Consider the following 110,206-nt stretch of genomic DNA (forward strand, 5'->3'; position numbering starts at 1 on the left):
CCCCCCCCCCCCCCCCCCCCCCCCCCCCCCCCCCCCCCCCCCCCCCCCCCCCCCCCCCCCCCCCCCCCCCCCCCCCCCCCCCCCCCCCCCCCCACTGCCACGCCGGGGGCCTGGGGAGGCGGCCCTGCCGGCTCGGTGTCATGTCCTCATACCGAGAAACTTCCGCAGCGCCCAGAGGTCAGCTGGACCGGGATGCGATCTGGAGACGGGCAGGGCCCCAGACTTCCTCGAACTCCTCGGAAGTGAGGTGTTCGGGGTCATGGCCTTCCCATTCCGAGACGGGCACCTCGGCGGTGATCCCGAACCCGCTGTCGTACTCGTCGAGGCGGCCTGCGTCGTAGGCCCGCTGCCACTCAGCGAGGGAGGCGGCCGCGATGGGTGTCAGCTCAGGCCCTTCGAGTTCGACCTGCCGGCTCACGCAACCTTCGGCATCGACCTCGAAGTAGAACCAGGTGTCTTCCTCGTCCCAGTAGCAGCGCATCCATGTGGTCACTCGGCCATGATGCCGGGCCATGTCCACCGCGCTGCTCACAAAACGGCCGGCCCCCGAGTGCATCCCTGCTGCAGCCAGGCGAGGTGTCAACTCACCACGGACAGACCAGACGAGAAGTCTCGTCGTAGCGCTTTACCGGGGAGCCGGCTTGGGGCTGGTCATGGAGTGAGGTCCAGGATCCGTACCGGCTGGCCTCCCCAGCGCTTCGGCTGGGTGGTGGCCACGATCGCGCCATCGGGACGGTCCGCGGTGGGCTGCGCTGCATGCCGGCTGTGGGCGGCCGCCCAGGTCTCCTGCTGAGCGACGGCGAGTGCGCCGGGCAGGTCCAGATCCAGGACAGTGATGCCGGGCAGGGCGGCCAGGTGCTCAGCAGTGCCAGGGCGGGCCCGGTCGGCCTCGACAAGCGCGCACGTCGGCGCGTACAGGAACCATCCGGTCTCCGCGTGTGCGCGGTGGATCAGCCGGGAGGCCAGCACGTTGCCCTGCCCGGCCGCGGCCATGGCCGTCTCGTCCAGCACGATGTGCATCGCTTCGCTCACGGGCGCTGCACCTGCGCGAGGCGCCGGTCGAGTTCGTCGTCGAGTGCGTGCTGCTCGGCGGAGGTGGGGTCGTACCCGTTCCAGGCCCTCAGCACGGCTTGCGCCTTCTGTGCACGCTCGGCGCGCTCGTCCGGGGTCAGCATCGTCTCGGCCAGGCGGGCCAGGTAGGCGCGCAGGGACAGCCCCTCGGCGGCCGCGATCGCGGCCAGGCGGTCCTTGGCTTCCTCGGGGATTCTCACGTTGGCATCGGGCATCGTGGTGCTCCTTCCCACGACCCTAGGGTACGGGTACGTACCCGTACCCGTCCAGCGCGGCGCAAAGCCCTGCCGTGGTTCGACCGATATCCCAACACGCCATGTCCGGCGGCACGGCTGCCATGACGACCATCCGCTCTCGCCGGGATTTCCCTGCTCGCCAGACGGTGTCCGCCCCCATGCGACAGCATGTCCATACAGCCGGTGGCGTACCGAAGGGTCTGACAGATGGCGGGGCGGGGGCCTTCGAGGCAGGAACTGATTCGGCGACGGCGTGCCGTCGGCTTCATCGGGCGCCAGGGCGAGATCGGCGCGTTCCGCGACGCGCTGAGACAGTCCCCGGAGGAGGCGGCTCAGTTCCTCTTCCATGTGCGGGGCCCGGCCGGGGTCGGGAAATCGACCCTGGTGCGGCAGCTGGAGACCATCGCCCGCGAGGCGGGGGCGGTCACCGCGTACGTGGACGAGTCCGTCGCGGACGTAGTCGAAACGATGGAGGTCATCAGCGCGCAGTTCGCCCAGCAGGGCATGGCGCTGAAGGGCTTCGACAGACTGCTGGCCACCTATCGTCAGCGCCGGCACGAAGCCGATGCGGGATTGGCCGCAGCCATGGCAGTGCCGGACCCTGCGGGGGGCGCTGCTTCGTCCGCATCCCCCTCTTCTTCCAGCGTGATCGCCTCACAGTTGGGTCTGGTCGGGCTCGGCATGATTCCCGGAGTCGGCGCCTTCACCGGGGCGGTGAACCCGAACCACGTCGCGGCCGGCGCGGACCGCGTCAAGGTCCTCCTCAGCACCCGGCTGCGCAGCCACGGTGACATGGAGCTGGTCCTGTCCCCCCTTGACGCGCTGGCCCCGGTGTTCCTCCAGGAGCTCGGCGAGGTGGCGCGCAGGTACCCCTGGATCGTGCTGTTCTTCGACACCTACGAGCGCACCGGACCGATGCTCGACTCGTGGCTGCGCGATGTCCTGGGCACCGAACGGTACGGGGAACTCCCCGCGAACGTACTGGTCATCCTCGCCGGTCAGTCCCGGCTGGCCGCCCGTACCTGGGAGGACTGGCACGACCTGGTCACCGACTGGCCGCTGGAGGTCTTCACGGAGGCCGAGGCGCGCCGGCTCCTCGCCGGCAAGGGGGTCACCGACGAGCGGGTGGTGGAGGTGATCCTGCGTCTCTCGGGCCGGCTGCCGGTGCTCGTCTCCACCCTGGCCGAGGCGCAGCCGGGAACGGTGGAGGAGATCGGGGATCCGAGCGGCACCGCCGTCGAACGGTTCCTGAAGTGGGAGCCCGACCCCGCCCGTCGGGCCGCCGCCCTGGCCTGCGCCTTCCCGCAGGAGCTGGACGAGGACGTGTACCGGGCCGCCGTCGAGGAGGAGGCGTCCGAACTGTTCGGCTGGCTGCGGTCGATGCCCTTCGTCACCGATCGTTCGGGCCACTGCCGCTATCACGAGGTGGTGCGCGGAGCGATGCTGCGCCTGCAGCGCAGGCAGTCGCCGGTCCGCTGGGAGCAGCTCCACACCCGGCTGGCCGATGCCTTCCGCGACCGCCGTGAACACCTTGAGGAAGCCGTCGCCCCGGCCGACGGGTGGTGGTCGGACGACACCTGGCGCGGCCACCGCTTGGAGGAGACCTACCACCGGCTCTGCGCCGATCCCCGCGTCGCCCTCCCGTCCGCGCTGCACGAACTCATCGATGCCTACGACCACGGCATCACCACCCTGCGCCGCTGGGCCGTAGCCCTGGCCCGGGCCGGTTTCGACACGGACTCCGCAGAGCTGACCGGGTGGGCTCGGGAACTGCGCGCGGCTCTTGATGAGACGGCCCCGGGTATCGCCGCCCTGACGCTCCTCCTGGCCCGCCCGGGCCTCGACCCCGCAGGCCGGGCATTGGCCCTGACCCTCCGAGGCCGTGACCATCGCGCCGGCGGGGACTACGACCGGGCCCTGGCCGATTACACCCAGGCCATCGCCCTGCACCCGATGGGCGAGCGCGCCTGGTACGGCCGGGCCCTGACGCGACAACTCACCGGCGACGACGACGCGGCGATCGCCGACTACACCCGGGCCGTAGAACTCGATCCAAGCGACACCATGAGCCTGGTCAACAGAGGCATTCTGTATCGCGTGGCCGGAAGGTACGAGGAGGCCCTGGCGGACGTCGACCGTGTGTTGGAATCCGCTCCGGACCACCAGTCGGCCATCAGCGCACGCGCCGGCATCTGTCATGCGCTCGCCCGTTACGAGGAAGCCTTGGACGACTTCACGCGCCTCCTCACGATCGCACCCGAAGACGAGGCTCAAACGCTGGCGAGTCGGGGCCGCACCTACGAGGCGATGGGACGTCACGAGGAAGCCTTCGAGGACTTCGAGCGTGCCATCGAGCTCGACCCGGGGCTCGTCTGGGCCTTCACAAGCCGCGGACACACGTACCGCAAACTGGGGCGACACGAGGAAGCCTTGGTCGACTTCACGCGGGCAGCTGAGCTGAGTCCCGAGAGTGCCTGGCCCGTCGCGAACAGAGCCGAGACCTACCGCCTGGCCGGGCGGTACGAGGATGCCCTGGCGGACTACACGCGCGCCCTCGAGCTGGACCCCGGATCTGCCTGGGCCTTCACCGGCCGTGGCCTCGCCCTCCAGTCGATGGGGCGGCACGACGAGGCCCACGCCGACTTCGATCACGCCATCGCGCACGACCCGGACTTCCCGGGGAACTACCACCTGCGGGGGATGGCACGGGCCCGTGCCGGCCGGTTCGAGGAGGCCCTTGCCGACTTCGTCCGACTCCACGAGATCAGTCCCGACAACAGCTGGGCCGTCAGGAGGAGGGGCGATTGCCATCGCGTGCTGGGCTCCTACGGGGAGGCTTTGACCGACTACGGTCTCGCCGTCGAACTCCGTCCCGCCAGTGCCTCCACGCTCACTGCCCGAGGTGTCGCGCACCGCCTGCTCGGCCACTACGCCGAAGCGCTCGCCGACCTGACCCGGTCCATCGAGCTCGACGCCGATGACGCGTGGACCCACTACGAAACGGCCGTCGCCATGTCCGCGCTCGGTCACCCGGACGTCGACCACCACCTCACGCGCGTAGTGGAACTTCTAAGCTCTCCCGCCGCCGGGAAGCGCGATGCCTTCGAAGCGGACCACCTCGTCCTCACCTACTGCTTGTGGGGGCGCTGGGAACCGGCAGAGCAGCGCCTCGCGGAATTCCTGGAGGGCGCTGAACCTCCTGGGCAGGTGCGCGTGCTGCTCCATGCCCTCCGCAGCCTCGTCCCGGTGATTCCGACGAGCGAGCCTCGCATCGCGGTGTTCTGCCAGATGCTCGGGGAGGGGCTCACCGTGCCTGGCCAGTAGCCCCCTCACCCCCCACGGTGCGCGTGACGTGGGGAGCTCGGCCAGGTGCTCGGCGACTTGGCAGCGCCTGCTCTGGGCGCAGCGGTACCGTGCGGCCTCAGGACGCCGCGAAGTGCATCCCTTGCCGGGGGCGTCCGCGGTCGGCAGCCCCGCAACTTCCTGGATGGGATCCCGGTGCGTCCGAACCTGGTCGCGGAGATCAACATTCGGCTGCATGGCGTTGTCCACCTCGCAACGTCTGAGGCGAACACGCGTGGCCGCCTCTACAGCTGGAGCGTCTGAGCGTCCCCTCGCGAGGGCCGCTCGTTCTTGACGCCGCTGCACGCCAGAAGCTCGGTCCCGGTGGCGTCGAAGTACAGGGTGAAGAACCAAGACCGGTCTGCTGCGACGATGTTGCCAGTACGCAGTTGTTCGTCCTGGTGCAGAGCTCGGAGGATCTCGACGCTCTCGTCGAGGCCGAGGGTCGTCAGGCCGATCTGCAACGACCGTTTCAGCCTTGTCGCAGCGATGCCGAGGACCATCCACTGTGGCGGCTGTCCGTTGTAGAGCATCACCTCACCGCCGGCGGCGATGGCGTCACGTGCTGCCTCGCAGGCACTGGTCTGGTCTTTGAGCATCGCGGTGATGTCGGGCTGACCTGGGTTCTGCTCCTCGGTGGCCAGGCGGCGACTGTAGGCAGCAAACGCGGGCGTTGCTACGGGATTCGGCGTGGCTGCGCGGGCACGGCGGGTTCCCACCTCTGAGGGTCGGCACCTCGCCACCACGAGTCGGGGTCGGTCAGGTCCCTGGTCTCGGCCGCCTGTCGCTGCGGCGACCCTACCCCCAGCGCCGGATCGCCAGGACGTTTCCTTGTGCACGGCTTCGAGCGAGGGCGAGGGGGGCGCTATGGCGCCGGTGACACGGCGTCGCCGGCGACGACCGGGGCACCGGCCGTGGCCGCCGCCTCGATCAGGCACGGGGACACTGCCCGGACCGTCGTGCGCCCCGGGCGGCGGGCATGCCTGGCCGAAGGACGGGAAGGGGCCCGGGCCCGGAGTGCGTCTTTCAGGCTGCGGCCTTGGGGTTCGCAGCGGCTGCGGTGCGGTACTCGGCGTTGAGGCGCTGTGCCTCCTCGAGTTGGTCTTCGAGGATGACGATGCGGCAGGCGGCCTCGATCGGGGTGCCCTGGTCGACGAGTTCGCGGGCGCGGGCGGCGATGCGCAGTTGGTAGCGGGAGTAGCGGCGGTGGCCGCCGGCGGAGCGGAGCGGGGTGATGAGGTGGGCTTCGCCGATGGCGCGGAGGAAGCCTTGGGTGGTGCCGAGCATCTCGGCCGCCCGGCCCATGGTGTAGGCGGGGTAGTCGTCGTCATCGAGACGGCCGAAGGTGTCGTCTGCTGTCATCGAACCTCTCTGTGGATCGCGTGGAGGGGCCCGGGTGCCTGCCGGCACCCGGGCCCCGAAGGAACTGCTACACCATCTGCCGGCCCTGATGCTGCGCCGGCCTTCTGTTTCCGCTGACCCGACCTGAGCTTCGTCGGGGATGCGGGGATCGCGTATGCGTGACCGGAGACCACCTCGCTATCGATGTCCTGCGGTACCCGGACTCGCGTGGCGTCCGGGCGATCCTGATGGCGCTTTCGTTCCTCCGTTCATCCCTCTGGGATCACTTCACTGACCAGTACCGCTGGAAACTGCACGCACTGCGGTACTGCACCTACCGATACTGCTCGTGGCCTCTCCCAGCGCCACTTCGGCAGCCAGCCCCGTCGCCCATCCTGCGTCTGCTCTGGCTTAGAACCCCACTGCCGAACCTCCCGGTGCGCGCGCCCGCAGCCGACGCCTTCACCGAGGTGCTGCTCCTGTATTTCGCTGCTGGATCCTTCCGTACCGCGGGTACTTCTCTCACTGCTGTACTGCGAACTACGTGAACCGCTGATGTTGCGAACTGCACTTCCGCGTACTACCACCTGCGTTGACCGCGGTACTGCTCACGGCGGCCCCTGACACTGCGGGCCACCCGGTCCGGTCACCAGTCCCGTCGCCGTCCTGCAACAACGCTGGCTTCGACACTCCGTCACCGCACCGTCCTGCGAACAACAACTACCTGTTCTGTTCTGCGGTACTGCTGCCCGGCAGTTCGTCTCTGCCGGGCCCTGCGGTCTTCTGGGCTACGAGAGAAACCATAACCAGGACACCAGCGAATGTCTACTCCGGCGACCATAGATTTTCGCGTGTCCAACAGGCAGGTAATCGGCTGCGGACAACCGAGGGTGAGCGGGGCGGCAGGAGGTGGCAAGCAAGTCCGGTGATCGGCCCGCCGGGAAGCAGCCGGGCTACGGGATCGCACTGAGCATCGTCGGTCCTCTTCGCTTCCCTGCGACATGCGACGGTCCGGCCGGGCGGCGTCAGCGTCGGCTGCAACCACCCGGCCGGACCGGGAACCGCAATCAGTACCGTCACGAGATCAGCCCCACGTCGCGGGAAGCCGCCCTACCGTGACCGGTCGCGCTGTCAGTGGTGCTTGTTGTGCTTGTTGTGGTGGTCGTGCTTGTCGTGGTGCTTGTTGTGCTTGTTGTGCTTGTCGTGGTGCTTGTTGTGCTTGTCGTGGTGCTTGTTGTGCTTGTCGTGGTGCTTGTTGTGCTTCTTGTGGTGGTCGTGCTTGTCGTGGTGGTCGTGCTTGTCGTGACCCTCGACGATGCCGACGGCCGACGCGGCGGGCTTCGCGGACGCCACCGTGGCGGAGGCCGGCAGGATGGCGGCACCGGACAGCAGGGCGCCCGAGGCGAGGATGGTCGCGAGGCGGAAGCCGCGCCGCTTCGGACGGACGTCGTTGGGGGTGTGAACGGTGCGGGTCATGACATGCTCCTTGCGATAAGAGGTTCGTGGAATTACAGGACATACGGTGTCAAGCGGCGGACTCTTTCCGGTCGACGATTCGGTGAGAAGGACTGCCCTCGGCGAGCAATTCCGTCTTGCCGTTCCGCTTCTTCGTCTTTCCGGTGGGGTCCGTGCTTCAAGTAGGCCCGACCTGCCCGGCAGGGTCATGTTCCGAAGACTCGGGACTGGACGCGGCCGGAATCCTCAGGTATAGGCATCGCCCGCACGGGCCTCGGGACGCGTCCGCAGGGGCGCGCCGCGCGCCCCGTCCGGCGGTGTGCTGCCCGAGGTGCGGGGCGCCCACAGGCGGGTCAATATGGCGGAGAAGCCGGACCGGTCCGTGTCACGGGCCTCCGGCGCGACAGGGTGACGCGTGCGGGCGCGGGTCGGGAGGTGGCGCATGCAGCTGGACGAGTCGAGCAGAGCCTGGGTCATGATCATCGGGGTCGTCGCCGTCATCCTCGCCAACCTTCTGGCGATCATTCTGATGAACACCATCGGGCGGTGATTCCCGGGGACGGGGATCGGGGGCGCCCATGGGCAAGAACAGCCCGGTCTCACGGCATCGCCTCAGGTAGGGGCGCAGCCGGTCGAGCGCCGCCTCGAGGCGGTATCCCTCCGCCCGGCCGAAAGCGCCTTCACGGAGGTCGAGACATACCTGGGCCGCGGCGTCACGACGGCGGCTTCCGGTTCGGCGCACACGGCAGACACGCCCGTACCGTCGCGCCGTGCCCGGAGCAGTCCCACCGAATCGCCGGGCACCTGACCGCTGCCGAGCCCGGGCATCCGTGGACCGTATGCGGTTAGCCGCCGCAGGCGGGTCGAACGATGTCCTGGACGCGGTCCTGGTTAGTCCGGAGGGAGTGGCCGAAGTAGCGCTGACCGGTCGGTGGACCCGGGGCGGCGTGATCCGTCACCCGCTCCGGTTCGAGCGGCTGCGGACCGTCACGGCCGAGGACGTTCCTCGGTTCGGCCAGGGGGCCGGGGCTCACCCCCCGCAGGCGGCCGGTGACGTCGTGCGGCCGACCGTGCGCTCTTCCTGACCGGTCCGGCCAGGAAGAGCACTCGGCAACGTGCCCCCACCCCGGCACCGTCCAGCCGACGCGGTTCGGCCCGCGGGGTCAGGCCAGGGCGGCGACGAGCAGGGCGAAGGCGGCGATGATGACGGCGACGCGGACGTCGTGGAAGCGGTCCCAGCGGTGCATCTGCTCCTTCCAGTCCTCGGGCCGGTTCTCGGGGGTCCACGTCTTGTTCCGGTTGTTGATCGGGACGAGCAGAAGGACCGACATGACCACGCTGAGGATCAGCAGCGCGCCGGCGGTGACGACCAGGCCGGCGCCATGGTGGTGCCAGCCGACAATCGCCCAGACCGCGACGAGGACGAGCGAGCCGATGTACCAGACCGGCATCACGGCCCCGAGCATCCTGCCCCCGTGAGCGCGGCCGAGTTGGCCGCTGTCCTCCGGGAGTGCTTTGAGGATCGGGTTCACGACGAAGGCGACGGAGAACTCCACCCCCACCATCACACCGACGACCACGGTGGTGAAGACCTCGAGTGCGTTGAACATGACGACCCCTCCCGATATCTAGCGTCGCTAGTCGATGAAGCAACGCTAGACCTTCTACCGCTCGATTGTCTAGCGGTGCTAGGGTCGAATCATGTCGGTACAGGAACGCAAGGAGCGCGAACGGGCGGGTCGCGAGCGCCTCATCGTGGCGACGGCCCGCGAACTCGCCGAGCAGCGGGGCTGGGACGCCGTCACCACCCGCCGGCTCGCCGAGCGCATCGAGTACAGCCAGCCCGTCCTCTACAGCCATTTCCGCGGCAAACGCGAGATCATCGGCGCCGTCGCCCTGGAGGGCGCCACCGAGATGGCCGCAGCGCTGCGGGCCGCGGCCTCCTCCGCGGACTGCCCGCGCGCCCAGGTCACCGCCATCGCCCGCACCTACCTCGACTTCGCGGAGCGCAACCCGGCGGTCTACGACGCCATGTTCCAGCTCGACGGCGGCCTCGCGTTCGCGACCGAGGACACCCCGGAGCCTCTGAAGGACGCCTTCGCCGCCCTGCTGGAGACTCTCGGCGAGGTCGCCGGGGAAGGCGTCCAACCGGGCTTGTTCACCGAGGTGTTCTGGGCGGCCCTGCACGGAGTGGCTACCCTCACCCGGGCAGGACGGCTGCCGCCGGAGGACGCCGAGCGGAGGGTCGAGCTGCTGGTGGCCCGACTGGCCGTGGTCTGACCGATCGCCCGCCGACCAAAGTGCTCAGCGCCGACACGTCAGGCAACGAGCAACCCGGTGCACCCATGCGGTCACAGCACCAGCCGCGCGCCCGAACGTGACGGAGCCCGGGAGCATGTCCAGCTCCCGGGCTCCAGCTTGCCACCCATTTGCGCACACCGGCGGCGTTTAAGATCCGCGGGTCATGTTGAGATCGACGTGTTCTGCCTTTGAACTACAGCGCCACGAGAGAGGCGCCGAGGGGACTTGAACCCCCATCCGTCGATGTTCGCCCGCGCTCGGTCGATCCGGTGTTCGGCGGCGAATACTGAGACTGGAGCGAGAATCTGAGTTTCACGGGGCCGCCTCTGCCAGGCTTGGGCCACCCCCGCACGTGGTGCGGGGAGAGGGATTCGAACCCCCAACTGACACCCCATATCAGCTTCAACATCAGTTTCAGCTTGCGCTCATCGCGCACCCTCCGCTCGCGACGGAGGGCGTGTGTGGGGGCTACCGGAAGAGGTAGCCGAATACCGCGTCGCCGACCCGCTGGTCCGTGACTTCGGTGTTGTTCGCCTCCTCGCGGGCGAACTTGACGGACTGCTGGAGCTTCTCGACGCGGTCGAGGAGTTCGTTGACCCGTCGGGCGGGCAGCGCGCCGGAGAACTTCACCGTGGTCCAGTAACCGACCGGGACGTCCTCGTAGTACACCTCGACCTGCGCCGGGTGCTTCTCCGTGGCCTCGGCCTTCACGTGGTTGCGCGGAACCTTCTTCGTGCGGATGGTCCGCACCGGATCCGTCTTCCACGCGTCCGTCGAGGGGTCCAGGTTCCACGACTCCGAGGCGTCCAGCACCGGCAGCTTGCGCACGAAGGTGTGCAGGTCGGTGAGCTGCTTCTCCAGGAACAACAGGTAGGGGACGGGCACCTGGGGCAACAGCACCGTACCGTCGACCACCACGTCCGCGGCCGCGGACCGGTTCGCCCAGTCCTTCGTCGCGGTCACGTCGAAGAGCCGCGTCAGCGTCCCGGCCGTCGCCCGCAGAGCGTCCTCGGCCTTGATCTGCACCCGCGTGGATTCGGGCGGCAGCTGCTCGCCCTCCTCGTCCTTGGGCTGGTAGGTCCGGGAGATGCCTGCCAACAGGGCGGGCTTCTGCACGTCCTGGTGAGCCTGGGTGAGCTCCTGGAGAGCCTTGGACTTGACGCCCTTTTCGACTGCGATGATCTGATTCAGCTTCGGCACACGGTGAACCTAACAACCCCCGTGCGGCACGCACATCCGATTTAACGCCTGCTCCGCCCCATCCAGCCGAAGGGTGTCCAGTCGACTCCGTGCGGGTCGCCGGTGCAGCCGTACACACACAGCCCTTGCCTTGCGCGTGGCCGGCTATCCGTACGGTGCCGAGGGCGGGCGCCGCGTCGGTGGCGACGGCATCGCCGCTGCCAACGCCCAACGGGACGCAGAAGCACCGGGAGCCAGGTGAACCGAACGACCGTGCTCGCCCCCGCAGAACCCTACGATCGGGCCATGACCACCGCCTTGATCCTCATCGACCTCATGCCGCGCATCATCGGCCTCCCGCTCGCACCGCACACCGGCCAGGAAGTGCTCGCCCGCTGCCGCGTGTTGGCCGAGTCATTCCGGGCGAAAGGCAAGCCGGTGGTGCTCGTCCGGGTGGACCGCCCGAACGTCTCCCAGCAACCGCCCGGCAGCGACTTCGCCGACCGTCTGGTCCAAAGCGGCGACATCGTGCTGGTCAAGCGCACCGTCGGAGCCTTCTACGGCACCGAGCTGGACGAGCGGCTGCGCGAACACGGCGTGGGTACCGTGGTGCTCGCCGGCCTGGTCACCACGATGGGAGTCGAATCGACGGCACGGGCCGCAGCCGACCACGGCTACCGGCTGGAGTTCGTCGCCGACGCGATGTCCGGCCTCGCCGCGGACGAGCACGAGTTCACCGTTGAGCGCACCTTCCCCCGCTTCGGCGAGGTACGCAACACCGCCGACTACACCTGACAGGTTTCAGCCGGCCGTGGGTCGCTGCGCCTAGCGTGTGCGCCCACATCCCCGGTGTTGCCGTTCGCCGTCGGGCCCCGGCGTTGGCTCCAGGAGGCGGCGCGCAGGGGTGTAGGGCGGCACGGTGGCCGAAAGACGGGTGGTCCTCCGGCGGTTAGCCGGTGACGGCAACCGGCCGGTTCGGCAGGGCGGTCACGTCACCAGGCGCAGTGCCGGTGGGCCATGCCCAGCCGTATGCCCCGGCGACCGGTCGGCTGCAGGACGTCGCTCTCCTTCCGTGGCCACGACCACGATCCGGTCCGACCTTGCGTCAGTTGCAGCCCTCGCAGCTGCCACCGCGACGCGCGCCGGACAAGCGCGCAAGACCTGCAGGTCGTGAAGCTCGACGCTCAGTGCGGCCGCGGCCCGAGCGCTCTGCGTCGGCGGGCCGCGGCCGCTCTTCCCTTCCGTCATGCCTCGACGCGAGAGAAGGAGAACACTCAGCCAGCATCGATCCCATGGCCGTCAGCGCCCACTCCCCCGACACCACGCCGGCACATCGCGCTCGGTGTCACACCAGGACGTTCTTGTAGAAGAGATTGGAGCGACGGTCACCCGCGTCACCGGAGGCGAAGCCGAGGAAGAGGCGGTCCTCGCCGGCCGCTGTCCGATAGACCGCCAGGCCTTCCGGCTCGCGGAACGTCAGGGTTGAGCCGGCCCTGGTCAGGACGGGTCCCTGGCTGATTGCACCAGTGTTCACGTCGACGCAGGTGATCTCGGAGTCCACCACGTTGCCGTTCGCCTCATAAGAGGTGCCGGTCAACAGGTACAGGTAGCTCCCATACACCGCGTAGCCTTGGATCATGGCCGAGATCGAGCCCAGTGCAGGCTGGGCGAAGTCGGCGAGCGGGCTGCTGAAGTCGCCGCCCGAGGCGGCCGCGAGGCCGTAGATCGCGATGCGCTTCGCTCCGCTCAGGTGGTAGCGGACGGCGAGACGGTCGTGCACGGCATCTATCGCACAGGTGTGTTCGGTGGCGGCTGCCACCGGCTTGAACTTCGTGAGCGCTGACGAACTGTTCGACAGGGTCGTGCCGCTGGTGAACTTGAAGCGCGCCAGGCGGGCACCATAACCGTTCCCGTTGGCGTCGACTTCCGTCCACAGATACGTCGATGTGCCCAGCCCTTGAGCTCCGAAGGCGACGCCGTGACCGAAGCCGGTCAGATACATGTGGCCGAGCTGGTTGCCGGCGAAGTCGAGCTGCGTGACGCACAGGTCACCGGCGGTTTGGGCTGTGCCGTTGCGGCGCTGCGCGACGAAGAGTCGGCGGTTGACGTGGTCGAAGGCGAAACTCTGCTGCACGGTGTCGTCGTGCAGCGTCTTGCCCCTGAACAAGTCGTACGACGGCTCGGTCAGGGCGAAGCGCTTCGACACGGGCACCGCGGCCGAGGCGGACGCGGCCCCGAGCCCCAGTCCCAGCGCGGTCAGCCCTATTCCAGTGCCCGCGCGCAGCAGAGCACGACGACTCAACGATCCGTGGGGCATGCCCGTCCTCCCGTACGTGTGGTTCAAGTGTGGTCCTGCCTGACATGTGGGGGTCGTCGAAGGGGCCGAGGGGGCAGGCCGCACCAGTGGCCCGGCCTGCCCCGTCAGTCCTTCAGGGACGTGTCTCAGGCGACGCCGCGATAGACCGTGAAGGGCTCCTCGACGGTGTCACCCTTGCGGCGCAGGACGTACACGTCGACCGGTGTGCCTTCGGCGATGTTGCCGCTGGCCCAGGACGAGCAGTACGGGGAGTCGTGCCCACGGGTGCTGGCGATGCGGTCGATGGTGCCGTTCCGGTTGATGTCCAGCCAGACTTCGATGCCCCAGCCGTCGGCCGCGTTGTCGCAGGCCCTGATTGCGTCGCCGGGTATGGAACCGGACGGGTCAGGGTTCCACTGACCGTAGCCACCCGGATGGGAGATGGTGACGGTCGATGCCGCCATCGCCTGCCCCTGCATGCCGGTTACGAGGGTGACTCCGCCGAGCACGACCGCTGCCGCTCGGGCGGCCGTAGACCTGAACTTCATGTGCGCCTCCTGTCTGACGGGGCCCGAACAGCGGCCCCGGCTCTCTTGGTTGCGGCACGAACCTATACGGACGAGCGCGCCGACCGCACCCGTGAATTCGCGAACAGCAATGCAAATAGGACATGCGCGTCTTGACGGGAGCGGGGCAGTTCCTCGAGTTCGAAGCGGGCGGAAGTGGTGCAACCGGCAACATCGGACTGGCGCCTAAGTGGCTTGAAGTATTCGGGAAACTCACCCACTCCCCCCTGAGACCGCCCACCGATGCGACATCGATACTGGGCTCTCCGAGCCGAACGGCCCTGCAACCGCTGCCTCCGAAGGAGATGCGGCACTACAGCCAGGCGGCACAGCAGGCCCTCAACCGCTAGCCGAAAACGGCAGGGTTCCGTGCCGGAATCGGATAGCACGGCCACGGCACCCACAGGATCCTGGAATGCGCGCCCGTCGCCAGTGGAGCGGGGAGGGCGACTCGCGCACAGGCAGGTCGTCTGCGCATGCAAAGGGGACGGTCGGGCAGGTGCGCCGCACGGGGTCGGTACGGCACGTGGCGGGAACCGGCTCGGTGAGACTGGCGCGAGGCGCCCGATGCGCAACTGACGGATCGCCAGTTCTCGAGTATGGCCGACACATGGACCGCGGGACGCTTTGACGGGCTGCGGTCCGACACGGCTGGATTTCACGCGCCGCGACCTGCTCGCCCAGCGCGGACGGCCGCGAGCACGGGACCGTCACCATGCCTGCGCTGAGGCTTCACCTCCTTGGGCAGGTGCCCCCGCTATTCACCACGAGTTCTTTGGCGGAACCCCCTCACGGACAGCACGCAAAAACCCTGCGGAGGTATGTCCGAGCACCTCCCAGACCGACGACCTGGCCCCTCCATAACCCCCCGCTGCACCGGCGCCATCTGCCGACTCCGGATACCCGGCGAACACACCCCGCAGGCGGTAGCCGAAGGTACGGGCCGCAGCCGGGCGCGGCGCGCGCCGGTTACGCAGCTGGGTGAGCTGTGGGCTGAGCCCCTGCTGCCCGCAGGACGTCGGCCGTGTCCGGGTGAGGGCCGTTGTCCGCCCAGTCCAGCGGGGATTTGCCTGTGCCCTGGTCTTCGCGGAGGTTGGGGTCGGCACGATGCGCCAACAACTGCCGGACCGTCTCGGTGTGCCCCCAACAGGCGGCTGCGCACAGCGGTGTGCCCTCCGAACCGGGGCCGCTGCTCTCGGTGTCGGGACGAGCCCCGGCTTCCATGAGCAAGCGCGCTATCTCCGCCTCGCCCTGCACTGCGGCCAGGTACAGCGGGGTGGTTCCGTGACTGTCCTGTCTCTCTGGGCTCGCTCCCCTGCGCAACAGGGCCCTCGTGTGCCTGGCGTCACCTGCTAGGACTGCCTCGAAGAGACGGCGGGAGAGCTTCTTCTGTTGGCGTTGCTTCATAACCGGTGAGACTAGCGATCGCCCAAGGGCGCCAAAGCCCTTCGCATCCATTCGTTTCGTTGATCACCGCGACCGGCATGGGGGCTTCGTAGCGGACGGCGAGTCGTCTCTCGTGGCCACGGCTCGGTGCCGCTTCAGGCTGTCGATCCCGCGGTCGACCGGCTGGCGCTGGCGGTAGTCGGCCCCTTGATGAACATGCTCGTCGGCTTCGCCCGGACCGGCCGCACCGGACCGCTTCACTGCAGCATGCCGCTGGCCGACGCCGAGGACCTCCTGGGTCCAGGACGCCCACCCCCCGCCATCCGGATGAGACCGACGTCGACGGCTACCCGCTCACCTGGAGCGGCCTGGAGCTCGTCATCTGGCCCAGCGCGCGAACGTCTGCGCGGCGGTCTCCACACGTGGTCCTGACGACCACGTGCCGCATCGTGAACGTCTCCACCGTGGTGCGGGTAACAGCGCCCCGGCAGGTTGGTACCCGGGAAGCGGCCGTGCCGGAGCCGTTCCGTTCCCGACGTGGCGGCGCCGCCCCGGCATCGTGCCGGCGGGGTTCCAGCGCGCGTCATTCCTTCGTGCTGTCACCGCCGGACCGCTGGCCCGATTGCCCTTCGGCTCCAGTGGCCACCTCAGCACCGGCAGCGGCAGCGGCGCCGTTTTCAACGTGGGCATCGGCGGCGGCTGCGGCCGTGGGCGTCGTCGCCGGTGGCCCCGCCACCACGCGCGCACGGAGGTACCCGACCACGGTGTTGCCCACCGCGACGAGCGGTACAGCCACGACCGCTCCGCCGATCCCCGCCACGATGCCGCCGGTGGCCACGGCCAGGACCACGGCCAGTGGATGGACCCGCACGGCCCGGCCGAGGATGAACGGCTGCAGTACGTGCCCCTCGATCTGCTGGACCACCAGGACGATCACCAGGGCCATCAGCGCGGTGAAAACGCCCTGGGTGACGAGGGCGACGACCACTGCCAGCGCGCCCGAGGCGACGGCGCCGACCAACGGCACGAAGGAAGCCAGGAAGATCACAACGGCGATGGGGACCGCCAGGGGGACATCGAGGAAATAGATGCCCGCGCCGATGAACACGGCGTCGATCAAGGCGACGATCACCGTGCCGCGGACGTACGCGGTGAGGGTGCGCCAGGCGCGCGGGCCGGCGCCCGCCAGGCTCGGCCGAGCCGCGGCAGGGACCAGTTTGAGCGTCCATTCCCAGATGCGCTTGCCGTCGTACAGCAGGAAGAGGGTGGAGAACATCGCAAGGAGCAACCCGGTGATGATCTCCACCAGGACGGTCACGCCTTGCAGGCCGGTTGAGGTGATCTGGCTCGTGCTCGTCCCGATACTGCTGCTCAGCCGGTCGGCGATGTCGTTGATCTGCGCTTCGGTCACGTGCAATGGGCTGTCGACGAGCCATTGCTTCAACTCGCCGATGCCCTCCTGGACGCGTCCGGAGAGGTTGGCCAGGTTGTCGAGCACCTGCCAGACGACAAACCATCCGGCGAGCCCCAGCACCGCGAAACCGCACATCGCGGTCAGCGCGGTAGCCAGCCCCCGCGGCAGGCCGTGCCGTTGCAGCCGTGCCACGGTCGGTTGCAGGAGGGCAGTGATGAGCAGAGCGACGGCGAAGGACAGGACGACCAGGCGCACAGCGCCGATGACGCGCATCAGCACCCACACCGTGGCGGCGAGCACCAGAAGACGCCAGCCCACCTCGGCGGCCACCCGCACGCCCCAGGGCACCGCCATGGCCGCGTCCCGGACCGCGGGCCGGTCGGAGCGCTGCTCGTCGATCTCGATGGCCTCGTCCCACGCCTCGACGTACGCCGCTTCCTGTCGGGCATGGAGTTGCGCCCGGCGCTCACTCAGGCGGGCGACGCCCTCCTTGGCCCGACCGAACCATCCGCGCGGTTCAAGCGTGGGAGGTGGGTTCACTGCGGCTTCCTTCTTCTCACGTCATCGCTGCATGCCGACCATCGGGTCTCGCAAACTTGGGGTTCCCGCCACCGCAGCCGTCCACGGCACTCGTACGCGGCTTCCTCTTCAGCCCTCTGGCACCACGCAGACCGGATGCCCCGGATCGGCCGCCGTACGCCCGCCTCAACGGTGATCACGCCTGCCGGTCCGCCCTCGACCAGCCGACGGCCATGCCGTCCGGTCCGGGCAGCCCATCGGTAGCGTTGGCCGGCACGGCGTCGAGAGCGGCACGACGCAGGCCCCGGGACTTGCCCTTGGAGATGGAGACGCCGGCCCCCACGCTCACCCCGAGCTTGGAGCTGATCTCCCCGCCGCCACATCGATCTTGCCGCCGAACTCGCCGCTGACGCTGCCTGGAGGCGAGGTGTCAGCAGGTGGGTGGGACGAATTCGGGCTGATCGAGCAGGCGCAGCCAGCTTCCATCAGGCTGGCGCCGGACGACCTGTGCCCGCGCGCCGGCCCCGTCCTTCGGAGGAGTCGAGGTGAGGGCGATGTCGCCACTGATCAACGTCGGCAGCGGTTGTTCCTGCTCGAAACGGGGCCGGTTGGCCAGCACCTGCTCCCACAGCGCACGGATCGCCTCCCGGCCCACCGTCCGCTCGCCGGGTGGGTAGGCCATCACTGCGCCTTCTTCGTAGAGTGCGGCGACCCCGGCCGCGTCACCGGCGTTGGATCGTTCGACGAACAAGCGGGTGATGTCCTCGGGCCGCATGGCCTTCTCGTACTCCGGCATGAGATTCCTCCTGACGTCGGGCTTCGACGCTTCCCAGCGTGGCCGCCGACGGGCCAGAACTCCAACAGATGAATCTTCTGCCAACTAGGATTCGCGGTTATGGAGTTGAGGCAGCTGGAATACTTCGTCGCGGTCGCCGAGGAGCAGAGCTTCACCCGGGCAGCCGAGCGGGTGCACATCAGCCAGTCCGGCGTCAGCGCCCAGATCCGCCAGCTGGAACGGGAACTCGGAGCCGAGCTGTTCGACCGGTCGGCCCGCACCGTCGCCCTCACCGTCGCGGGAAAGGCCGCACTCGAACACGCCCGCGCCGCACTCGCCGCCGCGGGGGCGGTCGGCCAGGCGGTGGGCGAGGTGACCGGCCTGATCCGGGGACGACTCGCCGTCGGAATGGTCATCGGCTGCACTCTCACCCCGCTGTTCGACGCCCTCGCCGCGTTCCATCGGGCGCACCCCGGTGTGGAGATCTCGCTGGTGGAGAACAGCTCCGACCGGCTCGTCGAGGGGGTGCGCACGGGCACCATCGACCTGGCACTCGTGGGGGCGGCAAACGCGACCCCCGAGGGGCTGGACGCGCTGACCATCATCAGCGAGCGGCTCGTCGCGGCCGTCCCGGCCCGGCACCCCTTGGCACAGCAGCAGCGAGTCACCCTGCGCGACCTGATCGCCTACCCGATCGTGTGCATGCCCCCCGGCACCGGCCTGCGCACGGCATTCGACCGGGCCTGCGCCACACAGGGCCTCCATCCCACGATCACTCTGCAGGCCAGCGCCGCGGACGCCATTGCCGAACTCGCTTCCCGCGGGCTCGCCGTCGCCGTCCTCAGCGACTCCATGGCCGCGAGCTACCCCGACCGGCTCACCGCCCGCACCATCGATGATGTCGATACACCCGCATTGCTCGCCCTGGTCTGGAAGAACATGCGCAGCCCGGGGATGCGCGAGCTGCTCGTACACAGCCGGCAGGCATTCACCGAAGGGTCCCGGCCCCGATGAACGGGCGGGCGGCCGGATGAGTGGGGGCGGCTCGAGGGGCCGGATAAGGGCCCTCGAGCCGTCCCGGTACTCCTGACGGGCGGGGGTCGGCCGGCAGGAGTACGTCTGTCAGGCGGCGTGGGTCACCTCCGGGTGGGGGTGGCGGGCGAGTTCGAAGGCTGTCGCCCGGCCGAAACCGCGGCGGTCGTGGAGCCGGGCGGTCATGTCGCCCGCCCGGGTGGGGAGAAAGCGTCGGGTCGTGCGCCGGAGAGGAGTTCGTGGCCGCATGCGACGATGCGGGTGAAGGCGGCCGGGTCGCTGATCGACATGTCGTGCGTTCCGCGGACGTGGACCAGCCTCGCGTATCCACCACCGGTGCGGACGGCGCGGACGAACTCCTTCTCCTGGGCCCGGAAGAGTCGGTCGCCGCGGCTGTTGACGAACAGGACGGGCAGTCGGGTGCGGCCTGCCACGTCGCGGAAGTCGCGCCGAGTGAGGTCTTCCACGACCTCGACGAAGGCGTGCATGCTGAGGCCGCCGTCCATGATGGCCCGGTAGCTGTCGGGGGGCAGCCGGCGCCTCAGTGCCCGGTCGTCGAGGCGGGCGGCCCGGGCGGGGCCCAGTCCCCAGATCGCGTGTGCCACGGTGCGGTAGACCCATCCGGTGAGGCGGTCGGGCAGGGCGGTCGCCCCCTGTACGAGGACGGCGGCGGCGAGGTCGGGGTGAGCCGCGCCGTAGGCGAGGGGCGACGTATCCGCCCAGGGACGCGCCGACGACGAGGGGCGGGCGGCCGGTGGCCACGGCGGCCTCCTCGACGGCGAGACCGACGCGCGCGACCGCCTCTTCCAGGCGGAACGGGCGCTCCCGCTGGGTTCCATGTCCGGGTAAGTCAGGAGCCGTGATCCGGAAGCGGGGGGTCAGGCGGCGGGCGTGCGGGTCCCACATCCGGGCGGAGACCCGGATGCCGTGTACGAGGACCAGCGGAATGCCTTTGTCCGGTCCGGCCACCCAGATTCCCGGCCGGCCGACGGCTGGTGTCAGCCCGGTCCCCGGTGCCACCGGTCCCTGAGCGCACATGTATTCCCCCTGCGAGTGTGATGGGCGGCGCCCATGAAAGGGGAGCCCTGGCAACGCAACGTTGCGTTGCAGACTAAGCGAGCTCGCGATCAAACACAACGCCACGTTGCGTTGGAGTAGGCTGACGTCTCATCGATTGGAGGGTGGTTTCCGTGGCGCGGAGGCACGACGGGGAAGGCGGCGGCCCCCGGCGCAAGGCTGAGATCTTCACGGCCACGCTGGACATGCTGGGCAGCCTGGGCTACGACGCCCTGACCATCGAGGGGGTGGCCCAGCGGTCCGGGGTGAACAAGACGACCATCTACCGGTGGTGGGCGTCGAAGTCCGAGCTGCTGCGCGACGCACTGCTGCACTCCCAGATGCTGCGGTTCGAGCTCACCGACACCGGGAGTCTGCGCGGTGACCTGACCACACTCGCAGAACGGGTGCAGGACATGCTGGCCGATGAACACCGGCGCACCGTCGTGGAGGCGGCACTGGTGGGCGCCGTCCGCCATCAGGCGATGCGGGACCTGGTGATCTCCTTCCTCGATGACCGCTTCGGACGGCATCAACCCGTCTTCGAACGCGCGGTGGCCCGCGGCGACCTGCCGCCCGACGCCGATCCGGCGCCGCTGGTGGACGCCATGGCCGGCGCGCTGTGGATGCGCGTCCTGGTCCGCCGGGGAGAGGTGGCCGACACCTATACCCGCGACCTGGTCGACATGCTGATGGACGGGATCACACGGACCGCGAGTCGCTCTTCTTGACCCGCTCCGAGATCTGGCGGAGGTGCGCCAGCACTTCGGCGTACGAGCGGGTCGCGGAGACCTCGTGGTAGGGCAGGCCCACCTCGGCGCAGCGGGCCATCGTCAGCGGCCGGCAGCTCGATCTGGTAATCGAGCCCGCCGAAGAGGACGTCATGGACCGGCAAACTGCGGATGTTGCGGGAGGTCAGGACCTGCTACCCGACCCCGAGGAGCCTACCGAGTGTCCCGCCGGCCGGGCCCGCCGTCCCGTGACCCGCCTGGACGCCCGCACCGGACGGCAGACCCGGCGACCTGTTCCACCGGAAGTCCGAGTGGCTCAGGGAGTGTTCCGTCCAGTGAGGAACGCATGGACGACGGGCAGGGTGAGATCCGTTCGCAGGAATGCATCGAGATGCCCGCAGCCGGGAAGCGACGAGCGAGGTCAGCCGCTCAGGGTGGTGGGCGAGCAAATGCAGACCGATGATGCCGCCCATCGAGGCTCCCCACATGGCTGCACGATCGACGGCGAGCGCGTCCAGGACGGTGAGGACGTCCTCGACCTGACGGCTGATTGCGTAGCTCGCCGCGTCATGCGGTGCGCGGAGTGCCAGGTGGTGCGGTCTCCGAAGAAGCCGTGCAACAGCACCAGCGGTTGTCCACGTCCCAGGCTCTCGAACGCGATCCTCACTCCGTCACTGCCGGTGATCCACACGGTGCGAGCCTGCAGGAGAGCCGCCTGCGCCTGCAATCTGTCATGCCCGTCCCCTTGAAGCAGCCAGCCATGGGCGCACGAGCCCCGGAAACACGCCGTTCCCCGATCCCCCACGGGCGGGCGAAGCCGACAAACGCCGTCGTTGGGGATGACGGTTGCCGGGGCGCGCCAGGCGGGTCGCTCAGGCGTTCACGCCGCAACCGGTGTCGGGCCGGCGCGGGCGGCCCGCTGGCATCGGTCTTCGGTGACGCCGGATACCGCACGGCGTACATCGGCAGGTGGCATCTGGGTGGCACGAACGCCGCGGCGGCTGTCAGCACTGGCTCGCCGGCGATCTCCTGGAGTTCACTTCACACGCGTACCTGACCGTCCTTCGGGACGAATCGGGCCGGCCCGTGAGGTTCGTCGGATACCGCTCGGACGCCCTGTTCGACGAGGCCATCCGCTTCGTCGCCGACCGCTTGCGCGGGAGACTTCCTGGCGACAGCCTCCTTCGCCCACGCACGAAACGGCGTGACCCCCGGACACGGCCAGAACCGCGGCGGATCGTAACGGAGTGGGGGACGGGTCGGGGCGGGGCGGTGCCACATCGGGAACAACACCCCACTTGCATGCCTCGCCTGGCCGGCGTCGCACTGTGTCCCGGTGTGTACGGAGGAGGTCACTTCCCGTCGGTGATGTAGTAGTCGTTCTCGATGTACTCCAAGGTGTAACTGCCCAGGTCCTCCTCGGTGAAGGTGGCGGAGGACCTGACCGCTTCGAGCGGCATCTCGATCTTGTCCAGTGTGCGCACGGAGACGCGCTGGGGGTCGACCGTCGCGGTCTTCAGGGCGTTCTTCTGGGCGGGCGAAATCATCTGGAACACGATCACGTACGTCGACGTGCACGGCCCGAATCCCTGCTCCTCCGCCTTCTTCGCGCCGGGCCCGGCCACTTCGCAGACCGTACCGATGTCCTCGCGCCCCAAGCCGTGGAGGTACTGCTCGTACCGCTGGATCGCACGCTCCTTGGTCTTGGGCGCGGGCCGGCTCCCGGTCACCGCGGGCGACGGCTGCTCGGTTCCGGCAGACGCGGAGGGCGTGCCCGCGGGCGCCTGCGCCGCTGTGGACGCCGGCGGCTGCGAACCCTTCGCGTCAGCGTTGTCCTGCCCCTTGTCCGGGCCGCACCCGCACACCACCAGCGCCACGCATGCCGATACCGCCGCACTCACCATCGTTCGCGACCTCATCAGATCCCTTCCACACCCGACTGCCCGTCAAAAACCGGCCCAGGGTCCACGGGGAAAAGCTTCCGGACCCGCGACCCGCTCCCCCGGTCCTGACGACCGCTGCTGCCAACGGCCTTGGTGCCGACCGCCGCAGGTCTCCCCCGTCCCCTGCCCATCGACGTAGTCAACCACGAGGCCGTCACCGCCCGTTCTGTCCGCCCTGGGCTTCGACAACCGCGACCTCGGGGATATTGCACGCCGGCTGTGCCGCCCACCCGGCGAGGGCACCGCGAAAGCGGAGGACGTACGTGTTGCGGCACGACGACGGCACGGGGGCCCACGGGGCGGTGGCAGATCGCAGGTGGCAGGTGGCAGGTCGCAGGTGGCAGGTGGCAGGTGGCACGCGGTCCCGGTCGGGCCGCGAGCCCCGGGGGCTGAGCGTCTGGCTGGTGGTGCCCATGCGCAGGGGTCAGGTCGATCAGGAGGTTGACCGCCCCGGTCAGTACTCCTCGTCCGGGTAGCCCCAGTGGACCTTCGCCGTCGCACCGGCGGCCACCTCTGCGACGGTCGCCGCGAAGAGCCCTTCGAAGTGTGGCTGCCACAGGTAGAAACGGCTGATCCCGAGCGGGAAGTCGGATTCGCCGGACACGAAGAACGCGCCGTCGTCGTCCACGGCCACCCCCAGGGACACCTGGAGAGCGAGGGATTCCTCGCGCAACAGCTCCTCTAGGGCGCGGACGATATCCAAGGCTTGCGGCTCGTCCCTGACACCGGTGACGGTGAAGGCGAGATCGATGTTGACCGACATGAGTAGAGGGTAGGGGGCGCCGCCGACAACAGCAGACGGCGGTGTGGCCCACGGTGGATGTGAGGGCAGGGCATCCTCGGCATGCCCTGCCGCAGTTGGTCCTCGAGCGCCCACGTTCAGGAACAGGCGTCGAGGAGCCGCCACGCGGTGAGCGCGATCCTGGCACGTGTCAGCCCCGCCGGTTCGGTGAGTTCGATGTCCAGGGTCTTCGCGATCTGTTCGAGGCGGCGGGCGATGCTGCTGTGGTGCAGGTGGAGCACGTCGGCGGCCCGGCGGAGCGACCCGGTGGTGCAGTAGGTGTCCAGCGTCTCCAGATCCTCCGGGTTGCCGGCGATGCGGGCGACGGCCGCCACGTCGGCATTCTCCCGCGCGATCTCCGGGGGCACCTCGGCCAGGAGCGCCAGCGCCCCGAGTTCGGCGTGGCGGACGACGGGTGCGCGCGGGGTCGTGAAGCGCAGGGCGGTGCGTGCCTGCCGCCAGGACCGGTCGGGGCTGTCGGCGGCGCCGATGCCCGCGCGCACGTCCGCCGGGAAGAGGGCCGGGTCCACGAAGGTGGCCAGGATGACGCCGACGTCGGCGAGCGGCGCCGCCTTCACGGTACGGGCCGGGCAGATCAGGCCGCCGATCCGGTCGAGCGGCAGCTGCGACCGCACGGCGACGACGTGGAGGGGCAGTTCGGCAGAGAAGCCCAGGAGCCGTAGCGCCCGGGCTCGGGCCGCGTCGTCGCCGTCCGAGCTGATCGCCAGTTCGACAAGGGCGGGGTCGGCCATGGTCGTGCGGGCCGGGCCGTACCGCTCGGCGACCGCCGCCGCGGCGATGGCGAGCCTGTCGAGGAGCACTTCGTCGAGCGGCTTGGGCCGGCCGGGGCGTTCCAGCCACACCGTGCCGATCTCCTCGTCGTCGAGCGTGATCGGCGTCGCGGTGGACGCGGGTGTCGCGGGCGTGGAGGCGGGCCTGCCGTCGGGCGAGACGCGGGTCGCGCGCCCCGCGCCGTGGAGCCGTATGCCGGCCACGCACTCGGCCAGTCCCGCCGAAGCCCGGGCGAGCGCCGGGAGATCCACCCGTCGGCGCATCAGGGTGTCGTAGAACGCGACGATGCGCATCGCCCCGTCGACATAGGGATCCAGTCCCGACAGCCGAACCGCCAGTGCCTCCATGCCAGAAGGATAGGAGGAGGGGGCGCGCCGACCGGTGCGTGATCGGGGCGGAAGGCGCGACGGATGGCGGATGACCCACCGGGTGACGGCCCGTGAGGATGGTCGCCATGGACCCCGAACTCGAAGCATTCATCCCCTTCCTCCCGCAACTCGACATGAACGAACCGGTGACCGCGCGCAAGGACTTCGCCGAGCGTGCGGCTGCGGCGCCGGCGCCGGACACCTCCGACATGGAGGTCGAGGACCGCACGGTGTCCGGCGATCCGGACGTGGCGGTCCGGGTCTACCGCCCGCACCGGGCACAGGGCGCCGTCGTCTGGCTGCACGGCGGTGGCGGAGTCTTCGGTGATCTGGACACCGAGCATCCGTGGGCCGCCCGGGTCGCGTCCCTCTCCGGGACGGTGGTGGTCTCGGTGGGCTACCGCCTGGCGCCCGAGAACCCGTTCCCCGCCGCCTTGGACGACGCCTACGCCGCACTGGTCTGGACGGCCGAGCACGCCGGCGAACTCGGTGTCGACCCGGCGCGGATCGCGGTCGGCGGTCACAGCGCGGGCGCGAACCTCGCGGCGGCGGTGACGTTGCGGGCGCGTGACGAGCAGGGACCGGCCATCTGCTTCCAACTGCTCAACCAGCCGGGGCTCGACGACCGGCAGGAGACGTGGTCGGCGCGGAACTTCACCGACACACCCTGGTTCGACCGCGGCAAGCTCTCCGCAGCGTGGCGGCACTACCTGGGCTCCCGGCCCGCCACACCGTACGCCGCCCCCGCGCGGGCCGCCGATCTGTCCGGGCTGCCACCGGCCTACATCGCCACCGCGGAGTTCTGTCCGAACCGCGACGAGGGCATCGCCTACGCGCTGCGCCTGATGCAGGCGGCCGTGTCGGTCGAGCTCCACCAGTGGCCCGGCACCTTCCACGGATCGCAGGCACTTCTCTCCGCCGAGGTGTCGCAGCGCCAGAACGCCGAACTCGGCGCCGCTCTGCGCCGCGCCCTGACCCCTTGAGCCGTACACGTCGAAAAGCACGGGGAGCGTCCCCGCCTGCGGCACTCAGTGAGCACGACACGAGAGGACGACTGTCTTGAAGATCCGACTGGCGATGTGCGGAACCATGGCCGCGCTCAGCATCTGCGCGGTCACGGTGGCGGCAGCTCCCGCACCCGGCGAGACGCACACCGTGACGGCCGGCAGCGCGAGCCCGTCGTCACCCTTCCGACCCGCCGAGCTGAAGTCCGCCCTGGACGGTGTGCACCGCGCGGGTGTACCGGGGGTGTACGCAGAGGTGCGCGACGGCGGCCGGACGTGGCGGGGCGCTTCCGGGGTCGCCGACGTCACCACCGGCCGTCCCGTCACGCCCGACATGCGGCAGCGCGTCGGCAGCATCACCAAGACGTTCACGGCCGCCGCGGTCATGCAGCAGGTCGAACAGGGCCGCATCCGCCTCGATGCGCCGATCGGCGACTACCTGCCGCAGCTGGTACCGGGAGAGCGGGGCCGGAAGATCACGGTGCGGATGCTGCTCAACAACACCAGTGGCATCCCCGATTACATCCGGTACGCCTTCCCGTCCCTCCAGACCGGCTCGCCGCAGAGCCTGGACGACAACCGGTTCAGGCAGTTCCGCCCGGCCGAGCTGATCGCGTTGGGCCTGGACGCGCCCCCCACCGGCGAGCCCGGAGGCCCCACCGGCGTGTATTCCAACACCAATTACCTCCTCCTCGGCCAGCTCCTGGAGCACGTGACCGGTACCCCGGCCGAGCAGTACATCACCCGGAACGTCATCCGGCGGGCCGGTCTGCGGCACACGGGGTTCCCGGCCGGGACGCGGATCCAGGGTCCGCACTCACGGATGTACGAGGCACTGTGGGGGCTGCTCGACCCGCCCCGCGACTACAGCGTCTACAACATGTCCTGGACCGGGACGGGAGCCGCCCTGGTGTCGACCACGGACGATCTCAACCGCTTCTACCGCAAGCTGCTCGAGGGTGAGATCGTGAACCCGTCGTCGCTGGAGCAGATGCAGCGCACGGTTCCGGTCATCGCCCTGGACGGATCGACGATCCAGTACGGCCTGGGGCTGCACAAGGTCGACATCTCGGATTGCGGTACCTTCTGGGGCCACGACGGCACGGTCTGGGGGGCCGGAACGATCTCGCTGACCCGCGCCGACGGCAAACGTCAGATGACGGTCGCGGTCAACCTCCAGAGGTGGAACGCGCCGGACCCGTCGGGGAAGCCGCAGCACCACCCCATCGACGACGCGCTGCAGACGCTGTACGGGCAGGCGATGTGCGGCGACGGTCAGGCCGCGCGGCAGTAGCCGTCCGGGGCGAGGTCGCGGCAGCCGCGGAAGGTCTCGCGCCGCCGCCGGTCGTGGGCTGAGCAGCACCAGGGTGTCGCCGAAGTGGTCCATCACCGCCGCCGCCACCACGACCGGCTGCACCCTGGGCCCGCCGGGGCCGGACGGCCGGCATCGGGACCGTGCGCCGCCTGTCACGCGGCAGCTCCTCCATGAGCAGCCGTCATGCCCGACACCGCCGCCCTGCCGTCCGCTTGGCTGTCCGGCCTGCCCGGCCTGCCCGGCCTGCCCGGCTTGGGCAGGCGGTGTGCCGCCGCGCGGCCGGGCGGTGCGGTGTAGATACTGGTTGCTTGCTCGCGAGGAGGCTGCCGACGCTATGGACACTGACTTCGATGCGGCTGTGCTGCGGGCGTTCTTCACGCAATCACCGGTTGGTCTGCACGTGCTGGATCCGGAGCTGCGGATCGTGCGCTTCAACGCTGCCGCACCTCACGTCCCCGGCTTCGACATGAAGGATGCGGTCGGCCGCACCTGGCGCGAGCTGGGGTTCGTCGCGGACGATGTGGAGAGCATGCTGCGCACGGTGCTGGACACCGGTGAGGCGGTCACCGACTTCCGGTACCGCGGCCCTCTGCTCGGCTCGGAAAGCGCGACGAAAGTGCTGTCGATCTCGGCGTTCCGCCTCCAGGACGCCGAGGCGCGCGTGCTGGGGGTGGCGGGCACGGTGGTGGACGTCACCGAGCAGGACCGAGGCGAGCAGCGCCTGCAACTGCTGTACCGGGCCGGTGAGCGGTTCGGCAGCAGCCTGGATGTGTTCCGTACGGCGCAGGAGCTCGCCGACGTCGCCGTGGGCGAGCTGGCCGACGCTGTGTCGGTCGACGTCCTCGATGCGGTACTGCACGGTGACGCGCCCCACCCGGGACCGTTGTTCGACCCGGCCACGGTGCGCCGGGCGGGTTTCCGAGCGGCGGAGACGATCACGGGTGCGCCCGCGAGCGTGGTCGGGGAGGTCAGGGTGATGCCCCGGGGCACCCCGTACGCGCAGGCCCTCAGCGACCTGCGGCCCCGCCTCGTCCGGCGCCTGGCGCCCGGCGACCCGTGGCTGGCCCGACATCCGGAACATGCCGACACGGCGGCCGAGGCGGGTCTGCACTCGCTGATCGCCGTACCGCTGGCCGCGCGGGGCGTGGTCCTCGGCCTGGCGGCCTTCTACCGCGGCGCCGGGTCGCCTCCCTTCGACAACGCCGACCTCGGTGCCGCGACCGATCTGGCGGCCCGGGCCTCAGTGTGTGTCGACAACGCCCGCCGCTACAACCGTGAACGCACGCTCGCCCGGCTCACACAGCACACCTTGGTGCCCGAGCGGCTGCCCTCGCGCACCGCTGCGGAGACCGCGTACGCCTTCCTGCCGGTAGCCGCGAGCGGCGTCTGGTACGACGTCATCCCGTTGTCCGGCGCGCGCATCGCGTTCGTTGCGGGTGACGTGTCCGGTCACGGCATGCGCACCGTGACCACGATGGGACGGCTGCGCACGGCGGTCAGCGCCCTCGCCGGGATCGACCTCGAAGCCGACGAACTCCTCGAACACCTGCACGACCTGACGGAGCAGGTAGCCCGCGAACAACCTCCCGACGAAGACGCCGGCGAAGTGGAGCTGACGGCGACCTGCCTCTATGTGGTCTACGATCCGGTCACCGGCAGCTGCACGATGTCCCGGGCCGGACATCCCGCGCCCGTCCTAACCCTCCCCGACGGCAGTGTCCATGTCATCGAAAGCCCGGCGGGGCCGAGACTGGGGCGCGGCGTGGCCTCGTACGAGTCCACCAGCGTGGACCTGCCCGAGGGCGCCGTCCTGGCCCTCTACAACGCCGGACTCGGTCAGGACGGTGACCCCCTCCCGGCCTTCCGGAACGTGTTCTCCCCAGGCGAGGCCCTCACCGGCCGCCTCCAGGACATGTGCGATGCCTTGATGTCCGCGCTGCTCCCGGACACACCCACCGAGGACGCCCTCATTCTGCTGGCGCGCACCCGCCCCCTGGGGCCGGAGCAGCTGGCCTCCTGGACCCTGCCCAACGAACCAGGGAGCGCCGCTGCGGCCCGCCGCCTGGTCGCTGCCCAGCTCAGCGAATGGGACCTCGAGGACCTCGCGTTCAGCACTCAGCTGATCGCCAGCGAACTGGTGACCAACGCCGTCCGCTACTCGAACGGACCGGCGCACCTACGGCTCATCCATGACCGAACACTGATCTGCGAGGTCTCCGACACCAGCAACGCCGCGCCCCACGTGCGGCATGCCGAGGACGACGACGAAGGCGGCCGCGGCCTCTACCTGATCGCCCACATGGCCCAGCACTGGGGCGCTCGCCGCACCGTGCGCGGCAAAACCATCTGGACCGAACAGATCCTGCCGTGAAACACCACACCCGTGCGGGGCCGGACGGGGCGTACGCATGGCTCGCACCCGACTTCCGGCAAGACCACTGTGTCGGGGAGACCTCGACGAGGACGGCTTGGGCGTCGTGGTTCAGATCGAGGCGCGAAGACGGCCGGCACTGCGTTCACACGGGCTCGGGCGTCCGGATGAGTCACCGTTGTCCCCTGGCGCCACCGGCCCGCCGGGGTCTCGTCCGCCGAGGTGCCGGCAGACGGCAAGCAGCCCGCAGGAAAGCGACACGCGCAGCCGGTCGGATCACTGACGGTGCCACGAGGATCACCACCGCAGACCCTCCGGTAACGTCAAGGTATGAGTCACCCGCATCCCGAATTGAAAGCCGCCCCGCCGTTGCCCGCAGGAGGGCTGAGGGTCACCGCCCTGGGCGGCCTGGGCGAAATCGGCCGCAACATGACCGTCTTCGAGCACGCCGGCAAGCTGCTCATCGTCGACTGCGGCGTGCTGTTCCCCGAGGAGCACCAGCCCGGGGTCGATGTCATCCTTCCCGACTTCACCTCGATCCGTGACCGGCTGGACGACATCGTCGCCGTGGTGCTGACACACGGCCACGAGGACCACATCGGCGGCGTGCCGTACCTGCTGCGCGAGCGGGCTGACATCCCTGTCGTCGGGTCCAAGCTGACGCTGGCGTTCCTTGAGGCGAAGCTGAAGGAACACGGCATCAAGCCCCGAACGGCACGGGTCCGCGAGGGCGACCGCAGGAAGTTCGGCCCCTTCGAGTGCGAGTTCGTGGCGGTCAACCACTCCATCCCGGACGGCCTCGCGGTCGCCATCCGCACGGGCGCCGGCATGGTGCTCCACACGGGTGACTTCAAGATGGACCAGTTCCCCCTGGACGACCGCATCACGGACCTGCGCGCCTTCGCCCGCCTCGGCGAGGAGGGCGTCGACCTCTTCCTCACCGACTCCACCAACGCCGAGGTCCCCGGCTTCACCACCTCGGAACGCGACCTGAACCCGGCCATCGAGCAGGTCATGCGCACCGCCCCGCGCCGGGTCATCGTCTCCAGCTTCGCCAGCCACGTACACCGCATCCAGCAGGTACTGGACGCCGCCCACCAGCAGGGGCGCAAGGTCGCCTTCGTCGGTCGCTCCATGGTCCGCAACATGGGCATCGCACGCGAACTGGGCTACCTCAAGGTCCCCTCCGGTCTGATCGTCAACATGAGGGAACTGGAGCAGCTGCCGGACAACAAGATCACCCTGATCTGTACCGGCTCGCAGGGCGAGCCCATGGCGGCCCTGGCGCGCATGGCCAACCGCGACCACCAGATCCGCATCGGCGAGGGTGACACCGTCCTCCTCGCCAGCTCTCTGATTCCCGGCAACGAGAGCGCCATCTACCGCATCATCAACGGGCTGACTCGCTGGGGCGCGAAAGTCGTCCACAAGGGCAACGCCAAGGTGCATGTGTCCGGCCACGCCAGCGCCGGTGAGCTCGTGTACTGCTACAACATCGTCAAGCCCCGCAACGTGATGCCCGTGCACGGCGAATGGAAGCACCTGCGCGCCAATGCCGACCTGGCCATCGCCACGGGAGTCGACCCCGACCGGGTCGTCATCGCCGAGGACGGTGTCGTCGTCGACCTCGTCGACGGACGCGTGTCGATCACCGGCAAGGTCCCGGCCGGAAACGTGTACGTGGACGGCATGACGGTCGGCGGCGCCACGGAGGCTTCCCTCAAGGACCGCGTCACCCTCGCTCAGGAAGGCGTGGTCACCGTCGTCGCCATCGTCGACGCCAACACGGGCAAGCTGGCCGAGGCCCCCGACTTCCTGGCCCGCGGGTTCGAACACGACGACACCACCTTCGCACCCGTCATCCCGGTGATCGAAAAGACCCTCGCCACCGCCGCGGCGGAGGGTGTCGGTGACGCGGTGCAGCTCGAACAGCTCATCGCACGCGCGGTGGCGTCCTGGGCGTTTCGCACCCACCGGCGCAAGCCCCTCATCATTCCGGTGATCATCGACGCGTAGCGCTGAGGCGGACTCCAGCCTGCCGTGACAGCCCCGAGCCCCCGCTCGTGTCGCCTTCCTTGTGGCGGTCAGGGGGCCGGTGGCGGTCATGGGATAGAACGGGCTCCGGTGTGGTTCCGGATGTTCGCGGTGATGGGGTGACGCAGATGGCGGTGCCGAGCGGGGACGACGAGTGCCGCAAAGGTCCTGGGCGCCGGCTTTTCCTGGGGTTCGCCGCTGCCGCGCTCACTCCATGGCCGGCCGGTACGGCGGCGGCCGCGGCGGCCGCCCCCAGCCCTGCGGACGCCGCCTGCGGAGTCCGCAGCGGGCGCGCGCTCGATGTGAAGGCCGAGAACGCGCTGCCCGGTTCTCCTGACTGGCGGATCACCCGCGCCGGTCCGAAGGCTGCTGTGGAGGGCTTCGCGGACCGTGTCAGTGTCCGCCCGGGCGAGTCGTTCGCCTTGCGGGTGTCGACGACATCCGCGTCGTACACCGTCTCCGCGTACCGGATGGGCTGGTACGGCGGTGCCAGAGCCCGTCTGGTCTGGAAGTCGGCTGCCCTGCGCGGTGTCCTCCAACCACCGGCGAAGCTCGACCCGGGCACGCGGATGGCGTACGCCGACTGGGCGCCGACGGCAAGGGTGGACACCTCGGGATGGCCGGAAGGCTGCTACCTCCTGCGGCTGGACACCACGGACGGCCGGGCCCAACGCTATGTGCCCGTCACCGTCCGGTCCCCCTCGGCCGCCGGCCGTACCGTCGTGGTCAACGCGGTGGCCACCTGGCAGGCGTACAACCGGTGGGGCGGCGCGGACCTCTACAGGGGCTCGACGGGCAAGCCGGGATCGCGGTCCCTGCAGGTCTCCTTCGACCGCCCGTACGCCAACAGGCAGGGGGCCGGCCAGTTCCTCGTCTACGAGGCGCCCCTGCTCGCCCTCGCCGAGCGCCTGGGCATCCCCCTGGCGTACACGACGGGCCTGGACGTCGCCCGCGATCCGCATGCCCTGTGCGGGGCGGCCGCCATGGTCTCGCTCGGCCACGACGAGTACTGGAGTCCCGAACAGCGCCGCCGCGTGACCCGGGCGCGCGACGGAGGGATGAACCTGGCCGTGCTCGGCGCCAACTGCTGCTACCGCCGGATCCGCTGGGCCCCCTCCCCGGCCGGGCCCGACCGCGTCGTGGTCTGCTACAAGCAGGACTACGCCCTCGACCCCGGCTTCCAGCGGGGCAGTGCGCCCACCAACGACTTCAGGAGCGGGCCCGTTCCCGACCCGGAGAGTTCACTGCTCGGCGTGATCTACGACGGCTATCCGGTCGACGCCCCCTATGTCGTCTCCCGTCCGGACCACTGGCTCCTGGCAGGCACCGGGGCCCGGGCCGGCGACTCCTTCCCGCACCTGGTGGGGATCGAGTTCGACCGGGTCCATCCGTCCTTCCCGGCGCCGGGGCCGGTCGAGGTCCTCGCGCACTCGCCGGTGGTGTGCAAAGGGAGGCCGTCGTTCGCGGACACCGCCTACATGTCCCTGCCGGGAGGGGCCGCGGTGGTCGCCACGGGCACCATGCGCTGGGTCGAGGCCCTCGACGCAAGCGGAACCGGAAGCGGCAAGGCGAACCACGGCCTGGACGCACGCGCCGGGCACTTCACCCGGACGGTCACCGCCAACGTCCTACGGACCTTCGCGCAGGGCCCGGCGGGGCGGACCGAACCCCGAACGTCCCATGGCGGGACGGTCGATCAAGCCTTGCACGACGGCGGCATCGGGCCGGTCCGGGACGCGGTCGACCCCACCTCGCAGCCCGGTGCAGCGGGCTGAGGAAAGGCGGCCGGTCAGGCACCCGCCCACGCGTCGAAGAATGCCTTCCGTTCCGCCGGGTCAGCTGATTTGCGGTCCGCGTGCAGGACACGCCAAGCAGTGAGTTCGAGGTCACGGAGCCACAGCTCGCCGATGACCTGCGTTTTCAAGTCCGGAAGGTGGTCGGATTCGGCGAGTGCCTGACCGAGGACCTCGCCGGCTGCGAGACGCTGGGGCGGGGTCATCTCGTCGACAGCCGAGAGGATCTGCCCGGCCAGGTCGGCGCCTTCTCCGGACAGTGCACTCAGCACGCACGACTTGATGTTGGCAGGAAGCAAGTAGAGGGAGCCCGAGGACCTCCAGAGGTCCGACCAGAAGTTCTCCCCGGCCTCGGTGGGGGCGGGGAGAGCGGCGAGCAGTCCGAGGAGATGCGCGGTGGCCGCGTACCCGTCGGAGTGGGCCGATGCGATGACGGCGATGTCCGCGACCCGCTCCACGTCGATTCGGCCGGCGTCGCGGCGCGGGTCCAGCCCCAGTCGCTGTTCCAGCTGATGGGACAGAGGGGCGGACTCGTGGGAGCGGAACTCGGGAAGCATCGGCGGTCCTTGAGCGTAGGAGAGCGCAGTGGCCCGTTCGGAAACTCTGATCGTTCCCTTGCCCCACCGGATTACACGAATTCCACGGCCTGTGTTTGCGGGCACGTCATCGGGTGATCGCCCGCCGCAGTGTCAGCGCCGAGGTTCGCCGGCGTCGCGCTCGTGGGCGTTCTCCATCGCCCACGAGCGGAAGAGAGCGAGCGCCTCGGAGAGGTTGCCCGGTCCGCACGAGGCATGGAAGGCGTTGCCAGAAGTGCGTGCCATGACCCAGTCGTTCTTGCTGCGCTCGAGGTCCTGGCGGGGGAAGGTCCCAGTCCTCGTCGCACTGTGCGGCGTACCAACCCTGCAGCCAGTCGAGGACGTGCTCGGCTTCGCTCATGGCACGCCATGCCAGGTCACCCGCAGGTCGCGAAGGAGGCGCGGCCGGTCCGAGCAGGCGGTCAGCGGCCCGAGCGGGAACTCACCGTCCTCTAGGGCGGAATCTGTCCTAGATGCCCTCTACTGTCCTCACATCACGCAGGACCACAGGAGGGATCGAGGCCATGCATCACACTGCGCCCGAGGGCTGTACCAGCGTTGCGCCGTGGGTGGTCACCGACGACACAGGTGCGCTGATGGACTTCCTCACCGTCGCGTTCGGCGGTGAGGAGATCGCACGGGTGGCGGTCGAGGACGGCACCATCGGCCACGGCGAGATCCGAGTCGGCGACACGGTCGTGTTGGCCTTCGACCGTCGGCCCGACTGGCCGGTGATGCCCTCGCTGTTGCGGGTCTACGTCCCGGACGCGGACGCCGCGATGGGGGCTGCTGTCGCCCACGGGGCACAGGTGATCACTGAGGTTGCCGACAGTGCGTGGGGGGATCGCGGCGGCAGGGTGAAGGACCCCTTCGGCAACATCTGGTGGGTCATGAGCCGGGTCGAGGACGTCGCACCGGACCTCGCCTGGAAGCGCATGTCCGAGCCGAAGTACGCCGAGGCGATGCGCACGGCCCAGGAGACCCTGGACGCCGCGCTCAGCGGTCGCACGGCAGGAGTGGCCAGCGCCCCGCAGCGCCCAACTCACTGACAGCCGCACGGCTGCGTCCTGGCTGGTGGCCTCGGCCAGGGCTGCCGGCGCCCAGGGCGGCCACCTGGTCCCAGTGGCGACGTCCCCCGTGCGGGCATACCTTCGGATCATGGAACGGGCAGGCGACGAGGCGGCCGTCGAACCACGGCGCGGCCTGTCCGCCGGACCGGTCGCCCTGGCGTGGCTGACCCAGTTCTTCGTGGGAACCGACCTCTTCGTCGTGGCACCGCTGCTTCCCGTCATCGCCACATCCTTCGATGTCAGCGCAGCGAGCACCGGTCTTCTGGTGACAGCCTTCTCGATCGCCTACGTCGTGGCCTCACCTCTCGCCGGATGGATCTCGGACCGGTGGGACCGGGCCAAAGTCCTGGTGTGGGCCTTGGTCCTGTTCTCGTTGGCCAACGCAGGTACCGCCCTCGCTCCGGATTTCGGTCTGCTTCTCGTATCCCGCGTCGTGGCCGGAATCGCGGCAGCCGCAACAGGCCCGACCGTCTATGCGCTGGTCAGCACTCGTGCCCGGCCGCAGGCGCGAGCCCAGGTCCTCGCCGTCGTCGGATCCGGTCTGCTGACCGCGCTGTGGGTGGGCGCCCCCGCAGGGGCCCTGCTGGGGCGGCACGTAGGGTGGCAGGCCGCCTTCGTCATGCTGGCAGCCGGCACCCTCGTCCTGGCCGTCCCCCACGCCTTCGTCTGGCGCTCCCGGCCCGTCATCGAAGCCGCCGGCCAACCCCCCACTCGCCCGCAGCCGGCGCGCCCGGCCCGTACGGGCGCCGCGGCAGCAGCCGTGACGGTCACCGCCCTGTGGGCGTTCGCCGTCTACGGGATGTACACCTTCCTCGCCGTTGCGCTCCACGGCGACGGCAGGGCCGGCGCCGTGACCTGGCTGCTCGTCGTCTACGGAGTCGGCGCCGTCGTGGGAGGCCAGTTCGGAGGCCGCATCGCCGACCGGGCCGGTGCCGTGCGGGTCACGGCGACGGCACTGGTGCTCACGGCCGTACTGGAAGCCGCCGTCGCCCTGCTCTACCCGACCACCTGGGCACTGGCCTGCGCACTGGGACTCTTCGCGCTGGCGGCGTACGCCTTCTTCCCCGCTCAGCAGCGCCACCTCGTCGACCTGTTCCCCGCACGCGCGACCGCAGTGCTGTCGTGGAACAACAGCGCACTGTTCATCGGCCTGTCCGTCGCAGGAGCAGCGGGAGGGCAGATCGTGCACGCCTTCGGCTACCAGACACTCGTCTACATCTGCGCGGCTGTGGCACTGCCGGCCTGCCTCCTCGCACGTGGACGGCCTGCCCACGCCCTCCGCCACACCCGCACCACACCCGCACCACAGACGAACGCTGACGGACGCTGACGGACGCGGCTTCGGCGAGTGCCGCCGTGCCCGGCGCCCGGTCAGGGGTGCTCCGGGTCCGGTGGCTCATGCTGCGTCGAGCCACGGTTCACGTGCGTTCTCGATCTGATGGTCCTGGCGCCCCCTGGCCCGTGCCCCTTCCGGCGGAGTCTGCACACGAGGGCGCCCGGCCGCATGGAAACGGGCCGGCGGAGCACATCTCCTGCATGGGAACAGTGGTGCACGTACCGCAGACGAGGGACATGATCGGTGACGAGTTGTCCGGAGACGAGGCGTGGACCGCGCTGCGCCGCTACGGGGGCCGCCGGCTGGCGTCAGACGCGTTCCTGCGTTTCCGGTACGCCGACGGTTTCAGCTTCGCGCGGGCCCTGGCCTTCCAGTTGGTCATCGGGATGGTGCCGCTCGCCATCGCCCTGGTCGGGGTCTCGGCGGCAGTCCACACCGAAAGCGTCGGACGGTTGATCGAACTGACCTTGGCAGAGATCGTTCCGGCGGCCAGCGCCGAGCTTGTACGCGAGGGTTTGCTGACCACCCGCACGCATGCCGGTGCCGACACGGCGGGCACCGTGGCCATGTGGTTGGGCCTCGGTTTCGCCGTGCTGAACCTCGCCTCGGCCATGGGCCAGATCGAGCGGGGCTGCAACCGCATCTACGGGATCGAACGCGACCGGCCGTTCCTGAGGAAGTACGGCCGCAGCCTGCTGCTGGCGGTCGGTGCGGGCGGGCCGCTCGTGCTCGGCTTCCTCGTGACGGTGGCCGGCGGGGCGGTGGGCACGGCGGTGACGGAGGTGTTCGGCCGACCCGGGGCATGGCTGAGCTGGTGGGATTGGGGCAAGGTCCCGGTGGGCGTGGCACTCGCCTGCATGGCATCGGCGGCCATCCTGCGCTGGGCGCCCCGGCGTGACCAGCCCGGTTACACGTGGCTGGCGTTCGGATCCGTCGTACAGCTCGTCCTGTGGATCACGGCTACCTGGCTGCTGGCCCTGTACGTGGGCCACAGCGGGTCCTTCGGTTCGTTGTACGGGCCTCTGACAGCCCTGATGGCCCTGTTCATCTGGGCGAACCTGGCCGGCGTCGCGCTCTTCCTGGGCGTGGCCTTCGCGGCCCAGCTGGAGGCCGCCCGGGCCGGCATCACCAGTCCCGTGCATCCGGATCCCGGCTCCGGGCCCTGACCGACCGGCCGACTGGCTGACCGGCCGACCGGCCGACTGGCTCAGGAGCGAGTTGGCTGCGGCGCAGGGCGTCGTGCATGGTCGGCTCGGGGCCGGGCGGTCGCCATCGTGCCTGTGCCCTGACTGGCTGAGTGATTCACGCCGATATCGGGGTAGCCCTGCGTCATGAGCGATGCGCAAGATCCGAGCAAAGATGTCGAGAACTGGGTGACCGGCGACGAGCCGGCCACCGGCCCGCAGCTGAGCTATCTGCAGACGTTGGCCCGGGAGGCAGGCGAGGAGCTGCCTCCTGACCTCACGAAGGCAGAGGCGTCGAAAATGATCGACCGCCTCCAGTCCGCTTCGCCCCGTACTGCGGGTAACACCGCTTCGGACACGCCAGACGCCGGAGCCGCCGGTGGCGCCGGTGGCGCCGGTCGGTAGGCGGGCTCCCGGATCTATGGAGAAGGTGCCGTACCCCGGGCCGCACCCGAAGCAGGCCTCGGGTGCGGCCCGACCCGCCCGCCAAGGGCGGGCGGGCGGCGTGCAGGGTCAGTGCCGCTGAACGACGTCGGGTATGAGGCCGCGCCGTCCTTTCGAGTCCGTCCTGACCGACGCGGCCTGGCAGCTGCGGTACTCGGTCACCGAGCCGCACCCGGACCAGGTGGAGCCGGCCGGGCTGGAACGCGCGCCGCGGTCGATGTTCGAGCAGGAGCGCCCGCGGCGGGTTCGAGCTGGAGTTCACCTGCCAGACCATCGGGCACACACCGGTCTACGAGCTGATCTTCCGCGCTGCCGGGGCTCCTCTCAAGCATCGTCAAGCACCCGGGCGCACCGGGTCGTGGTGCGGCTGGAGGTCGTCGATGACGGCTCGGGCATCGCGCCGGGGCTGCCATGCCGCCAAGGCCGCGGAGGGCCACGTCGGGGTGTCGTCGCACCGGGGGCGCGTGGAGGGGATGAGTGGCCGCTTCTCCCCGGAGAACGTCGCGCCGCACGGCACGGTTGCGGTCGTCGACGTGCCGGTGGCCGCGGCGGTCGGCCGGCCCTGAGGACGTGCTCCGCCCCGCCCGGACACCTCCCGGCGCGGCGCGTGCGCGGGCTCGGCGGCGGGTTGGACCGTTCTGATGGGGGGCGTGGCGTATCTCGTTCGGTGACCGAGCACCACGGACTTCAGAGCCGAACCCGGCTTGCCTCGGGCCGCGGGACTGAGGGCGGAGCTCGCCGCTGAGGCGTCCGGCTGTCTCGGCAGGCTTCGACCGGCGCACCATGTCGTCGCAGAGCCGCAGACGTCAGGACCTGGACATGGTCGCCCAGGCCCTCAAGAGCCGACAACGCAGACGCTCGGCTGGGAAACCCCAGCCGAGCGTCTTTCCGAACTGCCCACCCCCGGAGATCAGTGATCACGTGGTGCGTCGCCCCTTGACGAGGCCCCACGCGCCGCGCCCGCAGCGCATGATCATCGGAAGTGCCTCTCAATTGCCCGAACCATTTCCGGAGTCGTTTCCGGAGTCGTTCCCGGAGTCCTGGCCGGGGTTGTTCTCCGAGTTGTTGCCGGAGTCCTTGCCGGGCTCGTTCCCGGGGTTCTGCCCCGAGTCGTTCCCGGGATTTTGGCCCCGCTCGTTCCCGGAATCCTTGCCGGGCTGGTTCCCCGAGTCCTGGCCTGGTGCCTTGCCGGGGTCGTTACGGGGGTCCTTGCCGGGTTCGTTCCCGGAATCCTTCCCCGGGTCGCTACCGGGGTCCTTGCCTGGCTCCTTGCCCGGGTCCTTTCCTGGGTCGTTCCCGGTGTCCTTGCCCGGCTCGTTTCCGGAGTCCTTTCCGGGATCGTTTCCCGTGTCCTTGCCCGGCTCCTTGCCAGGGACGTTCCCGGTGTCCTTGCCGGGATCGTTGCCGGTGTCCTTGCCCGGGTCCTTTCCTGGGTCGTTGCCGGTGTCCTTACCCGGCGGCTCCTTGGCCGGCTCGTTCCCGGTGTCCTTGCCAGGGTCCTTGCCAGGGTCCTTGCCCGGCTCCTTGCCCGGGTCCTCGCCCGGCTCCTTGCCGGGATCGTTCCCGGTGTCCTTCCCCGGCTCCTTGCCCGGCTCCTTGCCGGGGTCCTTCCCCGGGTCCTTGCCGGGGTCCTTGCCGGGATCGTTCCCGGTGTCCTTCCCCGGCTCCTTGCCCGGCTCCTTGCCGGGGTCCTTGCCCGGGTCCTCGCCCGGGTCCTTGCCGGGGTCCTTGCCGGGATCGTTCCCGGTGTCCTTCCCCGGCTCCTTGCCCGGGTCCTTGCCCGGGTCCTTGCCAGGGTCGTTCCCGGGGTCCTTGCCCGGGTCCTTGCCGGGGTCCTTGCCCGGGTCCTCGCCCGCGTCCTTGCCGGGGTCCTTGCCCGGCTCCTCGCCCGCGTCCTTGCCGGGGTCCTTGCCCGGCTCCTCGCCCGGGTCCTTGCCGGGGTCCTTGCCCGGCTCCTTGCCGGGGTCCTTCCCCGGGTCCTCGCCCGGGTCCTTGCCGGGGTCCTTGCCCGGCTCCTTGCCGGGGTCCTTCCCCGGGTCCTCGCCCGGGTCCTTGCCCGGCTCGTTCCCGGTGTCCCTGCCCGGCTCCTTCCCGGGGTCCTTCCCCGGGTCCTTGTCCTTGTCGTGCTCCTTGACCTCGTCCCTGTCGAGGGGCTTGTCGGCTGATCCGGGATGGGGTGGGGGCAGCACCGGGTACGGCGAGTCGGGTGTCTGGCCCTTGGGGAGAGGGACCTCGTGGTCATGCCTTCCCTGCACATCGCCGCTCGGGCGCTCGTACCACCCCTTGCGGTCGTGGTCGAACAGCGTGACGGTCTTGACCGGCTTCTCGGCGGGTCTGACCGCAACGAGGCCGGAGGACCGGTACGAGGACCACTCCTTGCCGTTGTACGTCTGCTTGCCCTTGACCGCCACGGGCGGGGCCAGGGGGTTGCCGCAAGCGCAGCGGACGCGGGGTACGCCTCGGTCGTCCACCAGGACGGGCGTGCCGGCCTGCAGCACCGCCTGGTAGCTGGTGGCCGCCTCGTTCTTGTACCCGTGGTTGGTGACCCGGGTGTCCCAGCTCAGCCGAACCGGAGTCAAGGAGCGCAGATAGGAGGGGATCTCGGGCTGCCGGATGTTCAAGGGGGCGGCGAAGGCCTTCCCCTTGGCCGGGTGCTGGGTGAGGAACGTGATCTGCTTCTCGACGTCGCAGCTCGCGACGTTGCGCGTGCCCCCGTACAGACCCGGATACCCGCCGTTGACCTCCAGGGCGCGCGTGCCGCCGCTCCTGGTGCCGTTCGTCGACTTTCCAGCGGCCGCGGGTGTGACCGCGGCGTCCTGGGACTCCGTGGCCGTCGAGGGGGTGAACGGATCGGGGCCGGCCGCCGAGGCGGGCTGGAGGAAGACCTCTCCGCCGGCTGCCTGGTTCCCGCCCATGAGCGTGAAGGCCAGGACCACCGCCGTCGCCATTACCACCGCGGTGCCGGCACTCAGGACGGCTTTGCGCGACCGCCACCCGTGAGCCGGTCCAGCGCGGCGCGGGCCCGGCCCATCCGGCTCACCGGCCGGCGGGCCAGGGGGCCCCGGCGGGGGCGGCGGCCCGGGCGGTGGCGGCCCGGGCGGTGGCGGTGGCTGATGCATCGGCCGACCGGACAGCGGACCGGACGGGGGGCCGGTGGGCCGCTCGGACGACGGAGGTAGGGAACTCACGACACTCTCCCCCCGACATAGGACATCGGGAAAGTGATGGCAATCCGCATTGCTCGCTCCTTATCGCCATTATGGCCTTCACGCCCTCGAGGCGTGGATCATGGAATTTCCGGTCTCGCGAAAAGCATGGGGCGACGGCCGGACGGGCCCGTCTCTTCACGAGCCCGACACGGGTGGACCGGCTGTTGCACGAGCCCACGCCTTGATTAGGCCCCCGCCCCTCGGGTCGCGTCATGCCGCGAGCTTTCGGGGCTTGACAAGCTCGCAGGACGTGCCGGAAACCCGGCTTGCCGTGGTCCACGGGGCTCGGATCTGTGAGTTCGCCCCATTTTCAGCTCGGCCATGAGCGGAGCCGAGCACCGCACGGGAGAGATCAAGGAGACCCGCGCCGTCGAGCCGGTGCAGGATCTCCTCATGCAGCGGGCCCCCGCCTTCGACCCTCGACGGACACCGTCTCGGTCCTTTCGGTTGCCCGGCGTGGTGCCGCAACGGGTCCGAAAGCAAGAGGGGCGGCCTGCGGGAGGGTGAGAGGCTCGCCGCCCACCCGGTCGCCGCCATCGCCGCCGACGTGGACGAGCGCGCGAGCGACGTCCTCGGGCTCTTCCCAGGAAGCGACTCCCTCGGCGCTCGCCCCGGTCCCCTACCTCCCGCAGACCGGAAGGAAGGACTACCCGGTGCTCCCGCGCAGGAAGGCATCAAGCCGTTCGGCGAAGCCCGGCGCCGCGGCGACGAAGTGGCCGGCCCCCGGATGCACACCGCGCTCACCCCCGAGCGCGTCCGCGAGGGCGTCACAGATCCGCTCGAGCGCGACCGAGTGGTCCCCCGACGCGACGAGCGCCGGGACGCCGGTGCGCCGGATCGCGTCGAGCCGTGGGCGTGCCTCGCTGGTCGGCCGACTGCCGTGCGCCCGCCGGACGCCCGCGATCACGCCCTCGGGGAGCGGTCCGTCGCCGACGCCGATGGGCGCGCCCGCGAGACGGAGGAACTCCCGCAGCTCGGTCGGGTCCATGTCCATCCCGTGGGTGAGGACCGCATCGCCGATGCGCTCGAGCCGCGCCACGTCGGGATCGTCAGGGACCAGGTAGTTGAGCGGCGGCTCGATCACGGTGAGCGAGCGCATGGCGCCCGGAGCGGCAGCGGCCGCGATCAACGTCCCGAGGACGCCGTAGGAATGGGCCACGACGTGGGGGCGGCCGACGAGCAGCGGCGCCAGGTCGTGGGCGTCGACCTCGAAGTCCTGACGCTCCTGGGGCGGTGGACTCGGCGGGTATCCGCGGCGATGGACGTACGCGAGCGTCCACCGGTCGGCCAGCGGAGCGAGAGCGCCCCACGTCGTCCGTGGGCCGGCGCCGCCGTGCACCAGCAGGACCTCCGGCCCGGAGCCATCGCGCACCACGACGATTTCGCCCACGGCAGCGAGCATAGCGGCACCGGTCCCCCGCCACCGGACCGTTGCCCCACGGGCCGTGGCGGGCGGTGAGGTCGAGCAGGGCGATGTTCGAGCAGGCTGCCGCTCGAGCAAGCCGGCGTTCGCGCCGCGGGGGTCGTGTTCCCCGTGCCGCGCAGGTCGTCGCCCAGGGGCAGCAGGTCGCCGGGCAGCGGCAGGGCGGTGGGCATCGAGCACCGGGTGCGCTCCGGTGTCCCCTCGCGGCCGGCGAGGCCCCACGACAGGTAGAGCTCGGCCAACTCCCGTACCGTTCCGGGTTCCGGGAAGGAGGCGGCGCGTGGCATCGCGCCGAACTCCGCCCAGCGTCCCGCCTCGTACGCGCCGCAGGAGATGTCGGCGGCCACCGGCGCATGTCCGGCGGCGATCTCGACGGTGCGCTCACCTTCTCGTGGCCCGATGAGGAAGGGAAACACGAGGAAGCGCCGCAGGACCGAGAGGCATCCGCAGCTCTTCCTGGGAGACGGCCGGAGGTCCGCAGCGTACGCACGGGGGCGCGGCACGTGTGCACGGTCGCCGACGCCGCCCTGCGTGCCGGCCGGGCCGGGGCCACCTGCCTCCCGCAGGACATTCTCCGGGCAGCCGAACCCGTCCGGTAGGGCGAGCTTCCCGTTCAACGCCTTCGGAAGCGCTGGTCCGGCACACCCCTGAAATCCATTGGCAGCGATGCCTGGGGAGCGAGCAGTATCCCTGGTCATGACCCTGCTGACTCACTGGCCGCTTTCGGGCCTGCGATTGACCACACCGCGGTTGGAGCTGAGGTTACCGACCCTGGATGATCTCGGCGCGCTGGCTGCGCTGGCTGCGGACGGTGTGCACGACCCGGCGGTGCAGCCCTTCACCGTGGCGTGGACCGATGTCGCGCCCGAGCAACGTGCCCGCAGCGTCCTGCAGTACCACTGGCGCTGCTGGGGTGAGTGGCAGCCGGAGAACTGGAAGCTGAACCTGGCCGTCGTGCGCGACGGCGTTGTCGTGGGTACGCAAGGGCTCAGTGCCCGGGACTTCTCGGTTCGTCGTGAGGTGAGCACGGGCTCCTGGCTGGGCAGGGCCCATCACCGCCACGGCCTGGGCACCGAGATGCGCGCGGCCGTTCTCCACCTGGCCTTCACGGGACTCGGTGCACACCATGCCGTCTCCGGGGCGTATGACGACAACGCAGCCTCGCTGGCGGTCTCACACAAGCTCGGCTACCGCGAGGACGGCATCGAGCGTCATGCCGTACGCGGCAGACCCGCCGTGTTGCGCAGGCTCCGCCTCACAGCTGAACGGTGGCACCCGCGCGAACCGGTCCCGGTGACGATGGAGGGGTTGCCGGAGTGCCTGCCGTGGTTCGGCCTGGCGTGACCGGGGATCGGCTCGGGCCGCTGAGCCTGCTGGCTACAAGCTCGGCGCCCGGTCGGTCACGGGGTCAGGGAGCCGGTCAAGGCGCCCGCCAGGTGGGCGAATGCAGTGCGTTGCCGGTCGGTCAGGGCGGCGTGGAGCGGTGCCTGCAACTCGTCGGTGAGTCGCTCGGCCCGCTGCCACCGGGGGACCAGGGGCGCGGCGACGGGATGGGGTCCTTGCCAGCCGTAATGGGTTGCCTGCTCGGCGCCGAGGTTGACGACCATCGCCTCTCGGGCGCTCAGCCCGCACATGCGCACCGCCGCCAGATGGCAGGCGCCACGGTGTTCCGGCAGGACGTGGATGCGCTACATCGCCGCACCGACCGGATCGTCGTCGGAGCGGGGTTGCGCTCGCCAGCCGGCGAACAGGGGCAGCGCGTCGGCGTCGGCGGCGTCGGTCAGCTGCTGCGCCAGGCGGTTGAAGTGCTCCACGTCGACGTCGGTGGGGATGTGGGCGCGCCCCCAGGTCCGGACGGCCCGTGCGTAGCAGGCGGCGGCATCCTCCGGTGGCATCACGGGCCGTCCGGCCCGCCAGCCTGCGGTGACCAGGGCAGGACCGAGGAAGCCCTGTACCGCTTGGACCACTGACGCCGGCGCCTCGCCGAGCACCCCGAAGCGACCGCGGCAGTAGAAGCGGCGCCCCCGGGGGGAAACCGGCCCGCATCCCCACGGCGGCGGTCGTCTCGTCGGACATGGATTCGTCGCGTCGCCGAAGTCGCCGTCGCCGCCCGCGGCTCCATCGCCGTGGCCGCCCAGCACTGGCGCTGTCCGCCGGCGCCGTCTCCCAGCAGCTCGCCGCGCTGCGGCGGGACTGGGAGTCGATCTGCTGCGCCCCGACGGGCGAACCGTGGCGCTGACCGAGGCGGGGCGCGTGCTCCTCGAACACGCCGACCGGATCCTCGCCGCCGTGCAGGAGGCCGAGAGCGCCGTCGCGGCGGTCAACGACACGGTCGGGGCCAGCGCGACGCTCGCCGCGCTGCCGTCGACCGTCGCCCGGATCGTGGCCCCTGCCCTGACCGCGCTGGCCTCACGCCACCCGCAGGTTGCCGTGACCTGTCTCCTCACCGACCAGGCCCAACTGCGAGAACTCGCCCTCGGCTCCGTCGACATCGTGCTGGGGCAGCGCTGTCACCACCTGTCCGATACGGCGCCCAAGGGCGTCGCGGTCTCTCCGCTGCTCGACGACCCGCTGCTCGTCGTCACCGCGGCCGACGGGGCGGACGAAGCCGGCGAGGGTGAGGCCGACGCCGACGTACGGCCCGTCACGTGGGGGGAATTGGCCTCGCACACCCTTGTCGTGCCGCCACCGACCACGGACTGCGGACAGGCCGTCCTGCACGCCTTCCACCAGGCCGGCCTCACCCCCGCGCCGCGCTACGTCACCGCCGACATCGCCGCCCAGCTCGCCCCCGCGCGGGCCGGCCTCGCCACCGCGCTCGTTCCCCGGACGGCCATCGACCCGGCTGTGCCCGGGATCCGCACGGCGGCCGTCGGCGCGGCACTGCGCACAGCGGCGCGGCGGGCGGGCCGGACCACGCACCTCCCGGCGGTTTAGGACAGGCCGTCGAGCGGCCGGAGGAAGCGGCGCTCGTACCGCCTGATGCAGCGGGTGTCACGGGCCAGCTGGAACGCTTCCCGGCACTCCGGGTCGGACATGCTGTCCGTGCGGTACTGCTCGTACGCGGCCATGCTGGGGAAGGAGAAGAGGGCGTAGGCGATGTCGCTGTCGCCCTCACTCGGCAGGAAGTAGCCGTGGTGCGTCCCGCCGAAACGGTTGACGAGCCGAACCCAGCGGCGACCGTACTCCTCGAAGTCCTCGAGCTTGTCGGCGTCGATCTCGTACTTCAGATGAATGGTGATCATGCCTGCATGATGCCGTGCGACGCTTCGCGCCCTGCGCCACGGAGTGCGGTGACGAGTCCTGGATCGCCGGCCGCAGTGGCACGTACCGGACGCGGGCGGTGCCTCCGTCAACCGGGCGGTGGGAAGAGCAGCGGCGGCACCTGTCCAGCGAGAACCGCACGGCGCCCGCGCGGGACGACCGGGTAGGACCAGCCGACGCCCTTTCCGCCCGCTCAGCCGATGGTGACGACGCGGGCCCATGCGGGCGGGCCGTCAGGGACGTAGTCCGGGTCTTCCTCGCTCACGGTGCGCGCAGCGCGGGGGAAGAGCCCGACCACCGTGCGGCAGGGCGGCTGTGCGGAGGGCCAGGGTGTCTGGCCGTCCGTCAGGGCGACGATCACGTCCGGGCGGGGGCGGGTGCGGAGCGCACGGGCGAAGCCGGACCGCAGGTCCGTACCGCCGCCGCCGATCAGTTCCAGGTTCTCGGCCCGGCACAGCGGTACGGCGACGCCCGCCGCCGCGTCGCAGGAGATCACCGAAACCAGGTCGCGCCGCCCGCCCACCGCCCGTGAGATCGCCGCAACCTCCAGCAGCGCGCCGCCCAGCTCGGCGTCGCTCACCGACCCGGAGGTGTCGATCACGACGCAGACGCGGGGCGGCATCCGGCGCAGGCTCGGCAGCAGGACGCCGGGGACGCCGGCCGAGCGGCGGGACGGACGCCGGTAGCTGTGGTCCTCACCCGCCCCCGGCGCGCCCGCGGCCGCGCGCAGGGCCGCGCCGAGCAACTGCCGCCACGGTTGCGGGGGGTGGAAAGCCTTGTCGGCCCAACGGCGCCACCCCTCCGGAGCGTCCCCCGGCCGGCCGGTGATCGCCTGCGCCACCCGGAACCGCACCGCGTCGCGCTGCTGCCTGCTCAGGGCATGCGCTCCTTCGGGGCCCAGCTCCCAGGGCCGCGCGTGCCCGTCGGCACCGCTGCCGCAGTCCAGCCAGGCCAGCCGTGGTGTGCGGCCCGCCATCGAGAACCGCCGCAGGTACTCCTCCATGAGCAGCCCGTCGGGCAGGCCCAGCATCGCGGGGAGCACCACCCCCGCCGGCTTCGGCAGGCCGTCGCCGTAGATGTCGTCGTTGATCTCGAAGTCGGCCGCCACGTTCTGCCGCAGCCGCTGCCCCGGTCCCTGTTCCCCGTGCTCCCGGGCGTACCGTGCGCCGCGCTCGTGGTGGTCCCGGAGCAGGTGGGAGACCTCGTGCACCCAGACGCCCGCCAACTCCTCCAGCGGAGTCCGCGATACGAAGGACGGCGAGACGTAGCAGCGCCAGTACGCGTCCACCGCCATGGTCGGCACCGACCGGTCCTCCACCACGTGGAGCGCGAAGAGCGCGCCGGCGAGATACGGTCGGACGGTGACCGCGTACAGCCTCGCGGCCAGCAACTTGTCCATGTCCAGTGGCACTACGGGCCCGGTTGGTGAGCCGGGAACTGCGGCTCGCACCGGCCTCGGCGGCGGGGGCGGGGACATCGGGCGCGGCAGCGGGCGCGGCCGCGGCTGCTTCGCGGCCCCGGTCATCGGCCCGCACCCGCCGCGGGCTTGGCGCCGGCGCCCGCCGCGGTACGCGCCACCGACTCCTGCGCGCGCCGGGCGAGGCCGACCACCGCGGCGAGGCGCTCCATCGTCTCCGGGACCTCCCAGCCGTCGCGCCGCAGGGCGGCCAGCGCTTTCGCCGGGGCGACCAGCAAGTCCGGTGCGCCGGTCTCCAGCGCCCTGACCAGCACCGCCCAGCCCGCCTCCCAGCGTTCCCGCTCCGGGCGCGCCCCGACGGCGGCGACCACCGCTTCCAGCGTGGCCTGGCGCAGGTCGCCGCGCTCGGGCAGTTCGGCGGCGCCCGGATCGGCGAGCAGTGAGTCCGGGTCGGGCAGCTCCATACGGTCGATGTGGGCGAGCAGTTCGAGGCCGGGCCCGTCCCCCACCGCGCCCCGGACCAGCAGCGCCAGCACGTCCCGGGATATGGAAGCCGCCGTTCCGAAGGCGAGCAGCGTCATCGCGGCCTCCCAGCTACGGGGCGAGGGCCAGGCGCCGCCGCGCCGCGTCTCGGTGGTCGGCAGCCGGTGGATCAGCGTCGGCCGGGCGGTCAGGAAGCCGCACACTGCCCGGCGGGCGAACGCCACCGCCTCCGCCAGCCCCACCGGGTCGAGCCGGGGCAGTTCCGCGCGCGGCCAGACCCCGCCGAGACCGCGTACCACCACGTCCCGGTCGTGCACCCAGTACAGGTGCACGAACCGGTTCGCCAGCGGCGGGCTCAACTCCCAGCCGTCCGCGGCGGACGCGCGCGGGTTTGCGGCGGCCACGATCCGTACGCCGGGCGGCAGTTGGAGCGCGCCGACCTTCCGCTCCAGGACGACCCGCAGCAGTGCGGCCTGGACGGCAGGGGTGGCGGTGGACAACTCGTCGAGGAAGAGCAGCCCCCGCCCGGCGCGCGCCAGCTCCACGGCCCACTGCGGCGGTGCCATGGGCACACCGTTCGCTGCCGGGTCCTCACCCAGGATGGGCAGTCCGGAGAAGTCGGTCGGCTCGTGGACGCTGGCGATCACGGTGGTCAGCGGCAGATCGAGGGAGGCGGCGAGCTGGGTCAGCGCGGCCGTCTTGCCGATGCCGGGCTCGCCCCAGAGCAGGACGGGCAGGTCGGCCGCGACGGCCAGGGTGAGCGCCTCCAGCTGTTCGTCGGGGCGCGGTTCGGTCGCGGTCGTACGGAGGAGGGTCAGGAGGTCTTCGGAGAGGGAGAGCTGCGTACGGTCGGCCGCAGGCGGCGCGGGCAGGGGCAGGATGGTGCTCGAGGTCATGGGGTCACCTGGGTGTTGTCGGGGACGGGGGTCCGTCCGGGATGTCGTCGTTCAGCGGCGTACGACGGCGTGGGCGTCGTACGTACGGTGCGGTGCGTGCGGTACGTGCGGGACGGCGGTAGGGGCGGTACGGCGGTAGGGGCGGTACGGCGGCACTTGCGGCCCGCTGCGGAGTCGCGTCCGGTTGCCGGGCCAGGTCCGCCCCGGCCCGGCCCGGCCGGTAGCCGGTATGAGTCAGTTGCGGGGCGGTCCGGCGAGACCGTGCGGCCGACCAGGTCGGCGGACGCGAGCACGGCCGCCACGGGTCTTCAGCGCCGCATACCGGTCCGGGGCCGACCACGGCTGCCCTGCTTCCGGCTCAACTCCCTTGGCGTGCGGCGGCCGGGCCGTGGCCGGTAGCCCCTGTCCCCCGTGGCAACGGCGGCGGCGGGATGCACCGGTACCAGCCCTGAACGGAAGCACCCGTGGTCGAGGCGGCCGGCCACCGCCGCTTGCAGCGCTTCCCGCAGGGGCCCTTCGCGCAGGACGGCGCCTGGTCCGAGCAGCCCTTCGACCACGGCCAGGGCCCCGGCCACGTCACCGTGGCCAAGCCGCTCACGAACGGCGGGCAGCGCCTCGGGGCTGCGGTGCACCGCGTCAATAGCCCTCAGGCAGGGCAGTCCAGGCCCTCCGAGCGCCATGAGCAGTTCCTCACGGGCCAGTTGGGCCGGATCGTGGTCGACCGCCGTCAGCGTCCCGTCCCGCAGCGCGATCCGGTGGACCTTCCCCAGGCACTCGACCCGGTGCGGATCCGTGGGGTCGGGAGCCGCATCGTCCGCAGGCTTTCCGGGACCGCACACCGCCAGCGGGCTGGAGGCGGGACCCGCGATCCCGAGGGCGGGCAGCGCTGCCGCGACCAGCGGGTGCAGCCGTTCGGCACGGAGCAGTCCGGCCCGCAGCAGCTCCAGGTCCGGAAGCGGTCGGGCAGCGGCCTCCGGAAGCACGGGGAGCGCCGCGATCTGCTGCGGCGGCAGGGGCTGCCGTACCGGTCGGAGAACCGGGGCGTGGCTGTCGTCGGGGGCGACGAGTTCGAGCACGGAGCGGTTGCGCGCACCGAGCCGCACGGTGAAGGCCCCGCGAGGCAGGCCCTCGGCTCGGAGGAGCAGTTCCGCCTCGTCGGCCCAGTGGTCCGGCGGCCACGGAGGTCGGTGGTGGTCGGCGGGTCTGTACAGCGCCTCCGCCCCGCACCTGCGGGCCAGTTCGGCGCTCCGCGCGGCGTCCCAGAGGTGCCGGTGCAGGTCGAGGCGGAAACGCCGGTCGGGGTGGGGATGCGGATGGTGCTCCGCTGGGCCGTCCCGCGACTCGTCCCAGAGCGCCAGGGACATCCGCTGGCCGGCGTCCGCCCAGGCGGGCGGCGTTCGCACGACGAGCTGCGGTGCGACGGCGCTCGGGTCGCCATAGCGGGCGAGCGCAAGGGTCAGGCCGGGTCGGAGCCGCCCGTCGGGGGCGATCCGGGGCATGTGCCAGCGCAGCAGATCCGGCGCCAGTCGGCGGAGATCGGCCCGGAGGCGGGTGGCGAGGTCGGTGCCGTAGCGGTTGCGCACGGCGGGCACATCGAGATCGACGTCGATCCGGGCGACGGCGCAGGCCCCGGCCCAGTCGCCGGCCGCACGGCGCGCGGCCGCGTTCTCGATCATGGACGGTGGCACGGCGTACTCGCGTACGCGCTGCCACATCAACAGGCGGGCGGGAATCGGTTCCACGAAGTGAGGTGCCATCAGCACTCACCTTGCGTGGACGATTCCCCCAATCCGCAGGAGAGGAAGGTGTTCATCGCCGGCATCATATGCACCTCCCGGATGATCTGTCAGGCATTAAATCGTGGGGTCGGGCCCTGTGCGCCTGCTCGCGGCGGAGCGACGACGGAGATGGATCGGCTGCCCATGGCCCCGTCCCCCTTCGCGAGCCGCCTGACCAGCGGTCAGGCGGGCGACGCACCCCTTGCGCGGATGCCTTGGCCGACCTGCCCGCTCCGCGTCGCCGTCGACGGGCGCGGACCGGCCCGGACGCAACCCTCACCGCCCAGGCGTGCACTTGCCGCGCGATCCGCGAACTCGAGCGAAGAGATGCTCGGCAACGAGGGGGCCTCCGGTCCGGCTCAATGGGCTCTCCAGGGGCGGGCGGGACATTGTCCGGGACCTGTTCGACGCACCCTTGGAGGTTGACCCGTGTTCACATCCGTCTTCGAACCGCACGTGGAGGCACACCCCGCACCCCGCCTGCCCGCACGGGCCCGCCGGGGCACGGCACAGGGCCTGCTCCTCTCGAACGCGCTCGTGAGCCCCGCCTCCGCCGAGCGGTCATGCGCGCGATGCTGATGGCGGCCATCGCCGACAGCGCGCCGGGGACCGGAAACGACACGACGATGGCTTCGTCCGACCAGGAGATCCGGGTCGCCGGCACGGAGCGGTCCTACGCGGGGTCGACTGGGGACGTGTAGCCGGGCCACACCACGGGCGGGAACCGGTGTGCGTGCCGCCTTCGGGTTTCGCGGGTGAGGAACGAGAACCCCGAGACGAGTGTCGCGATGAACGACAGCCCCATGACGATCACCGCCAACACGTCACCGGTGTAGGTCACGAAGAACAGCCACATGACCGACGAGGCCGCTCCGGCGGCCAGCAGCAAGGCGACCCTGGCACCGTGATCGAGCCTCCTGCTCACCACGACGAGGAAGTAGCCGAGGACCGCGCCGGGCGTGACGGCGACCAGGAACCCCGCGGCTACGAAGATGAGAAGGGCTATGACCATGTCGAGCGACCTCCGGGTCTGACGGCAACCGGTGACATGAGCAGCGCGGATGCACCCCGCCCGCTGCCGGTTCCCCTGACGCTCATACTGCCAGACTGTTTGAACGTGTTCAATCAGTACGTGGAGGGGGCCGTCGGCGGGATACGACGACCCGTCAGCCGATCTGTTCGGCCAGGGCGAGGATGATGCCCGAGGGGCCGCGGAGGTAGCAGAGACGGTAGAGGTCCTCGTACCGCGCGACCTCACCGAGCAGTTGGGCGCCATGGGAGCGCAGACGGGCGATGGTGTCGTCGATGTCGTCGACAGCGAACATGACCCGGTGCAGGCCCAGCGTGTTCGGCGGCGGGTTGGGCGACCCGCCGCCGATCGCCTCGGGGGCGCGGTACTGCGCGAGCTCCAGCTTGCCGTGGCCGTCCGGGGTGCGCATCATCGCGATGTCGCTGCGGACCCCGTCGAGCCCGACGGCCTGGTCCGCGAAGAGGCCCTCGATCTGCGCCGTGCCTTCGACCTCCATGCCCAGTTCGGTGAAGAAGGCGACGGCGGCGTCCAGGTCTTCGACCACGATGCCGACGTTGTCCATCCGCTGAAGCGTCATGGTGTTCTCCCTCTGCGTTGCGCGGCGCTCCGAGAACCTCGGTAGACCACCGGTATACCGAGGACGGAGCCGGCGGGCCGTCCTCGACACCCCTCGATGAGCTGACGCGTGCGCCGCCGTCACCTGCCGTCCGCCTCTGGAGCCCCTGCGTATAGGCAGACAGCAGCCGAGAGGAGAGGGGGACCCGGCGGCCCCGGGGCCTTGCGGACGGGTGGCTACGTCGCCCCCGCCGCCGCCAGTACCGCGACCGGGAGGAGCAGGATCCACTGCGGCAGGCGCAGGAGCGGTCTGGACCAGCCGACGGACAGCGTGACGGCCAGGAAGACCGCCGCGTACGCGATGAAGTGCGCGGCCACGAACCATGCCACCAGGCCGGCACCCCGCGTGCCCTCCGACCCTGCGAGGTAGAGCAGAGCAACTGCGGAGAGCGCCAGGTCGCAGCTCACCATGTGCCACACGGCGTGCAGGACACGCTTGGGTTCGTCCGCGAGCCCGCAGGTCAGCAGCGGGCGCACCACGTCGCGGTGGCCGGCGACGACGTGCACCGCGGTCACGCCGAGCGCGGTGATCCCTGCTGCGAGAAGCCAGCCGTTCATCGGACCTCGATCCCTTGGGCGATGACAGCGGCCAGCTGCGCGGCCAGCTGCGGGCCCGGGTGCTCCCCGACCAGTCCGATGTGGAAGAACACGGCTCCTGCCAGCGTGTCCAGGACCAGATCCACGGGCGTTTCGGCCGCGATCTCCCCGCGCTGCGCGGCGCGTTCGAAGACGACCAGCAGGCGTTCCTTCGACGGGGCCAGGAAGTCGCCGCGGATGCGCGCCTGGAGTGCGGGGTCGGCGGCGAAGTCGGCGAGCAACCCCGGGAGTGCCGCGGCGGCGGCAGGCGCGCGGAACTCGTCGATCAGGCCCTGGAGCAGCACGGTCAGGTCCCCGACCAGCGTTCCGGTGTCCGGGGGCGGCGTGTCGTCGGTGGTCGTGAAGACGGCCTCGAAGACCAGCTCGGGCTTGCCCGACCACCGCCGGTAGATCGTGTCCTTGCCGACTCCGGCCCGCGCGGCGACCGCTCCGATCGAGGTGACGGCGTACCCGACTTCGACCACCAGCTCCGCCGTCGCGCCGATGATCGCCTCGTGCGATCGGGGATCTCTGGGACGCCCTCGGGAGGACGAAGAGGAACTCATGGCATTTACTTTACGGGTCGACCCGTAGGGAAACAAGGGTGTGCCCGCGCGCCTTCCACCCCGCCCGGCGGCGACTCGGCCGGAACGATCTCGCAGAACTCCGCACCTTCTGCACCGCCGCCAAAGCCGACGCCGTGACCGGATGCGATCCAGGGCCTCCGACCCCACTGCGAACGGCGCGTGTGCCGGGCCCCCTCAGCGCAACGGGAGCCTGGGGCCGTGTCCGTGCAGGTGGGACATGAGCAGGACGACGGCCACCCAGGCGCCGACCCCGATCCACGCGAGGGCTTCGGACCCGGCGAAGCTACCCGTGACGAGCAGGGCGAGCGTGGCCAGGAGCAAGACCATCATGACGGCTTGGCGCCCGCGCCCCGGCCGACCGCCTTCCGACCGGGCCCTGCCTTCGTTCAGCTCGCAGACCAGTTGGTCCCAGGCCGCCGTCTCCCGTGCCGTCAGCTCGCTCCCGGCCAACTCCGCCTCCACACCCGTGTCCGGACTCCGATGAGCGGATGCCCCGCACCGGCCCGACCCATGCACCTGACCACCGGGTCGGGTGGTCGGCGCAGCACGGGCGTCGGATCCGGGGGCGGGATGCTGCACCCGTTCAGGCGAAAGCCGGACGAAACCCACTCCTCGCACCGCGGGTGGAGGCAGGGTCGGTGCGAGGAATCCGGCTCGACGAGAGGTAGGGGACGTTGCGTACGAGGCGTGTCGGAACGATCGTCAGCGCGGTCGCGCTGACCATCCTGACCATCCCGACCAACGCGCAGGCCGCTGCGGTGGCCTGTGGCGGAGGAGTGTCGACCGGCCGCGTGGCCGTCAACGGCTGCATCAGCGCCCAGCGCGGTTCGGTCGGCGAGTTCCCCACCCGGGAGATCACGGCGCACATCAAGGCGCGCAACACCGGCCCGAAGGCCGTGAACGTCTCGTACGAAGCGTTCTTCCGGGTCGTGCAGGGTGGCCACTGGGAGAAGGTGGGCAGCGGCCGCACCCGCGTCGGGGCCGGCGAGACCGTCGGCCCGCTCGAAGTGGGCAGCACGACACGGGTGTGCGGCCCCGTGAAGGTCGAGATCCGCGTACACGCCCGGGCCGACGGCGGCGCCTGGAGCGGCTGGTCTCCCGCGTCCACCAAGCAGTGCCAGACCTGAGCGGCAACGCGTAGGCCGCCACCTCCCTCTCGGAGGTGGCGGCCCTCGGCACGTCAACACCGCAACGCGTCGGCACTCGCGAGCGCGTCAGCGCATCAGCGCGTCAGCACTCGCGCAGGCCCGGCGCGGGGTCGACCGACGTGTGGACGTCCACGGCCGGGACGTTGCCCCACTGGCCGTTGTCCAGCTTGGTCCAGTACCAGACGTTGTTGCCGCCGGCGTGCTGGTCTCCACGGCCCCAGCACTGGAACCAGCTGGGGCTGGTGTTCAGCGGCCCGCGCACGGCGGAGTTGTACCGCCGGTGCTCGTAGCCCTTGGCGCCGATGCGGTTGCCGCACCACAGCTTGCCGTCGGCGCGGACGCCGCATTCGGCGGCCGCGCTGGTGCCGGTGGCGGGCGTCGCCACGGCCGGTCCGGTCGCGGCGACCGTGCCGCCCGCGAGTGCGGCGGCGGCGAGGCCCAGGGCGATCTTCTTGCCTGTGAACATGTCTTCTCCTCGGAAAGGGGCTCTCTGGCGAGCCGTGTGATGGGTGTGCGTGATCGGTGGTCGTAGGGGGCGCGCTCAGCGGCAGGTGCGTACGCCGTCCAGCCAGGCGGGGCCCTTGATGTAGATGTTGGTGATCCACGAGCCGTACTCGGGCAGGTAGGACCAGGCGTCGTTGGTGTAGCCCTCCGCCGTCACCGGTTCGGCGCGCTGCTGGCACTCGATGCGCACGGTCGTCGGGCCGGGGAACCGGTGGACCCGCGGGCTCGTGGTGGACGGCTCCTCGTGGGTCCACACATCGGTGCCCCAGGTGCTGAACGTGCCGGGAGCCGACGCGGCGGCGATGCGGACCGCTCCCGCGTAGTCCCCGCCCAGCCGTACGTCGCTGACGGTGATCCGGGTGCCCGACTCCCGGGCCTCGACCATTTTTCCGGCGCCGAGGTAGATCGCGACGTGGCGGACGGAGCCACCCGAACCCCAGGCGAGCAGATCCCCCGGCAGCAGGGGCGCGGTGCCCTGCGCGGCCGTGAAACGCTGCCTCACCTGCGGCGAGTTGAACTGGTGGTAGGCGTTGCCCGGGAGTGGGTCCCCGCCGGCCGCACGGGCGTAGGCGTACCGGACCAACCCCGAACAGTCGAAGCCCAGCCGCTCCGGGTCGTGCGCGCTGTCCGGGTCGCTCGGGTCGACCTGACCGTACGTCGGCCCCGGCTGAGGACCGTGGCCGCCGCCCCAGGTGTACCAGACGCCGACCTGTTCGCATGCGGCCCGTACGGCCGCCTCCGCCACGGCGGAAGCCCCGGGGGCGAGCACAGCGCACGCCCCCGCCGACTTCGGTGCCGCGGCCACCGGAGTACCGTGAACACCCTGCCACGCTGCCAGCAGGGCCACCGCCGCCACTGCCGCTCCGACCGTTCTCCGCCTCGCCATGTCCGTTCCCCCGTTCCGGCCGCCCTGTGCCGCGGCCCGCCTCGCTCGCCGTACCCGTGGTGCCGGCAGTGCCCGTGGTGGAGTGCGTCGGCGTGGAGGTCGTACGACACCGCGCCGCAGGCCGTCCGCCGGCACTTCGAGACTGGGCCCGTCGAGCCCTCCGTGTCGAGGAAGCCATGGCGGCCCACCGGAACGGGAAACGGGAAACTCCTGGGAAACCCCCTCTGACCAGCAATGTTGAGTGACCGTCAACGGCGGCCCCGACGAGCATGCGGCACCTGCGGGGTCCGCTGCCGGGCACGGGCGGCGCCATGCGGGCGGCAGCTCGCCCCCGGGGCGCGAGCACGACCGGACCGGACTTCCCAGCCGGCCTTGACCTGACCTTCGAACATCGGAAAATGCGATGACCTGCGATGACGGACCGTGGCACAGTGCACGCATGTCCCATGACATCGCCTACCCCGTCTTCCGCACCACCGACCTCCCACTCGCTTTCGGCACCGCGCGCCGCGTCATGGAGTTCGGTCGGCGCGAGTACTCCACGGTCTGCGTGTACGCGGAATTCGGCTCCGTCCCCGAGGCGCGGCGCATGGCGAAGCAGCTGCCCGAGGCATGGTTCGAGGGGCATGCGGAGTACGAGGAGTTCGAAGGGGTGCCGCTGGAGGAGCAGCCCCCGCTGGTCGTCGGCGTGCAGGGGCCGGCTTTGCCGGCCGACCCCGCCGCGTACCAAGGGCGGCTCCCGTTGGAGTGCGGGTTGAGTGATGTGCCGGTCGGCAGTGTCGAGGACGCCTTCGCGGCGGCGATCGGCGCGAACGTGGGCTGGCTCAACTGGCAGTCGCTGTGCTGGCCGGACGCACCCGAGGCCGGTTTCCACGGAGAGTCCAAGCATGCCGAGGTGACGCTCCTGTGCAACACCCGCACCCGCGAACTCGACGAGCCCGCCTAGGACCACACCGTCCTCGTCCATGTCCGCAGCGCCGTCTTCGACGGCATCCAGTCGAATGAGCCCTACGCGCACTGGCTCGCCGAGCAGTGCGGACTCACGGTCACCGGGCCCGGACAGCGGACCTGACGTGAGTTGACCGCTCCCCCGGCGGCGCTCGGCAGTCCGCCGCCGCAGGGGAGCAGCGGACGCCCCGCCCTCGTCGACGGCCCGGGCACATGACCCTCGCCCAAGGGGACGACAACCGCCGCTCTCAGCGGCCACTCCTCAAGATCTCTGCCAGAACCCGGCCGCCGTGCCCCGGAGAACCACATGAAGCTGTCCATCACCATTCATCAAGCCCGTCTCGGCCCCGAGGAGTTCAAGGTCATCCGGCCCGCCCGACCGCTGGTCCACTCCGTGCTCGTCGACCGCGATCGGTACCTGGACGCCTACCTCGATCAGGATGCCGCTTGGCGCATCGGTGGGCTGTGGACGCTCGCCGCCTCGTCACCGCGCTCACTGGTGCACCTGCCGATGCGGGCGAACCGTGGCCCCTCGCACCAGGTGCCGGAAGACAGCGCACGGCAGCTCGATCTCGTGCTGCTGCACCACTCACGGCAGTTCGCGCCATCTCGCTGGAAAGAAGTACGAAGGCGGCTGGGACCAGGACGTCAGCAGACCGTGACGCTGCCCACCCCGGGGCACGCCGACGAAGCCGCGAGCGACCACGGGGCACGGCACCACAAGGAGAACCGGGATCTGTTCCACCAGCACCTCCACGCCGAGACCCTGTTCATGACCGGCAGCGCGAGGGTGTTCGAGGACACCGCCCGGCGCTTCTTCGACCTCGCCCGGACCGGTCCCGGATACGTGCCCGTCCACCCGCGCCGCCCGCACTTCTGCACCGAGCTCCACTCCAATGACGGGGTTCTCGGCGACGCGCGAGAGATCCACATCGAGTACTGCGACCAGTGGGAAGCATGACCCCGGGACGGCACCCGGGAAGACGGTCGGTAGGGGGATCGACCGTCCCGGGACAGACCGGGCTTTCGCGCCGCGTAATTCGCTGGCGTGGGAGCGGTCCGCCTGCTTGAGTGTCGTCGCGACCGCGCCCCCGGTGCGCCCGGCTGCGGCTACTTCCTTCTGACACCCAAGTGACGCCGCCGCCTCTTTTTGATCTCGGGCGGCGCGGTCGCACCTCGCCCCGCCGGACAGCACGGCCGGGGCCGTCCGCTCTTCGGATCCGGGGGGATTCACTGCCTCGCCACACCCAGCGCGTTTCCAAGGTCTGGCCCGAGATGCTCGTGGCTCCGCACGTCTCGGCCGCCGCCCGCACCGCGTCCGCACCCGCGGTCCACCACTGGCGGGGCGGGCGGGCCAAGCTCACCCACGCAGGCGGTCCGGCCTTCGTGCGGGAGCCCCGGGAGGAGCTCTTCCTGCTGGCCGTCGGCAACTTCGGCTCCCAGCAGACCTACTACGAAAGCGGTCAGGAGCGCGACGACCGCTACGCCCGCCTCCTGGGACGACTCGCCGTCGAGGACCCCGTATGGACGGCCGGCCTGCTGCGCTGGCTCCGCGGCGAGGGCAACATGCGCACCGCGTCGCTGGTCGGCGCCGCCGCGTACGTCCGGGCCCGGCTCGAGGCGGGGTCGGCCGGCAGCCCATCCAACCGGTCCGTGATCGACTCGGTGCTCCAGCGCGCCGACGAGCCGGGAGAGCTGCTCGCGCACTGGACCTCACAGTACGGGCGGAACGTGCCGCAGCCCGTGAAGCGGGGCATCGCCGACGCCGTGCGCCGGCTGTACTCCTCGCGGTCCTTGCTGAAGTACGACACCGCTTCCAGGGCCTACCGCTTCGGGGACGTGCTCAACCTGGTACACGCCTCCCCCGACCCCGCCAAGCCCTGGCAGGGCGCCCTGTTCCGGCACGCCCTGGACCGCCGCCATCATCCGGAGCGCGCGACCGTGCCCGCCTCCGACCGGCTGCTGACCGCGCACCGGGCCCTGATGGAGCTGGCGCCGGAGGAGAGGCGGGCCGCGGTGACGGGGCCCGGCGGCGCCCAGAGGCTCGCTGCGGCGGGTACGACCTGGGAGGCCCTGGCCGGCTGGCTCCAGGGGCCGATGGACGCCGCCGTCTGGGAGGCGGTGATCCCCTCGATGGGCCCGATGGCGCTCCTGCGGAACCTGCGGAACTTCGACGAAGCAGGGGTCTCGGATGAGGTGGCGGCGGCGGTCGCGGCGCGCATCTCGGATGCCGAGGAGGTCGCCCGGGCCCGGCAGTTCCCCTTCCGGTACCTGGCCGCCCACCAGCACGCGCCGTCGCCCCGCTGGGCAGAACCACTGGAACGGGCCCTGGGCCACTCGCTGGCCAACGTCCCGGCCCTGCCCGGCCGGACGCTGATCCTCGTGGACCGCTCGGACTCCATGTTCTGGGACACCGTATCCGAGCGGTCCACGCTCACCCGCGCGGACGCCGCGGCGGTCTTCGCCACCGCCCTGGCGATGCGCGCCGAACAGGCGGACCTGGTCGAGTTCGGCTGGTCCAGCAAGCCGGTCCCCTTCGCAGTGGGGGAACCGGTGCTCGACGTGCTGAAACGGTTCCACAGCCTCGGAGGCACGCAGACCACGACGGCCCTGCGCCACCACTACCGCGACCACGACCGCGTCCTCATCGTCACCGACGAGCAGGCTGCGCCCCACGGCCGGGGCAAGGCGGCCGATCCGGTGCCGTCCGGGGTCCCCTTGTACACCTGGAACCTCGGCGGGTACCAGCCGGCCCACATCCCCGCGGGTCCGCACCGGCACGCTTTCGGCGGGCTCACCGACGCCGCGTTCCGGATGGTCGGCCTCATCGAGGCCGGCCGACGTGCCACTTGGCCGTGGAACGTCGGCCCGGCGTAGCGACGGCGGTCGCCCGGGGCGTCACTCGGGGCGTCAACCGGGGCTTCCGGGGCTGGTGTAGCCGAGGGCGTTGAGGTTGGCGGAGCGGGTTCCGGCGGGCTGGAGGTCGGCGTAGGGGTGCAGGCGTGCGCCGGTCGTGCCGTTGGCGAGTGTCCGTTCGCGTTCCCGGGTGCCGGGCTGCGCGGGGGTGGGGGCGAGCCGGCGTCGGCCGAGGAGGGCGAGCACGGCCTCGGGGCCGTGGTCTCGGCGGGCGGCGGCGAGCTCTTCGAGGTCCCACACCATCTGGCCGACGACGGTGCGGCGCGGGCCACGGGCTTCGACGGTGCCGCGGACGAGGAGCAGTCCGCAGTGGAAGACGGTGTGGGCGACCGCGTCGTGGCTGTCTTCGAAGAAGGCCAGGTCCACGAGCCCGGAGCCGTCTTCCAGGGTGACGAAGATGATGCGCTTGCCCGACGGGATCGGCGGGGTCTGGGTGGACGCCCGCACTCCGGCGACCAGCACCTGCTGCCCGGGGTGCAGGGCTTTGAGGTGGGCCGCGTCGGTGGCGCCGATCTCGCGGAGCAGCCGGTGGTGGGGGGTCATCAGGTGCTGGGACACGTCGATCTTCAGGACGTCGATCTCGGCGCTGAGGGCCTCGCGGCTGGTCATCTCGGGCAGCCCTGCCGGTTCGGCGGTCACCAGCTCGCCGCCGAGCGGCAGCTGCCCGTCCGCGGGCCGGCCGCGGGTGTGGGCGTGGAGTTCGGCGGCCTGGAGGAGGAGGTCGCGGCGGGTGAGGGGGCCGCGCAGCGGGTCGACGGCGCCGATCCGGATGAGGCGCTCGGCGATGGGCAGGGCGGGGCGGGCGCGCTGCCAGAGGTCCTGGAGAGCGCTGTAGGGCTGGCCGGCCGCGATCCGGGCGACCTGGTCCTCGCTGATGCCCTTGACCGAGGACAGCGAGAGCCGTACCCCCCACACCCCGCCCGCGGTCTCCTCGATGCGGTGGTCGGCGGCCGAGCGGTTGACGTCGACGGGCAGGACCGGGACGCCGTGGCGGCGGGCGTCGGAGACGATGACCCGCGGCGGCCACATGCCCGGGTCGTGTTCCAGCAGACCGGCGTAGAGGGCGGCGGGGTGGTGGGCCTTGAGCCATGCCGATTGCAGGGCGGGGACGGCGAACGCGACGGCGTGGGCGCGGCAGAAGCCGTAGGCGCCGAACCCCCTGATGATCTCCCACACTTCGTCGAGTACGGCGGTGCCGTAGCCGCGGGCGCCGGCCTCGCGCCTGAACCACGCCTCCACCTGCGGCAGACGCTCCTTGTCGGCGAGGGCGCGGCGGGCGATGTCGGCGAGGGCGCGGTCGCAGCCGGTCAGGACGGCGAACATGTCGATGATCTGCTCGTGCCAGATCGTCACCCCGTAGGTGGAGGCCAGCACCGGGACCAGGTCGGGGTGGGGGTAGGCGGGCGCGGCGCCGTGGCGGGCGGCGATGTAGAGGGCGGGCATGCCTCCCTTGACCGGGCCCGGCCGGAAGAGCGAGATGTCGGCGATGACGTCCTGCACGTCGCGGGGCTGGAGCCGGCCGACGAGGTCCTGCTGGCCGGGGGACTCCAGCTGGAACATCCCCACGGTGTCCGAGGCGCGGATGAGGTCGAAGGCGCCGGCGTCGCCGAGGGGGACGTGGTCGGGGTTGTCGAGGTCGATGTGCCGTCCGGTGGTGCGCCGGATCTCCTTGACGGCGTGCGCCATCGCCGACTGCATGCGGACCCCGAGCACGTCGAGTTTGAGCAGGCCGAGGTCCTCGACGTCCTCCTTGTCGGCCTGGACCATGGGGTAGCCGCCCGGGGTCGGCTGGACCGGCAGCCGGTCCAGCAGCGTGGAGTTGGAGAGGATCACCCCGCACGGGTGCATCGCGATCCCGCGGGGCAGGGCGTCGAGCCCCTCCGCGAGCTCCCACAGCGGCCCGAACCGGCCGGCTTCCGCAGCGAGCTGCTTGAGCTCCGGCAACGCGGTGAGGGCGTCGCGGATGTCGCAGGCCCGGATGTGCGGGAAGGACTTGGCGACCCGGTCGATGACCTGCGGGGCGATGCCCAGCGCGAGGCCGGCGTCCCGCAGGGCGTGACGGGCCCGGTAGGTCTCCGGCATCGCCGTCACCGCCACCCGCTCCGTTCCGAAGCGGGCGATGATCCGGTCGTACACCTCCAGCCTGCGGGCGGACTCCACGTCCACGTCGATGTCGGGCAGGGACCGCCGCCGTACGGAGAGGAACCGCTCGAAGAGCAGGTCGTGGTCGAGCGGGTTCGCCGTCGCCACGAACAGCGCGTGGTTGACCATCGAACCGGCACCCGATCCGCGGGCCGCGATCCGGATGCCCATCGCGCGCACGTCGGCGACGACCTGCGCGACGGCGAGGAAGTACGCCTCGTACTCCAGCCTGCCGATCACCTGGAGCTCGTCGTCCAGTTGCTCCACCGCGCGCCGGTCACGGTCCAGGCCGCGGGCGAACATGCCCGCCTCGCAGCGCCGGCGCAGGAGCCGCATCGCACCGCCCGGCCCGGGCTCGGCGCCGACGACTTCCGGCTCGGGGAAGTGGGGCCGGCCCAGTCCGAGGTCCGCCTGCGGGTCGACCGTGCACTGCTCTGCGGCCCGGGTGGTCTCGGCGAGCAGCGTGGCCGCCCGGCCCGGGCCGGCGCCGCAGGCTCGCGCGATCCGCTCGGCCGCGGCGGCCATCTCCACGGGGCCGGTCAGCCACCGTCGCCCGCAGTCCAGGCGGCGCGGGTCGACCGGGCGCAGCAGGCGGGCGGCGTCCAGTACGTCGGCGATCCGGTGCCGGTCCGCGTCGGCATAGCGCACCGCGTTCGTCAGGACCGCGGGGACCCCGAGCCGGTCGGCCAGGCCGAGGGTGCGGGCGGCCAGGCGCAGGGAGCCCGGTCCGGTGCCGGGAAGGTCCCAGCACACCGTCTCCAGCCGCAGGTTCGCACCGACCACCTCGCGCCACGGCGCGAGCAGCCGCTCCGCGACATCGGGCCGCCCGGCCGACAGGGCGCGCACCGGTTCGGACACCGGTCCGAGCAGCACCAGCAGGCCGTCGTCCGCGTACCGGCCGAGGGCGTCCCAGCTGACGACCGGCGGGCCGTCGGCGGCGACGGCGTACGCGGCCGACACCAGCCGGCACAGCCGTCCCCAGCCGGCTGCGTCCTTGGCGAGCAGGGTGACGCGCAGCGGGGCTTCCGCGACGTGCGCGCCGCCGCGCGCCGGCGTGCGGTGGCGTGGTGCGGAGCCGGGGCGGGCGGGGTTGCGGGGGGCGACGGCCACGTCGACTCCGAAGACGGGGCGGATCCCGGCGGCGGTGGCGGCCTTGGCGAACCGCACGGCGCCGGTGACGGTGTCGCGGTCGGTCAGCGCGAGGGCGCCGATGCCCCGTTCGGCAGCCCGCTGTACGAGGTCGCGGGGGTGGGAGGCGCCGTAGCGGGCGGAATAGCCGCTGGCGACGTGAAGGTGGACGCCGTTGCCCATGCCCACCTCCTGACCGAACGGTTCCAGCCGTTATGGCCGGATCTCCTCCCTCCACGGTATCGAACGCAATTCGAACACGCCGAATCGGTTCCCACCCTCGGCGGACACCGGCAGACACCTGACCCAGGGCACTGGTGCGCACGGCGCCGACTCAGGTGCCGGTCGCTCGGGCCGCGCGGGGTCGGGCGCGCAGGGGCTGGCGCACGTCGAGCGTGGAGATCGCCACCGCCGTGGGGACCGTTCCCTGCTGCCCGCTGCCGACTGCCGCCTGCCCGCGGTCGGCAAGGCGTCACGCTTCCTGTGCGGTGTGGTCCCCCGTGGTCGCCGTCGCGGTGGTTGTGAAGATTCGGTTCACGTGGTGGTCGAGCACCGCGACTGCCGATTCCGGGGCCCGCTGGCCCACGAGGATGCTGGTGCCCAGGGTCGCCGCCATCGCGAGCAGGCTGATCGCCTCCGTCCGGGCGTCGATGCCGGGATCGGCCAGGTCAGCCGCCTGGGCCTGTTCGAGGAGGCCGGTCAGGGCGTTCTCCGCCGCGTCGGGGTTGTCGATGAACGGCTGGGCCGCCAGCGCCTCGTCGGTCACGGAGAGGATCGCGTACGAGCTGTAGAGCAGGTGGAAGGTGCGGCTTTCCTCGTCGGTCGGGAGGGAGGCCAGCAGCAGCGCCTCGATGGTGGCCCGGGGACCCGGGTGGGGGCCCGCCTCGGCCAGGCGGGCGCCGACGCGGGCGGTGAAGCGGCCGGTCAGGTGCTTGAGGCCGTAGAAGAGGAGCTTCTCCTTGGTCTCGAAGTAGTACTGCACGAGCCGGAGTGACACGCCGGCCTCGGCGGCCACGTCGCGCATGCCGACGGCGTGCAGCCCGCGCCGTCCGGCGACCTGGATGAGCGCCTCGGCGATCTGGGTGCGCCGTTCCTCGTGGTCCACGCGCTTCGGCATGTGCTTGTTTCTCCGCCCATCGGTGGGTGCGTCGACGGCCCGTGCCGTGCCGGACCCCTTCATGGTACGCGCGTACCAACATCGTGGTACGGTCGTACCACAAAGAATGGATCTTCTCGGAGGTGCCTGGTGCCCGCACACACGACCCGCATACGCCGTGACGTCGGCCGCTACGTCAACGACGAGCTGCGCGACCGCTACTTCGCCGCCGCCGACGTGCTCTACGCCATGGGGGCGCCCCTGCGCTCCGAGACGGACGTCGAGACAAGCTTCGGCACCACACACGTCTACCGGTACGGGCCCGCGGATCCCGCCGCCGAATCCCGCACCCCGATCGTCCTGATCCACGGCGCCGGCTACTCCTCCGCGATGTGGTACCCGAACACCCGCGGGCTCAGCCTCGACCGTCCCGTCTACGCTCTCGACACCCCCGGCGATGCGGGCCGCAGCGTCCACCGCGAGCCCATGTGGCAGCCGGAGCGGGCCGCCCAGTGGATGGACGAGGCCCTCGGCGCACTCGGTCTCGACCGGGTCCACCTCGTCGGTTCCTCCTACGGCGGCTGGCTGGTGCTGAACCAGGCCCATCGGCGCCCTGACGGATCGCCTCCGTCACCGCCCTCGACCCGGGCGGCCTGGAGAAGGTGGGGCTGCGCTTCTTCGCCTGGGTGTTCGTCAGCCTGTTCGCCACCTTCGCCCCCAAGGCGCTGCGGCCGCGCCTCGCGGCGTGGCTGGACCAGCCGGTCATCGCCGTCCCCGAGATGAGGAAATGGATCCAGCTCGGCGCACGCGCGTTCCGGATCCGCCGCCCCGCGCCCCTGCCGCTTTCCGAGGACGCGCTGCGGTCCATCCGAACCCCGCTCTACCTCATCATGGGCAGGCACAGCCTGCTCGTGCACCCGAAGCGGCAGCTGGAGCGCGTGCCGAGGCTCGTTCCCGGGGCGCGGGCCGAGATCATCGCCGCGACCGGCCACGGACCGCAGATCGACCACCCCGAGGTCGTCAACGCCCGGATGCTGAGCTTCATGGAAGACGTCGACTCGCTCACCCCTGCCAGGAACGAGGCCTAGGACAGCGAGGCCGCCCCGCCACCACCGCGCTCGCCTCCCGGGCGCACCGGCCTTCCGGCCGACTCCCGCGGACACGTACCCCGTCCCCCGCCGGGCAGCCCTCACCGGGCACGAGACGACGGAGCCGTACGGTCCGACTCTCCGTGCCCGGGCGGGCGCGCGCGGGGGCCTTCCGCGCATTGACCTGTCCGGCACAGTAGGGATGCGATCACCGGACGGAAGCCGTCAGCTGGAAGGACGAGAGGGCTCGGGAAGAGGAGGAGGCACGGCCGTGGCACGTCCCGTTTGGGCCGGAAACCTGTCGTTCGGGCTGGTCAGCCTGCCGGTCGGCCTCTACACGGCCACCGACAGCCACACCATCCACTTCCATCAGCTGCAGCGCGGCACCGCCGACCGGATCCGCAACCGGCGGGTCAACGAGCGCACCGGCGAAGAGGTCGACCTGTCCGACATCGTCAAGGGCTACGACACGGGCGAGGGAGAGTACGTACTGGTCGAGCCGAAGGAGCTGGATGACATCGCCCCCGGCCGCTCGCAGTCCCTGGAGATCGCCGGGTTCGTCGACCTGGACGACATCGAGCCGATCTTCTTCGACAAGACCTACTACCTCGGGCCTCGCGGCAAGGGCTTCGAGAAGACCTACAGCCTCCTTGAGCAGGCGCTGGCCGCGACCGGCAAGGCCGGTGTCGCCACGTTCGTGATGCGCCAGCACGAATACCTGGTGGTGCTGAAGGCCGAAGACGGCCTGCTCACCCTCCACACGCTCCACTGGGCGGACGAGATCCGTAACCCCAAGGACGAGATCGACGGCCTTCCCGGGAAGGCGGCCAAGGGCACGGCCAAGGAAGTGCAGATGGCCGAGCAGCTCATCGAGGCGATGGCCATGCCCTGGGACCCGGGCCGGTTCCACGACACCTTCCAGGAGAAGGTCGCCGCCCTCATCGAGGCCAAGCAGAAGGGCGACACCGTCGAGAAGGCCGAGCCGGCCCCCGAGCCGACCGGCGCCGTCGACCTCATGGAGGCCCTGCGCGCCAGCGTCGAGCGCGCCCGCAGCCCCGAGTCCGCCGGTGAGAAGGCTTCCACCTCGGCCTCGACGCGCGCCCGCACGACGCGTTCCGGCTCCGGCAACGCGAAGAAGCCGGCGGGCAAGAAGCGCATCCGCTCCGCTCCGAAGAAGCAAGACCTGGACGCCCTGTCCAAGGCCGACCTCTACAAGAAGGCCACCGCGGCCAACATCCCCGGCCGCTCCCACATGACCCGGGAGGACCTGGTCGACGCACTCAAGCACGCCGCCTGAGCCCCGGCGCCGGGGCTGCCAGGAATCGGGGACCGCGAAACGGCGTTGTCCCCGGCATGGGCGAAGCATCGCGGCACGACCCTGACGAGCGCGGCCCGGCCACCTCGGCGGCCGTCCGCGCGCGGCTGGCGGCCGACCGCGCCGACACCCTCGCCCGGACAGCCGCGCTGAGCCGCGACTTCGACGCGATCGTCGCCGCGAACGCCCTGATCGCCGTCGACGACGAACACGACCCCGAAGGGTCCAGCACCGCCTTCGAGCGCGCCCACGTGGCCGCCCTCGTGGCGCAGGCGCGCGCGCACCTGGACGAGCTGGACCGGGCGCTGCAACGGCTGGAGCAGGGCCAGTACGGACGGTGCGAAGGCTGCGGCGAGGGGATTGCACCCGAGCGCCTGGAGATCCGCCCGGCGGCGACCACCTGCGTCCGCTGCGCCCGGCCCGGTCCCCGCCGGCCTCCACGCCCCGCCTGACGTCGCCCGCAGCGGCTTGATCGGTCGGCCGATCGAACAGCCGGGCAGGCCGGAGCCGGTCTCGGCACGGACGTCGCGGCGCCTTGCCGGTGCCCGTCCGTCCGCGTCCCTGCCCGGCGCGCAGCGGGTGCGTCAGTGGGGCCCTGGCTGCGCGACCGCCGTCCGCAGCAGTTCCGCCATCGATCGGCCGGCGACGCGAAGCGGCTCCGGATCGCGCGCGGCCCGACTGAGCATGAACGCTCCCTCCAGCATCATGATCATCGAGTAGGCGAGCGATCGCGCCGCCTTCGGGTCGGGCACCCAGTGGCCGAACCAACCCGCCGCGGCGGCGATCCACTCCTCGAAGACCTCCGCCGTCGCGGTCCGCAGCACCTCGTTGCTGCCGGCCACCTCCAACGCCATCGTCGCGATGGGGCACGCGTCGGCGTAGTCGGCCGCGGCGAGGTCGTCCGCGGCCGCCTCGAAGGCGCGTACGAGGGATTCGGCCGGGTCCGGCACACCGTCCAGGAGAGCCAGCACCATGCGGCCGTACTCCGGTCCGGACGTGCGGATCATGTCCTCGGCCAGTTGCTGCTTGCCCCCGGGAAAGAAGTGGTAGATCGAGCCGAACGGCGCTTCCGCCTCCGTCGCGATCCGCTTGAGGCCGGTGGCCGCGTAGCCGTGGCGGCGGAACAGCCGCACGGCGGCGCCCTGGATCCTGGTTCGCGTGTCCGGTCGTCCCATTGCCCTCTGCCCTTCCCCGCGGCCAGGATTGCAGTAGAACACTCCATCAAGTGGGGGTGCTGATGCCGAGGATCGAGCTGTCGGCCGGACCGGTCGACTACCAGGACACCGGCGGGGAAGGACCGGTGCTGGTCTTCGGGCACGGGATGCCGATGAACGAGACGCAGTGGCGCAAGGTGGTCCCGCTGCTGGACGGGTACCGGTGCGTGCTGCCCACGCTGCCCCTCGGGGGTCACCGCCGGCCGATGAACCCGGACGCCGACCTGTCCCAGCGCGGCGTGGCCCTGCTGCTGGGCGAGTTCATCGAGCGGCTCGGTCTGGACGACGTGACCCTCGTCCTCAACGACTGGGGCGGGGGTCAGTTCCTGGTGTCGGAAGGGCGGGCGCAGCGGCTGGCGCGCATGGTGCTGGTGGCCTGCGAGGCCTTCGACAACTTCCCTCCCGGGCCCGCCAAGGCGATGGCGCGGGTGTGCAGGGTCCCCGGCAGTGTGCGGCTGCTGACCCGGCTCATGGGCATCCCCGCGGTCCGCCACCACCGGTCCGGGTACGGGGGGATGAGTCTGCGCGGGATCCCCGACGAGATCATGGACGACTGGTTCGCTCCCGCCACCCGCAGCAGGGCCGTCCGCAGGGACTTCGCCAAGTTCGCCACCGGAGCACCCGACCGCCGGACCCTGCTGGCCTGGAGCGAGCGGCTGCGCGGGTTCGACCGCCCGGTACTGGTCGTGTGGGTGACCGAGGACCGCTTGATGCCGCGTGAGCACGGCCCGCGACTGGCCGCGCTGTACCCGCGGGGCCGGCTGGTCGAGATCGCCGGCTCGTCCACCCTCGTCCCTGAGGACCAGCCCGAACGACTCGCCCGGGTGCTGACCGACTTCCTCGTGCGGACCGGAGCGGAGCCGGTCCGGCACGCCGACTGAGCGGGCAGCGGGAGTGGAGGTGAGGGTGAGGGTCGGGCACTGCTCGCCGTACGACGTACAGCGGGCCGATGGCCGCGGACGCCGCCCCGAGCCAAGGGGCGACGTCCGCGGCTCTCCGGCTCCCGCCCCCCGCGCGGGAGCGCGGTTCAGCTTGCGGGCACGGTGTCCTCGAAGGCGGTGCCGGCCGACCGGTACGCCGCGATCTTGGCGTTGACCTGGGCCGGTGTCAGTACCTGGTCCTTGACGTGCAGGACGTAGTCGACCTGCTGCTCGTACGCGCGGGGGGTCGTGGACGTCTGGCCGTTGAGGTCGATCAGCCATTGGTTGAAGTTGATCGACATGGGGCGCTCGGGAAGGTAGGAGGCGCCGTGGGTGCCGAAGAGCTGCCCGTCGACGTAGTAGGTGATCGCGTTGTTGTCGATGGTGACGACGAGATCGTGCCAGCCGGCGTAGCTCTGGCGGCTCTCGGTGTGGGCGTTGACCGCCTGCCACGGCTCGGGGTTGTAGGTCTCCCAGGAGGTCGTGTAGAGGATGTTGGCCGGCTCGCCCCAGCCGCCGTTGGGCAGGTACTCGAAGTCGTACTCGGCGTAGTCGTCGGCCATGGGGGCCTTGAGGTCGTTGATGGTGAAGAAGGTCTGGACGATGCGGTCGCCGTCCGGGCCCGACATGGGGGCGTCGCTGAACTTGACCCGGGCCGCGTACGTGCCGTTCTTGAACTTGGTCGACTTGGTGAGGACCTCGGTCTGTTCGGTACCCGAGGCCGTGCCGTTGGTGGAGGTCTCCAGGCGCATGACGGTGTTGCCGTTGGCGGTGGAGAAGGTGACGTTGGAGGGGTCCCAAGTGGCGCCGGGGACGCCGGGGCCACCGGAGTTGGCGCGTACCGACCATCCGTTGGCGGAGATCTTCGGGTCGGTGTGGGAGGCGTACGTGAAGTCGTCCCAGAGCGAGCCGGATCCGCCGGGCGGGGGCGTGGTGGGCGGCGGGGTGGTCGGCGGGTCGGTGGGGGTGTTGCCGGCCGGAGCGGTGCCCCAGACCAGGGCGCCGGCGCGGGTGGCGGTGACCTTGGTGGAGTCGCCGTAGGCGGTCTGGCCCGCGATGAAGGAGTAGTCGTCGCTCTGCCGCAGCGGCTGCCAGTTGGACTGGTGGAAGCGCAGCTGCATGTCGCCGGTGTCGGCGCCGGGGGCGAGGGAGCCGGCGCCGGAGGTGAAGCCGATCTCCAGGTAGCGGTCGGCGGTGTCGGTGGGGTTGGCGAGGCTGCCGAAGGTGCCGGTGATGTGGGCGCAGCCCTTGACCGCCCATGAACAGGCGAAGCGGTAGGTGGCGCCGGGCGCATCGGACTTGAAGTAGTAGCGCAGCTTGACCTCGCTCAGCGGCAGTGCCGTGGTACCGGTGTTCTTCACCTTGAACCAAGGCTCGCTCTGGTCGGCGGTGGGGGCGCCGGCGCTGGTGCGGTACTGCACGGACAGGCTGCTCGCCGCACTGGCGGTGCCCGGCAGAGCGGCCAGGGCGGCGGCGCCGAGCGCTGTGGCGACGGCCGCCGCGGCGGCGGCCCGCATGCGGGTGCGGCGCAGGCCGGCGGGCCGGTTCACGGTGCCGGTCGAGCCGGTCAGGTCGGGTGAGGTGTTCGAACGGGTCACGAGGGGGTCCTCTCCAGGGTGTGATCGGGGCGGTGTCATGCGGAGGGCGCTGTACGTGCGGGCGTCGCGGCGGCGGTCGTGCGCGGCGCGGTCGTCGGGTGGTGGCGGACGCCCAGGGCGTCCAGTCGGGGGACGTGCGCACGGAGCCGGGACGAGAAGTCGGCCCAGGTGGTGGAGCCGGTCCAGGCCCGGTCGGCAAGTGCGCACAGGCGGGGGTAGGCGAGGCGGTCAAGGTCCGCGGCGTCGGGGGCGAATTCGGTCCAGACCTGCGCCTGGGTGCCGAGGACCCGCCCGTGGCCTTCGGCGGGAGCCCGCGGTTCGGGGTCTCCGCCGTGCACGGTGCGCAGGTCGACGACGGGGCCGGGCTGGGTGGTCGGCCCGTCGGGGTGGTCGTCCTGCGCGTAGTCGAGGTAGGTGGTCCGGTGGTGGGTGAGGACGACGTCGTGGCCGCGTCGGAGCGCCTCGGCCGCGTGGGCGGGGTCGCGCCAGCTCATCACCGTGAAACCGGGCGGAAGCAGGGATCCCTCCTCGGCCCAGCCGACGGGGCGGCGGCCGTGCTCCAGCAGGTGGGCGCCGGCCCGGCCCATCAGCCAGCCGTGCAGGGCGGCCGGGGCGGGCAGTCCCTCCGCGGCCGCGCGCGCCCGGGCGCGGGGGCTCTGCTCCCACTCGGTGGTGGGGCATTCGTCACCGCCGAGGTGGATGTAGGGCGAGGGGAAGACCTCCATCACCTCGTCCAGGACCGCCCGGATGAAGTCCAGGACCTCGTCGTGGACGCCGAGGACGCTCTCGCACACGCCCCAGCGGGTCCACACCCCGAGTGCGCGCTCGGGGTGGTTGCCGAGGTGGGGGTAGGCGGCGAGGGCGGCGCGGACGTGTCCCGGCATCCCGATCTCCGGGACCACCCGTACGCCGCGCTGCGCCGCGTAGGCGACCAGGTCGGCCAGTTCGGAGCGGGTGTACGCGCCCCCGTGCGGCCTGCCGTCGAAGCCGCCGGTGCCGGCGGGGCCGGTCATCGACTCGGCGCGGTGGGCCCCGACGGTGGTCAGCCGGGGGTAGGACGCGATGGGCATGCGCCAGCCCTGGTCGTCGGTGAGGTGCAGGTGCAGGACGTTGAGTTTGTGCAGGGCCAGGAGGTCGACGTGGCGGCGCAGGGTGGCGGTGTCGTGGAAGTGGCGGGCGACGTCGATCATCAGCCCGCGCCAGGGGTGCTGCGGGATGTCGGTGATCTCGGCGCAGGGCAGTTCCCAGCGCTCCCGCCGGACGGGTGCGGCGACGGGCCCCAGTGCCTCGGCCGGCAGGAGCTGCCGGAGCGTCTGGACGCCGCGCAGCAGTCCGGTGGGGGTGGCGGCGCGCAGCATGACGGAGTGCGGGGAGACGGTGAGTCCGTACCCCTCCTCACCCAGGCCGTGCAGTCCCGCGTCGACGGCCAGGGTGACGGCGCCGGTGCGCGAGGGTGCCAGGCGCAGGCCGGTGACCGGGGTGAGGAGGGTGCGCAGCAGGTCCGCCGCGCCGTCGGCTCCGGGGGTGGTGCGGACGGTGGTGGCGGGGCCGAGGGTGAAGTGGCCGGGCCGCGGGGCGTACCGGGTGGGCCGGGGCAGCAGGGCCTGTTCGGGACGGTGAGTTGGCACGGGGGTGCAGCCTTCCGGGGAGGGGCTCGCAGCGGTGGCCCGGGGGCAGGGCCGGTTGCAGGGCCGTGTGCGTGGTTCAGCCCTTGACGGCTCCGGAGGCGAGGCCGGAGGTCACGTGGCGCTGGAGGAACAGGAAGAGGGCGAAGGCGGGGAGGGCGAAGAGGGTGGAGGCGGCCATGGTGGCTCCCCAGTCGGTGCCGAAGGTGTTCTGGAAGGAAGACAGCCACACGGGCAGGGTGCGCTGGTCCTGGTTCTTGATGATGAGGAAGTTGGCGTATGCGAACTCGTTCCAGGCGGTGATGAACCCGAAGAGCGAGGTGGCCATCAGCCCCGGGGTGAGCAGGGGCAGGGCGATCCGGCGGAACGCTCCGAAGCGGGTGCAGCCGTCGACTTGCGCGGCTTCTTCCAGCTCGGGCGGGATGGTGGTGATGAAGCTGCGCAGCACGATGATGGTGAACGGCAGCGTGACCATGAAGTACACGAGGCTGAGGGTCATCAGCCGGTCGAGCATGTCGGTGTCGCGGGCGATGATGCGGTTCACCTCGGAAGGGCGCAGCGAGCGGCGGGCGGGCGGGGGATCGAAATGACGCGACGCGGAGGGGGGCAGGAGGGTGGCGGATGGCAATGAACCGGACCAGGCACCTGACCACTTTCCCACTGGACAGATGACCTGCCGGTGAGGGAAGAAACTGGCATAGACCAATACGACCGTCAACCCCCCTGGAATGAAGGCGTTTTGCTCGGATCCCGAGGCGTGGCGTCCCGATCACCCCGTAAACTGGACTTGACCAGTACCGGGTGGCGGTCGGACCGACCACGACTGGTTGCATGCAACGCGGTAGCGGGCGCTGGAGAGGGGACGACGCAGATGCGCGACAGGAACCCGGGCACCGCCCGGTCGGCGGCCGTGGCCGGGGCCGGGGCGGTGCCACCGCCAGAGCCCGCCCCGCCCGCCCTCATACCGCGTTCCGCAGGAGTCGATGGGGCGGGCGGTTCGGACGGCCCCTCGGGCGGCTTCCCAAACGACTCCTCGGACGGCTCCTCGGACGGATCTGCGGGAATCCGCCCCGGCGGCGTACTCAAACGCGAGCGGGTGCGAGATGCGGTGCTGGGGATGGTCGAGGAGCGCCGGGCCGGGGACGCGATCCCGTCCGAGCGGACCCTGTGCGTGCAACTCGGCGTGTCCCGCCCGACGCTGCGGGCGGCCGTCGACGAGCTGGTCGCCGCCGGCGTTCTCATCCGCGAACACGGTCGGGGCGTGTTCGTCGCTCCGGAGAAGATCACCCAGGAACTGGTACCGGGGCGCCATGCGCTCGGCGTGCCCCGCGCCTCGGGTGCCTGGGCCAGCCGGCTGCTGGAGTTCACCACCGTACCGGCCGGCGCACGAGTGGGCCGCAGGCTGCGCCTCTCCCCCGCCGCGCCGATCGTGTACGTGGCCCGGTTGCGGCTGGTGGACGGCTACCCCATGGCCATCGAGCACCTGCACATCCCCGCCGCCCTGGTCCCCGGCCTCAGCTCGCGCGAATTGGAGTTCGGCGATCTGTACGAGCATTTGCGTGCGCACCACGACGTGCACGTGAACGAGGCGACGCAGACGATCGAGCCCACCGTGGTGACCCGCGCGGAGGCCGAGCTGCTGGAGGTACCGGAACTCTCGCCCGCCCTCCTCTTCGAACGGCTGACCACCGACACCTCCGGGCAGCCCGTGGAGTACGTCCACTCCCTCTACCGCGGGGACCGCTACCGCATCGTGTCCCACCTGACGCTCCGTGCCGACGCCGCACCCGCCGCACCGGCCGACGGCCACCACCCGGGCATTCCCCCGGGCGACTTCACCCACGGCGACCCGGTGGCCGCCTCGACACTGGGGGACGTGCAGGGACGACCCTGACCCGCTGCGGGCACTCGCCCCGGATTGGTTCCGGCGCCGGGGGTTTGCGGGCGGGGATCGGGAGCAGGAGAGCGGTTACGACCAAGCCGGTACTACACGAGGAGGTCCCCATGTCGGGTACGGAGAAGGGCAAGGCGAAGGCCGAGCAGGCGAAGGGCAAGGTCGAGGAGACCGTTGGCCGGGCCGTCGGCAACGAGCGGATGGCCGCGAAGGGCCAGGCCGACCAGGCCAAGGGCAAGACGCGTGACGCCAAGGAAGACGTCAAGGACTCCTTCCGCCACTGACCGGACCAGGCCCCCCTGGGCCGCAGTTCCGGCTGGGCCCCGACCCGTTCCCCCTGGGTCGGGGCCCAGCCGCGTCCGTTCCCCCAGCGCACGGCACCGGCCCGCACCGCACGCCACCGGTTCGAACGACCCGACCCGACGGGTCCAGCGTTCAGACCCGGCGCAGTGCGCAGCGGCCGGCGAAGCGCGCTGCGCCGCCCGACTCCATCTCGCTACGGATCAGTTGGTCGTACTTCGCCGTGCGGTCGGAACGGGAGAGCGAGCCGGTCTTGATCTGGCCGCAGCCGGTCGCCGGTTGGTGCAGAACACGTCGTCGCCGGTGAGCCGGCAGCGGTCGCCGACGCGGGCGGTCAACTCGCGCCAGCCGTCCAGGTCGCTCCGCCATCGGTCCTCGATGGAGGCCACGGGGTAGGCGTCGATGAGACCGATGTCCGTGCCGGGACGGTAGCCGGTGCGCTCGATGGCGGCCATCACGAAGTCGAGGGCTTCCTCGGCGGTGCGCAGCGCGGGGGCGAAGCCGCCTTCGTCGCCGACGCCGGTGGAGTGCCCGGCGGCCAGCAGATCGCGGCGCAGGGTGGGGAAGACCTCGCTGCCCATGCGGACGGTTTCGGCGAAGGTGTCCGCGCCCAGGGGCGCGATCATGAATTCCTGGAAGTCCAGCGGGTTTTCGGCGTGCGCGCCGCCGTTGACGATGTTCATCATCGGCAACGGCAGACGGTGGGCGCCGGCTCCGCCGAGGAAGCGGTAGAGGGGCAGGCGGTGGGCCGCGGCGGCGGCCTTGGCGGCGGGGAGGGAGACGCCGAGGACCGCGTCCGCGCCGAGCCGGGACTTCGTGGAGGTGCCGTCGAGCTCGATCAGGGCGGCGTCGAGACCTGCCTGGTCCGCCGCGGCCCGGCCGCGCACGGACGTCGCGATCTCGCCGTTGACATGGGCCACGGCGCGGTCGACGCCCTTGCCGTGCCGGCGCGTGGGGTCCGCGTCGCGCAGCTGTACGGCCTCCCTGCACGGGAGGCCGCGTGCAGTGGCCCGCACGGGCCGGCGGGGGGCATGGACCGCGGCGCTGCGGGAAGTCGCACCTCATGAAGATGCCGACTGCCCTGCGTAAACACGATGACCGGCTTACACGTCGCGTCGCCGCCTGGGAATCGGGCTGGGCGCGGAAGGTGCTGCCGCCGGTCGAGGAGGCCGCCGAGCATACGAAGCTGTGGTGGGCGGCGGCCGCCGTCATGGCCGCGGGGGGCGGCTGGCGGGGGCGCCGGGCCGCGGTCGCGGGTATCGGCAGCATGGCGGTGGCGGAGGTCCTGTCCAACGCGGTCGCCAAGAAGTTGATCGAGCGGCGGCGGCCTCCCAAGGAGTGGATCCCCCACCACGACGTCGAGGAGCGGCCCGACAGCTCTTCCTTCCCGTCCGGTCACACCGCCGCCGCCGTCGCCTTCACCGCTGCCGTCGCTCCGGGCTGGCCCGTCGCCGCGGCCGCCTGCGCCCTGCCGGCCGTTCTGGTGGGAATCCAACGGGTCCACAGCGGCGCGCACTACCCGTCCGATGTCGCAGCCGGCACCGTCATCGGCTTGGCTTCCGCCGCACTCGTCCGCGCAGCACCCCGAAGACTGCTCCGCCGATGGCTGCGTGCGGCGTGGTGACCCAGCGGCGAGCGCGGGATCCGGTCCGAAGATCAGCCGCGGCGGGTCTTGCGCCAGCCGAAGGGGCCGGGCAGGTCCACCGAGGTGGTGCGGCGCCCGGTGCTGCTGTGGGTGCGGCGGGGTCCGTACTTTCCGCCCCCGGTGGTGATCGACCACGACTTTCGGTTGATGTTGAGCCGGACGCCGGGCAGGATCCTGAAGCTCTTGCGGAATGTCAGCGGCATGGCGTCTCCTCGGTGCGCACAGTGCCCGTTGCCCAACTCCTTTGAGCTGCGGGCTGGTTGACACACGTATGTCCGGCGCCGCCTGTTCCATGCGCGGACGGATGTCCCTGGCCCCGCACCCCATGGGCCGGGCGTCTGTCACGGCGGGCGGAGGGCATGGCCGAGTTCCGGCCAGGGGCAGGGCCGCCGTCGTGAGCCCACCGCCGGCGGCCACCAGGGCGGCGAGGCCGCGGATGTCACGGTCCGCGTAAGCGAGTTGGGGACCGAAGCCGTCACTTCGGGCGACAGCGCGCAGGTGGGCGAGGGGAACGGCGGCGTCGGGAGCGTCGATCCATCGGGCGGCAGCGAGGTCGGGCAGCCGCAGCCCGAGCCGTGGCTCGGGCGCGCACCTGAGCCCGGGCGACTGGCCGAAGCGGATCGGTCAGCCAGGAGGAGGACCGGCCGGTGGCGCCGCGCGTCCGCCGTCGCCGTGGGGTGGGTCAGGTGTCCGTGATCGGGAAGAAGGCCTCGGCGCCCGTGAGCGCCAGCAGGCTGCGGAACTGCGGGCGGGGGGCGCGCAGGACGATCCGCCTGCCGTGTTGCTCCGCCGTGTGCCGGGCCTCGAGGAAGGCGTTGAGGCCCGAGGAGTCGCAGAAGGAGAGCTCGGCGAGGTCGACGATGATCTCTTCCGGACTGCCCGGCTGGGTGATCGCGGCGTGCAGGGCATCGATGAGCATGGGGGCCCGGTCGATGTCCATCTCTCCGCCGACGTGTACGACGAGTCGCTGGTCATCGCCATGTGCCCCCGGCGTGGGGGCGCGGTCTTCTTGATCGCCCATACCGCCTACTATGCGGCACGCCGGCCGCGAGGGGTACACGCGGGCGGGAACGCGGGCGACCCGGAATTCGTGCCTCAGCCATGCACAGCCCTCGCAGGAATGAACCGAACACCCCCTCGCGGGCGTCGTGACGGTCAGCAGCACGGGCAGGGGCTTCTGTCACCTGCCAGGCGGAGGGAACCGGCGGAAGGATGTCATGGAGGAGCAGACCGCTTCGGCGCGGGTTCTACAGGCCGGCGGCCTCACCTGCGCGGCCGCGAGGGACGCAGTCCGCGACGCCCTCGGCGCGTTGCGGGTGCCCGACGGGTGGACCCCGGAGCGGTGGCGCCAGGACGGGTGGGACGAGGACGGGCGGGGTCAGGACGCGTGGGTCCAGGACGTGCTGACCGTGGTGACCGAGCTGGTCTCCAACGCCCGCCGGCATGCCGGTGGCGTCTCCGGCTTCCAGGTCGGCGTCCGGGGCCGCGCGGTCACCGTGCACGTCTCGGACCGCTCCCCCCGACCGCCCCTGGCCCACCCCTGGGCCCCCGATCGGCCCGGCGGATTCGGGTGGCGGCTGGTCCACGCGCTGGCCGACACCGTCGACGTCCACGTCCATCACGGCGGCAAGACGGTCGTCGCCACGTTCACCCCGCCCCGGCGCGCCCCCCGCTGATCAGTCGGTCGCCGCACCCGGCCCTGGGGACCGCACCCGTGCCGAGCGTTTCCGCTCAGGCCGCGCACGCGCACCGCACGTCGGTGGCGCCGGACCACACAGCGGGCCCGGGACCGGTCAGCCGGTCCCGGGCCCGTCACCTGCGGCGTGCGGCTATACGGGGGGACGACCCGCGCCGGGGGTGTCCCGCACCTCGGCGGCGGTGTCCCGGCCCACCCGGCGCAGCTCTTCGGTGGTCTCCTGGCCTGCGTTCTGCGCGTGTTCGGTCGTCGTCGACACGGCCTCCTGCGCAGTGCCCTTCACCGTCTGGACCGCGTCCGTCACCGGGCCTTCCATCTCCTGCCGGACCTCCTGGGCGGCCTGGAGGGCAGTCTGCTTGACCGGCTCGAGCAGCTCGTCGGAGTGCTCCCGCAGCTGCTGCCCCGCCCGCTCCTCGGCCGCGGTGGTCGGCAGGAGGGCGGCCGCCAGCATGCCGGCGCCGAAAGCCATCAGTCCGGCGGCCAGCGGGCTGCCCTGCGTCTGCCGCTTGATCTGGGCCGGGGCCTGCTGGACCGTCTCCTGCACGGTGCCGCCCACCTCCTTGGCCGTTTCCGTCACGCTGTCCGCAGCCTGGTGCAGGCTCCCGGAGGTGCCCTGCGCCGCGTCCTGTGCCGTGCCCATCACACGCTCCTTCACTCCGCTCATGCGATCGCGCACCGAGTCGACCTTCCGGCGCGCCACCCTGCTTGGGGTCAACCGGTCCGCGAGGAGGTCGACGTTGCGCGCCAGATGCGCACGCCGGTACTCCAGGTCGCTCCTCAGCCCGTCGGGTGTCGTGCCCATCGTGCGTCCTCCTTCAGGTTCTCCACGGTCTGTTCGGGTTTGAGGTTGACGGTGCGCAGGCGGCTGCGGCCGGTCACATACAGCACCGCGCCCACCACGGCCCACAGGGCGGTGACGATCAGGGCCGCCCACGCCGGGTCCATGACGTTGGCCAGGGCGAAGACGACGGTCAGACTGCCGAACAGGAGCACGATGTGCCCCGCGTAGCCCGCCCCACCGAGCATCCCGAACGCCTTGCCGGCCTTCGTGGACTCCTGCTTGATCTCGGCCTTCGCCAGCTCGATCTCGTCCCGCACGAGTTGGGACAGGTCCTGGCCGATCTCACCGATGAGGTCCCCGATGGACGGCTCCGGTGCCGTCGCCGACGGGGGCGGCACGGGCGCCGTCGGACGTTCGTGGGAGGAGATGGCCATGCTCAGAAACCTCCCCCGGACTGCGGACGGTCGACGGAGGGCGGCGAGGCGGCCGGGGGGTAGGCCGGCGGCGCCGGCGTCACGTGCGGGGGCTGCGACTGCCCGTAGGTGTCAAGGGGGTCCGCGTAACCGGAGGGAATGCCGCTCCGCTGGGGCACGGGCGGCGCCACGGCCGTCGTGTCGCCGGCCCCCGGCCCGGTGGCCGGAGTGCCGGCCGCGTCGGGGCGGGCGATGGCGCGGTCGGCGGAAGGGCCGCCGGTGGTCTCCGACGAGGACGCCGCGCTGAGGCTCTTGCCGGCCCGCGCGACGACGAACCCGGCGAGCGCCGCGCCCGCGAGGAAGACGCCCGGACGGCGGCGGGCGAACCCCTGCAGGTCGCTGATCAGACCGTCGGGGCCGCGCTGCTCCACGCGGGAGGCCACCTGGTGCCCGCCGTCGGCTATCTGACGAGCCACGTCCGCCATCACGGAGTCGGGCTTGCCGTTCTCGCCCATCTCCCGCAGCTCCTGCGAGAGGCGGCGCACGTTCTCCGCCAGGCGCCGGGTCTGCGTCTCCGCCTGCCCGGTCAGCTGGGTACGCAGTTCACCGACCAGGTCCCGGGCTTGCGCGGTGGCCTCGCCGACCACATGGGCCGCCTGTTCCTTTGCCGTACCGCCCACCTCGGCGGCCTTCCCACCCACCAGCGACGCGCTCTCGCCGGCCTTGTCCTGAACCGTGTGTGCTACGGCCGCGGTCCTGCTCTCCTCCGCGCGGCTCGCATCCTGGAAGTCACTCAAGGCTCCTCCTCGATGAATGGCGTGTGGACGTTGCAGAGGGCACCTGCCCTGGTTTCGGCGCCTCACCCGTGCACGGCCCAGATGACCCGCCGGGGACGCGGCCGCCCGTCCGGTCAGGCCCCCGGACCAGCGGCGGGAGGACCGCATCGGATTCCGAACGCCCTCGCGAAGCCATGGCCAGAGCTCTGCGGGGACGGGCGCGGGAGGAGGAGCGCGTACCGCTCGTCGCTCGTCCCGCCGTGCACGTTTGCCGCTCGTCAGCCGGGCAGACGGCCCCGAGGAGGTGGTTCCTTGTGCCGAGGTGGCGCAACGTCCCGGAAAGGGTGAGCGCGGCGGCTGCCGATGCCGCCGCCTACGTGTGGCGGGGGGTGCGGACCCCGGGAAGCGAGCGGGACGACCTGCTGCTGGGAGCGAAGACGGTGGTCGCGGCCATGGTGGCGTGGACACTGGCCCGCTTCTTCCTGCCGCCGGCCGTGGCGACGTTCGCCCCGTTCACGGTCATGGTGGCGCTGCAGGCGACCCTGTACCGCTCGCTGCGCGACTGCGCCCAGTACGCCCTGGCCATGTCGGTCGGCGCGACGCTGGCCGCCACCCTGGCGGCCACCGCCGGCATCCACGCCTGGACCTTCGGTCTCCTCACCCTGGCCGCGCTCTGGCTCGGCCGCGTCGGACGGCTGGGCCGGCAGGGCAACCAGGTGGCGGTCGTGGGGTTCTTCGCGTTCTCCTCCGGACAGGGCCGGATCGAATACATCGGGCACCTGGCGGCCTCCGTGGCCATAGGCGCCGTCTGCGGACTCGCGGCCCACGTCATCCTGGCTCCCGCCCGCCACGCCCGCCATCGGCAGACGGACGTCGCGGGTCTCTACGCGGAGACGAGCGAACGGATCAACGGCCTCGCCGACACCCTCGAGGAGGCCACGCCCGACCCGGGCCGCGTCCGGCAGTGGCGACGCGACTGGCGACGCCTGTCCCAGGACTGCGACACCCTGCACCAGGGCATCGAGGCGGAGGAGGAGAACAGCCGCCTCAATCCCCGCCGCAGCTTCGAGGGCGCCTCGCAGGCCCTCCCCCGGACGCGCGAGGCCCTCACGATCGCCCAGCGCTCGCTCGACCACCTGCGCTCCCTCACGCGCACAGTGGACTACGCCGTCGACAGCCGGGAAATCGACAACCTGCCGGCGTCCTTCCGCAGTGGGTACGCCTGCGTGCTGAGGACCTCGGCCGGTGCGATGGAGGAGATCGGACAGCCGTCCCGGACCGACGACGACCGCCTCGCCGCCATGATCGAGGACGCGACCTCCGTACTGGACCGGATCCAGGAGGACTACCTGACGCATCCGGAAGGCCGGTCCGTGGCGCCGACGCTGCAGGGCACCCTGCTCACCGACGCCGCCCGCCTCCTGGACGAGCTCCGGTCGGGCGCGCACGCGCTCAGCCACGCGTGAGCCGCGGCGGGACGGGGGCCCGTACCCGCCGTGCCGCAGCCGCCCGGGGCCGGGGCTGCCGATCGCCGGTCACGGCGGCGACTCGGCCCAGCTCTCAGGGCCGACACCCCGCCACTCCACGAGCGAGGGGTCGGCCAGGTCGAGCTCCTCGGGGTTCTCCATCCCGGCAGCGGCCAGGAACGCGTGGATGTCGCTCGGACGGTGAGCCACGCCGATGGCGGTCCCGTCCCACCGGACCCTGCGCCACCCGTTCTCGTCGGGCGGATAGATGACCAATCGTGGTGACGTCATGGCTCCACCCTCAGCCCCCGGGACACCGCGCGCTAACGGAGCCCTGCCGATGAGTGACGCGCTACGTCAGCACCCACCGCCCAGGGGTAGGTGTCCACTTCCTCGGGGTGCAGGACACACGGCTCGGGGAGTTCGTGTTCCCACCGCAGCAGCGGCATCTCGGGGGGCGCGGTCAGGAAGCGTTCGGCGTGCCCGGTCTCCGCTGCGTGTCGCCACCTCAGGTGGTGGCGGCGCTCGAAGTGGCGCCCGTGGGTGAGCGGGCAACGGAAGAACTGCACCAGGTCCGCTCCATCGGGCCCGGTGGCCAGGCCCGGGATGTCCCGGCGGAAGAACTGCGCAAGCGCCGCAAAAGGCACCGGCCCGCCGTCGTCAGGCGTTCCGGTGGCGGTCCAGGGCCGACTTTTCGGCCACACTCCCGCGGCTCGGGCGCCGCGTATGTCGTCGGGGGCATAACCTTCCGTCACCGACGCGTGAGGCTCGTGGCAGAGCGGCCACGGTTCGTCTTCCGGCCAGAGCAGAGGACCACCGACATGGCTGTCGCGCATGCCGGGCCGGCCCGGCCGGGGGTGCAGCCGGGTCGTCCGGGCCCGGTAGGCGGCCAGCTCCGGGAACACGGCCTCCACGGACACGGGTCTGGCCGGCGTCGTTCTCGTCATGGACGGACGGGTAGTCAGCCCTGGCTACGTCATGCGAACGCATGGCCGTGGCCCGAGGACATGGAGAAGGACGGAAAAGAGTGAACCTGCCGCATGCCCGCATCGTGCCGACGGTCGGAACCTTCTGCGGGGGTGCGGCGCTCGGCGCGCTCGGCGCCCTCTCCGGGAAAGGTGCCGGCCCGATCTTCCACGTCATCAGCGTGGTGTTCAGCGGGGGTTGGTCGTGGGCGTGTTTCGCCTTCCTGGTGGGATGTGCCCGCCCGTCGAAGGCGGAGGCTTCGTGGCTGGCCTCTTCGGCGCTGGCCGTCGGCGTGATCGTCTACTACCTGCTCAAGTACGTGAGCCCGGTGACACCGGTCGGCGTGACCTTGTCCGGCCACCAGACCGGAGGGAGTCCCTGGTCGGGAATCGCGCTCTGGGGCATGGCCGCTTTCGTGTTCGGTGCCCCGATGGGGCTCTTCGGGAACCTGGCCGCGACTCCTGGTGTCGGCGGCCTCCCCTTCCGTCTGCTCGTTCCCCTGATCGCCTTCTACGAGACGTACTGGCGTTTGCGCGTCGAAGCGGCCTCTGCGGGAGCCGTCGCCGAGGGCACGTGGCGGACCCTCCAGGTCCTGGCTGTCCTCACCGCCGTGGTTCTCGTGGGGCACACGCTGTGGCGGTGGCGCACCCGGCACGACGAATCCGTCCGGCAGACCGGGCAGCGAGCGGCCGTGGCCGACCACGACGGTCAGTAGGCCCCGAACGACCAGAACACGCCCACTTCCTCGGCGGACACCGCGATCACGCCCAGGTCCTCCAAGATATCCACGCCTCCGACGTACGCGGAGGTGTGGAAATCGTGGGACCGGGTTCCTCGCAGGCCCGCTGCGAGGAAGTCCGGGGCCGGGTCGGAGGCGGCTGCCGTCGCGTTGGTCCAGTAGCTCGCGGCGGGCCCGAACCGGTCGAGCAGGGTCCGGGCGTCGGCCAGCACGGCGCCCAGGTCCGGCCGGGAGCGGACGGGCCGGGGCTCCGACTGCCACTCCTCGGCCATGATGGCGACTGCGGCAACGGCGGCCTCCGCCTCCAGGGGGTGAAGGCTCCGGGCCAGTTCCGACGGCTCCGGGGGGTCGAAGGGGTACAGGGGCAGCGTGTGCCGGGTGGCGTTGAGGCGGTCCCCGTCCAGCCGGACCCACCCCCGGGGGTCGGCGACCGACCGGTTCAGTACGGCACGGAAGTCATGCGCCCAGTCGGGGTGTTGCCGAGGGCCGACAGCCACGAAGGTGTACGTGTCATCGAGCAGCCGCAGTGCCGCCGCGTTCCAGGGGCAGCGGCGCATGCGGAACTCCGCCAGCACGGTTCCGGCGTGGAGTCGGAAGTCGGCCTTCGGTTCGCGGGGGATGTCCCGCAGCCGGTCGAGGGCCCACGCGACGAGCCCGTCCCCGGTGAGGTGGACCCCTCGGACCGGTTCTCCGGGAGGGGCGTCGTCCGTTCCGTCCCACAGCGCTTCCAGGTGTGCATCGAACTGGTCCAAGGCAGCGGAGCGGTCACGGGACGACGGGGGCATGGAGGCACCGTAACAAGCCGACGCATGCTCGATGGAGACGCTGGTTTCGTACGCGTCGATCGCGGGGGTGCGGGGAGCCGCGCCCCCCGTGACGAGCACATCCTTTGCCTCAGCCCACAGTCGCGGCTAAGGTTTCTCGCGTGACTGCCGGGTCGGCCATGGGCCATGCACGAGTGAGGCTCCCGGCCTCGGCGTGAGCACGAGGCGGGCAAGAGCCCCGCCTTCTTCCGGGTTTTCTCTGCTCGGCGCCCCACCGCGGCGCCTCATCCAGCGAATTCAGCCCCGGAGGCACCACCCCATGCAGAACCAAAGCCAGCACCATGACGCGTACGAGTACGAGTTCGAGTACCAGTCCCGGACGCCGGCCACCGCAGTCCAGCTGAACCACACCGTCGTCCATGCCACCGACCGGCAGCTGTCGGCCGAATTCCTGGCCGTACTGCTCGGGTTGCAGGTCGGGGCTCCGTTCGGGCCCTTCCTGCCCGTGGACCTCGGCAACGGCGTGACACTGGACTACTACGAGAAGCGCGACGAACCGATCCAGTCGCAGCACTACGCGTTCCTGGTGCCGGACGGGCAGTTCGACGCGGTGATCGCCCGTCTGGAGGCGGTCGGGGTGACGTACTACGCCGACCCCGGCCACACCGAGCCCGGTCACATCAACCGCCTGTTCGGCGGTCGCGGTGCGTACTTCGACGATCCGGACGGTCACAACATGGAGGTCATCACCCGGCCGTACGCCCGCCCCTGACCGGTCGCGTACGGCAACCGCGTGCCGAACGGTCGGCGAGGACCTCCCGTGCGGCCCGGGTGCCCGAGGCCAGTGCCCCTTGCACCGAGCCGGTCGCACGGTGGTCCCCGCACACGTACCGCCCGGGGCTGTGCCGTGTCGTGCGGCTCAGCGGCCAGGGCGGTGCCATGGCGGGCAGTGCGTGCGCGACCGTGCGGGCGGCGACAAGCTGCCAGTCGGCGGTGTCCGCCGCGTACGCCTCGGCCAGCGCCTCCCGCAGGGAGGGCTCCCGGCCCGGCCGGTCGGCCCCCAGCACGGAAGTGGAGACCAGCGCCGTTCCCCGCGGGGCGTAGCTGGGAGCCACCTCGCTGAGGACGCAGGTGTTGAGGAACTCGTACCTGGCGTCGATCAGCAGCAAGGGTTCACGCAGGGGGGAGCTCGTGGTGGCGTGGTGGTACGTCGTGACCGTGCGGCCGTCGGGTACGTCGAGGCCGGGCAGCAGGCGGGCGGCGGCGGGAGCGGCCGTGGCCACGACCACGGCGCGGGCGGGGAGTTCGGAGCCGTCCTCGAGGAGGACGCCGTCCTCCTCGAGGACGGCCACGGGTGTTTCGAGCCTCAGCGTGCCGGGTTCTAGGGACGCGGCGAGTCGGGCGGGCACGGCGCCGATGCCCTCGGCGGGCAGACACAGGCTGCCGCGCACCATGCTCCGCCAAACGAAGTGGAAGAAGCGGGCGGACGTCTCGAGTTCGTCCTCCAGGAACACGCCCGAGAGGAACGGCCTGAGCAGTTCGTCGATCACCGCCGTGGAGAGGCCGAGCGCCTGCAGGGCGGACGCCGTCGTGCGGTCGGGTCGCCGCTTGAGGGTCTTCGGCGGCAGCAGGGCGTCGCGGGCGGTGAGCGCTGCGAGCCCGAGCAGGTCGCGGGGTCCGAGGTACCGCCCGGGCAGCAGCGCTGCGGCGGAGCGCGGATCTCGCGTCGGGTCGGTGATCCGCACCGGCCCGGCGGGGGTGTTCACGAGGAGACCGGGCGTGAAGGGGCGCAGGCGCAGTCCCCGGAGGTCGAGCCGCCTTTTGACCTGCGGGTAGGACGTGTTGAACACCTGGAAGCCGCGGTCGAGGAGGAAGCCGTCCTGCCGGTCGGTCCGCATGCGCCCGCCCACCTGGTCGGACGCCTCGAGGAGCTGGACGTCCAGCCCCGCCCGGGACAGGTCGATGGCACAGGCCAGGCCGGCGAGCCCGGCGCCCACGACGACGGTGTCAGGGGTGGTGGGCCGCATCGATGTCATCCTCATCGCCTCGCCGGGCCTTCGGCGCGGTGGTTCATCGGGCTCCGCTCCCGCTGCCGAGGTCCTGTCCCTCCGCTCGGCGGAGTCGCCGTTCGGGGCACGCGGTGGCCGCGTGGTCGGCGGCGGACCGTTGCTTGCGTTCCATGCTCCCCTTTCACCATGACCGCGTCCACCGGATGCACCTGTAGGCCCCGGCCGGTATCGCGTCTACACTTTCGGCCTCGGGGGCGGCGGCATGGCCGTCATCGGTGCCCCCTCGTTCCTGGTGAAGCCGGAGTACGCCGATGTCCGCTCTTGAGTTCGGTTACCCGGTGATGCCGGGCGTGGCCTTGGACACCCCCGGTGTGGAGGAAGTGCTCCGCCGACGCGAGCGGGGACTGCGGTGGGGCGTGCTGGCGTCCGTGGTGGAGGGCGCGCTGCTCGTCGGTGTCCTGGCGGCCCGCGGGCCGTCCTCGCCGGAATCGGTGGCAGCTCTCGCCGTACTGCTCCCGCTGCTGGCGGTGACCGCGGGGCTGACGCTGCTGTGGCGCAGGGCGCGACGCAAGGAGCGCCGTGTCCTGGCGACGTACGGGTGGCAGGTGTGGCCCTGCGCGGGCCGGAGCGTGCGGGTGGTGTCGGCCGAGGGAGAGCGTGCGGGAGGACGACGGTGGGCGAACGAGGACCGGATCGTGCTGCTCGGGCCCGACGGGCAGAGTCACTGCTCCTTCCCGCCGCCGGGTGAGGGCTGGGACGGACCGCGCGTGCCGCAACCGGCGCACCAGGCCGACCGGGTGTGGTTCGCCGGGGACACGCGATTCGGCGGCATGCTCGCCCTGCCGGGCGGCATGCCGTTCCGCTACGTGACCCGCTCCCGGCCGAGCGACCGGCGGGCCTCGGCAACCGAGGACGAGTTGGCCCGCGAAGCCGGACTGCTGCGGCGGCGCTGACGGGAGTCGACAACGCAGGCCGCCCCCCTTGTGCCAGGCTTCTGCGACCCCCCGGCGCAGGTGGGCCGGGATGCCGTGCGCACGCCACGAGGTGAGTTGCGTAGGCCGCCGTCCGGGGGGTAAACGCGGCGTACTGCCAGCCAGTCGAGGAGGTTGCGCATGCCCGCGCGCCGAAGCTCAGCCCACGCCGCGCAGATCCGGACCGGCTCGCTGCTGGGTGACCGATACCGGCTCCAGGCCCTCATAGGCTCCGGGGGGACGGCCGATGTGTACCGGGCCCTCGACCAGGTCCTGCGGCGCGAGGTCGCGGTCAAGGTCTTCCGGCCGGACGCAGACGCCGTCACGGACGAACGCTTCTGCGACGAGGCGCAGATACTGGCGCGGCTCTCCCACCGCGCCCTGGTCACCGTGTACGACACCGGCCGCGCCGGGGGCGGGTCCTACATCGTCACGGAGTTGATACCCGGCACCACCTTGCGGACGCGGATCAGTGCCGGCCCCCTCGCCCCCGTCCATGTGATCCGGCTCGGCGCGGAGATCGCGTCCGCTCTCGACCACGTGCACGCGCACGGCATCATCCACCGGGACATCAAACCGTCCAACATCCTCCTCGGGGACGACGGTTCGCCCTTCCTCGCCGACTTCGGGCTCTCCCGGCCGGTCGGCGACCACACGCGCAGCGAGCAGGACACGCTCGTCGGGACCCTCCCCTACATGGCCCCCGAACAGCTCCTCGGTCAGGGGGCGGGCACGGCCAGCGACGTCTATGCGCTGGGCCTGACGCTGCTGGAGGCACTCACCGGCGTCCGCGAGTACCTGGGAACGCCGGTCGAGGTGGGGGTCGCCCCGCTGCTGCGTGCGCCGCAGGTGCCCGAGCATCTGCCGGCTGCTCTGGTACGCCTGTTGAAGGCGATGACCGATCAGGACCCGCGGGCCCGGCCCGACGCCGCCCGGATACACCTGACCCTTCGGACCGTCGACGCGGCGCCGGCTGCGGGCGCGGCGACGAGCGCGGGCACGGCGGCGCCGGACCCGGGCACGGCGCTGGGCACGGTGCCGGTGCCGCCGCGTGCCGCCGCCCCCCTGACGCCGATCACGGACACCCACCGGGCACCCGCCCCCCTGCATCGGGCGCCGAGCCTTCTCGCGGGCAGGAGGCGTCGGCCCCGGAGCCGTACGGCCGAGATGGGCCTGATGGCGGCAGGTGTGACCGGTGCGGCCCTGCTGCTCGTAGGGGCGACCGCCTCGCCCCTCGCATCCCCCGGCAGTCGCTCGACGACGCCCGAGGCGGCTGCGCGCCCCTCGCCCCCGCCCGAGACGCCGCAGACGCCCGAGACGCCGCAGACGCCCGCGGCGCCCGCGGCGCCCGCGGACCAGCCCGTACCGGTGAGTGCGACCTCGCGCCCCGCTGCACCGGCGGAAACGGACTCCGACCGCCCCTCCTCGGCCTCCCCCGCCCGCTGGGCTCCGACGGAAGGCCGGCGACCGCCCGGCAAGGACAAGGAGCGCGAGGTGAAGGGCGAAGGGAAGAAGCGGCGCAAGTAGCGCCCGCGTCGGCGGGGGCCCGCGGGCGGCGGCCGTCCGGGGCCGAGTGCTCCCGGTGCGCCACCGCCGTGCATGGCGGTCTCCGCGATGGGTATCACGTGTCCGGTACGGAAGTGACACGCAAACCATGGAGCGACGAGGGGTGCAGGAGTGATTCGAAAGCTGCAGGCGATCGCGCTGGACTGCGCGGATCCCGAACGACTCGCGCAGTTCTATGCCGACCTGCTCGGTGGCCGGGTGGTGGCGGATCCGAAGGATCCCGACTGGGTCGAGGTGCACGGATTCGAGGGAACGGCGCTGGCGTGCCAGCGGGTGGAGGGCTACCGACCGCCCCAGTGGCCCGGCCAGGAGCATCCGCAGCAGGTCCATCTGGACTTCGACGTGGACGATCTCGATGCGGACGAAGAGCGGGCGCTCGCGCTCGGCGCGACCGTGCTCGAGCGGACCGACCAGGTCCGCCCGGACGCCAACTGGCGGGTCTACGCGGACCCGGCCGGCCACCCCTTCTGCCTCTGCCTCCATTGATACAGGGGGTGAGCGGCCGGTGGGCGCCGAGCGGACGGGGCGGGGGCCACCGGCTCCGGCGCACGCACCGGTCGTGTTTGGTGGCGCCAAAGGTGACCTCGTTGTCCCCACCGACTCGCGGTGTAGGAGGATGGCGGGGTGACCGGAAACGAAGCGGTCGTCACGACGACCATCGATCGAAGCGCGGCAGTCGTCAGCCCGCGCGGAGGCACGGACCCCCAGAGCGCACCCGCCCGCGCCGGTAGGGCGCTCCGGGGTGGTGCGGCGGCTGTGCGAGGTCGCCTGGTCCGCTTCCCCGCCGATGCCGTGAACACCCCGGCACCGGCGGCCGACTCGGCCGTGGTGCCCGGGCAGCGGCCCGCCCGCCCGCCGGAGTCCGCGGCCGCCGCCCGCGACCGGGTCGGAGAGGTCCTGCTGCGGGCCGGCGTCGGCCTCGACGGCGTCACCGCCTCGGACGCCCTGCTGGTCACCTCGGAGCTCGTCACCAACGCGATCCGCCACGGGGGCGGCGTCACCGTCTTCCGGGCCGAGGCCGCCGACGGCGTCCTGCGCCTGTCGGTCGGCGACGGCAGCCCCCTGCTCCCGGTCTCCCGGACGGGTACGGCCGAGCGCCCCGGCGGCTACGGGTGGCCGCTGGTGCAGCGCCTCGCGGAACGCGTGGACTGCCGGACGGGCCCCGGCGGCAAGACGGTCACCGCCGTCCTGCGCCTGGGCTGACTCCCCCGCGCCCCCCGTCTCCTCCGCCCCTCCAGCGGCTCACAGGAAACGGCGCAGCGGCTGCACCGAGAGCTCCCTCGCGCGCTGCAGGACCGATCGGCGCATCCAGCGTTGTGCGGCGATCCGCGTACTGGCCTCGAGGTCCTGGTCGTAGTGCTCGTCGAGGGTCCGGGTGAAGTCCGGGTCCATCACGGCGAGCATGACCTCCTCGTCGTGGTCGAGCGAGCGGCGGTTGAAGTTCGTCGAGCCGATGAGGGAGACCACGCCGTCCATGGTGATGATCTTGGCGTGCATCATCGTCGGCTGGTACTGGTAGATGCGCACACCTGCGGCGGTCAGCGTCTCGTAGTGGTGCTGCCCCGCCAGTTGGCACACCCGCTTGTCGGTGTGCGGGCCGGGCAGCAGGATCTCGACCGTGACGCCGCGCCGGGAGGTGGCGGCCAGCAGCTCGACGAAGTACTCGTCGGGCGCGAAGTAGGCGGTCGCCAGGCGCACGCGCTCCTCCGCCGATTCGAGGATCACCCGGATCAGGGTCTGCATGTCCTGCCAGCCGAAGGCGGCCGACCCGCGGACCACCTGGATGACGGCGGAGCCGGCGGGCTCGTGCTCCACGAAGCGGTCGCGTGCATCGAAGAGTTCGGGGTGGCATTCCGCCCAGTTCTGGGCGAAGGCCGCGGCGACCCCGTCGACGGCCGGGCCGCGGACCTCGGCGTGGGTGTCGCGCCACTCGTTCGGGTTGCGTGCGTCACCGCACCATTCCTCGGCGATGCCCACTCCCCCGGTGAAGGCGGTCTGCTCGTCGACGACCAGGACCTTGCGGTGGCAGCGGTGGTTCTGCTTGAGCGGGGAGAGGAACACGGGTCTGCGGAACCAGGCGATGTCCACCCCGGCCGCGCTCATCCGGTCCAGCAGTTCCTTCTCGATCAGCCGGCTGCCGAACCCGTCCAGGAGCAGCCTCACCCGCACTCCGTCGGCGGCGCGCTCGGCCAGCGCTTCGGCGAACCGGCGGGCGATGTCGCCCTTCCAGTACACGAAGGTCATCATGTCGATGGTGTGGCGGGCGGAGCCGATGGCGTCCAGCATGGCGGCGAATATCTCGTCGCCGTTGCGCAGCGGGCGTACGGAGTTGCCCTCGGTCGCGGCGATGCCGATCAGCCGCTCCAGGCGGCGTCGGATGCGGCGGATGCGCTCGTCCGGTGAGCCGGCGGGGGCGGCGTCCGCCCGGGATCCGGCTCCGTCTCCGCTTCGGGACGCGTCCCTTCGGGCGGCTTCGGTGCCGGTGACGGCGGTGGGGGTGGTGTCGGTCGTCATGACGGTGCTCCTTGGCTGAGGACGGGCGGATCGGACGGATACGGGTCGGGCTGCCGCCCGTCGGCCTCCCCGGGGGGGGAGGCGCCTCACGCTCCGTCCGGGGGACGTCCGACGGCGACGCCGCGTGCCCGGTGGGCGCCGGTCCCGGCCGCCGGTCTGTCCTCCTCCGGTGTGGTCATGCGAGTCCCCTCCCTTGCGCACGCCGAGGTCCCCGACCCGTACGGATCGGGGACCTCGACGGATGCCGAACAGTGTCCGAGTGCCCGTATGGCCGGAAATCCGTCGTCGCAAACGTCCGGGGGCTCAGCCGCGGCGGGGCGGGATGATCATGGTCGTGGCCTCGGCCACGCTGGGCGCGGCGCCGAACGCCCGGTCGGCGCCGGTGATCTCCAGGACGCGGGCCAGGCGGGGCGGCACCGTCCCCGCGAGGATCACCGGCCGGTCCAGGGCCGGCTGCAGCATGATGCTGAGCGCGATCGAGTCGACGAAGGTGACCTCGGCGACGTCCAGAACGAACCGGGTGACACCGGGTGCCCGGGGGTCCATGGCGATCCGCAGCGGGGCCACGGTGTCCATGTCGAACTCCCCCGCCATCACCACGATGCGGACGTCCCCGTCCGATCGCGTCTCGACGCGGCTGCGTGCCGCGGGGCCTTGCGTTTCCTTGTTCATGCCCGTCTTCCCCACGTTCTTCCACCCTGCTCCGGTCCGCCCCGTTCCGGCGTGCCCTGCTCCGGCCCGCCCCGTTCCGGGCCGCTTCGTTCCCCTGTGGCACTCACCTGGTGCGGGGCAGCTTGACGACGGTGATGAAGAAGTCGTCGATGCGCTGGATCGCCCGCACGAACTGGTCGAGGTCGACCGGCTTGGTCACGTAGGCGTTCGCGTGGAGCTTGTAACTGCGCAGGATGTCTTCCTCGGCGGCCGACGTGGTGAGCACGACCACGGGGATGTGGCTCAGCTCCGGGTCGGTCTTGATCTGCTCGAGCACCTGCCGGCCGTCGTACTTGGGCAGGTTCAGGTCGAGGAGGATCAGGTCCGGGCGGGGCGCGTCCGTGTGCGCGCCGCGGCGGTAGAGGAAGTCCAGCGCCTCCAGGCCGTCCCGCACCACGTGCAGCCGGTTCCCGATCTTGTTGTCCTCGAAGGCCTCGCGGGTCATCAGCTCGTCGCCCGCGTCGTCCTCGACCAGCAGGACTTCGGCGGGGGTGGCCTGGGGCCGGTGGTCAGGGGTGCTCATCAGCGGGTTCCTTCGGTGGGTGCGACGGGGGCCGGCACGGAGTCGGGGGCGCCGTCGGCGGTCGGGGCCGCGGCGCCGTCGGCTGAGGTGCCGGGTGCGGTCCCGGCCGTGCTCTCGGCCGCGTCCGGGGATTCGGAGACGGGCAGCGTGAAGACGATCCGCGTGCCGCCCTCGTACGCGGTGTCGATCCGGATGTGGCCGCCGGCGTGCTCGACGATCTTCTTGCAGAGGGAGAGACCGATGCCGGTCCCCCCGTACGTCTCGCGGGCGTGCAGCCGCTGGAAGATGACGAACACCTTGTCGGCGAACTCGGCCGGCACGCCGATGCCGTTGTCCGCGACGGCGAAGGTGCGGTACCCCGGTTCCGCGTCGGGGTCGTCGACCATCTCGACCCGGACCCGCGGAGTGCGGTCGGGCGACCGGAACTTGACGGCGTTGCCCAGCAGGTTCTGCCAGAGCATCGTGAGGAGCGTGGGATCGCCCACCACGTCCGGGAGGTGCTCGGGCCGGGTGATCTCGGCGTCGCTCTCCTCCAGGGCGGCGGTCAGGTTGCGCAGCGCCCGGTCCAGGGAGCCGTCCAGGTCCACCGTCTCGCGCGCGTCCTGCACGCGGCCGACGCGCGAGAAGGTCAGCAGGTCGTTGATCAGCACCTGCATCCGCTTGGCGCCGTCCACGGCGAAGGCGATGTACTGGGTGCCGCGTTCGTCGAGCTGGTCCCCGTAGCGCTTCTCCAGGAGCTGGCAGAAGGACGCCACCTTGCGCAGCGGCTCCTGCAGGTCGTGCGAGGCCACGTAGGCGAACTGCTCCAGCTCGGCGTTGGAGCGACGCAGTTCCGCCGCCTGTACGTCGTGTTCCGCGGCCGTGCGGTTGAGCTCGTCGGTGGTGCGCCGGGAAGCGGTCAGCTCGGCGACGGTGCGGTGCCGCATGGCCTCCACGGCGCCGGCCAGGGCCTTGAGGTCGGCGGGGCCGCGCAGCGGGATCGCTTCGTCGAAGGCACCGTTCGCGACGCGCTGCGAGGCCGTCCGCACCACGGCGAGCGGCCTCAGCACGCCGACCTGGAGCAGGACCGCCAGGGCGGCGCCGGCCAGCAGGAAGCCCACGGCTATCGCCAGGAGGATGCGGTCGCGCTGCGTGCGCGCGTCCCCGAACGTGGTGCGGGCGTCGGCCTGCATGCGGTCCAGGTGGGCCTGTTGCGCGTCGATGCGCCGGCGGAGCTCGTCGAAGCGGTCCTTCCCCGTCTGGAGCGAGGGCCGGGGGCCGCCGCCGTCCACCGAGGTGATGGCGGGGATGGCGAACTCGTCGCGCCAGGTGCGGGCGGCCTCCTGCACCGCCGCCAGGTCGGCGCGGACCCGGGCGTCGCCGTGCAGGACCGTCGACAGGTGCTGGGCGGCCGTGCGCTCGTTCGCCAGACCCCGTTCGTACGGCTCCAGCAGGCCCGGCTCTCCCGCCAGCAGGTAGCCGCGGATGCCGGTCTCCTGGTCCAGGAGGGCCGTCTCCAGGCGCAGCGCGTCCCGCTGGGCGGGCAGGATCCCGTCGACGAGCCGGTTCCCGGCCGTGGTGGTGCCCGAGAGCAGGGCGGCTCCGAGGGCGCCCGTGCCGACGACCATCAGGGCCAGCACGACCAGCACCGCGGTCAGCCAGGCCCGCAGGCTGAACCCCTGGCGCCGCGCGGCCCGGTCTCGGGCCGGTTCGGGTGTCGGTGTGGAGGAGGTCACGTCGGGAGGTTCCATTCGAGGTGGAGTACGGCGACGTCGTCGGCGAGGCCGCCCCAGTCCGCGGCGAGGCCCTGCGCCGCCTGGATGAGGGAGTCGACGAAGGCTTCGGCGGGCAGGTCGGTGTGGCGGCGGGCGATCTCCAGGAGACCGGCTTCGTCGAGGCGGTCGGAGCCGGGCCCGATGCGCCCCTCGATCAGGCCGTCGGTAAAGAGCATCACGGCGCCGCCCGGTTCCACGGGCACGTCGGTGACGGGCCAGTCGCCGCCCCCGCCGGGCAGGATTCCGAGCGCGGGCCCTCCGGGTACGGTCCGCAGCTCCACGCCGGCGGCGGAGCGCAGCAGGAAGCCGGGGTGCCCGGCGCGCTGCACCGAGACGGCGGAGGTGCCGGAAGGCCGGGTGAGGGCGACCAGCGTGGCGAAGATCTCAGGGCCGGAGCGCTCCGCCAGCAGGATCCGCTCCAGCAGCCCGAGCAGCTCGGCGCCACGCGCCCCGGCCATGACGAAGGCCCGCCAGGCCACGCGCAGGCACACGCCGAGCGCGGCCTCGCTCGGGCCGTGGCCCGAGACGTCGCCGACGACCGCGTGGGTGGCTCCGTCGGGGGTCTGGACGACATCGTAGAAGTCCCCGCCGAGCAGGGTCTGGGATCGTCCGGGGTGGTAGCGAGCGCAGACGCGGACCGCGTCGGCGGGGTCGTCGCGCAGCAGCGGCGTCGGCAGCAGGCCGCGTTCGAGGCGCGCGTTCTCCTCGGCCCGGAGTCTGCTCGACTCCAGGGCGACGGCTGCCAGCTCGGTCCGCTTGCGCTGGATCGCGTAGCGGATGGCCCGCATGAAGACGTCGGGTTCCAGACGGCCCTTGACCAGGTAGTCCTGGGCGCCGGCCGCCACTGCGGACAGGCCCGCCTGTTCCTCCGACAGGCCGGTCAGGACGACCACGGCGGCTTCGGCGGACACCGTGAGCACCTTCTTCAGGCCGTCCAGGCCCTGGGCGTCGGGCAGGTGCAGGTCGAGCAGGACGCAACTGGGCGCCTCGGCCGCCAAGAGGTCGAGGGCGTGCGCGAGGGAGCGCGCCCGGCCGAGGCGGACGTCGATCCCGCTGTCTTCGACGAGCTCCTCGACGAGCAGGGCGTCGCCCTCGTCGTCCTCGATGAGCAGCACGTAAGGTGGCAGGCCGTTCCACAACGCCACGGAATCGTCCGGTTCACCGGAGGAAGCCTGCCGGGGCGAATTCACGGCAGGCTGCGTGGACGTGCGGACGGCTGGGTAGTGGGTATCCAGCCCGAGGGTGCTCCCCATGGCGTCGCGATTGTCCCTTCTTCCCGCTGTACGCGGACGCCGACGGACGCCTGGTTGCGTCGGGGCAAGCGTAGATCGAATATTTGCCGTAAGGCAATATTTTAGCACCTCAATGATTCTGCCATCGTCGCCGGGCTCAGACCCCGGCCCCGACACCGCGTCGCAGGCGGTGCCGCTCGCTCCCCGAGGAGCTGTCCGCCTCCCCGCCCGCCCCCACGCCTGCTCGCCGCCGTCAGGCGCTGTCCACGGCCGGCGCGGTGTCCGGCCCGTGGCCCGTGCCGGCGGCGCCCCGGCCCGTGTCGGCGAGCGGATCGGCGGGGAACAGCTCCGCGGCTGCCACCCGGAACGCCGCCAAACCCGTCACCAGCGCGTTCACCGTTTCCGGCGCCATACGGTCGAGCACCGCCGACAGCTCACGCAGCCGGATGGCCCGCTGTTCGTCCAGCAGCGCCCGGCCCCGCGGAGTCAGGCGCAGTCCCACCTCGCGCCTGCTGCTGGGGTGCGGCGTGCGGGTCAGCAGCCCCATGGCCTCCAGGCGGTCGCAGAGCCGGGTCACCGACGGCGGGCGGGAGCCGAGCACGGCGCCCAGGGCCGTCAGGTTGATGCCCTCGGCGCCCTCGACGGCCAGCAGCGCCCGCCGCTGCGCCGGGGAGACGGCGGGGGCCGTTCCGTCCTGGCCTCGGGCGTGCAGCACCGCGAGGAGCTCCGCCGTCGCCCCCAGGGCTTCCGCCGGGTCCTCGCGAGCGCCGGTACGAGCGGTACGGGACATGCCACCACTGTGCCACTCTCCCGGACCGGCGGCGCCTACGGGTCGCGCTGCCGCGCGTCCGGCCGGCCGGCCGCGACCCGTACCCGCGGTTCCCTGGCGGTGTCCTCGGATCAGGCCGGGCCCGGGGCTTCCGGCCGCCCGTGCCAGTCCAGGCAGAGGACCATGGCGTCGTCGACGGCCGCGATGCCGCCCCGGTGGCCGGCCAGCTCCTCCAGGAGGGCCCGGGGCACCTGCGCCGGGGGCAGCAGCCGGGTGCTCATGACGGCCCGGGTCAGCGCGTGCTCGCTGTATGCCTCCCCGGCCGGCGACAGGACGTCGTACACGCCGTCACTCAGGAAGAACAGCCGGTCCCCGGGCAGCACCCGAAGGCGCTGGCAGGTGTAGACGGTGTCCTCGAACATGCCCAGCGGCAGCTGCGCCTCCAGCACCACCGGCTCCAGCGCGCCCCCGCGCAGGCGCCAGAGCCGGGGCGAGCCGGCGTCGATCACCTCGACCTCGCCGGTCCGCAGGCAGAAGCGGAGCAGCAGCACGGCCAGGTGGAGTCTCCCCTGGTACTGGCCGTACACCGCCTGGTCGGCCAGCGCCGCCTGGTCGGCGAGGCCGAGGCCGGCCCGCCGGGCGTTGCGCAGGGCGCTGACGGCGAGGTTGGTCAGCAGGGCCGCCTCGATGCCCTCGCCCATGCCGTTGTTGACGGTCAGCGTCAGGTGGTCGGCGCCGGACGACCAGTCGAACCCGTCGCCGAAGATGGCGTAGGCGGGCTCCAGCTGTCCCCCGAGTTCGTACTCGGAGCGGGAGCAGGCGCGCCCGGGCAGCAGCTGCCACTGCATCTCGGCGGCCAGGGTGAGCCGTCTGGCCCGCCTGGCCTGGAGGAAGACGTCGGTGTCGCGGTCCGCGACGAGGATCTCGTGGGCCAGTGCGTCCGCCAGCTCCCGCAGCGGGCCGAGCCGTGCGGAGGTGTAGGCGTCCCGTGCGAAGTGGATGCTCAGGACGCCGAGGCGGTCGCCGCGCACGCTCACCGGCAGGTGGACGGTGACCCCGCCGGCCCCTTCCGCCACGTACGGCTCCTGGGAGCCGTAGGCCCGGCCCACGGAACCGGTGTACGCCGACACGGGCTCGGCGGTGAAGGGACGGGCCGTCACGGGCTGCAGCAGGGCCGAGGCGTAGTCCGCCATCAGCAGCTCGGCGTCCCGCGCCCCGTGGTCCCGGGACAGGAGGGCGCGCACCTTCTCGAACAGCTCGTGCGGGGCCGCGCCCCGCAACGTGCGCTCCACTCCGTCGCTCACGGCCACCGGACCGGTACCTTCCTCTCTCACAACTGCCAAGATGGGGCCCACGGAACCACCGTCCTCGGGTCCACCGGGGAAGGGCAGCGCGTAGGCCCGGTAGGGAGTGTCACATGAGTCAGCGGCCGATCGGCTCCCCCCGGCCCGTCACGGCGGCCACAGCGGAGATGAGCGAGCTGATCGAGCTGTTGGAGGTGGTCTGGGAGCGGAGCCGCGACACCGTCAGCGCCCCGCCCGTCTCCTCGGCCCAGGCGCGGGTGCTGTTCCTGATCGACGGGTACGGCGAGATGAACCTGCGGGAGCTCGGCAGGCTGCTCGAGGCGGCCCCGCCGTCGGTCTCCCGGCTCTGCGACCGCCTGCAGGCCGTCGGCTTCGTCGACCGGCACCCGGGCCCGGGCGACCGGCGCGAGGTGCTGCTCCGGCTGACGCCCGCCGGAGGGGCGTACCTGGAGCGGCTGCGCGCGAGCAGGCAGGAGGCCCTGGCCCAGGCGATGGACGCGATGTCGCCCGACGGCCGGGCGGCCCTGGCGGCGGGCCTGGCCGAGTTCTGCACGGCGGTCCCGGGCCCCTTGAGGCTGCCGCGCCGGCAGACGCCCGCTCCCCGGACGGCTTGACGCGGCGCCCGGGGCACCTGCCGGCCGTACTTCGGCCCGGCGCCGTGCTCGGGGTGCTGCTCGGGGTGCTGGAACGGGCCGGCGCCCGCACGGTGGAGGGATGAGCCCTGATCTGCGTGTGGTCGTCTACCCTCCCGACGCGGAGGGCGGGCGCCGGGTCCGCTGCGACGGCGAGATCCTCGGTCGCGCCTTCGGCCCGAGTGACGTCCTCGAGTTCCTCCGCCGGGCCGGTCTCGACCCGGACGACGCCGCCCCCTACGGCGCGGGCCTCATCGAATGGCGCGGGGGCGGCCCGGCCGCGTGGCACCAGGAGCCGGACCCGGGATGAAGATCCCCACCCGGGCCTGACGCCGGTGCCGACATGCCGAGGCCGCCGGGGGCGGGTGGCCCTCCGGCGCGCCTCGCGTCGTCGTGCGCAGGCCCGGTCGCGCGGGGTCGGCGTGCCCCCGGCCGCCTCACGGGGCCGGGGCATCCGCTTCGTTCGCGGGAGGGGCCGTCGGCGGCGGCCCGTACAGCGGGGTCAGCGCCGCTTCGGCGGGGTCGACGGGCGGTAGGCCGGGTACGGGCGGAAGGGCGGGTACGGGCGGTAGGCCGGGTACGGGCGGTAGGCCGGGTACGGGCGGGAGCCCTGCCCGTTCCGAGCGGTAGAGCAGGGCCATCACCGACAGGACCGCCGTGAGCCCCGCCACGAGCATCGCGGCGCCGGTGGGCCAGGGCAGGAGCCCCCCGACCGCATTGCCCAGGGGATGGAGGTCCAGCACGCTCGCGAGGACGTGGACCAGTACCAGTCCGATACCGGTCGCGGTCGTGGCCGACCACACCCAGGCGCGGTCGCCGAAGGCCATCAGCCCGGCGAGGCCCAGGCACCCGCCGGCCAAGGCCAGCAGGAGCCAAACCGACGGGCTGGCCGCGGCCAGCAGCTGCGAGGGGTGGCGAGGCAGGTACAGGAGCGCGGAGAGGGCCAGGGCCACCGCGACCGGCCACCGCAGCACCCGGCCGGCCGCGGTCGCCTCGGTCTGCGACGCCTTCCGCGGCGGGGGTTGGGCGCGACGCTTCCGGGGCCGGGGGCGGGGCCGGAGCTCGGGCTCGGGCTCGGGCTCCTGAGGGACCTGGGGCGCCCGGCCCGGCCGGATCTGCGGGTCGTCCTCGCCCGAGAGGAGGGCGGCGAGCGAGATGACGTCCTCGATCGGGCGGCTGACCGCGGCGGCCCGCAGGGCCTGGTCCGCCGCGTCGGGCATCTGGCCGGTGCCGCGCAGCAGCGTCACCAGATCGGCCACCTCCCCCACGGAGCGACGGGTCACGGCCGTCTCCAGCAGCGTGCGCAAGCTGGCGGCGGCGTCGCTCGGCGACTCGTCCGGTGCCCCGGCGGCCTCCCCGTCCGCGCCCTCTCCCGCCGAGGGGGAGGCGGCGGGTGCGGAGGCCGGCGGGACCGGTGCGGGGGGCGGGGCCGGCGTCTCCCGCTCCGGGGCCGGCTCGTTCCCGGCATCGGCTTCGACGTCGGGCAGGGCCTCGGGCAGGGCCTCGGGTATGACGCCGGGCGTGGCGTCGGGTGTGGCGTCGTCACTCATGGATCGCTCCGTCCGAATGCAGGACCGTGCGGGTACAACGTCGCGAACAGACGTTCACTCCTGGTAACGGTGCAACAGCTCGCAGGACTCCACCAATGGGGGCAAGCAAACGGGTGCGTCCCCTTGTCCCGTCCGGGATCCACTCCGGTCGACCGCTCGGCGGTCGGACGGCACTGAGCTGGGGAAACGTTCCTCGGGTGAAGCAGGTGGGCCGGGCGGGTGACGGGCGGCGCGCATCGCCGCCGGGCGAGGGGGCCGAGGCTACAACGCTGCCTGTGAACTTCAGCATGCGGCACGCGTCCCGCGCCCTCGCCCTCGCTTCCCTCGCCCTCTTCCCGCTGACCGTCCCCACGGTGGCCGCGCACGCGGGGGTCGCGCAGGCGGCTCCCCTGCCCGATCCGGTCGTCTTCGTCCACGGCTGGAACAGCGACGGTTCAACCTGGAACACCATGGCCGACCGCTTCCGCGGCGACGGTTGGCCCGCCGACCGCCTCCACCGGTGGAGCTATCCCACCAACCAGTCCAACGCGACGACCGCCTCCCAGCTGGCGAGGGTGGTCGACCGCGTGCTGGCGGCCACGGGCGCCTCCCGCGTCGACCTCGTCACGCACTCCATGGGCAGCCTCTCCTCCCGCCACTACCTCAAGAACCTCGCCGGAGACCACAAGGTCGACGCCTGGGTGTCGTTGGCGGGCCCCAACCACGGCACGGACGCGGCGTACTTGTGCGGCGGGGCCTCCTGCGCGGAGATGCGTCCCGGATCGGTGTTCCTCGACGAGCTGAACGCCGGGGACGAGACACCCGGAGCCCCCCGCTACGCGACCTGGCGCTCCTCCTGCGACAGCATCGTCAGGCCGGAGGGCACGGTGGTGCTCGAAGGCGCGCTCAACAACAAGACGTCCTGCCTGCAGCACACCGCCTTCCCCGTCGATCCGATCGTCTACCAGGAAGTCCGGCAGTACGTCGCGCCGGAAGGCAGCTGAGGCCGGGGCGGCCGGCCGGTTCTCCCCGTCGCCCGGCGGGCTGTTGCGGAAGGCCGGTGAGAAGTTCGTACGAGCCGGGTTTGAAGGGGCCGGCCCGGGAAACACGCGTCCATGACGATGCGGGACCTCCTGGAGACGGGTCCCGCAGCGGCGGGTGACAGCAGGCGGCACTCCCCTCCCCCCGGGGGTGCCGCCTGTGGCCGTCGAGCGGTCTCCGCTCTGCGACGGCCGCTTTCGGACGCAGGTGGGTACCGATTCAAGCGGGTCGCAGGCGGTCTCCGAACGAACCTGCGCATTCCAATCGGTGCACGGGTCCTGTGCCCGGGCGCCGTGGGAAAGTATGATCAAGCAATGTCCGACACGACCGAGACCACACCCGGCTGGCTGAGCAAGGACGAGCTGGAAACGGCCAGGGCGCGCATGCCGATCCTGTACGTCGAAGCCGTACCCGTACGCGTCAGTGACAGCGGCGAGGTGACCGACATCGGGCTGCTGCTGCGCATCGGTCCGGACGGAACGGTCAGCCGCACCCTGGTGTCCGGCCGCGTTCTGCACCACGAACGCGTCCGCGACGCGCTGCTGCGCCACCTCGAGAAGGACCTGGGCCCGGTGGCCCTGCCGCGGGTCCCCGCTTCCCTCCAGCCCTTCACCGTCGCCGAGTACTTCCCCACGGCGGGCGTGACCTCCTACCACGACCCGCGCCAGCACGCGGTGTCCCTCGCCTACCTCGTGCCCGTGGCCGGCGACTGCCGTCCGCGCCAGGACGCCTTGGACCTGGTCTGGTTCAGCCCGCAGGAGGCGGCCTCCCCGGCCGTGCAGAACGAGATGCCGGGCGGGCAAGGGGTGTTGCTCAAGCAGGCACTCGCGCACGCCGGGCACGTCTACTAGAAGACCCTCCGCCACAGGAGCCCGCCCGGCAGACGACTGCCGGGCGGGCTCGCGGAAAGCCGGGCGGCGCGAGACCCCTGCCGCGACCCGAGCCCGAGCTGGACGGCCGCGCGGTGGTGCTGCTGCGACGCGGACCGCGTCGCGCGCTACGGCGAGAGCGCCATCGGAGCCGGCGGCCGTACCCTGGAGATCACCCGGACCGACGACGCCGGGGTCACCACAGCGGCCGCCCTCACGCTGTCCCGCGCCCCCGGCGGGGACTCGGCCCGCTACCTGCTCGCCCCCTGGATCGCCCGAGCCACCCTGCGCGACCTGCTGCGGGCGGGTGACGCGGGCCGCGAACTCGCCGTGGCCGGCGACGGAGTCACCGCCCCGGCTCCGTGAGGACGAAGGAGTGCTTCTCGACGATGCGCGCGGAGGAGGTGAGTTCGAGGACGGGCCAGGACACGCAGGACCCGTCGGCGGCTGGTACGGCTCTCGGCGCGTTGTCCCCGGCACACCTGACCTACACCCCACTGCCGGACGGCCCGGGCGCCGTCCCCGCCCGCCAGCCGCGCGAGGCCAGCGGGGCCGAGGCCCGTGCGGCCTGGGGCGCCCGTGGCCTGCCGGCTGGGCGAACTGCGCGGCGGCGCGTACCGGGCCGTCAACATCTGGGACTTCGCGGCCTCGCACCTGCCCGACGGCGCCGGACGCGCCGTCTGGTCCTGTACGCGGGCATCCGGCTGGGCCGGGCCCGGCGATGTCGTGGTACGGCTGCGCCTCGACGGCGCAGCCCCTCAGGACGTGGCGCGGGCCCGGTCCACGGCGGCCTGCGGCCGGTTCGGACAGCACCTGCTCGCAGGCTTCCGCTGGCGCTCGCCGGCGGGCCGCTGGTACCTGCTCGCCGCCGGAAGCCGGCAGGTCACCGGGATCACGGCGGCCGGCGCCGTCCGAGCCGCTGCCGCCGAGCGCACCCTGGCGGCCCCGTGGTCCGGTCCGGACGGGCCGGTGTCCCTGACGGGCACCCTCGCCGGCGGCGGCGCCGTCACCGCCCTCGACGGCGCGGGGGGAGGCCGCGACTGACCGGTGGACCGGCCCCTGGGTCCCGTCGTCAAAGTCCCGCCCGGCCCCCGCTGCTTCGACGCCAGGACCTAGCGCGGACAGCAGGCTCACGCCGCGACCGCGTCGGCGCCCCCGGCGGCCCGGGGACCGGTGATGAGGCGGCGCAGGGGGACGAACGCCAGCAGGTAGCAGAGGCCGCCGATCGGCAGGAAGTCCAGATCCACCGCCATCGCAGCCGTGCCGAGGACGAAGGGCACCAGAGAGCGGACGGCCGCGGCGCCCCGGAGCAGGGCGAGCAGGGTGATCACGCCCAGGTAGAAGAAGACCGGGACGACGGTGTACACGACCGGCAGCACGCCGGGCACGTCCTGGACGCGGGCGAAGATCTCCCTCATCTCCGGTCTGTCGGCGGCACGGAAACCCGCGTAGAGGTCGATCACGGCCTGGGCGGTGGACGCGGCCACGCCCACCAGGGCGACCAACGCCCCGGCACGGGCCATCCGCTGCCTGACCGGCCCGGCTCCCGCGGCCACCGTCCGGCGCAAGCCCTCGCAGATCACCCCGAAGAACAACAGGCCGAAGAGGAAGGCGAAGTGCCCGGTGATCCAAGCCGCACCGGGCTCCCTCGACCCCTCGACCAGGAGGCGGACCGACCCGTACACCAGGAGGAGGAGGGGCCCCGCGACAAGGGAGAACCGGGTGAGTCGTGCTGCTCGTTCTGTCATGGCCCCACCCTGCCGATCGGGCCGGTGGCGCCACCATCGGTGAAGACCCTGACAACTCCCCTACACGGCGGGCACGTTGTACCGGACCGTCTCGGGGTCGGGGGTCCGGGACGCGGCCCCTGGACACAGCCGGGAACGCCTGCGCCGAGAGGTCCGCTCGAGGCCGGGTCGGCGGGGGGTGCTGAGGGGACCCGGGGCGGCGGTACGGCCCGGGACGGGTGCTGGCACACTGCGGACTGCGCACTGTCGGCCGACTCCCATGAGGTGCTTCCAGTGATGGACGCGTGTGACCCCCGCCGCGTGAACGGCGATCGGGGCGGCGCCGCGGGCACGGCCCGGGCGCGTACCCCGCTGACCCCGGTCCCGCCCGGGAAGCGCGGCTCGCGCCGACCGGACGGAGCGCGCCGGTGAAGTCTTCGCCGCTGGCCACGGGCGCCGGTGAGCCCGGCGTCCCCAGGTCTCCCGATCCCGGTGACGGGCGACCCGACCCCCGCGACGGGCGCCCCGACGCCGGGATCGCGCGCCGCGCGGGCGCCGGCCGGGCCGGGGTGCCCGCGCGGTTCGATCCGCTCTGGGCGGCCGTGGTGACGTTCGCGCTCTCCTGCGCCGGCAGCGGCACCGTTCTGCTCTGGCGGGACGAACTCGCCAGTTGGAGCGCCGCCGTGCGCAGCCCCGGCGACCTCCTCGCCATGCTGGGCAACGTCGACGCCGCTTCCGGTGCCTACTACCTGGTCCTGCACGCCTGGGTGTCCGTCTTCGGCGACTCCCCGGCGATGCTGCGGATGCCCTCCGCCCTGGCCATGGCCGGTGCGGCCGCGTTCGTGGTGCTGACCGGCCGTACCCTGTTCGACCGCCGCACCGCACTCCTCGCCGGCGTGCTCTTCGCCGCGATCCCCGCGATATCGAAGTTCGGACAGGAGGCCCGTGCCTACGCGTTCGTGACGCTGGCCGTGGCCGCCGCCACCTGGCTGCTGATCCGGGCGCTGCAGCGGCCGACCGCCCTGCGCTGGCTGCCGTACGGGGCAGCCGTGACCTGTGCGGGGTTCTTCCACATCGTCTCGCTGCTCGTTCTGCTGCCCCACGCGCTGATCGTCCTCGGACGCTGGTGGGGGGCGCGCACTTGGCGCCTGCCCGCCGGCTACGCGCTGACCGTCCTCGCCTCGCTGCTGCCGCTGCTCCCCCTGATCGTGGTCGCCCGGCGCCAGACGGGGCGACAGATCGGCTGGCTGCACCCTCCGCACCTCGCCGATTTCGCCGGGTTGTGGAGCACGCTGTCCCTCTCGCCGGCCGTCTCCTACGCCCTGCTGGCGGCCGCCGCGCTGCCACTGGCCTGGCCGCACGGCCGCCGACCGGCGGCGGAACTGGCCCTGGTGGCGGCGCTGCCGATCCCTGCCGCCTGGCTCGTCTCCCAGAACGGCAGCTCCTACTTCCTCGACCGCTATCTGCTCTTCACCCTCCCGGCCTGGGCCGTGCTGGCAGCCGCCGGTCTCGGTGCGCTGCGCCCGCGGCCGCTCGGCATCACCGGCCTGGTGCTCCTGATGGCGCTGGGCCTCAGCCACCAACGGCAGCTGCGGACCGAGCACTCCAAGGGTCCGGCCGACGGCAAGCGGGCCGCCGCCGTCATCGCCGAGGGCTACCGGCCCGGCGACGCCCTGGCCCCGGTCGGTGGGCGCGATGAACGGTTGTTCATGTTCGGTCCGATGGTCCAGTACTACCTGCCCGCGCACCGGCAGCCGAAGGACGTCTTCGTCGAGCGTTCGGCCGTGGAGAGCCATGACCTCTTCCCCACCGAGTGCAGCCGTCCCGCCCCGTGCCTGGCCGGTATCCGCAGGGTGTGGGTCGTCACCTGGAGCGGGACGTCGAACCCCTACCACGCGTTCCCTCCGGACCAGGAGAAGGCGCTCAGGGACCACTACGAGGTGGTGCACACCACCCGGGTCGGCGCCCTCCAGGTCACCCTGGTCGAGCGCGTGCGCTAACCCCGCTCCCCCCCGCCCGCGCCAGGCGTCACAGCGGGTCGCCGAGGGGGCCGTGCTCCTCCTCCGGGGCGTTGTTCCCCGTGGGCGGCGAAGTCCTGCTGGGTGCCGTCGCCGGGGTCGGCGGCACCACCCTGCGGGGCCCCGGCCGTACCCCTGGCCGGGGCCCCGCAGGCCGCTGCCGGACCGTCCGACTGTCACAGCACTGCAACGCCGCCCCTCCCCGGGGCGCCCGGAGCCCACCATGGCCTGATGCGCACACACCACACCTTGGCCGTCGCCGCAACCGCCGCGCTCCTCGCCCTCACCGGCTGCTCCGACGCGGACGCGGACCGCGCGGGCGCGAGCGACGAAGGCAAGCCCAGGCCCACCGCCTCGGCGCCCGCCCCCACGCCCACCGCCGCCCCGGAGCCCGCACCCTCCGACGCCGGCGTTCCGCCGAGCCCCGCGCCCGCCCAGCGCACCCTTTATCTCGCCGCGCTCAACAGCATCGACCCCGAGATCGTGAGCGGCGAGGAGGACAAGGCCGTGAACCGCGGCTTGAGCCAGTGCCAGTCCATGAAGGACGAGAAGGACCCGACCAAGCGCGTCGAGTCCACGAACCGCCGCTTCACCAGCCCCGGCCATCCCGACGGCTTCGGCCCCACCAAGGCCGCGTTCATCCTCGCCGCCGTCCAGACCAACCTCTGTCCCACCTACTGACGGGCCCTTGGAGCACGACGTGCGGCACGGAGCGCGGGCGCACCGGCCCGGGTCGAAGATCCGCGGCGCCGCAATCGTGCTCCCCCTCGGGTATGGGCGCGCCCTGCCCGGGTAGGGGCCGGTCCACGGCGTGGCGCGAAGGCGCCGGGCGCTCGTCAGACGACACCGCGAGACGGGAAGGCCGCCATGGCGAAGAAGGAACTGCGCAAGGGCGACGAGGTCAGCTGGAAGAGCCACGGGCAGACGGTGGCCGGCAAGGTCGAGAAGAAGATCACGGAGCGCACCCGGGCAGCGGGCCGCTCGGTGGACGCGTCCACCGAGGAACCCCAGTACGAGGTGCGAAGCGACAAGTCCGGCCGAACGGCGGTGCACAAGCCGGGCGCGCTGCGGAAGAAGGGCCACGGGAAGTGATCTCCCCTCGTCCTCAGGACGGGGGATCTTCCTGCTCCGCCCAGCCCAGTGCGTCTCCTTCCGAACCGCCGGCGGGGCACCTGTAGGCCATGCGGAACGAGAGCGGTGCGATGGACGGGGCCCACCGGCCACCCGAGGGTGTCGGCGAGGCGACGGTACGGGCGCTGGGGGCCCTGTCGAAGGCGCTGGAGACGACGGAGCGGGCGCGGGGCCACTTGTACGGGTTCCACCAGCTGACCGGGACGGCCGATTTCGAGCTGGACGAGGCCGTACGGCTGCTCCGCGAAGCCGGTCACGAGGAGCAGGCGGAGCAGATCGAGCGGGAGATCGTCGGCCGCAACGTCATCCCCGGCCACTGGACGTTCCAGATCGTCGAGGCCTACAACTCGACCTACTACCGGCCCTTCGCCGCTCTGGAGCAGCGGATCCTGCAGCATCTGGCCGGCGGCCGGGACCACCTCTACGAAGCGGCGCTCAAGGAGGACCGTCGCACCCGCCACCACCCCGACCACACCGCGACTCCCGCGACGCCCGCGGCCCCGGGGACCGACGCCGGCTAGCCGTGCGACCGCCCCGGCCGGAGCGGGGTGCCTCGGACGCGGGCGGGGCTTCCGACGGCACGGGCCGCCGCCCGGACGGTGCCGAGCACCGCCTCAGGGCGGGACGGCATCGGGACGTGTGAGGAGTCGACCTCGGTCACCGTGGCGCCCGTGCCAAGCGCGGAGAAGCGCTGCAGCTCGGTCGACGGCACGGTCCTGCCGGGAGACGACGAACCAGCCCGGCTTGGTACGCCAGGCCGGGGTGCCCGTGGAGGCACGCAGCACGGCCGCGGCCGCGGAACCCTGGGTTGCCCGGACCAGCCGCCGCTCGGCCTCCGGGAGGTGGACCGCAGAAGTCGGCGATCCCGTCGCGGTTGGTCCGCAGGCGCCCGTCCTCGGAGTCCAGCTGGGCGAACAGCGGCGGCGGGGCGTACTTGCCGATCAGGTCCTGGGGGGTCTCGCCGGCGTCCGGGGCCAACGCGGACACGTGGACCAGCCCGGCCACCCTCGCGTCGGTCCGGCGGTGGTGGACCGATCCGAGGGGCGGGCCCGCCTCCCCCGAGGTCAGGGGACGGAGCACCGACCGGCGGGGGGCTGATCGTCATTTATGCTTCTTGGCGGCCGCGGGGCGGTGGCCGGCCCGCCCGCCCGTGCACGGAAAGCCCCAGGGGAGAAGTGAGGTATGCCGGTGATCTGCGTCGGAGGCATGATCGGGATAGGCAAGACGAGCGTTGCCGAACTGCTCGCCAAGGAGCTGGGCAGCGCGGTCTTCTACGAGAGCGTCGAGGACAATCCGATCCTGCCGCTCTTCTACACGGCGAGCCCCGAGGAGATCCAGGCCAAGCGCTACCCCTTCCTGCTCCAGCTGTACTTCCTGCAGACCCGGTTCGCCGCGATCAAGGAGGCGTACAAGCAGGGGGACAACGTCCTGGACCGGTCCATCTACGAGGACTGGTACTTCGCCAAGGTCAATCACGACCTCGGCCGGATCAGCTCCCTCGAGATGCGGGTGTACGAGGGACTCCTCGACGAGATGATGCGCGAGATCGACGGCCTGCCGTACCGCAAGGCCCCCGACCTCATGGTCTACCTCAAGGCGGACTTCGAGACGGTGATGCACCGCATCGGGCTGCGGGGCCGTGATTTCGAGCAGGACGAGCGTCTCGTCGAGTACTACCGCACGCTGTGGTCCGGTTACGACGACTGGATCAACGAGCACTACTCCGCCAGCGATGTCCTGGTCGTCGACATGAACCACACGGACGTGGTGCACCGTCCCGAGGACGCGGCCCGCGTGGCGCGTGAGGTCAAGGACGCCCTGGCCGCCGCCCGGCGGCGCATCTGAGGCTCCCCTTCCGGGTACGCCGCCCGGTACGTCCGCTCAGCGGGCGTCGGCGGTGCCCGTGATGCCCTGGCAGAGGGCCATCAGGCCGGTGGCCAGGGCGCTGCGCTGCTCGGTGCTCATGGTGTCGAGGACGCGGGCCAGCCGCTGACTGCGGTGACGGCGCATCTGTGCGAGGTGGGACGTCCCGGCGGCCGTCAGGTGGAGCGTGAGCTCGCGGCCGCTGTGCGGGGAGGGGCGGCGGGTGAGGAATCCGGCGGTCTCCAGGCGGTCGCAGAGCCGCGTGACGGAGGGAGCCGCCGCTCCGAGGAGCTGGGACAGGGCGCGCATGCGGATCCCCGGCTGCCGGTCCACCAGGTTCATCAGGCGGAGCTGGGCGGTGGGGATCGGTGCTCTGCCGGTGCTCTGGCGGGCGTTTTCCCAGACGGCGTCGAGGAGTTCCACCAGTTCCGTCACGGAGGCGAGTTCGGCGACCGCGGCTGGCGCACGGCGGTCGGTACTGCGGTCAGCGGGGTCCGGTGCCGGCATCTGGATGCTCCGCAAGGGTTGCGCGTGGCGCCGGCCCACTCCGCGTCAGACGCTGTCCGTGCTGCCGGGGCGGGCCGGTATGGCTTCCTCGGAAGCGGCAGACCGCTGCTTCTGCGTCGAGGAGGTGTGCTGCGCCCCGGCCTCCGGGGTGGTGAGGTAGTCCAGCGTACCGGTGAGTTCCAGGAGCCGGTCCAGCCGCAGAGGCCGCTTCTCGACGTGCAGCCGCACGTCCGCCGCGCCGGTCCGGCGACGGACCATCAGCAGCACCGACAGCCCGACGGAGTCCACCGCGGTCAGCCCCGCGCAGTGCAGATGCAGCTCCCGCAGACCCGCGTGGTCGGCCAGCACCCGCTCCACCTCCTCCAGGAGCAGGTCGGCGCAGTAGTGGTCGAGGTCGCCCCGCAGTTCGAAGCGCGTGGTGTCCGGCGTGTCGAGGCGCGTCAACTGGAGCGGACTGGAGTGCGAGTCGGTCATTCGGCGATCCCGGAGGTGGTCAAGGGGGTACGGGTGAGGTCGGCGGCACCGGTGCGGAGCATGCCGGCCGCGCGGGGGAAGTCCTTCAGCTCCCGCCCCAGGAGGCCCAGGGCGGGGAGCAGGGAGTCGGCGGGGACTCCGCGGGCGGTCAGGACGCCCGCGGTCCACAGCAGGAAGCGCGAGAACAGCTCGTGGTCACCGGTGTAGAGGGCGGTGGCGAGGAACTCGACGATGTGGGAGAGGTCTTCGGCGGTGCGTTCGCGCTGCTGCTCGGTGTAGCCGCGCATCGCCGGGTAGGCGTCCTCCAGCCCTGCGAAGACCGCCCGTACGAGGTCGGGGCGGTTGCGGGCGACGAGCGTGTATTCCTGGTCGGTCAGGTGGGGCAGGTCGTCGATGGTCTGGTGGTCGGCCTGGGGCCGGGGCAGCCGGCCGCGGGCCAGGTCGTCGGCGGCGGTGCGGGCGTCGGGGGCCCAGGCGTCCGCACCGAGCAGGCGCGCGTACCGGCCGTCCGGTCCGAAGGCGGCTCCACCCACCAGGACGGGGATGCCGGCGGCCTGGCAGGCGGTGATCGTCGCGTGGGCCGCGGGCAGACGGGTGGGGATCGAACTGGAGAGCGCCACGGCGTCCGGGCCGGTGCGGTGCAGGTGCGCGATGAGATGGGGCGTCGGCACCTGCGCCCCGAGGTAGTCGACGTCCCAGCCGCGCAGCCGCAGGACCTCGGCCAGCAGGCGCGCGGGCAAGGCGTGCCACTCCCCGTCCACACACGCGACGGTGATGCGGCCCAGCCGGGGAGGGGTGCGGGCGGAGGAGTGTTGGGCGAGGGCGGCGATGCTCCGCTCGTTGATCGCGGTCGCCGCGTGTTCCTGTGCGACGGTGATCCGGTTGGCGGCCCACTCCTCGCCCACCCGGCCCTGGACGGGGGCGATGACATCGAGCAGCACGCTCTCGGCGTCCAGGCCGGCGTCCAGGGCGCGCCGTACGGCGGTGACCGCGGCGGCCTCGTCGAGTGTGAGAACCGCTTCCCACAGCTCGGCGGACAGCTGCCGGGGGCCGGAACCGGTGATGTCCCGGGTGGGCGCCGTCGGGGTCGTCGTGTCGGTCATGCGGTGAACCTGCCCCGGGTGTGGCCGTCCACGGCCGTGAGGTGGTTGGTGCGCGGGGCGGCGATGACGACGACGGCCATGTCGTCGTGCTTTCCGCCCCCCACCCATTGCGAGGCGAGCATCTGCACGCGCTCCACCACCGCCTCCGCGGGCATGCCCGCGCACTCCGGCAGCGCCCGGCGCAGGCGTTCCTCGCCGAACAGGGTGTCGCCCATGGGGCCGCCCCGCGCCTCGCTGATGCCGTCCGTGTAGAGCAGGCAGGTGTCGCCGGGGGCCAGGGTGGCCTCTGCCGTCTCGGTGACCAGGTGGGGCAGGACGCCGACGAGGGTGCCGCGGGTGGCGACCTCCTCGACGAGGCCGTCACTGCGGAGGATGAGCGGCGCGGGGTGCCCCGCGCTGGTGAGCCGCAGCTCCACCGAGTTGCCGGCCCGGGACGCCGAGGCCAGCACCATGGTGACGAAGCGGGCGTTGTCGGTGTTGCGCAGCGAGGTGTTGAGCAGGCTCAGCATCCGGTGGTGGTCGTCCGCCATCGGCAGCAGCGCGTGCATCGTGTTGCGGATCTTGCCCGTCATGACCGCGGCCTGCAGGCCCTTGCCGCACACGTCGCCGAGGACGACGAGGGACGCGTCGCCCTCCGCGGACGCGGGGTGGACGTCGTAGAAGTCGCCGCCGACCCGCTCGTGGTCCTTCGAGGGCCGGTAGCCGCCCGCGTAGTCGACGCCGGAGACCTGGCTCAGCGTCGGGGGCAGGAGCTCGCGCATCAGGATGTCGGTGATCGACGCCTGCTCCGCGTAGAGGCGGGCCGCGGACATCGCGGCTCCGGCGCGGGCGGCGAAGAGGCGGGCGAAGACCTCCTCCTCCTCCGTGAACGCCTGGTTGCCGGTGCGGCGCAGGAGCACCAGGGCGCCGGCGGGTACGCCGTGTCCGGGCAGCGGGGTGATCACGATGGAGCCGACCGTGCCGAAGCCGTCGGGGACCAGCCAGGCGGGCGCGGTGGCCGGGT

At 71.8% G+C, this 110,206-nt stretch carries 107 protein-coding genes and 5 pseudogenes (1 of these 112 cut by a window edge); 46 read left to right on the plus strand and 66 right to left on the minus strand.

The genetic code is table 11. From position 1 onward, the window contains the following. Window positions 1–178: 178 nt before the first annotated feature. The 3 genes from AC07FY_RS23120 to AC07FY_RS23130 form a co-directional block, all read right to left on the minus strand. Complete coding sequence (locus tag AC07FY_RS23120) at window positions 179–481, minus strand: hypothetical protein (protein ID WP_479009409.1); 303 nt, start codon at window positions 479–481, stop codon at window positions 179–181. A 170-nt stretch (window positions 482–651) separates the two neighbouring features. Further along, entirely contained in the window at window positions 652–1,032 is a 381-nt protein-coding gene (locus AC07FY_RS23125) for a PIN domain-containing protein (RefSeq protein ID WP_479009096.1), read from the minus strand. Then, window positions 1,029–1,286, minus strand: coding sequence for a hypothetical protein (locus AC07FY_RS23130; protein ID WP_479009098.1), 258 nt, complete (start codon window positions 1,284–1,286; stop codon window positions 1,029–1,031). The genes AC07FY_RS23125 and AC07FY_RS23130 overlap by 4 nt, the downstream gene beginning before the upstream one ends. A 228-nt stretch (window positions 1,287–1,514) precedes the next feature. Here AC07FY_RS23130 and AC07FY_RS23135 point away from each other — a divergent pair, with 228 nt between their 5' ends. Then, the gene (locus AC07FY_RS23135; protein ID WP_479009100.1) at window positions 1,515–4,631 is read left to right on the plus strand and encodes a tetratricopeptide repeat protein; all 3,117 of its coding nucleotides are present in this window, start codon (window positions 1,515–1,517) and stop codon (window positions 4,629–4,631) included. Between the two features lie 263 nt (window positions 4,632–4,894). Here the strand turns inward: AC07FY_RS23135 and AC07FY_RS23140 are convergent, their stop codons facing one another. The 4 genes from AC07FY_RS23140 to AC07FY_RS23155 all read right to left on the minus strand — a co-directional run bounded on the left by AC07FY_RS23140 (window position 4,895) and on the right by AC07FY_RS23155 (window position 9,055). Then, a complete protein-coding gene (locus tag AC07FY_RS23140; RefSeq protein WP_479009101.1) occupies window positions 4,895–5,368 on the minus strand; it encodes a hypothetical protein in 474 nt (157 codons plus the stop codon). Window positions 5,369–5,675: 307 nt separating this feature from the next. Continuing rightward, window positions 5,676–6,011 (minus strand): MerR family transcriptional regulator, encoded by a 336-nt coding sequence (locus AC07FY_RS23145; RefSeq protein WP_479009103.1) that lies wholly within the window; start codon window positions 6,009–6,011, stop codon window positions 5,676–5,678. Between the two features lie 1,110 nt (window positions 6,012–7,121). Continuing rightward, window positions 7,122–7,466 carry a hypothetical protein gene (locus tag AC07FY_RS23150; RefSeq protein WP_479009105.1) on the minus strand — a complete coding sequence of 115 codons (345 nt, stop codon included), beginning with the start codon at window positions 7,464–7,466 and terminating at the stop codon, window positions 7,122–7,124. Window positions 7,467–8,608: 1,142 nt separating this feature from the next. Continuing rightward, complete coding sequence (locus tag AC07FY_RS23155) at window positions 8,609–9,055, minus strand: anthrone oxygenase family protein (RefSeq protein ID WP_479009107.1); 447 nt, start codon at window positions 9,053–9,055, stop codon at window positions 8,609–8,611. A gap of 91 nt (window positions 9,056–9,146) precedes the next feature. Here AC07FY_RS23155 and AC07FY_RS23160 point away from each other — a divergent pair, with 91 nt between their 5' ends. Beyond that, the gene (locus AC07FY_RS23160; protein WP_479009109.1) at window positions 9,147–9,725 is read left to right on the plus strand and encodes a TetR/AcrR family transcriptional regulator; all 579 of its coding nucleotides are present in this window, start codon (window positions 9,147–9,149) and stop codon (window positions 9,723–9,725) included. Window positions 9,726–10,214: 489 nt separating this feature from the next. On the opposite strand, the gene AC07FY_RS23165 is transcribed toward AC07FY_RS23160, so the two are convergent. Further along, window positions 10,215–10,946 carry a DUF7873 family protein gene (locus AC07FY_RS23165; RefSeq protein WP_479009111.1) on the minus strand — a complete coding sequence of 244 codons (732 nt, stop codon included), beginning with the start codon at window positions 10,944–10,946 and terminating at the stop codon, window positions 10,215–10,217. Between the two features lie 285 nt (window positions 10,947–11,231). On the opposite strand from AC07FY_RS23165, the gene AC07FY_RS23170 reads away from it, so the two are divergent. Next, complete coding sequence (locus AC07FY_RS23170; RefSeq protein ID WP_479009113.1) at window positions 11,232–11,720, plus strand: isochorismatase family protein; 489 nt, start codon at window positions 11,232–11,234, stop codon at window positions 11,718–11,720. 550 nt (window positions 11,721–12,270) lie between these two features. On the opposite strand, the gene AC07FY_RS23175 is transcribed toward AC07FY_RS23170, so the two are convergent. The 6 genes from AC07FY_RS23175 to AC07FY_RS23200 all read right to left on the minus strand — a co-directional run bounded on the left by AC07FY_RS23175 (window position 12,271) and on the right by AC07FY_RS23200 (window position 17,902). Beyond that, on the minus strand, window positions 12,271–13,242 hold the full coding sequence (locus AC07FY_RS23175; RefSeq protein ID WP_479009115.1) for a phage baseplate protein: 972 nt from the start codon (window positions 13,240–13,242) through the stop codon (window positions 12,271–12,273). 125 nt (window positions 13,243–13,367) lie between these two features. Beyond that, the gene (locus tag AC07FY_RS23180) at window positions 13,368–13,769 is read right to left on the minus strand and encodes a hypothetical protein (protein WP_479009117.1); all 402 of its coding nucleotides are present in this window, start codon (window positions 13,767–13,769) and stop codon (window positions 13,368–13,370) included. A 987-nt stretch (window positions 13,770–14,756) separates the two neighbouring features. Next, complete coding sequence (locus tag AC07FY_RS23185; protein WP_479009119.1) at window positions 14,757–15,194, minus strand: ankyrin repeat domain-containing protein; 438 nt, start codon at window positions 15,192–15,194, stop codon at window positions 14,757–14,759. Window positions 15,195–15,756: 562 nt separating this feature from the next. Continuing rightward, the gene (locus AC07FY_RS23190) at window positions 15,757–17,127 is read right to left on the minus strand and encodes an AI-2E family transporter (RefSeq protein WP_479009121.1); all 1,371 of its coding nucleotides are present in this window, start codon (window positions 17,125–17,127) and stop codon (window positions 15,757–15,759) included. A 175-nt stretch (window positions 17,128–17,302) separates the two neighbouring features. Further along, window positions 17,303–17,455 carry a hypothetical protein gene (locus tag AC07FY_RS23195; protein WP_479009123.1) on the minus strand — a complete coding sequence of 51 codons (153 nt, stop codon included), beginning with the start codon at window positions 17,453–17,455 and terminating at the stop codon, window positions 17,303–17,305. An 81-nt stretch (window positions 17,456–17,536) separates the two neighbouring features. Continuing rightward, entirely contained in the window at window positions 17,537–17,902 is a 366-nt protein-coding gene (locus tag AC07FY_RS23200) for a YybH family protein (protein WP_479009125.1), read from the minus strand. Between the two features lie 99 nt (window positions 17,903–18,001). On the opposite strand from AC07FY_RS23200, the gene AC07FY_RS23205 reads away from it, so the two are divergent. Further along, window positions 18,002–18,895: a LysR family transcriptional regulator gene (locus tag AC07FY_RS23205; protein WP_479009127.1), complete on the plus strand. Its 894-nt coding sequence runs from the start codon at window positions 18,002–18,004 to the stop codon at window positions 18,893–18,895. 369 nt (window positions 18,896–19,264) lie between these two features. Here the strand turns inward: AC07FY_RS23205 and AC07FY_RS23210 are convergent. Next, window positions 19,265–19,951, minus strand: a pseudogene (locus tag AC07FY_RS23210) (alpha/beta hydrolase); the annotation flags it as partial. 152 nt (window positions 19,952–20,103) lie between these two features. Between AC07FY_RS23210 and AC07FY_RS23215 the strand changes: the two are divergent. Continuing rightward, a complete protein-coding gene (locus AC07FY_RS23215) occupies window positions 20,104–20,700 on the plus strand; it encodes a TetR/AcrR family transcriptional regulator (protein ID WP_479009129.1) in 597 nt (198 codons plus the stop codon). Here the strand turns inward: AC07FY_RS23215 and AC07FY_RS23220 are convergent. The 5 genes from AC07FY_RS23220 to AC07FY_RS23240 all read right to left on the minus strand — a co-directional run bounded on the left by AC07FY_RS23220 (window position 20,672) and on the right by AC07FY_RS23240 (window position 24,563). Beyond that, on the minus strand, window positions 20,672–20,854 hold the full coding sequence (locus AC07FY_RS23220; RefSeq protein ID WP_479009131.1) for a hypothetical protein: 183 nt from the start codon (window positions 20,852–20,854) through the stop codon (window positions 20,672–20,674). The genes AC07FY_RS23215 and AC07FY_RS23220 overlap by 29 nt on opposite strands. A 40-nt stretch (window positions 20,855–20,894) precedes the next feature. Next, on the minus strand, window positions 20,895–21,290 hold the full coding sequence (locus tag AC07FY_RS23225) for an alpha/beta fold hydrolase (protein WP_479009412.1): 396 nt from the start codon (window positions 21,288–21,290) through the stop codon (window positions 20,895–20,897). 762 nt (window positions 21,291–22,052) lie between these two features. Then, a complete protein-coding gene (locus AC07FY_RS23230; protein WP_479009133.1) occupies window positions 22,053–22,619 on the minus strand; it encodes a hypothetical protein in 567 nt (188 codons plus the stop codon). Between the two features lie 478 nt (window positions 22,620–23,097). Further along, the gene (locus AC07FY_RS23235; protein ID WP_479009135.1) at window positions 23,098–23,406 is read right to left on the minus strand and encodes a hypothetical protein; all 309 of its coding nucleotides are present in this window, start codon (window positions 23,404–23,406) and stop codon (window positions 23,098–23,100) included. A 116-nt stretch (window positions 23,407–23,522) separates the two neighbouring features. Beyond that, window positions 23,523–24,563 carry a helix-turn-helix domain-containing protein gene (locus tag AC07FY_RS23240; RefSeq protein WP_479009137.1) on the minus strand — a complete coding sequence of 347 codons (1,041 nt, stop codon included), beginning with the start codon at window positions 24,561–24,563 and terminating at the stop codon, window positions 23,523–23,525. 107 nt (window positions 24,564–24,670) lie between these two features. Between AC07FY_RS23240 and AC07FY_RS23245 the strand changes: the two genes are divergently transcribed. The 5 genes from AC07FY_RS23245 to AC07FY_RS23265 all read left to right on the plus strand — a co-directional run bounded on the left by AC07FY_RS23245 (window position 24,671) and on the right by AC07FY_RS23265 (window position 33,083). After that, window positions 24,671–25,567, plus strand: coding sequence for an alpha/beta hydrolase (locus AC07FY_RS23245; protein WP_479009139.1), 897 nt, complete (start codon window positions 24,671–24,673; stop codon window positions 25,565–25,567). A gap of 76 nt (window positions 25,568–25,643) precedes the next feature. Further along, the gene (locus AC07FY_RS23250; RefSeq protein WP_479009140.1) at window positions 25,644–26,882 is read left to right on the plus strand and encodes a serine hydrolase domain-containing protein; all 1,239 of its coding nucleotides are present in this window, start codon (window positions 25,644–25,646) and stop codon (window positions 26,880–26,882) included. A 355-nt stretch (window positions 26,883–27,237) separates the two neighbouring features. Then, window positions 27,238–29,274 carry a SpoIIE family protein phosphatase gene (locus AC07FY_RS23255; protein ID WP_479009142.1) on the plus strand — a complete coding sequence of 679 codons (2,037 nt, stop codon included), beginning with the start codon at window positions 27,238–27,240 and terminating at the stop codon, window positions 29,272–29,274. A 330-nt stretch (window positions 29,275–29,604) separates the two neighbouring features. Beyond that, window positions 29,605–31,290, plus strand: a complete 1,686-nt coding sequence (locus AC07FY_RS23260; RefSeq protein WP_479009144.1) for a ribonuclease J — start codon at window positions 29,605–29,607, stop codon at window positions 31,288–31,290. 146 nt (window positions 31,291–31,436) lie between these two features. Beyond that, entirely contained in the window at window positions 31,437–33,083 is a 1,647-nt protein-coding gene (locus AC07FY_RS23265) for a N,N-dimethylformamidase beta subunit family domain-containing protein (RefSeq protein ID WP_479009146.1), read from the plus strand. Between the two features lie 14 nt (window positions 33,084–33,097). Here AC07FY_RS23265 and AC07FY_RS23270 read toward each other — a convergent pair whose 3' ends face one another. Together AC07FY_RS23270 and AC07FY_RS23275 are read right to left on the minus strand one after the other, a co-directional pair. Then, a complete protein-coding gene (locus AC07FY_RS23270) occupies window positions 33,098–33,658 on the minus strand; it encodes a hypothetical protein (RefSeq protein WP_479009148.1) in 561 nt (186 codons plus the stop codon). 132 nt (window positions 33,659–33,790) lie between these two features. Beyond that, complete coding sequence (locus AC07FY_RS23275) at window positions 33,791–33,922, minus strand: hypothetical protein (RefSeq protein ID WP_479009150.1); 132 nt, start codon at window positions 33,920–33,922, stop codon at window positions 33,791–33,793. 278 nt (window positions 33,923–34,200) lie between these two features. On the opposite strand from AC07FY_RS23275, the gene AC07FY_RS23280 reads away from it, so the two are divergent. The 5 genes from AC07FY_RS23280 to AC07FY_RS23300 all read left to right on the plus strand — a co-directional run bounded on the left by AC07FY_RS23280 (window position 34,201) and on the right by AC07FY_RS23300 (window position 38,276). Further along, the gene (locus tag AC07FY_RS23280; protein WP_479009152.1) at window positions 34,201–34,725 is read left to right on the plus strand and encodes a VOC family protein; all 525 of its coding nucleotides are present in this window, start codon (window positions 34,201–34,203) and stop codon (window positions 34,723–34,725) included. Between the two features lie 109 nt (window positions 34,726–34,834). Next, a complete protein-coding gene (locus AC07FY_RS23285; RefSeq protein ID WP_479009154.1) occupies window positions 34,835–36,076 on the plus strand; it encodes an MFS transporter in 1,242 nt (413 codons plus the stop codon). Window positions 36,077–36,282: 206 nt separating this feature from the next. Next, window positions 36,283–37,248, plus strand: coding sequence for a YihY/virulence factor BrkB family protein (locus AC07FY_RS23290; protein ID WP_479009155.1), 966 nt, complete (start codon window positions 36,283–36,285; stop codon window positions 37,246–37,248). A 165-nt stretch (window positions 37,249–37,413) separates the two neighbouring features. Continuing rightward, window positions 37,414–37,671: a DUF3072 domain-containing protein gene (locus AC07FY_RS23295; RefSeq protein WP_479009157.1), complete on the plus strand. Its 258-nt coding sequence runs from the start codon at window positions 37,414–37,416 to the stop codon at window positions 37,669–37,671. A 419-nt stretch (window positions 37,672–38,090) separates the two neighbouring features. Beyond that, window positions 38,091–38,276 carry a hypothetical protein gene (locus tag AC07FY_RS23300; RefSeq protein ID WP_479009159.1) on the plus strand — a complete coding sequence of 62 codons (186 nt, stop codon included), beginning with the start codon at window positions 38,091–38,093 and terminating at the stop codon, window positions 38,274–38,276. 423 nt (window positions 38,277–38,699) lie between these two features. Here the strand turns inward: AC07FY_RS23300 and AC07FY_RS23305 are convergent, their stop codons facing one another. The 3 genes and pseudogenes from AC07FY_RS23305 to AC07FY_RS23315 all read right to left on the minus strand — a co-directional run. After that, complete coding sequence (locus tag AC07FY_RS23305) at window positions 38,700–40,658, minus strand: DUF6777 domain-containing protein (protein ID WP_479009161.1); 1,959 nt, start codon at window positions 40,656–40,658, stop codon at window positions 38,700–38,702. A gap of 907 nt (window positions 40,659–41,565) precedes the next feature. Continuing rightward, window positions 41,566–42,309 (minus strand): alpha/beta fold hydrolase, encoded by a 744-nt coding sequence (locus AC07FY_RS23310; RefSeq protein WP_479009163.1) that lies wholly within the window; start codon window positions 42,307–42,309, stop codon window positions 41,566–41,568. A 215-nt stretch (window positions 42,310–42,524) separates the two neighbouring features. Further along, window positions 42,525–43,040: pseudogene (locus AC07FY_RS23315) on the minus strand (hypothetical protein); the annotation flags it as partial. Between AC07FY_RS23315 and AC07FY_RS23320 the strand changes: the two are divergent. Further along, window positions 43,039–43,686, plus strand: coding sequence for a GNAT family N-acetyltransferase (locus AC07FY_RS23320; protein WP_479009165.1), 648 nt, complete (start codon window positions 43,039–43,041; stop codon window positions 43,684–43,686). The pseudogene AC07FY_RS23315 and the gene AC07FY_RS23320 overlap by 2 nt on opposite strands. Before the next feature lie 56 nt (window positions 43,687–43,742). Here the strand turns inward: AC07FY_RS23320 and AC07FY_RS23325 are convergent, their stop codons facing one another. Together AC07FY_RS23325 and AC07FY_RS23330 are read right to left on the minus strand one after the other, a co-directional pair. Continuing rightward, window positions 43,743–43,976 carry a hypothetical protein gene (locus AC07FY_RS23325; RefSeq protein WP_479009167.1) on the minus strand — a complete coding sequence of 78 codons (234 nt, stop codon included), beginning with the start codon at window positions 43,974–43,976 and terminating at the stop codon, window positions 43,743–43,745. A gap of 54 nt (window positions 43,977–44,030) precedes the next feature. After that, window positions 44,031–44,672 carry a helix-turn-helix domain-containing protein gene (locus AC07FY_RS23330; RefSeq protein ID WP_479009168.1) on the minus strand — a complete coding sequence of 214 codons (642 nt, stop codon included), beginning with the start codon at window positions 44,670–44,672 and terminating at the stop codon, window positions 44,031–44,033. Here AC07FY_RS23330 and AC07FY_RS23335 point away from each other — a divergent pair. Beyond that, on the plus strand, window positions 44,596–45,279 hold the full coding sequence (locus AC07FY_RS23335; RefSeq protein ID WP_479009169.1) for a LysR substrate-binding domain-containing protein: 684 nt from the start codon (window positions 44,596–44,598) through the stop codon (window positions 45,277–45,279). The genes AC07FY_RS23330 and AC07FY_RS23335 overlap by 77 nt on opposite strands. On the opposite strand, the gene AC07FY_RS23340 is transcribed toward AC07FY_RS23335, so the two are convergent. The 9 genes from AC07FY_RS23340 to AC07FY_RS23380 all read right to left on the minus strand — a co-directional run bounded on the left by AC07FY_RS23340 (window position 45,276) and on the right by AC07FY_RS23380 (window position 53,318). Beyond that, the gene (locus tag AC07FY_RS23340) at window positions 45,276–45,587 is read right to left on the minus strand and encodes an NIPSNAP family protein (RefSeq protein ID WP_479009171.1); all 312 of its coding nucleotides are present in this window, start codon (window positions 45,585–45,587) and stop codon (window positions 45,276–45,278) included. The two genes, AC07FY_RS23335 and AC07FY_RS23340, sit on opposite strands and share 4 nt — an antisense overlap. 212 nt (window positions 45,588–45,799) lie before the next feature. Further along, window positions 45,800–47,005, minus strand: a complete 1,206-nt coding sequence (locus AC07FY_RS23345) for a vWA domain-containing protein (protein ID WP_479009172.1) — start codon at window positions 47,003–47,005, stop codon at window positions 45,800–45,802. A gap of 122 nt (window positions 47,006–47,127) precedes the next feature. Next, window positions 47,128–48,402 (minus strand): AAA family ATPase, encoded by a 1,275-nt coding sequence (locus AC07FY_RS23350; protein WP_479009173.1) that lies wholly within the window; start codon window positions 48,400–48,402, stop codon window positions 47,128–47,130. A 308-nt stretch (window positions 48,403–48,710) separates the two neighbouring features. Next, window positions 48,711–50,159, minus strand: a complete 1,449-nt coding sequence (locus AC07FY_RS23355) for a hypothetical protein (RefSeq protein ID WP_479009174.1) — start codon at window positions 50,157–50,159, stop codon at window positions 48,711–48,713. Between the two features lie 694 nt (window positions 50,160–50,853). Next, window positions 50,854–51,192, minus strand: coding sequence for a hypothetical protein (locus AC07FY_RS23360; protein ID WP_479009176.1), 339 nt, complete (start codon window positions 51,190–51,192; stop codon window positions 50,854–50,856). Between the two features lie 154 nt (window positions 51,193–51,346). Then, on the minus strand, window positions 51,347–51,787 hold the full coding sequence (locus AC07FY_RS23365; RefSeq protein ID WP_479009178.1) for a VOC family protein: 441 nt from the start codon (window positions 51,785–51,787) through the stop codon (window positions 51,347–51,349). Between the two features lie 215 nt (window positions 51,788–52,002). Then, on the minus strand, window positions 52,003–52,383 hold the full coding sequence (locus AC07FY_RS23370; protein WP_479009180.1) for a hypothetical protein: 381 nt from the start codon (window positions 52,381–52,383) through the stop codon (window positions 52,003–52,005). Next, window positions 52,380–52,967, minus strand: a complete 588-nt coding sequence (locus AC07FY_RS23375; RefSeq protein ID WP_479009182.1) for a TetR/AcrR family transcriptional regulator — start codon at window positions 52,965–52,967, stop codon at window positions 52,380–52,382. Before AC07FY_RS23375 ends, AC07FY_RS23370 begins: the two co-directional genes overlap by 4 nt. 195 nt (window positions 52,968–53,162) lie before the next feature. Next, complete coding sequence (locus AC07FY_RS23380; protein ID WP_479009184.1) at window positions 53,163–53,318, minus strand: hypothetical protein; 156 nt, start codon at window positions 53,316–53,318, stop codon at window positions 53,163–53,165. Between the two features lie 344 nt (window positions 53,319–53,662). Here AC07FY_RS23380 and AC07FY_RS23385 point away from each other — a divergent pair, with 344 nt between their 5' ends. After that, window positions 53,663–54,115 carry a hypothetical protein gene (locus tag AC07FY_RS23385; protein ID WP_479009185.1) on the plus strand — a complete coding sequence of 151 codons (453 nt, stop codon included), beginning with the start codon at window positions 53,663–53,665 and terminating at the stop codon, window positions 54,113–54,115. Between the two features lie 103 nt (window positions 54,116–54,218). Here AC07FY_RS23385 and AC07FY_RS23390 read toward each other — a convergent pair whose 3' ends face one another. Both AC07FY_RS23390 and AC07FY_RS23395 read right to left on the minus strand, forming a co-directional pair. Continuing rightward, entirely contained in the window at window positions 54,219–54,602 is a 384-nt protein-coding gene (locus tag AC07FY_RS23390; protein WP_479009187.1) for a hypothetical protein, read from the minus strand. A 75-nt stretch (window positions 54,603–54,677) separates the two neighbouring features. After that, window positions 54,678–55,445 (minus strand): C40 family peptidase, encoded by a 768-nt coding sequence (locus AC07FY_RS23395; protein WP_479009188.1) that lies wholly within the window; start codon window positions 55,443–55,445, stop codon window positions 54,678–54,680. Between the two features lie 520 nt (window positions 55,446–55,965). Between AC07FY_RS23395 and AC07FY_RS23400 the strand changes: the two genes are divergently transcribed. From AC07FY_RS23400 to AC07FY_RS23410, 3 genes are all read left to right on the plus strand, one after another. Further along, a complete protein-coding gene (locus tag AC07FY_RS23400; RefSeq protein WP_479009190.1) occupies window positions 55,966–56,472 on the plus strand; it encodes a hypothetical protein in 507 nt (168 codons plus the stop codon). A gap of 309 nt (window positions 56,473–56,781) precedes the next feature. Next, window positions 56,782–57,435: a hypothetical protein gene (locus AC07FY_RS23405; protein ID WP_479009192.1), complete on the plus strand. Its 654-nt coding sequence runs from the start codon at window positions 56,782–56,784 to the stop codon at window positions 57,433–57,435. Window positions 57,436–57,749: 314 nt separating this feature from the next. After that, a complete protein-coding gene (locus tag AC07FY_RS23410) occupies window positions 57,750–59,351 on the plus strand; it encodes a TROVE domain-containing protein (protein ID WP_479009193.1) in 1,602 nt (533 codons plus the stop codon). 33 nt (window positions 59,352–59,384) lie between these two features. On the opposite strand, the gene AC07FY_RS23415 is transcribed toward AC07FY_RS23410, so the two are convergent. Together AC07FY_RS23415 and AC07FY_RS23420 are read right to left on the minus strand one after the other, a co-directional pair. Then, window positions 59,385–62,843 carry a DNA polymerase III subunit alpha gene (locus AC07FY_RS23415; protein ID WP_479009195.1) on the minus strand — a complete coding sequence of 1,153 codons (3,459 nt, stop codon included), beginning with the start codon at window positions 62,841–62,843 and terminating at the stop codon, window positions 59,385–59,387. 289 nt (window positions 62,844–63,132) lie between these two features. Next, the gene (locus AC07FY_RS23420) at window positions 63,133–63,777 is read right to left on the minus strand and encodes a TetR/AcrR family transcriptional regulator (RefSeq protein ID WP_479009197.1); all 645 of its coding nucleotides are present in this window, start codon (window positions 63,775–63,777) and stop codon (window positions 63,133–63,135) included. 129 nt (window positions 63,778–63,906) lie between these two features. On the opposite strand from AC07FY_RS23420, the pseudogene AC07FY_RS23425 reads away from it, so the two are divergent. From AC07FY_RS23425 to AC07FY_RS23435, 3 genes and pseudogenes are all read left to right on the plus strand, one after another. After that, a pseudogene (locus AC07FY_RS23425) lies at window positions 63,907–64,844 on the plus strand (alpha/beta fold hydrolase). A gap of 271 nt (window positions 64,845–65,115) precedes the next feature. Beyond that, window positions 65,116–66,141, plus strand: a complete 1,026-nt coding sequence (ku, locus tag AC07FY_RS23430; protein WP_479009199.1) for a non-homologous end joining protein Ku — start codon at window positions 65,116–65,118, stop codon at window positions 66,139–66,141. A gap of 56 nt (window positions 66,142–66,197) precedes the next feature. Then, on the plus strand, window positions 66,198–66,611 hold the full coding sequence (locus AC07FY_RS23435) for a TraR/DksA family transcriptional regulator (RefSeq protein ID WP_479009201.1): 414 nt from the start codon (window positions 66,198–66,200) through the stop codon (window positions 66,609–66,611). 132 nt (window positions 66,612–66,743) lie between these two features. Here AC07FY_RS23435 and AC07FY_RS23440 read toward each other — a convergent pair whose 3' ends face one another. After that, window positions 66,744–67,334, minus strand: a complete 591-nt coding sequence (locus tag AC07FY_RS23440) for a TetR/AcrR family transcriptional regulator (protein ID WP_479009203.1) — start codon at window positions 67,332–67,334, stop codon at window positions 66,744–66,746. Window positions 67,335–67,396: 62 nt separating this feature from the next. On the opposite strand from AC07FY_RS23440, the gene AC07FY_RS23445 reads away from it, so the two are divergent. Then, the gene (locus AC07FY_RS23445; protein ID WP_479009415.1) at window positions 67,397–68,254 is read left to right on the plus strand and encodes an alpha/beta fold hydrolase; all 858 of its coding nucleotides are present in this window, start codon (window positions 67,397–67,399) and stop codon (window positions 68,252–68,254) included. Between the two features lie 146 nt (window positions 68,255–68,400). Here the strand turns inward: AC07FY_RS23445 and AC07FY_RS23450 are convergent, their stop codons facing one another. From AC07FY_RS23450 to AC07FY_RS23460, 3 genes and pseudogenes are all read right to left on the minus strand, one after another. Continuing rightward, window positions 68,401–69,810 (minus strand): cellulose binding domain-containing protein, encoded by a 1,410-nt coding sequence (locus AC07FY_RS23450; RefSeq protein WP_479009418.1) that lies wholly within the window; start codon window positions 69,808–69,810, stop codon window positions 68,401–68,403. A 116-nt stretch (window positions 69,811–69,926) separates the two neighbouring features. Continuing rightward, a complete protein-coding gene (locus AC07FY_RS23455) occupies window positions 69,927–71,519 on the minus strand; it encodes a beta-N-acetylhexosaminidase (protein ID WP_479009205.1) in 1,593 nt (530 codons plus the stop codon). 76 nt (window positions 71,520–71,595) lie between these two features. Next, window positions 71,596–72,051 (minus strand): annotated as a pseudogene (locus AC07FY_RS23460) (carbohydrate ABC transporter permease); the annotation flags it as partial. A 582-nt stretch (window positions 72,052–72,633) separates the two neighbouring features. On the opposite strand from AC07FY_RS23460, the gene AC07FY_RS23465 reads away from it, so the two are divergent. After that, window positions 72,634–73,410, plus strand: coding sequence for a GntR family transcriptional regulator (locus AC07FY_RS23465; RefSeq protein ID WP_479009421.1), 777 nt, complete (start codon window positions 72,634–72,636; stop codon window positions 73,408–73,410). A gap of 110 nt (window positions 73,411–73,520) precedes the next feature. Further along, on the plus strand, window positions 73,521–73,694 hold the full coding sequence (locus AC07FY_RS23470) for a CsbD family protein (protein WP_479009207.1): 174 nt from the start codon (window positions 73,521–73,523) through the stop codon (window positions 73,692–73,694). A gap of 151 nt (window positions 73,695–73,845) precedes the next feature. Here the strand turns inward: AC07FY_RS23470 and AC07FY_RS23475 are convergent. Continuing rightward, window positions 73,846–74,696, minus strand: a pseudogene (locus tag AC07FY_RS23475) (phosphopyruvate hydratase family protein); the annotation flags it as partial. Window positions 74,697–74,773: 77 nt separating this feature from the next. On the opposite strand from AC07FY_RS23475, the gene AC07FY_RS23480 reads away from it, so the two are divergent. Then, the gene (locus AC07FY_RS23480; protein WP_479009209.1) at window positions 74,774–75,334 is read left to right on the plus strand and encodes a phosphatase PAP2 family protein; all 561 of its coding nucleotides are present in this window, start codon (window positions 74,774–74,776) and stop codon (window positions 75,332–75,334) included. 32 nt (window positions 75,335–75,366) lie between these two features. Here the strand turns inward: AC07FY_RS23480 and AC07FY_RS23485 are convergent, their stop codons facing one another. Then, window positions 75,367–75,558, minus strand: a complete 192-nt coding sequence (locus AC07FY_RS23485) for a DUF4236 domain-containing protein (protein WP_479009211.1) — start codon at window positions 75,556–75,558, stop codon at window positions 75,367–75,369. A gap of 479 nt (window positions 75,559–76,037) precedes the next feature. Next, window positions 76,038–76,376 (minus strand): STAS domain-containing protein, encoded by a 339-nt coding sequence (locus AC07FY_RS23490; RefSeq protein WP_479009213.1) that lies wholly within the window; start codon window positions 76,374–76,376, stop codon window positions 76,038–76,040. A 196-nt stretch (window positions 76,377–76,572) separates the two neighbouring features. Between AC07FY_RS23490 and AC07FY_RS23495 the strand changes: the two genes are divergently transcribed. Further along, a complete protein-coding gene (locus AC07FY_RS23495; protein WP_479009215.1) occupies window positions 76,573–77,031 on the plus strand; it encodes an ATP-binding protein in 459 nt (152 codons plus the stop codon). 153 nt (window positions 77,032–77,184) lie between these two features. On the opposite strand, the gene AC07FY_RS23500 is transcribed toward AC07FY_RS23495, so the two are convergent. Genes AC07FY_RS23500 through AC07FY_RS23510 form a run of 3 tightly spaced genes read right to left on the minus strand, consistent with a single transcriptional unit; the run spans window position 77,185 to window position 79,042 of the window. Next, the gene (locus AC07FY_RS23500; protein WP_479009217.1) at window positions 77,185–77,853 is read right to left on the minus strand and encodes a DUF3618 domain-containing protein; all 669 of its coding nucleotides are present in this window, start codon (window positions 77,851–77,853) and stop codon (window positions 77,185–77,187) included. Continuing rightward, window positions 77,829–78,266, minus strand: coding sequence for a phage holin family protein (locus tag AC07FY_RS23505; RefSeq protein ID WP_479009218.1), 438 nt, complete (start codon window positions 78,264–78,266; stop codon window positions 77,829–77,831). Before AC07FY_RS23505 ends, AC07FY_RS23500 begins: the two co-directional genes overlap by 25 nt. Window positions 78,267–78,268: 2 nt before the next feature. Continuing rightward, window positions 78,269–79,042 (minus strand): hypothetical protein, encoded by a 774-nt coding sequence (locus AC07FY_RS23510; protein WP_479009220.1) that lies wholly within the window; start codon window positions 79,040–79,042, stop codon window positions 78,269–78,271. 323 nt (window positions 79,043–79,365) lie between these two features. Here AC07FY_RS23510 and AC07FY_RS23515 point away from each other — a divergent pair, with 323 nt between their 5' ends. Beyond that, the gene (locus AC07FY_RS23515) at window positions 79,366–80,487 is read left to right on the plus strand and encodes an FUSC family protein (protein ID WP_479009222.1); all 1,122 of its coding nucleotides are present in this window, start codon (window positions 79,366–79,368) and stop codon (window positions 80,485–80,487) included. 69 nt (window positions 80,488–80,556) lie between these two features. Here the strand turns inward: AC07FY_RS23515 and AC07FY_RS23520 are convergent, their stop codons facing one another. Next, window positions 80,557–80,778, minus strand: a complete 222-nt coding sequence (locus AC07FY_RS23520) for a hypothetical protein (protein WP_479009223.1) — start codon at window positions 80,776–80,778, stop codon at window positions 80,557–80,559. A gap of 736 nt (window positions 80,779–81,514) precedes the next feature. Here AC07FY_RS23520 and AC07FY_RS23525 point away from each other — a divergent pair. Further along, a complete protein-coding gene (locus AC07FY_RS23525) occupies window positions 81,515–82,168 on the plus strand; it encodes a hypothetical protein (RefSeq protein ID WP_479009225.1) in 654 nt (217 codons plus the stop codon). Here the strand turns inward: AC07FY_RS23525 and AC07FY_RS23530 are convergent. Further along, entirely contained in the window at window positions 82,162–82,977 is an 816-nt protein-coding gene (locus AC07FY_RS23530) for a hypothetical protein (RefSeq protein ID WP_479009227.1), read from the minus strand. The two genes, AC07FY_RS23525 and AC07FY_RS23530, sit on opposite strands and share 7 nt — an antisense overlap. 298 nt (window positions 82,978–83,275) lie before the next feature. On the opposite strand from AC07FY_RS23530, the gene AC07FY_RS23535 reads away from it, so the two are divergent. Then, on the plus strand, window positions 83,276–83,728 hold the full coding sequence (locus AC07FY_RS23535; RefSeq protein ID WP_479009229.1) for a VOC family protein: 453 nt from the start codon (window positions 83,276–83,278) through the stop codon (window positions 83,726–83,728). Here AC07FY_RS23535 and AC07FY_RS23540 read toward each other — a convergent pair. After that, window positions 83,703–84,992, minus strand: a complete 1,290-nt coding sequence (locus AC07FY_RS23540; RefSeq protein ID WP_479009231.1) for an NAD(P)/FAD-dependent oxidoreductase — start codon at window positions 84,990–84,992, stop codon at window positions 83,703–83,705. The two genes, AC07FY_RS23535 and AC07FY_RS23540, sit on opposite strands and share 26 nt — an antisense overlap. A gap of 284 nt (window positions 84,993–85,276) precedes the next feature. Here AC07FY_RS23540 and AC07FY_RS23545 point away from each other — a divergent pair, with 284 nt between their 5' ends. From AC07FY_RS23545 to AC07FY_RS23560, 4 genes are all read left to right on the plus strand, one after another. Beyond that, complete coding sequence (locus AC07FY_RS23545; protein ID WP_479009233.1) at window positions 85,277–85,918, plus strand: hypothetical protein; 642 nt, start codon at window positions 85,277–85,279, stop codon at window positions 85,916–85,918. A gap of 159 nt (window positions 85,919–86,077) precedes the next feature. After that, window positions 86,078–87,463, plus strand: a complete 1,386-nt coding sequence (locus tag AC07FY_RS23550) for a serine/threonine-protein kinase (protein WP_479009235.1) — start codon at window positions 86,078–86,080, stop codon at window positions 87,461–87,463. 150 nt (window positions 87,464–87,613) lie between these two features. Next, a complete protein-coding gene (locus tag AC07FY_RS23555; RefSeq protein WP_479009237.1) occupies window positions 87,614–87,988 on the plus strand; it encodes a VOC family protein in 375 nt (124 codons plus the stop codon). Window positions 87,989–88,258: 270 nt separating this feature from the next. Next, window positions 88,259–88,705, plus strand: coding sequence for an ATP-binding protein (locus tag AC07FY_RS23560; RefSeq protein ID WP_479009239.1), 447 nt, complete (start codon window positions 88,259–88,261; stop codon window positions 88,703–88,705). Window positions 88,706–88,744: 39 nt separating this feature from the next. On the opposite strand, the gene AC07FY_RS23565 is transcribed toward AC07FY_RS23560, so the two are convergent. The 7 genes from AC07FY_RS23565 to AC07FY_RS23595 form a co-directional block, all read right to left on the minus strand. Then, window positions 88,745–90,016 (minus strand): phospholipase D-like domain-containing protein, encoded by a 1,272-nt coding sequence (locus AC07FY_RS23565; RefSeq protein WP_479009241.1) that lies wholly within the window; start codon window positions 90,014–90,016, stop codon window positions 88,745–88,747. Between the two features lie 303 nt (window positions 90,017–90,319). Continuing rightward, on the minus strand, window positions 90,320–90,688 hold the full coding sequence (locus tag AC07FY_RS23570; RefSeq protein ID WP_479009243.1) for an STAS domain-containing protein: 369 nt from the start codon (window positions 90,686–90,688) through the stop codon (window positions 90,320–90,322). 103 nt (window positions 90,689–90,791) lie between these two features. Then, window positions 90,792–91,250, minus strand: coding sequence for a response regulator (locus AC07FY_RS23575; RefSeq protein WP_479009244.1), 459 nt, complete (start codon window positions 91,248–91,250; stop codon window positions 90,792–90,794). After that, on the minus strand, window positions 91,250–92,857 hold the full coding sequence (locus tag AC07FY_RS23580; RefSeq protein WP_479009424.1) for a sensor histidine kinase: 1,608 nt from the start codon (window positions 92,855–92,857) through the stop codon (window positions 91,250–91,252). The genes AC07FY_RS23575 and AC07FY_RS23580 overlap by 1 nt, the downstream gene beginning before the upstream one ends. 104 nt (window positions 92,858–92,961) lie before the next feature. Beyond that, on the minus strand, window positions 92,962–94,194 hold the full coding sequence (locus AC07FY_RS23585) for a PP2C family protein-serine/threonine phosphatase (RefSeq protein ID WP_479009246.1): 1,233 nt from the start codon (window positions 94,192–94,194) through the stop codon (window positions 92,962–92,964). Between the two features lie 295 nt (window positions 94,195–94,489). Continuing rightward, window positions 94,490–95,026, minus strand: coding sequence for a MarR family transcriptional regulator (locus AC07FY_RS23590; RefSeq protein ID WP_479009248.1), 537 nt, complete (start codon window positions 95,024–95,026; stop codon window positions 94,490–94,492). A gap of 110 nt (window positions 95,027–95,136) precedes the next feature. Continuing rightward, on the minus strand, window positions 95,137–96,315 hold the full coding sequence (locus AC07FY_RS23595) for a PP2C family protein-serine/threonine phosphatase (protein ID WP_479009250.1): 1,179 nt from the start codon (window positions 96,313–96,315) through the stop codon (window positions 95,137–95,139). Between the two features lie 107 nt (window positions 96,316–96,422). Between AC07FY_RS23595 and AC07FY_RS23600 the strand changes: the two genes are divergently transcribed. Next, window positions 96,423–96,923, plus strand: a complete 501-nt coding sequence (locus tag AC07FY_RS23600; protein ID WP_479009252.1) for a MarR family winged helix-turn-helix transcriptional regulator — start codon at window positions 96,423–96,425, stop codon at window positions 96,921–96,923. 100 nt (window positions 96,924–97,023) lie between these two features. Then, the gene (locus AC07FY_RS23605; protein ID WP_479009254.1) at window positions 97,024–97,251 is read left to right on the plus strand and encodes a hypothetical protein; all 228 of its coding nucleotides are present in this window, start codon (window positions 97,024–97,026) and stop codon (window positions 97,249–97,251) included. A 127-nt stretch (window positions 97,252–97,378) separates the two neighbouring features. On the opposite strand, the gene AC07FY_RS23610 is transcribed toward AC07FY_RS23605, so the two are convergent. Continuing rightward, window positions 97,379–98,491 carry a hypothetical protein gene (locus tag AC07FY_RS23610; protein WP_479009256.1) on the minus strand — a complete coding sequence of 371 codons (1,113 nt, stop codon included), beginning with the start codon at window positions 98,489–98,491 and terminating at the stop codon, window positions 97,379–97,381. A gap of 287 nt (window positions 98,492–98,778) precedes the next feature. Here AC07FY_RS23610 and AC07FY_RS23615 point away from each other — a divergent pair, with 287 nt between their 5' ends. From AC07FY_RS23615 to AC07FY_RS23625, 3 genes are all read left to right on the plus strand, one after another. Beyond that, a complete protein-coding gene (locus tag AC07FY_RS23615) occupies window positions 98,779–99,474 on the plus strand; it encodes an esterase/lipase family protein (RefSeq protein ID WP_479009427.1) in 696 nt (231 codons plus the stop codon). Window positions 99,475–99,825: 351 nt separating this feature from the next. Next, complete coding sequence (locus AC07FY_RS23620) at window positions 99,826–100,362, plus strand: NUDIX hydrolase family protein (protein ID WP_479009258.1); 537 nt, start codon at window positions 99,826–99,828, stop codon at window positions 100,360–100,362. Window positions 100,363–100,959: 597 nt separating this feature from the next. After that, window positions 100,960–101,424, plus strand: coding sequence for a hypothetical protein (locus AC07FY_RS23625; RefSeq protein WP_479009260.1), 465 nt, complete (start codon window positions 100,960–100,962; stop codon window positions 101,422–101,424). A gap of 86 nt (window positions 101,425–101,510) precedes the next feature. On the opposite strand, the gene AC07FY_RS23630 is transcribed toward AC07FY_RS23625, so the two are convergent. Next, entirely contained in the window at window positions 101,511–102,128 is a 618-nt protein-coding gene (locus AC07FY_RS23630; RefSeq protein WP_479009262.1) for a hypothetical protein, read from the minus strand. A gap of 407 nt (window positions 102,129–102,535) precedes the next feature. Between AC07FY_RS23630 and AC07FY_RS23635 the strand changes: the two genes are divergently transcribed. The 5 genes from AC07FY_RS23635 (at window position 102,536) to AC07FY_RS23655 (ending at window position 107,101) form a co-directional block, all read left to right on the plus strand. Beyond that, on the plus strand, window positions 102,536–104,107 hold the full coding sequence (locus tag AC07FY_RS23635; protein ID WP_479009264.1) for a glycosyltransferase family 39 protein: 1,572 nt from the start codon (window positions 102,536–102,538) through the stop codon (window positions 104,105–104,107). A 249-nt stretch (window positions 104,108–104,356) separates the two neighbouring features. Further along, the gene (locus AC07FY_RS23640; protein ID WP_479009266.1) at window positions 104,357–104,806 is read left to right on the plus strand and encodes a DUF732 domain-containing protein; all 450 of its coding nucleotides are present in this window, start codon (window positions 104,357–104,359) and stop codon (window positions 104,804–104,806) included. A gap of 186 nt (window positions 104,807–104,992) precedes the next feature. Next, complete coding sequence (locus AC07FY_RS23645; protein WP_479009267.1) at window positions 104,993–105,217, plus strand: hypervirulence associated TUDOR domain-containing protein; 225 nt, start codon at window positions 104,993–104,995, stop codon at window positions 105,215–105,217. An 89-nt stretch (window positions 105,218–105,306) separates the two neighbouring features. After that, entirely contained in the window at window positions 105,307–105,777 is a 471-nt protein-coding gene (locus AC07FY_RS23650; protein WP_479009268.1) for a hypothetical protein, read from the plus strand. 661 nt (window positions 105,778–106,438) lie between these two features. After that, window positions 106,439–107,101, plus strand: a complete 663-nt coding sequence (locus tag AC07FY_RS23655) for a deoxynucleoside kinase (protein ID WP_479009269.1) — start codon at window positions 106,439–106,441, stop codon at window positions 107,099–107,101. 36 nt (window positions 107,102–107,137) lie between these two features. On the opposite strand, the gene AC07FY_RS23660 is transcribed toward AC07FY_RS23655, so the two are convergent. The 4 genes in view from AC07FY_RS23660 to AC07FY_RS23675 are tightly spaced (at most 45 nt apart) and all read right to left on the minus strand, a layout consistent with a single transcriptional unit that may run on beyond the window. Next, on the minus strand, window positions 107,138–107,626 hold the full coding sequence (locus AC07FY_RS23660) for a MarR family winged helix-turn-helix transcriptional regulator (protein WP_479009271.1): 489 nt from the start codon (window positions 107,624–107,626) through the stop codon (window positions 107,138–107,140). Window positions 107,627–107,671: 45 nt separating this feature from the next. Continuing rightward, complete coding sequence (locus AC07FY_RS23665) at window positions 107,672–108,100, minus strand: STAS domain-containing protein (RefSeq protein ID WP_479009273.1); 429 nt, start codon at window positions 108,098–108,100, stop codon at window positions 107,672–107,674. Then, window positions 108,097–109,203: a cobalamin B12-binding domain-containing protein gene (locus AC07FY_RS23670; protein WP_479009275.1), complete on the minus strand. Its 1,107-nt coding sequence runs from the start codon at window positions 109,201–109,203 to the stop codon at window positions 108,097–108,099. The genes AC07FY_RS23665 and AC07FY_RS23670 overlap by 4 nt, the downstream gene beginning before the upstream one ends. Further along, a protein-coding gene (locus tag AC07FY_RS23675) for a PP2C family protein-serine/threonine phosphatase (protein ID WP_479009430.1) crosses the window boundary here: on the minus strand, window positions 109,200–110,206 show its 3' portion. 580 nt of this gene lie beyond the right edge of the window; only the last 1,007 of its 1,587 coding nucleotides appear in the window; the start codon falls outside the window, past its right edge; the stop codon is at window positions 109,200–109,202. Before AC07FY_RS23675 ends, AC07FY_RS23670 begins: the two co-directional genes overlap by 4 nt.

The organism is Streptomyces sp. NPDC045967, from assembly GCF_056430495.1.

Excerpts from the sequence above, each read along its gene's own strand:
- AC07FY_RS23120 (WP_479009409.1), bottom strand. The coding sequence starts at position 481 with ATGCGCTGCTACTGGGACGAGGAAGACACCTGGTTCTACTTCGAGGTC.
- AC07FY_RS23130 (WP_479009098.1), bottom strand. The coding sequence starts at position 1,286 with ATGCCCGATGCCAACGTGAGAATCCCCGAGGAAGCCAAGGACCGCCTG.
- AC07FY_RS23135 (WP_479009100.1), top strand. The coding sequence starts at position 1,515 with ATGGCGGGGCGGGGGCCTTCGAGGCAGGAACTGATTCGGCGACGGCGT.
- AC07FY_RS23145 (WP_479009103.1), bottom strand. The coding sequence starts at position 6,011 with ATGACAGCAGACGACACCTTCGGCCGTCTCGATGACGACGACTACCCC.
- AC07FY_RS23150 (WP_479009105.1), bottom strand. The coding sequence starts at position 7,466 with ATGACCCGCACCGTTCACACCCCCAACGACGTCCGTCCGAAGCGGCGC.
- AC07FY_RS23155 (WP_479009107.1), bottom strand. The coding sequence starts at position 9,055 with ATGTTCAACGCACTCGAGGTCTTCACCACCGTGGTCGTCGGTGTGATG.
- AC07FY_RS23160 (WP_479009109.1), top strand. The coding sequence starts at position 9,147 with ATGTCGGTACAGGAACGCAAGGAGCGCGAACGGGCGGGTCGCGAGCGC.
- AC07FY_RS23170 (WP_479009113.1), top strand. The coding sequence starts at position 11,232 with ATGACCACCGCCTTGATCCTCATCGACCTCATGCCGCGCATCATCGGC.
- AC07FY_RS23175 (WP_479009115.1), bottom strand. The coding sequence starts at position 13,242 with ATGCCCCACGGATCGTTGAGTCGTCGTGCTCTGCTGCGCGCGGGCACT.
- AC07FY_RS23180 (WP_479009117.1), bottom strand. The coding sequence starts at position 13,769 with ATGAAGTTCAGGTCTACGGCCGCCCGAGCGGCAGCGGTCGTGCTCGGC.
- AC07FY_RS23185 (WP_479009119.1), bottom strand. The coding sequence starts at position 15,194 with ATGAAGCAACGCCAACAGAAGAAGCTCTCCCGCCGTCTCTTCGAGGCA.
- AC07FY_RS23200 (WP_479009125.1), bottom strand. The coding sequence starts at position 17,902 with ATGCCGGAGTACGAGAAGGCCATGCGGCCCGAGGACATCACCCGCTTG.
- AC07FY_RS23205 (WP_479009127.1), top strand. The coding sequence starts at position 18,002 with ATGGAGTTGAGGCAGCTGGAATACTTCGTCGCGGTCGCCGAGGAGCAG.
- AC07FY_RS23220 (WP_479009131.1), bottom strand. The coding sequence starts at position 20,854 with ATGACGTCCTCTTCGGCGGGCTCGATTACCAGATCGAGCTGCCGGCCG.
- AC07FY_RS23230 (WP_479009133.1), bottom strand. The coding sequence starts at position 22,619 with ATGAGGTCGCGAACGATGGTGAGTGCGGCGGTATCGGCATGCGTGGCG.
- AC07FY_RS23235 (WP_479009135.1), bottom strand. The coding sequence starts at position 23,406 with ATGTCGGTCAACATCGATCTCGCCTTCACCGTCACCGGTGTCAGGGAC.
- AC07FY_RS23240 (WP_479009137.1), bottom strand. The coding sequence starts at position 24,563 with ATGGAGGCACTGGCGGTTCGGCTGTCGGGACTGGATCCCTATGTCGAC.
- AC07FY_RS23245 (WP_479009139.1), top strand. The coding sequence starts at position 24,671 with ATGGACCCCGAACTCGAAGCATTCATCCCCTTCCTCCCGCAACTCGAC.
- AC07FY_RS23255 (WP_479009142.1), top strand. The coding sequence starts at position 27,238 with ATGGACACTGACTTCGATGCGGCTGTGCTGCGGGCGTTCTTCACGCAA.
- AC07FY_RS23260 (WP_479009144.1), top strand. The coding sequence starts at position 29,605 with ATGAGTCACCCGCATCCCGAATTGAAAGCCGCCCCGCCGTTGCCCGCA.
- AC07FY_RS23265 (WP_479009146.1), top strand. The coding sequence starts at position 31,437 with ATGGCGGTGCCGAGCGGGGACGACGAGTGCCGCAAAGGTCCTGGGCGC.
- AC07FY_RS23270 (WP_479009148.1), bottom strand. The coding sequence starts at position 33,658 with ATGCTTCCCGAGTTCCGCTCCCACGAGTCCGCCCCTCTGTCCCATCAG.
- AC07FY_RS23275 (WP_479009150.1), bottom strand. The coding sequence starts at position 33,922 with ATGGCACGCACTTCTGGCAACGCCTTCCATGCCTCGTGCGGACCGGGC.
- AC07FY_RS23280 (WP_479009152.1), top strand. The coding sequence starts at position 34,201 with ATGCATCACACTGCGCCCGAGGGCTGTACCAGCGTTGCGCCGTGGGTG.
- AC07FY_RS23285 (WP_479009154.1), top strand. The coding sequence starts at position 34,835 with ATGGAACGGGCAGGCGACGAGGCGGCCGTCGAACCACGGCGCGGCCTG.
- AC07FY_RS23290 (WP_479009155.1), top strand. The coding sequence starts at position 36,283 with ATGGGAACAGTGGTGCACGTACCGCAGACGAGGGACATGATCGGTGAC.
- AC07FY_RS23295 (WP_479009157.1), top strand. The coding sequence starts at position 37,414 with ATGAGCGATGCGCAAGATCCGAGCAAAGATGTCGAGAACTGGGTGACC.
- AC07FY_RS23300 (WP_479009159.1), top strand. The coding sequence starts at position 38,091 with ATGACGGCTCGGGCATCGCGCCGGGGCTGCCATGCCGCCAAGGCCGCG.
- AC07FY_RS23305 (WP_479009161.1), bottom strand. The coding sequence starts at position 40,658 with ATGGCGACGGCGGTGGTCCTGGCCTTCACGCTCATGGGCGGGAACCAG.
- AC07FY_RS23320 (WP_479009165.1), top strand. The coding sequence starts at position 43,039 with ATGACCCTGCTGACTCACTGGCCGCTTTCGGGCCTGCGATTGACCACA.
- AC07FY_RS23325 (WP_479009167.1), bottom strand. The coding sequence starts at position 43,976 with ATGTGCGGGCTGAGCGCCCGAGAGGCGATGGTCGTCAACCTCGGCGCC.
- AC07FY_RS23340 (WP_479009171.1), bottom strand. The coding sequence starts at position 45,587 with ATGATCACCATTCATCTGAAGTACGAGATCGACGCCGACAAGCTCGAG.
- AC07FY_RS23345 (WP_479009172.1), bottom strand. The coding sequence starts at position 47,005 with ATGGACAAGTTGCTGGCCGCGAGGCTGTACGCGGTCACCGTCCGACCG.
- AC07FY_RS23350 (WP_479009173.1), bottom strand. The coding sequence starts at position 48,402 with ATGACCTCGAGCACCATCCTGCCCCTGCCCGCGCCGCCTGCGGCCGAC.
- AC07FY_RS23355 (WP_479009174.1), bottom strand. The coding sequence starts at position 50,159 with ATGGCACCTCACTTCGTGGAACCGATTCCCGCCCGCCTGTTGATGTGG.
- AC07FY_RS23360 (WP_479009176.1), bottom strand. The coding sequence starts at position 51,192 with ATGGTCATAGCCCTTCTCATCTTCGTAGCCGCGGGGTTCCTGGTCGCC.
- AC07FY_RS23365 (WP_479009178.1), bottom strand. The coding sequence starts at position 51,787 with ATGACGCTTCAGCGGATGGACAACGTCGGCATCGTGGTCGAAGACCTG.
- AC07FY_RS23370 (WP_479009180.1), bottom strand. The coding sequence starts at position 52,383 with ATGAACGGCTGGCTTCTCGCAGCAGGGATCACCGCGCTCGGCGTGACC.
- AC07FY_RS23375 (WP_479009182.1), bottom strand. The coding sequence starts at position 52,967 with ATGAGTTCCTCTTCGTCCTCCCGAGGGCGTCCCAGAGATCCCCGATCG.
- AC07FY_RS23380 (WP_479009184.1), bottom strand. The coding sequence starts at position 53,318 with ATGATGGTCTTGCTCCTGGCCACGCTCGCCCTGCTCGTCACGGGTAGC.
- AC07FY_RS23390 (WP_479009187.1), bottom strand. The coding sequence starts at position 54,602 with ATGTTCACAGGCAAGAAGATCGCCCTGGGCCTCGCCGCCGCCGCACTC.
- AC07FY_RS23400 (WP_479009190.1), top strand. The coding sequence starts at position 55,966 with ATGTCCCATGACATCGCCTACCCCGTCTTCCGCACCACCGACCTCCCA.
- AC07FY_RS23405 (WP_479009192.1), top strand. The coding sequence starts at position 56,782 with ATGAAGCTGTCCATCACCATTCATCAAGCCCGTCTCGGCCCCGAGGAG.
- AC07FY_RS23410 (WP_479009193.1), top strand. The coding sequence starts at position 57,750 with ATGCTCGTGGCTCCGCACGTCTCGGCCGCCGCCCGCACCGCGTCCGCA.
- AC07FY_RS23415 (WP_479009195.1), bottom strand. The coding sequence starts at position 62,843 with ATGGGCAACGGCGTCCACCTTCACGTCGCCAGCGGCTATTCCGCCCGC.
- AC07FY_RS23420 (WP_479009197.1), bottom strand. The coding sequence starts at position 63,777 with ATGCCGAAGCGCGTGGACCACGAGGAACGGCGCACCCAGATCGCCGAG.
- AC07FY_RS23435 (WP_479009201.1), top strand. The coding sequence starts at position 66,198 with ATGGGCGAAGCATCGCGGCACGACCCTGACGAGCGCGGCCCGGCCACC.
- AC07FY_RS23440 (WP_479009203.1), bottom strand. The coding sequence starts at position 67,334 with ATGGGACGACCGGACACGCGAACCAGGATCCAGGGCGCCGCCGTGCGG.
- AC07FY_RS23445 (WP_479009415.1), top strand. The coding sequence starts at position 67,397 with ATGCCGAGGATCGAGCTGTCGGCCGGACCGGTCGACTACCAGGACACC.
- AC07FY_RS23450 (WP_479009418.1), bottom strand. The coding sequence starts at position 69,810 with ATGCGGGCCGCCGCCGCGGCGGCCGTCGCCACAGCGCTCGGCGCCGCC.
- AC07FY_RS23465 (WP_479009421.1), top strand. The coding sequence starts at position 72,634 with ATGGTCGAGGAGCGCCGGGCCGGGGACGCGATCCCGTCCGAGCGGACC.
- AC07FY_RS23470 (WP_479009207.1), top strand. The coding sequence starts at position 73,521 with ATGTCGGGTACGGAGAAGGGCAAGGCGAAGGCCGAGCAGGCGAAGGGC.
- AC07FY_RS23480 (WP_479009209.1), top strand. The coding sequence starts at position 74,774 with ATGAAGATGCCGACTGCCCTGCGTAAACACGATGACCGGCTTACACGT.
- AC07FY_RS23485 (WP_479009211.1), bottom strand. The coding sequence starts at position 75,558 with ATGCCGCTGACATTCCGCAAGAGCTTCAGGATCCTGCCCGGCGTCCGG.
- AC07FY_RS23490 (WP_479009213.1), bottom strand. The coding sequence starts at position 76,376 with ATGGGCGATCAAGAAGACCGCGCCCCCACGCCGGGGGCACATGGCGAT.
- AC07FY_RS23495 (WP_479009215.1), top strand. The coding sequence starts at position 76,573 with ATGGAGGAGCAGACCGCTTCGGCGCGGGTTCTACAGGCCGGCGGCCTC.
- AC07FY_RS23500 (WP_479009217.1), bottom strand. The coding sequence starts at position 77,853 with ATGGGCACGACACCCGACGGGCTGAGGAGCGACCTGGAGTACCGGCGT.
- AC07FY_RS23505 (WP_479009218.1), bottom strand. The coding sequence starts at position 78,266 with ATGGCCATCTCCTCCCACGAACGTCCGACGGCGCCCGTGCCGCCCCCG.
- AC07FY_RS23520 (WP_479009223.1), bottom strand. The coding sequence starts at position 80,778 with ATGACGTCACCACGATTGGTCATCTATCCGCCCGACGAGAACGGGTGG.
- AC07FY_RS23530 (WP_479009227.1), bottom strand. The coding sequence starts at position 82,977 with ATGCCCCCGTCGTCCCGTGACCGCTCCGCTGCCTTGGACCAGTTCGAT.
- AC07FY_RS23535 (WP_479009229.1), top strand. The coding sequence starts at position 83,276 with ATGCAGAACCAAAGCCAGCACCATGACGCGTACGAGTACGAGTTCGAG.
- AC07FY_RS23540 (WP_479009231.1), bottom strand. The coding sequence starts at position 84,992 with ATGACATCGATGCGGCCCACCACCCCTGACACCGTCGTCGTGGGCGCC.
- AC07FY_RS23545 (WP_479009233.1), top strand. The coding sequence starts at position 85,277 with ATGTCCGCTCTTGAGTTCGGTTACCCGGTGATGCCGGGCGTGGCCTTG.
- AC07FY_RS23550 (WP_479009235.1), top strand. The coding sequence starts at position 86,078 with ATGCCCGCGCGCCGAAGCTCAGCCCACGCCGCGCAGATCCGGACCGGC.
- AC07FY_RS23565 (WP_479009241.1), bottom strand. The coding sequence starts at position 90,016 with ATGACGACCGACACCACCCCCACCGCCGTCACCGGCACCGAAGCCGCC.
- AC07FY_RS23570 (WP_479009243.1), bottom strand. The coding sequence starts at position 90,688 with ATGAACAAGGAAACGCAAGGCCCCGCGGCACGCAGCCGCGTCGAGACG.
- AC07FY_RS23575 (WP_479009244.1), bottom strand. The coding sequence starts at position 91,250 with ATGAGCACCCCTGACCACCGGCCCCAGGCCACCCCCGCCGAAGTCCTG.
- AC07FY_RS23580 (WP_479009424.1), bottom strand. The coding sequence starts at position 92,857 with ATGGTCGTCGGCACGGGCGCCCTCGGAGCCGCCCTGCTCTCGGGCACC.
- AC07FY_RS23590 (WP_479009248.1), bottom strand. The coding sequence starts at position 95,026 with ATGTCCCGTACCGCTCGTACCGGCGCTCGCGAGGACCCGGCGGAAGCC.
- AC07FY_RS23600 (WP_479009252.1), top strand. The coding sequence starts at position 96,423 with ATGAGTCAGCGGCCGATCGGCTCCCCCCGGCCCGTCACGGCGGCCACA.
- AC07FY_RS23605 (WP_479009254.1), top strand. The coding sequence starts at position 97,024 with ATGAGCCCTGATCTGCGTGTGGTCGTCTACCCTCCCGACGCGGAGGGC.
- AC07FY_RS23610 (WP_479009256.1), bottom strand. The coding sequence starts at position 98,491 with ATGAGTGACGACGCCACACCCGACGCCACGCCCGGCGTCATACCCGAG.
- AC07FY_RS23615 (WP_479009427.1), top strand. The coding sequence starts at position 98,779 with ATGCGGCACGCGTCCCGCGCCCTCGCCCTCGCTTCCCTCGCCCTCTTC.
- AC07FY_RS23620 (WP_479009258.1), top strand. The coding sequence starts at position 99,826 with ATGTCCGACACGACCGAGACCACACCCGGCTGGCTGAGCAAGGACGAG.
- AC07FY_RS23630 (WP_479009262.1), bottom strand. The coding sequence starts at position 102,128 with ATGACAGAACGAGCAGCACGACTCACCCGGTTCTCCCTTGTCGCGGGG.
- AC07FY_RS23640 (WP_479009266.1), top strand. The coding sequence starts at position 104,357 with ATGCGCACACACCACACCTTGGCCGTCGCCGCAACCGCCGCGCTCCTC.
- AC07FY_RS23645 (WP_479009267.1), top strand. The coding sequence starts at position 104,993 with ATGGCGAAGAAGGAACTGCGCAAGGGCGACGAGGTCAGCTGGAAGAGC.
- AC07FY_RS23650 (WP_479009268.1), top strand. The coding sequence starts at position 105,307 with ATGCGGAACGAGAGCGGTGCGATGGACGGGGCCCACCGGCCACCCGAG.
- AC07FY_RS23655 (WP_479009269.1), top strand. The coding sequence starts at position 106,439 with ATGCCGGTGATCTGCGTCGGAGGCATGATCGGGATAGGCAAGACGAGC.
- AC07FY_RS23660 (WP_479009271.1), bottom strand. The coding sequence starts at position 107,626 with ATGCCGGCACCGGACCCCGCTGACCGCAGTACCGACCGCCGTGCGCCA.
- AC07FY_RS23665 (WP_479009273.1), bottom strand. The coding sequence starts at position 108,100 with ATGACCGACTCGCACTCCAGTCCGCTCCAGTTGACGCGCCTCGACACG.
- AC07FY_RS23670 (WP_479009275.1), bottom strand. The coding sequence starts at position 109,203 with ATGACCGACACGACGACCCCGACGGCGCCCACCCGGGACATCACCGGT.